Here is a 115343-nt window from a genome sequence, read left to right on the forward strand (position 1 = left end):
GTAGCTGCTCTAAAGCTGAATCTTCAAATGCTTTATAATTGAAGTGCTGCTCTTCTTGTTGATCTGACATAATTCCTATGTTTAAAGTTATTAATTTTCTTTTTGACACAGTTTATTGAACAGACCCAGGGATGATTGTTTTCATAATTTAAATTTTTACGGACTTAAATGGGATGCCCGAAATTTGTTTGTATTGTGGATTATTCGATCCAAAAATAGATTTTACATAGTTTTTGACATTAAAAGCAAGGGCAACTATACCTGTTTCGGCATCATACAATATCTTATCACGGTTGACGCGAAAGGTGCTCAGCTGGGAATTGTTTGCTATCACGTCGCGGTTTTTGTTGAGTAAGCTGTCGTATAAATTACTGAGGGTAATTTGTTGCAGGTCTACCTCATTAGGCGCATAATTGGGAATGGTGGCTAAGAGTTTAATTAGCTTATCGAAGGTATCAACCAGGCTATCGAAACTTTGTTGCGAGGCGGAGATCTGATTAACAATGACTCCGCTAGCCGCAAGCTTTTGTTTTTCATCATCATTTAACTTGGCTGATACTCTTTGGCCTTGCATTTTACGATGATGTGTTGCAACATTATCAATTACCTGCTGACCTACATCACTTGCTTTAACGGCATTCATAATACGGGTACTTAATTTTTTCAAAGACTCAAATGCCAAATCACGTGCAGCAATTGCATTACTGTTCTTCGCCGCCATATCATTTACCTGCTGGTTGGTGGACAGGGCTAGCGCTGCGCTATTCTTTAAATTGCTTAACTGAATGTTGACATTACTAGGGTTGTACACTGCGCCGTAATCGGTTAAAAAGGCAATTAGCGTTTCGAAATTAGCTACGTCTTTGTTGTGGCCTGTGTCGTTTGTTTTAGACATGATATTGTGTTTAAAAAGTAAATATTAATTATTTATTGGTGGTAAGGTAGTCTTATTTATGATACGTAATGCGTAGAGCATATTATTTTTTTAGAAAAGGTACGGGTAACCGTAAATTTTACTCCTCATAGCCCGGTATCTTGGCGGTATGAAAAGATTTTATTATATCTTGTTTTTAACCGTGAGTCTGCTAGCCTGTAGTAAAGAAAGTGAAGTAGGGGCAGATATAGATACTGAAACTTATAGACCATGCGGTACATATAAATCAGGGCAAAAATTATATCAAGGCTCAAAAGGTGGTTGTTTTTATTACAATGGTAATGGTAATAAGGAATATGTGGAGAGGAGTGCGTGCAAGTGTTAATTCAGCTTTGTGTTTTAACGAGTGATATTAGAAATTTGCAAACCTCAGCTTATTTGTCTATAGTACAAGCTGAAAATTTCAAGAAATATAATACCACAAAATATACTCGCACAGAATGTTTAAAACTAAATAATTTTCTTGGCGCTATTTGCTTATTAACTTTGTGCTCTTTGCTGTTAAATGTACACCTAAACCTTCTTCACCGATTTTAAAAACACAAACCCCACAACCCCCGATAAAACTGATGCCGTTAATATAGCAAACTTGGCTTCCAGTATATGTAGCGGATCACTAAAAGAAAGCAGGGCAATAAAAATAGACATGGTAAAGCCAATTCCTGCAAGCATGCCTAAACCTAAAATATGTTTCCAGCCGGCACCAGAAGGTAGATTGGCGAATTTCAATTTTACGGCAAGCCAGCTAAAAAGGGTAACACCAATGGTTTTACCAACAAAAAGCCCGACAACAATTCCTAAACCTAGCGGAGAGAATAAGCCCGAAATCATTTCCTTTTGAAAGGTGATATTGGTATTCGCCAGTGCAAAAATTGGCATAATAAGATAGTTAACAGGCGTGGTTAAAAAATGCTCCAACTTTTCTAAAGGCGATTCTACGTCTGTATCATTGGTAGGGATGGTAAAGGCCAATAGTACACCTGCTATGGTTGCGTGGATGCCCGAATGGTGAATAAAATACCATAAGAATATGCCTGGAATTAAGTAGAAGAATAGATTTTTTACGCCGAAATAATTCATTAAACCAAGAATAACCATAATGCCGCCTGCCATTAATAGGTAGTCAAAATGAATTTGGTTGGTGTAGAAAACGGCAATTACTAAAATGGCACCTAGATCATCGACAATGGCTAGTGCTGCTAAAAATATTTTTAAACTGGTGGGTACGCTTTTACCCAGCATGGCAATAATGGCGAGCGCAAAGGCAATATCAGTTGCCATTGGGATGCCCCATCCTGATGCACTTTCAGTACCTTTATTAAACAAAAAATAGATGGATGCTGGTACAATCATTCCGCCTAAAGCAGCAATAACCGGTAATGAAGCCTTTTTAAGGGATGATAGTTCGCCTTCTAACAATTCACGCTTAATTTCTAGGCCAACTAAAAGAAAAAAGATAGCCATAAGGGCATCATTAATCCAGGCTAAAATAGTGTAGTTAACAGCACCGAAACCCAATTTAGTTTGTAAAAAGCTTTCAAAACCTTCTTTTGAGGCTGTATTGGCAATTAAGAGAGATATGGCTACACATATTAACAAAAGGAAGCCTCCAACTTGTCCGGAACGAAAAAACCTTTTAAATACTTCTAAATTGATCAGTTTAGCCATGGAGGTAAAAATAACAAAAAGGAGGCGATAGGCAATAAAAAAGCGGGTTAATCTTTCAATTAACCCGCTTATATTTAAAATGTTTAAGGTTTCTTTCGCAGGTTTAAGCGAACACTGATTTCGAAATCTCCGTCAGTATAACCACTTATTGCAGAAGTAGCGGTGTTGTAGTAAGCCATAAAATATAAAGTAGATTTATAGTTCATTCCAAAGCCTACTGTTGCATTTTCTGTACTATGATACATAGCCATAACGTATAATTTATCGTTTGCAAATGTTGCATTTACGCCGGCATCCCATAGGTTATCATAGTTTTTAATTCCTCTAAAAATACCTTTTGGCTCTAAGCTTACTCCATTTAATCCTGTTCCAAAATTAAACTTATAACTAACTGCCGAATAAAATACGGGTTTATCTGCATAGTTTAAATCGTCTTTTCTGAAAACCGATCTCATATTAGGTACAGCACCTTCAATATTTAGACCGTTGGAAGTATATGAAACTCCAAAATCACCATCAAGGTAATAGCCACGATCATTAAAACGGGCGATAGATGGATCGTTGATGTCGCTATTTCTAATGCTGCTTAAATCTAACTTATCCTGGCTTGCACCAAATGAAACACCAAAGTTTAATTGCTGATCTTCATTGTTTAAAGGTAGGTGATAGGCAAAAGTTCCTACGGCTTTGGTGCGTTGTATTCCACCTGCTTTTTCGTTATAAATGTTTACACCCCAGCCCACTTTATTCAATTGTTGATCTAGCGTAATGCTTTGTGTAATGGGTGCACCAGGAATGTTACTCCATTGCTTGCGAAAGCTACCGTTGATATTAAAACCTTCGGTTATACCAGCCATAGATGGATTTACCAAATACCTGTTTTGAAAGTATTGGCCATTTAATGGCAGAATTTGTGCTTTTGCAGTGTTAAATAATAATATAGTTGTTGCAAATAAGACTGATACACGAGTCGCTTGCTTTATGTTTTTTGTAATTGCTTTCATGTCCCTGTAATTAGTCTCTTATAATGTTGATAAAACCTTTGAAATTTCCAAGTCCAGAACCCATATCGAGGATATAATAATAAGTTCCTTCGGATAGTGGACTGCCATTTAGCGTACCGTCCCAATCATTGTTATAGCCTTGTTTGGTGTACAATACGCGACCTGCTTTATCAAATATTTTTAAGGTGTTGTTAGGATAGTAATCGATGTTCTTAATGATGAATTTATCGTTATAACCATCTCCGTTAGGTGTTAATACTGTTCCTGCTTCTAACTTATAATCTTCTACAATTTGAATATTAATAGTTTGGTCGCTAGTACAACCGCTTGCATTTGTAACCACTACACGGTAATTACCGCTCTGTTTTGGTCTTATGGTTATGGCAGCAGTATTTTGTCCGCTTACAATCTCCGCGCCAGTCCAACTGTATTGAGCGCCACCAGTGGCTGATAAAACAAGGGCATCACCTTTAGAAACTGTTAAACCTTTATTGCTTGTAATAGATACCATCGGTAAAGCATTAATGGTTACCGTTGCATTACCCGTTTGCAACTGATTTGCATAAGCATCGCTTACGCTAACCAAATTGTAGGTAAATGTACCTACAGTATTGGTTGGAGCATTAATAGTTGCTGTAGTGGTATTGGTGGTAATGGTACGGTTGCTACCGCCGTTAATGTTATAAGTAAAGGTATAAGGTGCAGTACCTACAGAACCTGTAAAGGTTACTACCGGAGCATTTGAGCCAGCACATGTGGCTGTTGTACCTGCAATAGTTGCTACTGGTAATGGACGAATAATTATCGTTGCCGAACCTGTTTGCGGTTGACCGCAGTTTGCATCGGCAATGTTAACCAGGTTGTAAACAAATGTGCCAACTGCATTTGTTGGTGCATTAACGGTTGCTGTAGTGGTATTTGAACTAACTGTACGGTTTGTACCTCCGTTAATATTATAGGTAAAGGTATAAGGTGCAGTACCATTTGTGGCGGTAAAAGTAATAACTGGTGCTGTTGCATTTTGAGGTACAGCTGTTGTACCGCTAATGCTTGCAGTAGCTAATGCTCTAACCAAAACGGTAGCTGTACCTGTTTGGTTTTGATTAGCATAGGCATCAGCAACACTTACTAAATTGTAGTTAAAAGTACCTGCAACATTTGTTGGTGCATTTACTGTAACAGTTGTATTTACTCCTGTAGTTGTAATGGTTTGGTTTGTGCCACCATTAATGTTATAAGTAAAGGTGTAAGGCCCAGTACCTACCGAACCTGTAAAGGTTATAGCTGTTGAACCTGTTGTTATACAAGTTGCGGTTGTACCTGCAATAGTTGCTACAGGAAGTGGACGGATAATTACCGTTGCAGAAGCTGTTTGCGCCTGACCGCAGTTTGCATCCGTTACATTTACTAAATTGTAATTAAAGGTACCTGCTACATTTGTTGGTACGGCTACTGTAGCTGTGTTTCCAACTGATGTTACGGTTTGTGTTGTACCACCATTAATATTATAAGTAAAGGTGTATGGTGCAGTACCATTAGCGCCTGTAAAAGTAATATTAGGTGCTGTGGCATTAATAATTATAGCTGTTGTACCGCTAATGCTTGCAGTTGCCAAAGGTGCTACGGTAATTGTGGCTGTTCCAGTTTGGTCTGATCCGCAGTTGGCATCATTTACTTTTACCAAGTTGTAAGCAAAAGTACCTGTTGCATTTGCTGGGACAGTAATGGTTGCAACATTGCTTGCTGCAGTAGTTGTAATGGTTTGGTTTGTACCACCATTAATGTTATAAGTAAAAGTATATGGAGCTGTACCGTTTGCGCCTGTAAAGGTAACAATTGGTGCAGTTGCATTTAAACATACCGTTGTTGTACCTGTTACTGTAGCAGTTGCAGCTGCAGTAGTGGTAAGCTTAAATGTTTTGGTAATTTTATCTACACCACCAAAATCAGTACCGCCATTATCCATTACCGTTACCGTGATGTTTGCTACACCATTTACATTATTTTTTAGGTGATAGGTAATTAATCCCTTATCAGTTCCATTTGCTGCTACAGTTAAAACATCAAATAAGTTTGCATTATCTGAAGTAACAGATAGGCTAGTGGTTTGTGCTGTTTCAGGACCTGCAGAAATACCTGTTAAAGGAATGGTTAGGTTTGTTGTATTGTAACATGTTTTTTGATCTGCTACAACATCCAAAGTTGGTGCACCATTACCAAATAAGTATCTGGTTTTAATTGGGTAGTGATCTGTTGTTGTTGTACTATAATTTGTTACTAAGCTTTTTACATTATCTAATACTTCAGCCGATGCGGAAATGTAATTGGTGTTTAAGCTTTTGCTTACTATAACATTATCAATAACCGTTGGGAAACCTGCTGTAGATTGCTTTCCTGCTAAACTTAATGGTAGGGTAAGTGGGAAATAATTGGCTACATCTTTGGTGAAATCAGAGTAAGATGTACCTGTTCCTGCTGGCATTGGTGCAATGGTTTTATCTGCATCCAATACGTCGTTAAAGTCGCCAAGGATAATAACCTTCTTATCTTTTAAATTTGCATCAATCCACGCTTTAAGCTGAACGTTACCATCTTTTCTACGATTGTAAGAGTCTATTTGTGCAGCGGTTGTACCTGTGTTTGCCTTCGCATGTATTTCTATAAAATATACAGTATCAAGTTTGTTGTTAATTTTTACTTGAGCCTGCATCAGAAAAGGGAAACGACCTGATGACCAGTTTTTATAAGGAGATCCATCAGCACTATTTGTTAAGTTACTTGGATAATAAGTATCTCTTAATACTCCAAAAACATTTAATGGTTTTACCTTATCCGTACGATACATAAAGGCAAGCTTTTGGGTTGATTTATAACTATAACTTGTTCCGTTTACCGTACGTTCATCATTTTCATCATTAGCGTAAGAACCGAACTTGCTGAAGATTACATTATAACCTGCTGGCAATACTGTATTTCTAAATAAAGTAGTATCTACAACTTCTGCAAAGCCATAAATATCAGCATTAATGCTATTTACAATTGTTTTTACGTTTGCAGCTTGTAAGTTATCATCTTTTGGATCTTGAGCTGGGCTTCCAAACCATTCTATATTCCAGTTTACAACCTGAAGGCTATTTGTAATATCAAAAGTATTACCTGTTAAGCTTACAAATTTATTAACAGCACCATTTGATGCGATGCTTACATTGCCATTATAGTTGGTATTAGCTGTTGATGGCGAAAATTTAGCATAAACCGTTTGAGAAGTGTTGTTAATATCAGCTTTAGCGTATGATAATGTGTTGCCAAAAGTACCGCCACTTGTTTTAGCAATTGTAAAATTAGCAGGAGCCGTTAAGGTAACATCATCCGTTAAATTACCAGCAGAGAAACCAAATGTTTTCTCAGGAGAGCTTGTCCCACTTGCTTGAAAGCCAAAACTTAAGCTTGATGGAGAGGTTGTAATATCAACCGCAGGTGGTGTACTCGAATTTAATACCTGGAAATCATCAACTGTCCAGCGGCTTGCTGATGACGTTGTTGAGTTATAAATAATGGCAACGTAAACTGGAGTTGCTTTATATGAAGTTAAATCAATATTATCTGATTTTGTCCAAACATCAGTACCCGTTTCAGGAAATTTACCATCAATAGTTGTCCATGTAGCTAAGGCCGGATCTCCTGATCCTCTATAGTTTGTTGAAATTTTTAATTGAAGTTTATCTCCGGCAAATGCAGATCTCGTCCAGAAGGATAGAATTGCATAGTTGAAAGTTGAAAGGTTTAAAGCCGGAGAAATTAACCAATCTTCATTTAAAATGTTTCCGCCAGCGTATCCGTTAATTTGAAGCGCATTACCTGTGCTTGCTTTTCCTGCTGGATCAGAAGCATCATGACCAAATGTTGTTGTACAGCCCCAGGTTTGAGCACCTGTTACGCTGTATTGATAAAAACCATCAGATAATGCTGAGCTTCCAACCGTTGTACAGTTTTCAAAATTAAAGGTTGTTTGATTTGGATCTGTACCAGGACCTGTTAAACCTAGGCTAATTGTTTTTGCACCAGTACTAACATGTGAAATTGTACCTGTAGCATTACCAATAGCTGTTGGCTTAAAGCGAACATAAATGGTTTGATTGCTTACTAAATCAGTCGTTGCATAATTTAATGAGGTAAGAAAAGTAGTACCATCTTTAGAAATGGTGAAAGGTCCAGTTGCGGTTACCGAAACAGGATTGGTTAAATTACCACCAGAAAGTATATATGTTTTAGATGCAGAGGTACTGTTAACCGCCTGACTACCGAATGCCAATGTGGTTGGTGTAACTTTTAAATAAGGACCAGTGGTAGAGGCTGGCTCTGTAAAGCTTGAGTTTTGAGGTTCAGGTGATCTTAAAATAAAATCTGTAGCATTATCATCGCTATCATAGCCGTTTCCTGCAAATTCTTCTGTACCGCCAATAGCTAAGGTAGCAGCTGTAGAGTTTGGACTTGCCTTACGCTCAATAGAAGTAGTATTTGTGGTAGCAACAGCAGGGGCTATACCTTCAAAGCCATTTGCAGTACCAAAGCCTACCAAATCAATAATGTTAGCACCTGTAGGTTTTATACCTGTTTGTATTGTACTTGTATTGCTTAAAAGTACTTTACCAGCAGTGCCAGATAAGTTTAATGTTCCAATCTTATCAGGCGTTGGTAAATCTAATGTACCAGCGGCACCTGCAGCTTCTTGTACTAAATAAAAGCCTTTTGCTGGGATTGTGCCAGAAAGAACTGTTGCAGACCAGTTTCCAGTTCCGGTTGCACTTGCGTATTGCACGCTCCATCCGGTTAAATCAACAGCCGTATTAGTTGGGTTATAAAGTTCAATAAAGTCGTTTTTATAAATCGCTCCGCTATTACCACCACCACCATAAACTTCAGAAATTACCACGTGGTTTGCACCAACTGGTTCAATTACAGTAGAGTTTTGTGGGTTAGGTGCTTGTGTTACAAAATCGGTATTATTGTTATCTGTATCGTATCCATTTCCTTCAAATTCTTCAATACCACCCACAGCTAATGTTGCTGTAGTAGAAGTTGCAGAAGCTTTTCTTTCTATAGATGTGCTATTGGTAGTAATAGGGGCTGCGGCTGTACCTTCAAAACCATTAGCTGTACCAAAACCCACTAAATCTACAATTTGTGTACCTGTTGGTTTTGCGCCTGTTTGCAAAGTCAAAACATTTGCCAGCAGTACTTTACCTGATGAACTCGATAATGCTAAAGTTCCAATTTGATCTGGTGTTGGTAAATCCGTTGTACCTCCAGTGCCAGCTGCCTCTTGAATTAAGTAGAAACTTTTAGCAGGTATAGTGCCTGTTAATGGTGTTGATTGCCATGTTGTATTAGTTGCGCCACTATATTGCACGCTCCAACCTGTTAAATCAATAGCGGCATTTGTTGGGTTGTATAATTCAATAAAGTCATTTTTGTAAGTAGAACCACTGTTACCTCCACCGCCATAAACTTCAGAAATAACTACATGCGCTTGTGGGGCAGGAGGTGTTGTTCCTGTTCCTGTTAAACCAATATTTAAAGTTGTAGCTCCTGTACTTACATGTACAACATTATCTGTAGAAACTATAGCAGCTGTTGGACTAAAGCGTACGTTCACGGTTTTGGCTGTAGCTAATTCGGCAGCAGTGTATGTTATAGAAGCAACGAAAGTATTATTATCTTTTGAAACTAAAAAAGGAGCATTAGTGCTTACAGTAACATCGTTTGTAATACCGCTGCCACTTAATGTATAAGATTTGGTTGATGTGCTTCCGATAACCAAGCTTCCAAAATCAAGAGAACTTTGATCTGCCGATAAAACTGCCGCTTGTCCTACACCTGTTAATGATACCGATGGTGGATTAGAAACACCGCCACCTACAGTAGTAACAGTGCCATTGGCTGTGCCAGAATTTGTAGGGGTAAAATTTACATAAACTGTTTTACTTCCAGTAAGTTCTGCATTGGTATAAGTTATGGATGAAGCAAAACCTGTACCTGTTGTTTTTGATATTTTATAAGGACCAGATGCGGTTAAGGTAACGCTTGTTCCGTTAAGATTTGCAGAGTTAAGGGTATATGTTTTTTCTGCAGATGTTATATTGTTTAATTGAGAACCAAAATCTAAAGTTGATGGAGTAACACCAATAAAAGGTGATGGAACAGAAAGAATCTCAATAGGAGAGGCAGAGTTTTGTGGTTCTGGTGCTCTGGTTACAAAATCTGCTGAATTATTATCACTATCGTAGCCGTTACCTGCAGATACCTCAGCACCGCCAGCGCTTAAGCTTACAGTTGTTGATCCTGCTGTAGCTTTACGCTCAATAGATAAAGTTACACTTGGTGCAGGTGTTGGTCCTGTACCCTCAAAAAAGTTAGCTGTTGTACCAAAGCCAACAAAATCAACAATTTGTGCTCCTGCAGGTGATGTTCCTGTTTGCACTGTGGTAACATTTGCCAATAAAACCTTACCCGCTGTGCTCGATAAATTTAGCGTTCCAATTTGATCTGGAGTAGGTAAGTTCGTTCCAACAGTACCACCAGAAACTCCCTGTATCAAATAAAAACCTCCCGGCTGAATAGTTCCTGATAAAGCAGTAGATTGCCACGTTGCTCCTGTGGAACTTGCGTATTGCACACTCCAGCCTGTTATACTAATGGGTAATGCCGTTGGATTGTATAATTCAATAAAGTCATTCTTATATACCGAACCAGCATTTCCACCAGCGCCATAAATTTCGGAAATTACAACATGTGTAGCCGATGCAAATGATTTTTTTCTTAAAGCGGTTCGATGAGAAGTACCATTTTTAATCGGATTTAAGAAATGGGAAGAATTTGGAACAGCTAAATTAGCCGAGCCCTTCTTTACAGAAAAACCAGTAGGTAATTCTGAATTTATTCCATTTAAATTTTCAACATTGGGCGAAATTAAAAAGGTTGCCCGTGCCTGAGAAAATTTGGTAATGAAAAAAAGGGAAAGAATTAATAGTAAAGTTTTTTTCATATAACGTTGTTAGTTTTAAACAAATGTATATGCAAAAATCCTCTTTCAATATTAAGTTGTTGTTAATTATTGTGAATGTGGAAAAATAAATTTAATATGGCGTAAGATTTTGACTTTTATATCGTTAGGGGGCTGCGTTTGAGGTTTATTCTTATAAATATTCTTCAATATCTCCTTTTCCCTCGCGAATAATTTCAAAATCACCAGTTGTACAATCTACCACTGTTGAAGCCTCATTATCGCCATAACCGCCATCAATTACTAAATCAACAAGGTTTTCGTATTTCTCATGGATCAATTCAGGGTCGGTAGAATATTCTACTAATTCATCATCATCTTTTATAGATGTAGAAAGAATGGGGTTGCCTAATTCCTTAACTATGCAACGGGCAATATTATTATCGGGTACACGGATACCCACAGTTTTTTTATTGGAGCTTAATAACTTCGGCACGTTATTATTAGCATTAAAAATAAAAGTAAAAGGGCCAGGCAATGCCTTTTTCAATACTCTGAAAGTAGTGTTATCAATAGGTTTAATATAATCAGCAATATGGCTTAAATCATGGCAGATAAAAGAGAAGTTAGCTTTTTCAGGTTTTATACCACGAATGCGACAAATTTTCTCAATTGCCTTAGGGTTGGTAATGTCGCAACCCAAGCCATACACAGTATCAGTAGGATAGATAATAATACCGCCTTTTTTAAGCACTTCAACCACCTGTTCTATGGCTCTTTCGTTCGGGTTTTCGGGATAAATCTTAATAAGCATATGTAAAAATAACAAAATTATGATGTCAGTTGTTTAATAATCCTAATCTTTGTACCACAAAACATATTCGCTAATCTAATTTTATGAGAAAAGCATTCATCGCCATTGCCGCATTTTTAGTAACCATTACGGTTATGCTAGGTTTAACCTACCCACCACTTTGGTGGATTTCAATTTTTACAGGTCCAATTGTTGTATTAGGTATCTACGATTTAATTCAACCTAAACACAGTATCGTTCGAAACTATCCGGTTGTTGGTCGTTTACGTTATTTCATGGAAGATTTACGTCCAAAAGTATATCAATATTTTGTAGAGAGCGATACCAATGGAACACCTTATAGTAGATTAAACCGTTCCCTAATTTATCAAAGAGCTAAAAAAGATAACGATACCATTCCATTCGGTACACAATTAAATGTATATGATAACGGTTACGAGTGGTTAAGCCACAGTATTGCTGCAATTAGCCATCATGAGTTAAACCTTGATCCACGAGTTTTAGTTGGTGGCCCAGATTGTAAAAAGCCGTACTCAGCAAGTATTTACAATATTTCGGCAATGAGTTTTGGCTCTTTAAGTCAAAATGCAATTTTATCACTTAATGGTGGCGCCAAAATGGGCAACTTTGCACACAATACTGGCGAGGGTGGTATTAGTGATTATCATCGCCAGCCAGGGGGAGATTTAATTTGGCAAATAGGAACAGGGTATTTCGGTTGCCGTAATGCCGATGGTACTTTTAACTATGATGCATACGCTGAAAGAGCAAAAACCGATCAAGTAAAAATGATCGAAATCAAGCTATCTCAAGGTGCAAAACCCGGTCATGGAGGAATGTTGCCAGCTAAAAAAGTTACACCAGAAGTAGCACGAATTCGTTTGGTGCCCGAAGGTAAAGATGTTTTATCGCCACCAGCACACTCCGCATTTTCTACACCAATTGGTCTTTTAGAGTTTGTTAAAAAACTTAGAGATCTCTCTGATGGAAAACCTGTTGGATTTAAATTGTGTATCGGTCGCCGTAGTGAGTTTTATGCAATTTGTAAAGCCATGATAGAAACCGGAATTTATCCTGATTTTATTACCGTAGATGGGGGCGAAGGAGGTACTGGAGCTGCACCACAAGAGTTTTCTAACTCGGTAGGTATGCCATTACGCGAAGCGGTTGCCTTTGTTTACGATGTTTTAAATGGTTTTAATATTAAACAACACATTAAAATTATTGCTTCAGGTAAGGTTGCAACTGGTTTCGATTTGGTTAAAAATATTGCTTTAGGTGCCGATATGTGTAATGCTGCTCGCGGTATGATGTTTGCATTAGGATGTATCCAAGCTTTAGAATGTAACAGCAATACTTGCCCTACTGGTGTGGCTACGCAAGATCAAAGCTTAATGAAGGGCCTGGTTGTGGAAGATAAAACAGTTAGGGTTAAAAATTTCCATAACTTAACGGTAGCCAGCGCAGTAGAGCTTTTAGGTGCTGCAGGTTTAAAAGAACCGCAACAATTAAGTCGTGCGTATATTAACAGACGGGTTAGCCCCAATGTAATGCAATCTTATTTGGAGAGTTATCCATATATCCCAGCCGGAAGTTTATTGCAAACGCCTTATCCTTCACGTTTCGAATTAGGTATGGCCTTGAGCAGTTCTAAAACTTTTGCCCCAACAGATTATAAAGTATCAGCGGTAGATTATTCTCACGCAAATCCATATAACGATACAATGGCAGAGCCAGGAAATTAATTTCTCTTTGCCTTTAAATTTATTAGGTCAGTCGCTTGTTTCGACTGACCTTTTTTGTTTTAAATATTGTTGCTTTGTTAGTGTTTAGTTTCTAATAAAGAGTATAATAAGTAAGGAGCTTTAAGATAATTTGGAAATCAATGGTTCTGCACTTTGTGGCAATTGTAGTCCCGCTTTGCACTTTACTTCGTTTCACTTCGTGTTCGTTGCAATCGGGTTTAGGTAGAATGATTGCAGAAATGTGTGACTTCTTAATTATTGTTAAATAAACCTGACCGGAAGCGTTATCCCCGATTTTTTTCTATCGGGATTTAGCAAAGGGCAGGACTGCATAAGCCAATAATTACTGCCTTACGTTTCCAAATAATAATAATGATAATACGTTTTGCATGCTAATAATTTGGAAACGAATGGTTCTGCACTTTGTGGCAACTGTAGTCCCGCTTTGCACTTTACTTCGTTTCACTTCGTGTTCGTTGCAATCGGGTTTAGGTAAAATGGTTGCAGAAATGTGTGGCTTCTTAACTATTGTTAAATAAACCTGACCGGAAGCGTTATCCCCGATTTTTTCTATCGGGATTTAGCAAAGGGCAGGACTGTATAAGCCAATAATTACTGCCTTACGTTTCCAAATAATAATGATAATATGTGTTCTTGTTAATAATTTGGAAATGAATGGTTCTGCGTTTTGTGGCAATTGTAGTCCCGCTTTGCACTTTACTTCGTTTCACTTCGTGTTCGTTGCAATCGGGTTTAGGTAGAATGATTGCAGAAACTATTATTTAATAAAAAAAAGAATTTTATTTTATAAACACTATACCCGCTTGATTGTTAATGTTATATCTTAAACTAACATAAATTAACGCTGATCTAAATTATGCTATTATCACACACCGTTTACACCATTCTTATTTGGGTTTTCTTTTTTGCTATCGCTGGCTATGGCTGGTACATCGAAAGAGTGAAAAAGAGTAAAAAGGGAATTATCTTTTTGCTTGCTGCCATTGTGCTTTCATTACTAATCAACTGGACTTGCCCGTCGCTTTACATTGTTCAAGGCTGCGGTAAATATGAAGAAAAGGTAATGATTAAGCCGCTTGAAATTAATGGCGTAAAACTAACCTACTGGCATAGCAAATGTTATGTAAATAATGTTGGCACTACTCCTGTATTCATTGAAACAATTGCTTATGGAAGTGTTACCGATGAAGAACTGGAAGCTAAGCGGGTAGATAGAACGGTAATGCCTGGTAGGATTTCTATAGTGCCTGCTGTGAAAATTGATTACGTATTTGAAAACGTACCTAAAAGTGTATCTACAAAAGCCAGTAGCGAAATTAAATACCACTTGGAATGCGAAAAGTAGAATCAGAACTTTTATAAAAGAAAAAGGTCGATTGGGAATGCCAACCGACCTTTTTTATCTGCTTAATGTTTTTAAAACTCAGCGTTTTTAGGGAAACGTGGAAATGCAATTACATCGCGGATGTTAGTCATACCAGTAACGAACAATACTAAACGCTCGAAACCTAAGCCAAAACCTGCGTGTGGAGCAGAACCAAAACGGCGGGTATCTAAATACCACCATAATTCTTCCTGAGGAATGTTCATATCTTCCATTCTCTTTGTTAAACGATCTAAACGTTCTTCACGAGCCGAACCACCAATCATTTCGCCAATGCCAGGGAATAAAATATCCATAGCGGCTACGGTTTGTCTTCCTTCAGCATCTGGTTCGTTTTGGCGCATATAGAAAGATTTAATATCAGCGGGGTAATCCGTTAGGATTACTGGTTTTTTAAAGTGCTTTTCAACTAAGAAACGCTCGTGCTCACTTTGTAAATCAGCACCCCATTCATCAATTAAATATTTAAACTGTTTCTTTTGGTTTGGTTTAGAAGATTTTAAAATTCTAATCGCCTCAGTATATGTTAAGCGCTCGAAATCATTAGCCAAACAGAAATCTAATTTCTCTAATAAAGTAAACTCACTACGCTCATTTTGAGGTTTTTGTTTATCTTCTTCAGCCAAACGGGTATTTAAAAATTCTAATTCATCTTTGCAGTTATCCAAAGCATATTTAATTACATACTTCATCATGTCTTCTGCAAGTTGCATGTTATCTTCTAAATCGGCGAAAGCAACCTCAGGCTCAATCATCCAAAACTCAGCCAGGTGACGTGTAGTATTTGAATTTTCAGCTCTAAAAGTAGGTCCAAATGTATAAATCTGTCCGAAAGCCATTGCTGCTAATTCACCTTCTAATTGACCAGAAACGGTTAAGTTAGTAGCACGGGCGAAGAAATCTTCAGAGAAATCTACTTTTCCATCTTCAGTACGTGGCGTGTTGTCGAAATCTAAAGTAGTTACTTTAAACATTTCTCCAGCACCTTCGGCATCACTTGCTGTAATTACAGGTGTGTGCATATAAACAAAACCACGATCGTTATAAAACTGATGAATGGCAAAAGCTAATGCATGGCGTACTTTAAAAACGGCATTAAAGGTATTGGTACGGAAACGTAAGTGTGCAATTTCACGTAAAAACTCTAAGCTGTGCTTTTTAGGCTGTAATGGGAATTTCTCCGGATCACTATCCCCTAAAATCTCAATGCTTGTAGCTTTAACTTCTACAGTTTGACCTTTTCCTAAAGATTCAATCAATTTTCCTGTAGCAGAAATTGCTGCACCAGTTGTAATTCTTTTTAACAGCTCCTCAGGCAAATTATTAAAATCAACCACAACCTGGATATTGCTCATGCAAGACCCATCATTTAAAGCTATAAACTGATTATTACGGAAGGTTCTAACCCATCCCATAACCGTTACTTCTGTGTTGAATGCTGTCGATTTTAATAAATCTTTAATTTGCTGTCTCTTAATCATAATTTTAATTGTAAAAGGCCCAAATTTAGAAAAAATAAATAGTTTTCGGTTGCCAATTTTTATCAAACTTTCAACTGCCGATTGAAATCTATTTTTTCATTGATTTATCTCTAGCTGCTTTAAATTCAGAACCTTTTTTCCATGCAGGGAAACTCGTTTCATTACTTAGCTTATAACCTACATTAAATAAAATATTAGCAATTTGGGTTATCCCATCTGCATTAAAGGTATCGGTATAACTATCGGATGGCTGGTGATAGTTTTTGTCGTTATATAATTTCTTTTGCGCTGCACCCCATTCCTTTCCTTTTTCATAGCTATCAATTCCATTACCAATATCTACAGCAGGTATACCAACCTTGGCAAAGTTAAAATGATCTGAGCGATAATAACTTCCTGCGCTTGGCCTTTGATCGCCTACCGCATAAAGCTTGTCTTTTTCTATTTCTGCTGTAATATAATCCTCAATCTCATTTTGCCCTTTTCCTTTTATCGATATATCTTTTGTTTTTCCATAAGCACCTAAAGCATCCATATTTAAATTGGCAACGGTTTTATTTAATGGATAAATAGGATTAGAAGCATAATATTCTGATCCCAATAAGCCTTGTTCTTCACCGGTTACAGCTAAAAAAACAATGGATCTTTCGGGTTTTTCTTTTGCATTTTGAAATGCTTTGGCAATACTGAGCATTGCCGCAACACCACTGGCATTATCAACAGCTCCATTATAAATAGAATCGCCATTAATTTTTGGTCCTATCCCAAAATGATCCCAATGTGCAGTATATATTATGTATTCATCAGGCCGTTTGCTGCCCTTTATCGTAGCAATAACATTTTGAGAAGTGTTGTATTTCAATTTATTCTTTAAGCCAACAGTTACATTTTTATTTAAGTCAACTGCTTTGAAATCTTTTTTACGTGCATAATCACGAATATCTCCAGTTATCCCAGCGCTTGCAAGTAATTTGGTAGCAGCCTCCTCCGTCATCCAGCCTTCCAGTTTACACCGCGATGCATGCTTGTCTTTTTGCTGCAAATATAAACGAGCACCTGTATTGCTATTTGTGATTACAGACCAGCCATAACTAGCGGCGTCAGTTTGGTGAACAATAATTACACCTGCAGCACCTTGCCTTGCAGCCTCCTCAAACTTGTAAGTCCAGCGACCATAATATGTCATGGTATCACCTCTGAAAACAGTTTTTTCTTTAGATTTAAATCCGGGGTCACTTACCAAAACAACAACTGTTTTACCTTTAACATCTAAGTTTTTATAATCGTTCCAGTTAAACTCAGGGGCCACTATTCCAAAACCTACAAATACTAACGGTGAGTTTTTAAGCTGAACGCTGTCTTGTTCTCTACGTGTAAAGGCAACGAAATCTTTATTAGCTTTGAAAGTAATATCGGTTTTACCTCCAGTTATACTCATGTTTTCGGTAGGAGTAGAGGTAATTTCTACCATTGGAACCTTTTGAATATAGCTTCCGTTATTGCCAGGCTCAATGCCCATTTCTTTAAATTTAGTAGAAAGATAATTTACAGTTTTAATTTCGCCGGGTGTAAAAGGTCTACGGCCTTGTAAACTATCGTTAGCCAAAACAGCCATATACGATTTGATCGATGCAGAACTAATAGTTTCTGTGCTGTTTTGCGTTTTTTCTTGTTTGCATGATGAAAAAACAACTAAGGCGAAGAACGTTAAAAGGACTGAGAATAGTTTTTTGTCCATAGGTAAGGTATTTTTAGTAATAATTACACAGCAAATTTAATTTGAATTAAAGAAGTCTGTAAAAGTTTACTGTAAAATTAAAGAATAATATTAGATAGATCTTTATATTAATATTTTTAGATTAAAATCAATTATTTAAATAAAAATAGCTTGTTTTTTAGATTTTGTATTGATTTTTCATTTAAATCGCTATTTTTTTAGATTTTATTCTGTTTTTAAACGGGTTTTGTTAGTTTATTTTGAATTTATATCTTGTTTATTTATTATTTTATTATTTTTATTCAGTTATAATAATTTTATATGTATTTATTGATATTAATTGTATGTTTTTTTTAGTGTTTTTATGTTTTATTTTAAAAAAAAGTAAATTTTATTGAAAATAAATTTGTTTTATGATAAAAAATAGTACTTTTGTAATGCTCGTTAATTATTATTATATATTTGGTTTAAAAAAAAGCGCTGGTAACGGCGCTTTTTTTACAAGAAAAATAAAAAGACTTATTCATAATCAACATAAACCAATCCAACTAACCAAAAAAAGCTTCCTGGGTAACCACGGAAGCTTTTTGTTTTAAAAGAAATTGTGTTTTTATACTAGAAATATCTGAAGTATAAATTATGTTATAAAAAAAGCTTCCAAGGAAACCGAGGAAGCTTTTATCAACAATATGTTTTGTTAGTTATTGTTCTGAGTAAGTAATTTTATTAACGTGTTTGTCAATTTCCCATCTACCAGTACCTTCTTCGCCAATTACCTCGAATAATTCTAGTGCACGGCGAGCTTTGTATTCCTCTTCACGTTGTTCTTTTAAGAACCAGTTTAAGAATTCCATTGTAACGAAATCTTGCTCTTTATGGCATTTTGCTGCAATGTTTTTAAAACTTTGAGTAATTGCAATCTCTGCTTCCAAAGCATCTTCAAAAACTTCTCTAAATCCAGCAAAATCAGTTTTAATGTTTGATACTTCAGGAGAAATTGCATTTCCACCCATATCTAATACATACTTAAATAATTTTAACTGGTGAACGCGTTCTTCTTCAGATTGTTTTAAAAAGTAATCTGCTGAAAAATCGAATCCGTTTTGGTCACACCAAGATGACATTGATAAATATAGTGATGAAGAGTGAGCTTCTTTTTTGATCTGCTGATTTAATAATGTTTCAATCTCTTCTGAAATTAAACATTTGATACGCATTAAGTCTTTCATAATTATGTGCTTTAATAACAATACAAATGTAACATGTATTTTATGTATTTGTGTTAATTATTTGCTATATGAAATTAGTCTAAATTGCTGAAATGTAGGTATTTGTAATCAGTTTAAATAAGCGGGGATTCTACAGAGAAATGTGTAATTGGAGTAAATGGAATTGCTTTTGGATAATAAAATCAATTTCTTTTTTTCGATTTACCTAGTGTACCAATCTGTAAAGGCAGTCGCTAATCATGTGGTTTAGCTTAAACATAGTAAATGTGCCTTGTAATAATTCTTTAAGTGAAAGAATTTCTAGGGCACTTAACAAATAAATATGTTCGCAACCATTAAAAGTTACCAACTCAAAATCTGCTTTGTGCGTGTTTAAAAGGAGAGATTCAATATCAATGCTTTCAACTGCATTTTTAAGTTTTTGCAATGCCAAGCAATTAAAACGAGCAAACTTTCCGCCGAAATCAATATAAAAACAATTTAATTTATCTGATTGATAAATGGTACCGTGATTATTTGAGAAAACGTTAATCAGCTCGTTGATATTGATACAGGCTTTTTCCATTGGTACAAATGTTGTAATTATTTAGATTAAATACAAATAAAGACCAGAAAAAACTGAAAAATATTTAATTGAGACAAATAAAAGAGTTATAAACTAGCTATAGAAGATCATATGGTAATATTGACCACCTATAAACTGCTTTTCATTTTCTATTTTAAAGCCCATTTTTAAATAGAGGCGTAATGCACCTTCGTTCTCTTTATCAACAAGTAATGCCGTTTTTTTATGACCAAGTTTAACGGCCCAATCCAAGCCTGCTTTAATTAGAAGTTTCCCTATTCCCTTTCCCTGCATTTTTTCTGAAACGCTTATTGTGTCCAGATAAAATTCGCCAGCTTCAGTTTCTGGCTCAGGATTAAAGTTTTTTAGTCCTTTATTTTCTTCGAGATATTTAAGGAAGGGAGTTCTAAGATCAAAAATTTTTGCGCCATCATAAGCGTTTATAGATCCGAAAACTTCTCCATCTTCCTCAAAAACTAAAGTATTTTCATAGCTGTATTGATTTGCTTTCTGTTTAAAAAAGAACTCAAAGAGGGCAGTTGCATCATCCAAGTTTTTAGAGTTAGCAAATTTATAAGCCAAATCGCCCATGGCCTGTACAATTAATTTAGCTACAGCTTTACTATCTTCGGGTTTTGCCTGTTGGATCATTTAGATAGATCAAGGTTAAAGTATATAGTAATTCTTTGAAAGATACTTAACGTTTTGTGTGTCGATTGATTTTTTCTTGAAGTGATTTTGTCATTTCAGGTATTGTTTTGTATGTTTCTACTCCGTATTTTTCTGAAACGATATCAACATTACCTTTTCTCCAAAAGCCATCAGGACAAACAACTAGTAGTTTTTTAGATTTTGCATACAATCCTAATTCTAATAAACTTATAGGGCTTTTAGAATCTGGAGCAAAATACATTACAATATAATCGGATGCTTCAAGTGCATTTAGTTCCCATTCTACTTGCATTTTAAAGTTTTGATCAGAAATTAATGGTTTCCAATCTTTATTCCAGTCATCACGACGAGGATTTAAGATAATCACATTCTTATCAATGAACTGATTGGTTATATTTTGTTGCCAATCCTCAGAGTTTCCCATATCTATACTACCTCCCAAAAATATTTTGAGACGATTATCTTTGAGAGGAAGTGGATTTGGTGATTTTATAATGGTAGCTTTTTGCGAGTATAATGGCGAAAAATAAAACGATACGCAAAATAGGATTAAGAATTTTTTCATGTGTTAATTTTGATATTCTAATTTCATGCTATTGAGGTCGGCTACAGGATCTCGCTTAAGTTAAATGTTTCGGCAACTCTAATTCCTTTTTCAGTTTGCTGCAAAGTGCAACATTCATTTATAGGATCGTGCTCTAAGTATAAAATGTAATCGTTGGTTACAGCCTCTTCCAAAAAAGATTTTTTTTCTGTTAATGTTTTTAAAGGAAACATATCATAAGCCATTACGTAGGGTAGAGGCAGGTGCCCAACGGAGGGCAAAAGATCAGCCATGTAAACAATAGTTTTGTCTTTATAGCTGATTTTTGGAAGCATCATGGCATCAGTGTGGCCGTATGCAAAGCTGATATTAATGTTTGGTTGCCATTCTACATTTTCTTTTTCTTCTACAAATTTAAGCTGACCACTTTCCTGAATAGGCAAAATATTATCTTTTAAAAACGAAGCTTTTTCTCTTGCATTAGGTTCTACAGCCCACTGCCAGTGCTTTTCATTACTCCAATAATTTGCGTTTTTAAAAGTAGGAATCAACTTTTCGCCATCACGTATAATGGCGCCTCCAACATGGTCAAAATGTAGGTGTGTTAAAAATACATCAGTAATATCAGCACTGTTAAAGCCTAATGCAGCGAGTGATTTTTCCATGTTGTCATCACCATGCAGGTAATAATGACTGAAGAATTTATCATCTTGCTTGTTTCCAATACCAGTATCTATTAAAATTAACTTATTTCCATCTTCTATTAAAAGGCATCGCATGGCCCAGGTGCAAAGATTGTTTGCATCGGCAGGGTTGGTTTTTTGCCAAATAGTTTTAGGTACCACGCCAAACATTGCGCCACCATCAAGTTTAAATAAGCCTGTATTTATAGTATGTAATTTCATTTTAAGATAAAAAAAGTAATATGGAATCGTTTAAAAATAGAAAAAACCTGTTAAAGTTAATTAACAGGTTTTAGTGTTTCTATTATTATTTTTATAAAAACCTCAATAAGTAGATTAAAAGGAATAACCTAAATTTAAATATGCTGATTTTAGTGAGGTTTTAGTATAAGGATATGGAGAGAAACCATTAGTATATTCGCCTCTTAACTCAAGACTTATTTTATTATATAAAATACCAAAGCCTAAGTTTAAACCAAATTCATACCCTGCTTCTTCTTTAAAAATAGGGTTAGCGTAGCTTGTTGTAGTGGAATAAAACTTTTTGTCAGTTGTGGATTTATCAATTTTTGATAACTTAAAAGCATTACTTATACCAGCGTTTATAAATGGACTGATCTTAGATGGCGTAAACTGATATCTGTACATACTATTTATTTTTGCATAGTTACCATCAAATTTGTATTTGTTAAGGAAGTATTCTTCATTGCTTTTAATATCGTCATAACTACCTTCAAAACTATACTTCCTATATAATAATTCAAAAACAACAGCGTGTTTTTTATTGCTTCTTGCAAGGTTAAATGATAAGCTAAGTCCTGCTGCAAAATTTGTTCCTGAGCTTAGATCAAGATCTTTACTGTTTGATGATATCGCATTAGTAATTAGTAGTTTTGAGTAGTCAATTCCAACTACTGCACCAAATGTAAGTTTAACTTTTTCTGATTTTTGTGATAAATAGGAAGTTTTGCCAAGGCATTTATCGTACTTAGTAAAGATTTCTATCAAATCAGTTTTTTTATAACTCAATCTGTTAATCTCCTCTTGTGAAATTCCGGTACAACTTTTTAAAAGATCGTTTAACTGAATTCTAAAATAATTATTTGAGTTTGCTATTTTATTTGATGTTATATAGTTTTTGAATTTTAATTCATCAAAATTGTTTCCATTGCGAACAAGATAATGTTCCTTTTGGTCTTCGTATTCATATAATGTATAAGTTCCCTTGAAAATTTCCAATAAGAAAGCATCTATCTCCACGTTTGAAAATTCTCTATTAGTGTCCATTTGATCTAAAATGTTGGAAGAATTATCAATCGAAATATGTGCAGATGTGTAAGTTTCTACTTCATCTTTTTTTATAACACTGAAAGATAAAATATCAGTGGGTTTATAAGTAGTAAGATCAGTTGATTTAGTACTTTTGAATTTGATCTTTGTTGGGTTCTTTCTCCAGTTTTTATAATCGATAAGACCTATTATTGTATCACCTTTTAATGTGATGACATAGCCATTTGTGAAATTCTGAGCTGAAACGCAGATTGAGAAAAAAATAAAAGACAGGACAAGGCCTAGTCGGAATAAATAAGAGCGCATAATAATAAAATTTAAGGAATTGATTTTTAAAAATGAAAACCCCATCATTTACAATGAGGTTTTCGAAACGTTTATATTTATAAGTGGATCACCTCTCCATATGCATCAGCAGCAGCTTCCATAATAGCTTCGCTCATGGTAGGATGTGGGTGTACAGATTTAATCATTTCATGACCAGTAGTTTCCAGTTTACGTGCAACCACAATTTCGGCAATCATTTCGGTAACATTAGCACCAATCATATGTGCACCTAGTAATTCTCCGTATTTAGCGTCGAAAATTAATTTAACAAAACCATCTTTTGCACCAGCAGCGCTAGCTTTACCTGAAGCAGAGAAAGGGAATTTACCAATTTTTAATTCGTAACCAGCAGCTTTTGCAGCTTTTTCTGTATAACCTACAGAAGCAATTTCTGGAGTGCAATATGTACAACCTGGAATATTGTTATAATCTAATGGTTCAGCATGCTGACCAGCAATTTTTTCGACACAAATAATGCCTTCTGCAGAAGCAACGTGCGCTAAAGCTTGGCCGCCTACAACATCGCCAATTGCATAATAACCTTTAACGGAAGTATTATAGAATTCATCAGTAACGATTTTACCTTTATCAGTTTTAATGCCTACTTCTTCTAAACCAATATTTTCGATATTTGCAACAATACCAGCAGCAGAAAGAACGATATTAGCCTCGATAGTTTGCATACCTGATGCAGTTTTAACCTGAACTTTGCAGCCGGCGCCGCTTGTATCAACAGATTCAACACTAGCTGAAGTCATTACATCGATACCTACCTTTTTAAGGCTGCGTAATAGTTGCTTAGAAACATCTTCATCTTCTACCGGAACAACGTTTTCCATAAATTCAACCACGGTAACTTTAGTGCCCATAGTTGCATAGAAATAAGCAAACTCAACACCAATTGCGCCAGAACCTACAACAACCATGCTTTTTGGTAGTTCGGGTAAAACCATTGCTTGGCGATATCCGATAATTTTTTTGCCGTCTTGTTTTAGGTTAGGTAATTCTCTTGAGCGAGCACCTGTAGCAATAATGATATTTTTAGCAGTTAATTCTTGCTGAGAACCATCTGCACCTTTAACTTCTAGTTTGTTGCCCGGCTTAACTTTTCCGGTTCCCATAATTACGTCAATTTTATTTTTTTTCATCAAAAATTGAACGCCTTTACTCATTCCATCAGCAACTCCACGGCTGCGTTTTACTACGGCTGCAAAATCAGCAGTTGCTTCAGCAGTTGTAATGCCGTAATCGGCTGCATGGTTAATATATTCGAAAACTTGCGCACTTTTTAAAAGTGCTTTAGTTGGAATACAGCCCCAGTTTAAACAAATGCCGCCTAAAGATTCTCGCTCAACAATTGCAGTTTTTAAACCTAATTGAGAAGCTCTAATTGCAGCTACGTATCCACCCGGACCGCTGCCTAAAACAATAACATCGTAATTCATATCTATTAAAAGAAATTTGCTTTTTAATTGTTTCGTAATGTTAATTTATAAGCTCCGGATAGGAGAGGGCTCTAAGAACAGATTCCCCCTGCGGCAATAGTTAAAACTAATGACACCATATAAATGGTTTGAGAATTTTTGATTCCCAATAATTGCCAAAACTAAAAAAAAAATGTCAATTCGGTTAGAGATTGTTGTCTTTGCTACATAAAGAATATAAAAATTACATTCACGATGTATTACACTACATAGCTTAGAATAGTTGAAAACCATTTTTGACATTATTTTAGTGTTAACATAAATTTAATGTGCTTTTGCTAAACAAATCTGTTGTTTTTTAATGATTATAGGAAAGGATTAACAAAGTATTGATAAAGTGAAAGTTATAAGGTGCTTAATCCTATGTTAATTGTTGAAAAGTTTTGCAGTAGTTAATAATTATTTAACATTGAATGTTAAATTGTGTTAAAATTTATTAATTACATTTGCAGCGATAAAATCAGTTGATCTTATTCATAAAAAACAAAACATTTAAAAAACAAAGTATGAACAAATCTTTACTTTTAAAATTTGTATTCATTGTTGTAGCTTTTGTAGGTTTCGCTTTCGCAGTAAATGCACAGGTAACCACATCTTCAATGACTGGTACAATTAAAGATGCAAAGGGAGCTTTGCCAGGTGCCAGCGTTAAAGCTACACACACACCAACGGGTACAGTTTACTCTGTATCAACCAACAACGACGGTCGTTTTACAATTGGCGGTATGCGTGTTGGCGGTCCCTACACAATTGAAGTTAGCTTCGTTGGTTACAGACCAGAAAAATTAACCGATGTTTCTTTAAAGTTAGGGGAGCCTTACCTTTTAAATTTAACCTTAGTTGATAATAGTTCTACCTTAGCTGAAGTTAAAGTTGTTGGGCAGAGCAGTAATTCCATTATGAACTCTAATAAGAGTGGTGCAAATACTGTTATTACTAGACAACAAATCCAAAATTTACCATCGATTACACGTAGCATTAATGATTTAACAAGGTTAACACCGCAAGGTTCGGGTACTCAAGGTGCTGTTGGTGGTGGTAACTACCGCTCAAACAACTTTACAGTTGATGGTGCTAACTTTAACAATCAGTTTGGTATTGGTCAGAACATTCCAGCAGGAGGATCTCCAATTTCAATCGATGCATTAGAGCAAATTTCGATAAATGTTACACCATATGATGTTCGTCAATCAGGTTTTACTGGCGGATCTGTTACTGCGGTAACTCGTTCTGGTACAAACACATTTTCTGGTAATGCATTTTATACAATGCGAGGAGATGACCAACAAGGAAGAAGAATTGGTGAAAGCTATAGAATTCCTTCAACTTCTATTCAAAAGTTAGATGAAAAAAAATATGGTTTTAGCTTAGGTGGACCAATCATTAAGGATAAATTATTTTTCTTCGTTAACTACGAAAAGAAACATACAATTGAACCTGGAAATAATAGAATTGCAGCTACTGCTAGTCAGCCATATGGTAGTTTAACTACTGTAGCGCCTGCAACGGCTGGTGATTTAGATAAATTAAAATCTTATCTAATTTCTAGATATGGATATGATCCAGGTGTTTATCAAGGATATTCAAATATCAGCGACAATGAAAAAATGTTTGCTCGTTTAGACTGGAATATTACTAAAAACCATCGTTTAAGTGTTCGTTACAATCAAGTAGAAAGTTCATCTCCTAGTTCTGCATCAACTTCAGTATCTGGATCGGGTGTAACTGGTAACTTGGGTTATGGAAATAATAGATCTGGAACAAATACTAATGCTGGATTAAATTTTTCTAATTCAAATTACTATCAAGCAGCAAATTTATATTCAGGTGTTGCTGAGTTAAACTCAAACTTTGGTAGTAAAGTTACTAACGTTTTACGTGCTACCTATTCTCACCAAAATGATCCTAGAACTTCAGATAGTTCTCCTTTCCCTTTAGTTGATATTTTAAATAATACTCAATCATCAACTTCGGCTGGTAGTGTTTTAACAACTTTTGGTTATGAACCATTTACTTATGGTAACTTAAGAGATGTAAAAGGTTACACTTACAGTGATGATTTGAGCTTAGCTTTAGGAAAACATAATATTACTTTAGGTTTACAAGCTGAATTTAGCACTACAAAAAATGGTTTCCAACGTTTTGGTACAGGGTTTTATACTTTTGCTTCTTATGATGATTTTTATAACAATGCAAGACCATTACAATATTCTGTAACTTATCCACTAACTGCTGATGGCTCTCAAGCTTATCCTAGCTTTAAATTTGCTCAGTATTCAGCTTATTTACAAGATGAGTTTACAATTTCTGATCGTTTAAAGGTAACTGCAGGTATCAGATTTGAACAAGCAACATATCCTAATGTTTCAGAAATTAAAACACATCCTCTAGTTGCTGCACAAACTTTTGCTAATGGAGAGCACATTGATACAGGTGTATTACCAGCTAATAAAATAACTTATTCTCCACGTTTCGGTTTTAACTGGGATGTAATGGGTGATCGCTCTTTACAAGTTAGAGGAGGTTCTGGTATCTTTACTGGTCGTGTTCCATTTGTTTGGATTGTTGGTCAGTCTGGCGATGCTGGTTTATTACAATATACTCAAGTTTATTCTGGTGCTAATACACCACTTTTTAATCCAAATATTGCACCTAACTTAACTACTGCAGCTCCTGCAGCGGGAACAAGTATCCCGGGTACAATCAGTGCTATGGCTCCTAACTTAAAATTTCCTCAAACTTGGAAATCAAGTTTAGCAGTTGATTTTAAATTACCAGGTGGTGTTGTGGCTACTTTGGAAGGTATTTATGGAAAAGATTTAAATGTTGCTGTTGGTAAAAATGTTAACTTAAAAGATCCAACTGCATTGAACATTCCAGGTTATCCTGATAACAGACCTTTCTATGGAAGTACTGTGAATTCAAGACAAGTTGTGAACATAAACAGTGCAGGTGCTCCTGTTGCAAACGGTACATCAGTATTAAACGTTACTCAAATGACCAATGCCAAAGGTGGTTATAACTGGCAGGCAACCGCTCAATTAACAAAACAATTCTCTAATGGTTTATCTGCAATGATTGCTTATACTAGATCAGACCAACGTAACTATGGAGATGGAAGTGGTGACCAATTATTAAACCTATGGTCTATCCCATTTACTTCAACAAATGCTAACAATCCAACATTAAGTTATTCAAGTAACCTAAATCCAGATCGCGTTGTTGCATCAGTATCTTACAAGAAAGAATATTTTGGCAATTTAGCTACTTCATTCTCATTGTTTTATTCAGGATCTCAACAAGGAAGATTCTCATATAGCTATAGTGCAGACTTTAACCGAGATGGACAGACAAATGATTTAATTTATATCCCTCGTGATGCATCTGAAATTAATTTTGTTGCTATTCCAGCTGGAACTACAGGATATGCTAGAGCTTACTCTGCTCAGGAGCAAAGTGATATTTTCATGAATTACATTAACAATGATAAATATTTAAGTGAGCATAAAGGACAGTATGCAGAGCGTAATGCGGCTACATCTCCTTGGAGAAATCAATTTGATTTGAGGTTAACTCAAGAAGTTTTCAAAAACTTTGGTAAGACTAAAAACTCTTTCCAATTTACTGTTGATATCTTTAACGTAGGTAACTTATTAAACCGCAAATGGGGTAACGTAAATTTTGTTAATAACTCAGCAATTTTAGTTCCTCAAAATGTTTCGGCAATTAGTGCTACAACAAAACCAACATTTAGATTAGCTAATGCACAAGGTGATATTGTAAGAGAAACGTTTGGTACTTCTCAAACAATCTCATCAACTTACTATATGCAATTTGGTGTTCGTTATAACTTTAACTAATTCATAATCTTAACCCGATCTGTTTTTTAACAGATCGGCTAGGAATTAAAATAAAAAAATATGAAAAAATTAATATCAAAACTTACGATTTTAGCAAGTATTGTTGTTTTATCAATGAGTGCTTGTAAAAAAGATCCTAATGCAGAAAAAGAGGTGACTGGTAAAGGTGCTACAACTTTTGAAATGGCTAAGGGATCTGCAATCACAGCAAATGGTTCTACAAGTACAAGTAATGTAACTATTGATGCTATTGTTGGTGAATCTATTGCAACTAACAAAGTGATTTCTAAAATAGAAGTAGCTACATTAAGAGGTACAACAAGTTCTTCTGCTAAGACTATAATCGGTACTTTTCCTAACGTGACTTTAGCTGCTTCTACTACAGCTACACCAGCTGTTTCTGCTATTGGTGCTTATGGTAATGCTTCAAATATTATTTGGGGATTAAGATTTACTTTTCCTTTAAGTAACTTTGTAGGCTTAACAAACCCTACTACTGGAAAAACAACAGGTTCTACTAGTATTATTTTTACTTTGAAAAATGCTGACGGAACAGTCATAGCTGAATATACTGCTACAACTGCTGAATATGGTTTGAAATTATCTAATTAAACAGAACTAATAATTTCATTAAAAAAGCAAGGCTAATTAGCCTTGCTTTTTTGTTTAACACTATTTTTTCTACAAAAATATATGTGTTTATATGTTTTGAGAAATCAAGTCCCTGATGTTCAGGAAAAAATGACTACTTACCACTTAAAAAACGGAGGGCAAGTTACTGTTTTTGTTAACTCTAGAAATGAATACATAGTTGGTTGTGATGTCATCTTATCTAAGCAGAAAATTGCCTATTAGAACATAATAAAGTAGAGAATACTAAAAAGTAAACACGGCATGCAATTGGTTTAATGCATGAGCAAACTAGGAGCGACCGTGATCAATATATTAATGTTAATTATTCAAACATCAATTCAAATTGGACATATCAGTATAATACATATGATGCGCAGGGTAGTTCTGGATCTGAAATTGGTGCTTTTGATTTTAATTCCATTATGTTATATCGTTCGTATGCCTCCGAGGCAAGTATTGGGGGCAATGGTACTCCACAAATGACGCGAAAAGATGGTTCAACTTGGAATGATAACTATTCTCTTTCTCAAGGAGATATTGAAGGGGTTAAATATCTATATGACCCAAAAATATATCTAAAAGTAACAGCAATTTATAATGAGAATGAATCGTATTCAAATATTAGCATGACAAATGAGGATGTTAGAGAGGTTTATGATGTATATGTTGACTTTTATAGTAACTCACAGTTTACAACGCCATTAAGTTTAACAACTCCTTTAGAGATTAAGATAATGTCAAATGGAGTTGTAAGTAAAGTTAAGATAGCTTCTGGTCAAAGTTCTGTATATCTTGGACAATCACTAGATGAATATAGTACGGAGTATGGAAAATATCGATATCATAATACTATTTCATTAGGTGTGGTTAAAGGGGTAGGCTACATTTTATCTTATTAATAATTTTAACAAAATAAGACCTCCTACGGTCTTATTTTGTTAAATTAATAGTGCAACCTATTACATCGCATTAAGAAAACTTAACTTATCCATCTTTAAATTTATCTCTTCTTCTGATAAATCAGTAACAAAATTTAGATTAACTAAATAAGACTGGCTTATTTGCAAGAACCGAAAATCATCCTTAAACATTTGTAGTACTTCGTTAAAATTAACATGAACAGTAATGCTTTGTGTCTCGGTAACGATTATTACTATATTATTTTTATTTTGAATTAGAATAATATCAGCCTTTAACAACCGATCAAAGCAACCCTTATTTTCTTTTTCAATAAATAAATTATCGTCAGCATGATTACAGTAAGGATATGCAAGTTGATGAATTGTTTTAATTAGCTTAAATTGGTTTATTGGCTTCAGCTTGTGCTGATCTGAGCTTAAATTGAATGCCTTTAAAGCAATCAGAATATCTGGCGTTACAAAAACAATGAATTTTACCTTATCTCTTAATCTTTTTAAAAGTTCTAGTCCGGAGAGTTCTTTCATATCTATATCCATAAATAGAAAATAAACATGATCACTTTCATTAATTTCGAAAAGAGCCTTTATTGGGCTTGTATAACTTTTAATAATCGTTAAAAAAGGATTGCACTCAATTAATGAAGTAAAATGGTTAACAGAACTTGGTTGGCTATTTATAATTACGCACTGAAGCTTTTTCATATAAAAATGTATTAATAGTTTGAGATCATTAAATCAAATTTTTGCTCACTCATTTATATCTTAATTATAAACTGAAATCATGAATAAGATTGGTTGTGCGATTGTATTTACCTAAATTGTATATTAATATGATTTTAAAATAAAACTATTGATACTAATATATTGGTTAAAAGTATACAAAAATATTTGAATAGCGGTTATTAATGACCGCAAAATTTTTAGATAATCTAAACACCTTGCCTAACTCAATAGTTATGTAAGAGAAATGGTTGCGAAAGACTATACACATATTCAAAAACAGTTTGGAGATAATCTTCAAAAAATTAGGCATAACAAAGGATTAAGCCTTCGTGCACTTGCTGCGAACTGTGATATTGACGACAGTAAAATTTCTAAAATTGAAAACGGAAAGTTTAATATCAAGCTATCTACGATAATTGAACTTGCCAAGGGATTAGATGTTAGCCCAAAAGATCTTCTTGATTTTTAGCTGGCTTGATTCTGAAACGGTTTAAAAATAATTCCTCCTGGCGAAACATAATACTTCATTTTAAGTTATATTACCGATAACGTTGGAAAATTATGGGATGGAATGCTGAAGTATATAATAAATTTAAGGAAGAGCGTTACGAGCCTTATTACGATCTACAATCTTTGATTGATGTTAAACCTGGTTTAAAAGTTATAGATCTTGGCTGCGGAACGGGGGAGTTAACCAAAAAGCTTTCTGAATATTTACCTGGGAGCCATATTTTAGGAATAGATTCATCTTCTGAAATGTTGAAAGCAGCTCAAGAATTTACAAACGATCGGGTTCTATTTGAAAAAATTGGCATACAAACTAAAATTGAGCAAAACCAACTATATGATTTAATATTTTCTAATGCTGCTTTACAGTGGTTAGACGATCATGAAACGCTGTTTCCGGCAATTATTAAGAAAGTTAAGCCTGGTGGACAGCTAGTTGTTCAAATTCCATCCAACCACGATCATTTCACACATCAAGCCTTAAGAGATTTAGCTTCTGCAGAACCTTATCAAACAGCACTTAAAGGTTGGGTAAGGTCTGTTTCAGTTTTAAAGATTGATGACTATTCGGAAATTTTTTATAATAATGGTTGTAAAAAAATGGTTGTTTTTGAAAAGGTTTATGCACACGTTTTACAAAATGCAGAAAGTGTTTTCAATTGGACCTCAGGCACTGCTTTAATTAGATATTTGGAGCGGTTACCAGAGCACTTGCAAGATAATTTTAAAGTGGATTATAGACTTAAATTAGAAAATAAATATAGCGATAGTCCAATTTTTTATCCTTTCAAACGCATCTTAATGTCAGGAGTTTTTTAAACAGAATGATTTTTCATCTATGGTTTTATAAATGATTAATTTTAGAAATTACTTTAATCTTTGAGAAACTATGAAAAATTATCTGTTTTTAGCTTTTGCAATTTTATTCGAAATTGTTGGAACAACAGCACTAAAATATTCTGAACAGTTTACCAAACTTATCTATAGTATTGCCACTATTTTAGCTTACGTTGCCGCATTTTATTTTTTAAGTTTAACGCTAAAAACAATCCCTGTTGGTATTGCATATGCAATTTGGTCAGGAGTAGGAATTGTATTAATTACTGTGATAGGGATTGTTGCCTTTAAACAAATTCCTGATTTGCCAGCAATTATTGGTTTAGTTTTAATTATTGCTGGCGTTGTTATTATCAATTTATTCTCTAAAACGGCATCTCATTAACTAAAAATAGATTTTAGACAGTAATTATAATGTCGTACTTATTTAAAAGCCCACTAATTCCTGATTGTGAAAATTTAGCTTTTTTGATTCTGTTTTCCTCAGGATCAATACTATAATTATAGGCCGTACGGAAATCTGCCTTCTCCAAAATTGTATTTTGAAACGTGGCTAGATTTAAGTCACAATAATCAAAAGTTGCTTCGCTTAAATCACATTCTGTAAAATCTACTTCATCTAATTTTGTGTTTGAAAAGGAAGTTTTCTTTAATTTAACTCTGTAAAAAGTAGAATGCGATAGAATACAGTGATTTGTTGTGATGGAAAAACCAAAATCATTACAATTTTCAAAGTGTAAACCCAGCATTTTGCAGTCTTTAAAAGTTACATCTCTAAAAGCTGTTTTATTTAGTTTAGCCAAACTCAGGTTGCATCCAATAAAATCACAATCTGTAAAGGTATTACCCGAAAGATCAACGTTGGAAAAATTACAGTTTAAAAAAGTGCAATGGTCGTATTGACCGTTCGAAAAAGGCGTTTGTGTGAAATCTAATTTGTCGAAAATTTGATCTTCTATATAGTCTTGCATAAAGTTAATCTCGGTAACGGAGGGATAAGAAAGTATGCCCGAATAAACGAGCATACTATAAAATTTATTTTACAGGAATTTCACGAAGTACATGAAGCAGATAGTTGTAAAACTTATCAACTGAAGCGATATTTACACGTTCATCTGGCGAATGAGCTCCACGGATGGTAGGTCCAAAAGAAATCATATCCATTTCAGGGAAATACGAGCCTAAAATACCGCATTCTAACCCTGCATGGCATGCACCTACATGCGGTGTATGCTCAAAATGATCGGGATATAATTTTAGCATTAATTTAAGAATGGCTGAATCTGCATCTGGTTTCCAGCCTGGATAATCTCCGTTTTGGACAATTTCACATCCGATATTTTCAAAAGCAGATTTAACGGCAATAGCAACATCTTCTTTTGTGCTTTCTACACTGCTTCTTTGAAGCGATTGCGTGATAAATTTACCTTCCTTAATACTTACTTTGGCCAAATTTGTTGATGCTTCTACCAAATTTTCAATATCAGGGCTCATCCTGAAAACACCGTTTGGCGCAGCATAAATTGCCCGTAAAATTTTAGGAAAATATTCAGGATCAACTATTAATAATGGCGTTTCTATCAAATTAGATTCAATTATTAAACCAGTTTCTATAGTTTTATTTTCTTCTTTAAGAATAGATGAAAATTCTTCAAAAGATTGTATAAAAGCATTTTTTTCGGTTTCTGGTAAGGTAATTACTGCAACCGATTCTCTAGGAATTGCATTGCGCAAACTACCTCCATCCAAGCTGGCAAGCTGAATATTAATGGTTTCTTTTACTTTATAAAGCAAACGGTTCATTAGTTTATTTGCATTTGCTCTGCCACGGTGAATATCCATACCAGAGTGGCCGCCCATTAAACCTTTAATTTTTATTTGAAATGCAATTGAGCCGCTTTCTACAGCAATTTCTTTATACTGTGCCTTCGTATTAGTATCCAATCCGCCAGCACAACCGATGGTTAATTCATCTTCTTCTTCAGTATCCAGATTTAAAAGAATTTTTCCGCTAAAATTGGTTGGATCTAATTGTTTTGCTCCTGTCATACCCGTTTCCTCATCGATGGTAAACATGGCTTCAATTGCTGGGTGTTCAATATCTTTTGAAGCCAGGACAGACATAATTGCGGCTACACCAATGCCATTATCTGCACCAAGCGTGGTCCCTTTGGCTTTAACCCATTCGCCATCTACATACATATCTATTCCCTGGGTTTCAAAATCAAAGATAGTATCACCATTTTTTTGGTGCACCATATCTAAATGTGATTGTAGTACAACCGTTTCGCGGTTCTCCATACCTGCTGTAGCGGGTTTTTTAATTACTACATTTCCAATGGAATCTTTTATTGTTTCAAGGCCTAAGCTTTTTCCGTAATTTAATACAAATTCAATAACACGTTCTTCTTTTTTAGATGCCCGTGGTACAGCATTTAAATTGGCGAAATTCTCCCATAATATTGCTGGAGATAAATCTTTTAATTCCATTTAGATATTGATTAAATATAATTGTTAAGATATTTTAAGCCGTAAAGTTACTATTTACCTTAACCTATATAGTGGAATTTTGAATCTTTTTAAAAGGAATTTTTGGAAAGGTTATAAACGAAAAAAGCGGTTAATGTATTTAACCGCTTTTCAACTTTTTATTGAGAATATATCTTAATTATATACAAAAGTTCCTTTTTCGCTGTTGATCGTTACTTGTTTTTGATCGCCTTTTTCTACACGACCAATAATTTTTGCATCTATGTTAAAGCTTTTAGATATCTGAATAATGTTTTCTGCAATCTCTTGAGGAACATATAATTCCATGCGGTGCCCCATATTAAAAACCTTGTACATTTCTTTCCAATCCGTACCAGATTCTTCTTGAATTAACTGAAACAGGGGAGGAACAGTAAATAAGTTATCCTTAATTACGTGGATATCATCATTAATAAAGTGTAAAACTTTGGTTTGAGCACCACCACTACAATGTACAATACCATCAATTTGGTTGCGGTACTGATCTAATATTTTCTTGATTACTGGTGCATATGTACGTGTAGGAGATAAAACCAATTTACCCGCAGTAATTTTACCAAAACCTTCAATCTCAATTTCGTCCGTTAATTTCTTTTTACCTGAAAATACTAAATCGAATGGAACAGCAGGATCAAAACTTTCTGGGTAAGCATTGGCTACAGATTTATCAAATACATCATGGCGGGCAGATGTTAAGCCGTTTGACCCCATACCACCGTTATATTCGGTTTCGTAAGTAGCCTGACCATAAGAAGCCAAAGCAACAATTACATTACCAGGTTTAATATTATCGTTACTAATAATGTCTTCGCGTTTTAAACGACAAGTTACTGTAGAATCCACAATAATTGTTCTCACTAAATCGCCTACATCGGCGGTTTCTCCACCTGTAGAATAAATTGAAATGCCCTGCTCGCGTAAGTCGGCTAAAATTTCTTCAGTTCCATTAATCACAGCAGCGATAACTTCTCCTGGAATTAAGTTTTTATTGCGGCCAATAGTTGATGATAAAAGGATATTATCAGTAGCGCCAACGCAGATTAAATCATCAAGATTCATAATAATGGCATCTTGTGCAATTCCTTTCCAAATGGAAATATCACCAGTTTCTTTCCAGTAAACATAAGCTAAAGACGATTTTGTGCCAGCACCATCAGCGTGCATAATATTGCAGTAATTTTCATCGCCACCCAAAATATCAGGAACGATTTTGCAAAATGCCTTAGGGAATATTCCTTTATCTATATTTTTGATGGCATTATGCACATCTTCTTTGGAGGCAGAAACCCCACGCTGATTGTACCTGTTATCACTCATGTTGGCGCAAAGATAAGGTTTTAAGGTGGAAGGTAAAAGGATGGAAGCCGAAAGGTTTAAGGAAATATCATGCTTTTTTACAGCTGAAAATCTTAGGCTAGCAAGCTAGTTTTGGCAATTATTAATACGTGTAATCGTTTACTGTGCTCCAAAAAACAAAAAGGGCGTAAAGTAAACCTTACGCCCTATATTTAAACCTGATGGTTTATATTATTTTAAGAATAATAACTCTCTGAATTTTGGTAAAGGCCAAACGCTATCGTCAACAATTTGCTCCAATTTATCAGCATGATAACGAATTGTATCGAAGTAAGTTTTAACTTTCTCATCGTAAGCGATTGCTTTTTCGCGAGTATCTTCGATTTTGTTGGTTACTTTACGTTCTTCTAACATGGCATCAATATTGGTTTTCACAATATTTAAGTGCTCTGCTAATTTGGTAACAATATCTAAAGAAACTTTGCTATCAACACCAATTTCTTTTAATCCTTTAACGTTTTCGATTAAGGTATTTTGGTAAGCAATTGCAGCAGGAATAATTGCCGTATTTGCTACTTCGCCCATTACACGTGCTTCAATTTGAAGTTTTTTATAGAAATTCTCTAACATGATTTCATGACGGGCATGGATTTCACGTTTGCTATAAACATTTGTAGCCGCAAATAAATCAGCAGATTTTTCTGATAAGTAAGCATCTAATGCTTTAGGGGTAGTTTTGATGTTTGATAAACCACGTACTGCAGCCTCATCTTCCCACTCCTGGCTATAACCATTTCCTTCAAAACGGATATTTTTAGATTCTTTGATGTATTTTTTAATTACAGTTAATAAAGCGATGTCTTTTTTATCACCTTTCTTAATTAATTTATCTACATCAGCTTTAAATTTAACCAACTGATCTGCCATAATTGCATTTAAGATCGTCATTGGTGCCGAAGAGTTTGCTGATGAACCTACAGCTCTTAACTCAAATTTATTACCTGTAAAGGCGAAAGGAGAAGTACGGTTACGGTCGGTATTATCCATCAAAATTTGAGGGATTTTAGGAATGCCTAACCATAATGCATTGTCTTCTTTAATTTTTTTGCTGATGCGTGAGTGTTCAATCTCATCTAATACATCATTCAATTGTGAGCCCAAGAAGATAGAGATAATTGCAGGTGGCGCTTCATTAGCTCCCAAACGGTGATCATTACTTACAGATGCAATACTTGCACGTAATAAATCAGCATGCTCGCTAACCGCTTTAATTGTATTTACAAAGAAAGCAAGGAACATTAAGTTGTTTTTTGGCGTTTTACCTGGAGCCAATAAATTTTTACCAGTATCTGTAATTAACGACCAGTTATTGTGTTTGCCTGATCCGTTAATACCTGCGTATGGTTTTTCGTGTAATAAAACACGGAAATGGTGACGACGAGCAACTTTTTCCATCAAATCCATCAATAATTGATTGTGATCGATAGCTAAGTTGATTTCTTCATAAATTGGAGCACATTCAAATTGAGAAGGTGCAACCTCGTTGTGACGGGTTTTTAATGGAATACCTAATTTTAAGGCTTCATTTTCGAAATCTACCATGTAGCTGAATACACGCTCAGGAATAGATCCGAAATAATGATCTTCTAATTGTTGGCCTTTAGCAGACATGTGTCCGAATAAAGCACGACCAGTTAAAGCTAAATCCGGGCGGGCATTAAATAACGATTCGTCTACTAAAAAATATTCTTGTTCAATACCTAAAGAGGCATTTACTTTGGTGATGCTTTTATCGAAATACTGGCAAACATCAACAGCAGCTTTATCTAATGCAGCTAATGCTTTTAATAATGGAGCTTTATAATCTAGTGCTTCGCCTGTATAAGACACAAAAACAGTAGGGATACAAAGCGTTTTGCCTGCTTTGCTTTCCATAATGAATGCTGGAGAAGAAGGATCCCATGCGGTATAACCACGAGCTTCAAAAGTGTTACGGATACCACCGTTAGGGAAACTTGATGCATCAGGCTCTTGCTGAACTAATGCACTACCTGCAAATTTCTCAATAGCACCATCGCCGCTTGGCTCAAAAAATGAGTCGTGCTTTTCTGCCGTAGTACCAGTTAATGGCTGAAACCAGTGTGTATAATGCGTTGCACCTGCACTCATTGCCCAAGCTTTCATAGCCGTAGCAATCTGATTAGCGTCGTCAGAATTGATTAATTCACCTTGATTGATCGATGAAATTAATTTTTCATACACGTCTTTAGATAAGAAATCTCTCATTTTTCTCTTATCAAATACATTAGAGCCAAAAAAGTCAGAAATTTTTGCTGCTGGTGATTTAACTTCTGGTGAAATTCTGTTTTGAGCCTCTTTTAATGCGATGGTTCTTAAGCTTTTCATTAATTTGTTATGTTTTTTTGTCAAAAATACTATATTTTATTAATTTTTATAAGGTAAAATGTTAAAAATCATCAATTTTATGGAAAATGAAATTAAAAAATGTTTTTCAAATGAAAAATTTCATTTTTTGTAAATAAATAGTTTTTTTTAAAGTTTTATGGAATTGATGATTTGCCTGCATCATGGTATAAAACTTAAATACTATGTTCAATTCATCTTTTAACGTATACAAAACCGAGTGGCTCGATCTTGTATTTTCAAACAGAAACAAAAGTTATGGTGCTTACGAATTGAGATCAAATTCTTCGAAGATCATGACGAAATCTTTAATCGTTGCTGGTGGTCTTTTCATTCTGCTTTTCTTTTCGCCGATGATTTACAACAAGCTTTTCCCGAAAGTGGTTGAAACGCCATATGTAGCAAAAGTGGTTGATCTTTCTAACGTGATTCATGATAATATTAAAAAGGAAGAACCAAAGAAGGAGGAACTGAAAAAAACTGAGCCTGAACAACAAAAGGTTAAAACGGTAAAAATGGTTTCGAATATAGTGGTTACTAAAGATCCGGTAACGGAAGAGCCGCCAACCATGAAAGAGTTGGAGAACGCCGTTGCGAGCAACAAAACTCAGGAAGGTGAAATTAAACCCAATTTAGTTTTAAGTGAAACAAAGGAGAAAAGTGATGGTAATGGTACAGGAAAGGAAGTTGCTACTGGGGATGGAAATGCGATTTTAGATCCTACGGGGGTGGATGAATATCCAGAATTTGCGGGTGGCATGAATGCTTGGTCGAAATACATTCAACGTAATTTAAGGTATCCATACCAAGCGCAAGAAGATAATATTCAGGGAAAAGTTTTCATCAGCTTTGTTGTTGAAAAGGATGGATCGATAACTGATGTTAAAGTGGTAAGGGGGATTGGTTATGGTTGTGATGAGGAAGCTGTAAAAGTGATTAAGAAATCACCATTATGGAAAGCAGGAAAAAATAAAGGTATGCCGGTAAGGGTACGTTATAATATGCCTATAAACTTTACTATTTCTAATTAGATATTCAATTAGCGCTCAGTGTAGGGGATGTTGAAGAGTTCCGGGGAAACCCGGACTTTTTTGTTTAGTGAAAACTGAATTAAATCAAAAAGGCAGATGTTTTTTAATTCATCTGCCTTCTATATTATATAAGGTTAAGCTTATTTTTTATTTTCAACCCATTTTCTGGCGTTTACAAAAGCTTCCATCCACGGCGAAACTTCATCTTTACGGCCTTTTGGATAATTTGCCCAATGCCATTGGAATAAAGAACGCTCAATGTGTGGCATCATCACCAGGTGGCGGCCAGTTGTATCACACATCATGGCGGTGTTATAATCAGATCCATTAGGGCTTGCCGGATAGCTTTCGTAAGCGTATTTAGCTACAATGCTATATTTATCTTCGCTATAAGGCAAGCTGAAACGACCTTCGCCATGCGATACCCAAACACCTAAAGTATTGCCTGCTAAAGTAGAAAGCATTACTGAATTGTTTTCTGCAATGGTTAAAGAGGTAAAAATACTTTCGTGCTTATGGCTTTCGTTATGCAGCATTTTTGGTTTTTCTTCATGGTCTTTATTAATTAAACCAAGTTCAACAAAAAGCTGGCAACCATTACAAACACCAACAGAAAGTGTATCAGGACGGGCGAAGAAGTTTTCTAAAGCAACTTTAGCTTTCTCATTAAACATAAATGCGCCAGCCCAGCCTTTAGCCGATCCTAAAACATCAGAGTTTGAGAAACCACCTACAGCACCAATAAACTGAATATCTTCTAGTGTTTCTCTGCCCGAAATTAAATCGGTCATGTGTACATCTTTCACATCAAAACCTGCAAGATACATTGCGTTTGCCAATTCACGTTCTGAGTTACTACCTTTTTCACGTAATACAGCTGCTTTTGGTCTTGGTTTGCTCCCGTCAATTACTGGTTTTTTACCATCAAACTGAGTAGGGAAAGTGTAATTTAAGGGTTGGTTTTTATAATTATCAAAACGTTCTTTAGCTTTTACAGCACCGCTTTGTTTTTGATCTAATAAATAAGAAGTTTTAAACCAAACATCACGCAAATGATCGATGTCAAAACTTAAGTTATCTGTTTGATTTTTTAATTCCAGTTTTGAATTAGCATTTACTTCACCAATTTTATGGTAAGCAACACCATTGCTTTCTAAAACCGCTTCAACTGAAGCATCAGCCTGAAAAACTACTGCAATATTTTCAGCGAAAAGCAATTTAATAATATCTTGCTCTGCTAGTGAAGAAAGATCGATTTTTGCGCCTAAATCACGATCAGCAAAACACATTTCTAATAAAGTAGTAATTAAACCACCGCTACCAACATCATGTCCGGCCTGGATTTTATCGTCTTTAATTAATTGTTGTAAAGTATTAAAAGCAGTTTTAAAGTTATCGGCATTCTTAATATCAGGAGTTTCAGTACCAATTCTATTTAAAATTTGGGCGAAAGATGACCCACCAAGCTTGTATGCATCATTAGAAAGGTTGATGTAGTAAATAGAACCACCATCTTTTTGAAGCACAGGCTCTACCACTTTTGTAATATCATTACAATTACCGCCAGCAGAAATGATTACGGTACCTGGCGCAATTACATCACCATCTTTGTATTTCTGTTTCATTGAAAGTGAATCTTTTCCGGTTGGAATATTGATTCCTAAATCAATGGCGAAATCTGAACACGCTTTAACAGCTGCGTATAAGCGGGCATCTTCACCTTCATTTTTGCATGCCCACATCCAGTTGGCAGAAAGTGAAACACTTTTTAAACCATCTTTTAATGGTGCCCAAACGATGTTTGAAAGAGATTCTGCAATAGCATTTCGGCTACCAGCAGCAGGATCAATCAAGGCAGAAAGTGGTGCATGGCCAACTGAAGTGGCAATACCTTCTTTACCCTGAAAATCTAAAGCCATTACACCGCAGTTGTTTAAAGGCAATTGTAATGGGCCAGCATTTTGTTGCTTAGCAACTCGGCCACCCACGCAACGATCTACTTTATTTGTTAACCAATCTTTAGCAGCAACCGCTTCTAACTGTAAAACTTGTTCTAAATATTCGTTAACTTTTGCTGTATCGTAAGTAACAGGTTGATATTGACGATCAACTGTTTTATCTTCCATTATAATTTTAGGTGAGCTGCCGAACATATCTTTCAATTCTAAATCCATTGGTTTAGCGCCAGTGGTTGCAGATTCGAAAGTAAAACGATGATCGCCAGTTACTTTACCTACAGTGTACATTGGAGAACGTTCGCGATCTGCAATTTTCTGTAAAGTGTTAATATGCTCATCACTAATTACCAATCCCATACGTTCCTGAGATTCGTTACCAATAATTTCTTTAGCCGAAAGGGTAGGATCGCCTACAGGAAGTTTATCTAAGTTAATTTTGCCGCCAGTTTCTTCAACTAACTCAGAAAGACAGTTTAAGTGACCGCCAGCGCCATGATCGTGAATAGAAACGATTGTATTATGATCGCTTTCTACCATACCACGAACAGCATTTGCTGCTCTTTTTTGCATTTCGGGGTTTGAACGTTGAATGGCATTTAATTCGATGCCACTACCATGCGCACCCGTATCAGCTGATGAAACTGCTGCTCCACCCATACCAATGCGGTAGTTTTCGCCACCTAATACTACAATATTATCTCCGGTAGCTGGTTTTTGTTTTTTAGCCTGACTTGCTTTACCATATCCAACACCACCTGCAAGCATAATTACTTTATCAAAGCCTAATTTGCGTGAGTTTTCTTCATGTTCGAAAGTTAAAACTGAGCCAGTAATTAAGGGTTGTCCAAATTTATTTCCAAAATCTGTAGCACCGTTTGAAGCTTTAATTAAGATATCCATTGGTGTTTGGTACAGCCACTGTCTTTCTTCAACACCTTTTTCCCAAGGGCGATTTTCCTCCAAACGAGAAAGCGCAGTCATATAAACCGCAGTTCCAGCTAAAGGTAAAGAGCCTTGTCCGCCAGCCAAACGATCTCTAATTTCGCCACCAGAACCGGTAGCAGCACCATTAAAAGGCTCAACAGTTGTTGGGAAATTATGTGTTTCTGCTTTTAATGAAATTACAGATTCAAAATCGCTTAAAGTGTAGTAATCAGGTTCATCTGCACGTTTTGGTGCAAATTGCTGCACTTTTGGTCCTTTAATAAAAGCTACATTATCTTTGTAGGCCGAAACAATATCGTTAGGATTTTCTTCAGATGTTTTGCGAATTAGCTTAAATAAAGAAGTTGGCTGCTCTACTCCATCAATTACAAAAGTACCGTTAAAGATTTTATGACGGCAGTGTTCTGAATTTACTTGAGAGAAACCAAATACTTCCGAATCGGTTAAAGCACGACCTAAATTTTTAGAAAGATTATTCAAATAATCTACTTCCTCATCACTTAAAGAAAGCCCTTCTTGTTTATTGTAAGTTGCAATATCTGTTATTTCTAATATTGGCTCAGGTTTTATGTTAATGGTAAAAGTATCCTGATCCAGTTTATTGTATTTCTGAGAAAGCATAGGATCAAAATCCTTAAAATCTTCTTTCACAATTTGAAACTCTTCAATTCTGATAATGCCTTGCATATCCATATTTTGAGTGATTTCTACAGCGTTTGTACTCCATGGAGTAATCATTGCTGCACGGGGACCGACAAAGAAATCAGTTAAAACTGTTTCGTTTTGCTTTTTAGCTCCGCCGAATAACCATTCTAATTTAGTAATATCAACAGTGGACAGCGCTTGTTCTGTTTGTACAACAAAAACCGCGTTGGATTGGCTTAAGAAGAAATGAATCATGCTTTTTTTTTGAAGCTGCAAATTTAGCTTTTTTAAATTAAATGAGTGAAGGAATGAATTAGAGAATTTTGAATGGCAAGAAGATTACAAAGAATTTGATTAACTGAAAGGGATATTTTGCAACTTTGCTTGTATAATTTATACATTTTATCATTCATTCAATAATTCAGTCATTCTTTCATTCGATTATTAAATATGTTTAACAGAATCCATCATATTGCTATAATTTGTGCAGATTACGAAAAATCGAAAGATTTCTACGTAAATAAACTTGGTTTTGAGATTTTGGCAGAAGTTTATAGAGCAGAGCGTAAATCGTATAAATTAGATTTAGCTGTTAATGGTGTTTATCAAATTGAACTTTTTTCGTTTGAAAATCCACCAGCCCGTCCATCAAGGCCAGAAGCACAAGGCTTAAGGCATTTGGCTTTTGAGGTGGATAATATAGAAGTGGAAATCGGTCGTTTGGCAACTCATGGAATTACAACAGAATCTATTCGTATTGATGAATTTACGGGAAAAAGATTTACCTTTTTTAATGATCCTGATGGCTTACCGTTAGAGCTTTACGAGGTTTAATTTATGAGTAGTATTTTTAAATTCAAGCAATTCGAAATAGACCAAACAGGTTGCGCTATGAAAGTAAATACCGATGGTGTTTTGCTTGGTGCGATGGTTAATCATCACACTCCAATGCGTATTTTAGATATTGGAACTGGTACTGGAGTAATTGCTTTAATGCTTGCGCAACGTTTTCCGGGTGCAATTATTCATGCTATAGAAATAGATCAACAAGCATCCGAAACAGCAAAGAAGAATTTTCAGTTTTCAGTTTTCAATGATAGGTTATCAGTTGAAAATGTAGCGTTAGAACAATATAATAGTGTTGAACGCTTTGATTTAATTGTTTCTAATCCACCTTTTTTTGTAAATGATTTAAAAAATGATGAGCATAGAAAAGGAATAGCCAGGCATGCCGGCGTTGATTTTTTTGAAATGATGGTCAAAAAATCTGCTGAGCTTTTAAGCGAAAATGGTAAGATTTGGTTAATTCTTCCTGTTAAACAAGCAAATGATGTAATTGCTAAGGCTTCAGAATTTGGCTTGTCGCTTTGCGATAGAATTAATTTGCATTCAGATAAAACTAAGCCAACCTTTAGACAGATAATTTGTCTTAGTAATAGTAAAATGCCATTAAAAGAAACAGATTTTTACATCTACGAAGCGTTAAAACAAAATACACAAGAGTATAAAATTTTACTTAAAGATTTTTTTCTGGCTTTTTAATTTAGTGCTTTTCTTTATTTAAGTGAATATTAATATTATCAGATTATCATTTGTAATTTAGGCGGATACTATCATCTCAACTAAATTAAAATGAAAAGCCCACTTAGTGCCCTCTTATTATGCTTATTAGCATTATCTTCTATCGCACAATCAAAAAAAACATCTGATCCTTTAGCCGGCATTGATACTTTATTTAATAGGATATTGAAAGATCAACAAGTTGCTGGTTTTGCTGTGGCGGTTGTAAAAGGCGATCAGGTAATATATAGCAAAGGTTTTGGTTACCGCGATCTTGAAAATAAAAAACCAGTTACACCCAACACGCTTTTCGCTATAGGATCTAGCAGTAAGGCTTTTACTGCATCTTTAATGGGTTTATTGCAAAAAGAAGGTAAGTTGTCTCTTGATGGAAATGCCGTTTCTTATTTGCCTCAATTACGTTTTTATAACGATAATATGAATAATCAAATTACGGTGCGAGATATGATGTGCCATCGTACTGGCCTTTCTCGTTATGATTTATCCTGGTTTGTTTTTAATACTTCCAATCGCGATAGCATAATACAACGTGTGCGCTATATGGAACCAACTGCTGGCGTTCGTGAAAAATGGCAATACAACAATTTTATGTTTTTAGCACAGGGCATGATTGCCGAAAAGCTTACAGGTAAAACCTGGGAGCAAAATATTAAGGAACGATTTTTTGATCCGCTAGAAATGAAACGTTCTAATACTAATGTGTTTGAAATGGAAAAAGATGCCGATGCTTCTTTACCCTACACCGTTAATAGTAAAGAAGCTATTGAAAAGGTTGATTATTATAATATTGATGGAATGGGGCCAGCGGGCAGCATAAATAGTAGCGTTGAAGATATGACGCATTGGTTAAAAGTTTGGATAAGCGGTGGTAAATATAAAGAGAAAGAGATTTTGCCGGTTTCTTATATCGGAGAAGCAGCAAGTTCGCAAATGGTGATTAGTAGCGGGTTGCCTCAAGAGGATAAGGATATTTATTTCTCAAATTACGGTTTAGGCTGGATGCTTAATTCTTACCGCGGGCATTATATGGTTGAGCATGGAGGTAATATTAATGGTTTTTCTGCAAGTGTATCTTTTTTTCCTACAGATAAAATTGGTATTGTTGTTTTAACGAATCAAAACGGGTCTAAGGTTCCAGAAATTGTTTACAGCAGCATTGCAGATAGAGTGCTTGGATTGAAAAATATAGATTGGAATGGTCGGATAAAAAGAGAGAAAGCTGAAGCAAAAGAAAGAGCAAAGGCTGCAAAAAAAGAAACAGAAAGTAAGCATGTTTTAAATACCAAGCCTTCGCATCCTTTAAAAGATTATGATGGACTATTCGATAATCCTGCATACGGCGCTATAAATGTAGTTTTTAAAAATGATTCGCTTTTCGCAACCATGGGAAAAGAACGTCTTTTACTAAGGCATTACCATTATGATGTGTTTAGCATTAGCGGAATAGATAAAGATGGAAAAATTGATACAGCGGTAAGCGATTTACGTTTTAATTTTGTTAGCGGACCAGATGGTAAAATTGAAAATATTAATATTCCACTTGAACCTGGCATGAAACCAGTAGCATTTGCATCTAAAGCAAGATTGGTAAATTTGGATGAAAAGGCTTTGCAAAAATATGTTGGCGATTATGATAATGGTACTAAGATATATTTGAAGGGACAAACCTTATTTCTTTATGTGCCGGGACAACCCGAATACGAAACAATTTCTGTTGGGAATGACACTTTTAACTTTAAAAAACTTAAAGGTTATAGTATTAAGTTTGAAGTAAAGGATGGAGATGCAAAGGCTTTATCTGTTTCGTTTATACAGCCCAATGGAATATTTAAAATGGTAAGAAAAAACTAGAAATATTATTATTCTTTGAAAAAAATAGGACTTATATCAGATACCCACGGTTATTTGGATGATGCGGTATTTAAACACTTTGAAGCATGTGATGAAATTTGGCATGCAGGTGATTTTGGGCCCGAAGTGGCTGAGCCTTTAGCAGCTTTTAAGCCTTTAAGAGGTGTTTATGGTAATATAGATGATAAAATAATTAGAGCCGAATTTCCTGAACACAATAGGTTTATGTGTGAAAGTGTAGATGTTTGGATGACTCATATTGGCGGTTACCCAGGTCGGTATTCTACATTGGTAAAACCAGAAATTTACACTAAGCCGCCAAAATTATTTATAACCGGGCATTCACATATTTTAAAGGTAATGTTCGACGAAAAGATCAAATGTTTACATATAAACCCCGGTGCAGCCGGAAAACATGGCTGGCATAAAGTTAGAACCTTAATTCGTTTTTGCATATCTGATGAAAATATTCATACCTTAGAGGTCATAGAATTATCGGGTAGATAATGTAAAAAGTACACTAAGTATGGTTTGTGGCGTTAAAACACTAGGACAGTTTATTATTGAGAAACAAAGTGATTTTCCTTATGCAAAAGGAGAGCTTTCAAGATTGTTAAGAGACATTGGTATTGCAGCAAAAATTGTAAACCGGGAGGTAAATAAAGCCGGATTGGTTGATATTTTAGGTGATGTAGGTACCACAAATATACAAGGAGAGGAGCAAAAGAAGCTTGATGTTTATGCAAATGAGCAATTTATTGCCGCATTAACCAGCGGTGGTGAGTGTTGTATTGTAGCAACTGAAGAGGAAGATGAAATTATCCATATCGAATCTCCAGTTTCTCAAAATGCTAAATATATTGTTTGCATTGATCCACTTGATGGCTCATCTAATACAGATGTAAACGTTGCCGTAGGAACAATTTTCTCCATTTTTCGCCGTAAATCTACGGATGGTAAAGCAACCATTAATGATGTTTTGCAAAAAGGAACAGAACAAGTTGCTGCGGGCTATATTATTTATGGTTCATCAACTATGTTGGTTTATACTACAGGAAAAGGTGTTAATGGCTTTACTTTAGATCCTTCTATCGGCGAGTTTTGTTTATCTCACCCTCAAATGAAAATTCCAGATACGGGGTATATTTATTCTGTTAACGAAGGGAACTATGTGCATTTCCCTGATGGCGTAAAAAAATACATTAAATATTGCCAAGTGGAAGATGAGGCAACAAAAAGGCCTTATACTTCAAGATACATTGGCTCAATGGTTGGCGATATTCACCGCAACTTAATTAAGGGAGGAATTTATATTTATCCAACTACTTCCCGATCACCAAAAGGAAAATTAAGATTGTTGTATGAATGTAACCCAATGTCGTTCATTATTGAACAGGCAGGAGGGAAGGCAACAACAGGTTTTGAAAGGATTTTAGATGTTGAGCCTACAGAATTGCATCAAAGGGTGCCAATTTTTATTGGCTCAAAAAATATGGTAAATAAAGCTGAAGAAATGATGGCTATTTATACAAATCCAAGCGAATTAAATACGGATAAGGTAGAAGCAAAGCTTGAAAATCTGGGTATTGTTGGTGGAATTGATTAAGGGAATTTAATTCTTTGAGCATTTGCTTTATGTAGATGCTCAAAGAGTTTTAAGTTTAATTAAAGCAAGTTTGCTTTGCTTCGCTCTACTTCAAAAAAGTTGTCGATAGCTAAATTCTGCTTATCATGAGAGGCTGCTACAGCCAAACGATCGCAACGTTCGTTTTCAGGGTGATCGTTATGACCTTTAATCCAGGTAAATTTTACTTTGTGTAACTTATACAATTCCAAGAAACGCATCCAAAGATCCTTATTCTTTTTATCTTTAAAGCCTTTGGTTACCCATCCAAATACCCATTTCTTTTCAACCGCATCTACTACATATTTAGAATCTGAGTACACCATCACTTCCTGATTTAAGCTTTTTAAAGCCTCTAAACCTTTAATAACTGCTAATAACTCCATGCGATTATTAGTTGTCATTCTAAAACCACCACTTAATTCTTTATAATGCTTTCCTGCCCTTAAAATAGTGCCATAACCACCTGGTCCGGGGTTACCACTAGCTGCTCCATCGGTATAAATTTCAATCATAAACGTTGCAAATCTAAGTTTTTAGGTTCGTAATAGCAGTTTTAAAGTGCTTTTTATAAAAAAGTTAAAATTCAAATAATTGAAATATAAGGAATTAAAAAATAGTTGCTTCTAAAAGCATATTTTTTTTTGCAGGAAATATTAAAAGTTGTACTTTTGTGACATCAAAAAAACGGTGGCTGTAGCTCAGTTGGTTAGAGTATTGGTTTGTGGTGCCGAGGGTCGTGGGTTCGAGCCCCATCAGCCACCCGTAACAGGGCAAAAGATTTTTAATAATCTTTTGCCCTTTTTTATTGCTCTGTAATTTCTTGTTTATCAGAAAGAAACGTTGAACCGTTTCGGTTACTAAAGCGGTTCGATATCGGTCTCCATTGTATTCCATTTTTTCGGGAAATAAGCAACTTATCAGGTATCTTTTCCCTTCTACACTCGAATTCTCATAAAATAAATCTAGATTGAGTAAATTATTTATTGCCCGCTCAGCGATCGGTCTGACATTTAAAATGGCTTTGTTCTTTGTGTTGAGATCTTAGCTTTTCTGCAATTAACGATTGTGATTTCATCGCTCCTCATGCGAGAGGATTTTAGTAATTGGAATCAAATGAGAAACGAGCTGATATGGAAATGTTATTAGCCGTTTGTACCCCAATCCAAATAGGAATACATGAATACCTTAATACCAGAAAACGGTATAGTATAGTTTACTTCCTTAAAATTGGCCACTCTCTGGGTCAAACAATAAGCAGTTTTTGTACAAAAACAAACCATTTCTGTACAAAAACGAACCCACTTCAGCAAGCTTTATATTTAGTTTTGAAACGACCAAATATAATATCAGCTATGAAAAGTAATCAACCCACCATTTCATCAAACGATCATCCCCGTCGGTTTTTTCAATCGCAAATGATGCATGGCTTTTATAAAAAGCATAGCATTAAAAATTACTTGATGATAATGGCTTATCGTAGCTTTTAGATGGTAAATAATAAATTGAGACTTCTAACTTCCTTTCTTGTTTTTATTTCTTTATTCGTTTATCGTCAGGATAATATTCATATCAATATGAAATTCTGCAATAGCTGTTATACCAAATGCTTTTAAATAGCCTAAAAATAAACCAGATATCGCATCTATGAATTTAAATAAAATACTATTTATTGTACTGATTTTGCTTACTCAATGCCATTCTAAGCTTTTTGCGCAAGATATTATGGCAAATGTTTATGGTAGAAATATTCAATCTCTCAATGGAAAGTGGAATGCCATTATAGATCAGTACGATCAGGGAAGAAAAAATAAAATATTTCTTAATAAAAAACCCGAGGGTAAAACAGATTTCTACGAATATTCATTTGATAATGGTTTAAGATTAAATGTGCCTTCCGACTGGAACAGTCAATTGCCGGAACTAAAATATTACGAAGGTACAGTTTGGTCTGCACGACATTTTGACGTGAAGAAAGACAATAAAAAACGACTGTTTCTATATTTTGGTGCCGTAAGTTATCGATGCACCGTTTATCTAAATGGTGAGGAAATAGCACAGCATGAGGGCGGTTTCACTCCATTTCAGGTAGAGGTGACGGATATGGTTAAAGAATCAGATAATTTCTTGGCTGTTGAAGTAAATAATACGCGGACAGTTGATGCGATTCCTGCCAAATCTTTCGATTGGTGGAATTACGGTGGGATAACTCGTGATGTGATGCTGGTTTCTACACCTCAAATCTTTATCAAAGACTATTTTATTCAATTAGATAAGCATAAATCCAATCAAATCAATATTCTGGTTACACTTTCTAACCAAATTGCCAATACTCAAATTTTGGTCGAAATTCCTGAACTAAATCTCAAACAGAAATTGATTACCGATGAAAATGGAGTCGCCAAAACTTCTGTAAAAAATATCGAGAAACTACAACGCTGGTCGCCAGCTGAACCAAAACTTTACAAAGTCTTTGTTTCTACACAAAACGATCATGTAGAAGAAATGATTGGTTTCCGAAATCTTGTGGTTAGAGGAACAGATATTTTCCTCAACGATAAGCCAATCTTTTTAAAATCCATCAGTTTTCACGAAGAAATACCACAAAGGATGGGGCGGGCATTTTCTTTAACCGATGCTGTAATGCTCTTGTCGGAGGCTAAAGCTTTGGGCTGCAACATGATTCGTTTAGCTCATTATCCGCAAAATGAATATACGGTACGTATGGCTGAGCAGATGGGTTTCCTATTATGGGAAGAAATTCCTATTTGGCAAGGGATAGATTTTGAGAATAAAAATACCAGGCTCAAGGCGGGGGCAATGATTAAGGAAATGGTGATGCGGGATAAAAACCGTTGTGCCCTAGGTTTTTGGGGAGTAGCGAATGAAACGCAGCCTTCTGAGCCTAGAAATGAGTTTTTACGATACCTGATTAAGTGCTGTAAAGAGATAGACAGTACCAGGTTAATGACGGCAGCTTTCGATTTGGTCAAATTTGATCGCGATAAACAGGTTTTCGTGATGGATGATCCATTTATAAAAGAATTAGATGTGGTTGCCATCAACAAATATATGGGCTGGTATCACCAATGGCTAGTTGCCCCGGATAAGGCAGTTTGGGATGTGGGCAAAAATCAGCCTTTGATTATCTCTGAGTTTGGAGGCGAGGCGTTATATGGAAAAACCGGCGAGGCAGATGTAGCAAGCTCGTGGAGTGAAGATTACCAGGCTAAATTATATCAGGATAATATCGAAATGTTCAAACATATCCCAAATCTACGAGGGGTTTCTCCCTGGGTATTGTTCGATTTTCGTTCGCCATTTCGCTTTCACCCAATCAATCAGGATGGGTGGAACCGAAAAGGACTTGTTTCAGATCAGGGTTTTAGAAAGAAAGCATGGTATATCATGAACAGCTATTTCAAAAATATCAACTGACAAAAAATGAGTGAATATTTTGTAATTCTATTGATTAGAGGGGTTATCTGAACTGCAAGAAGAATGAAATTATTGTTTTCGAAATGATAAAGTATAGCACAAAAAATAATTAAAATAATTAATCAATCAATATTTCACGAAGCAAAATTAACCAAATGAATAAAAAAATAACTTATCTAATAGTTCTTATATGTATGGGCAATATTTTATTTGCACAAACAAATAAGCAAAATTTTTTATATAAAGATGCCAAAAAGCCTATTGAGGATCGCATAGCTGATTTATTAGCCCGCATGACCTTAGAAGAAAAGGTAATGCAATTGAATCAATACACACTGGGTAGGAACGACAATGCCAATAATATGGCCGATCCTATTAATGATATTCCAGCCGAAGTTGGTTCCTTAATCTATTTCAGTAGCAATGCTGAACTGCGTAACCGCGTACAGCGCAAAGCCATGGAAAACAGTCGCCTTGGCATACCCATCATATTTGGTTATGATGTTATTCATGGTTTCCGAACCATTTATCCGATTTCTCTGGCCCAGGCTTGTTCCTGGAATCCTGATTTGGTAAAACAAGCAACGGCTGTAGCGGCTCAAGAATCCAGAATGTCTGGCATAGACTGGACTTTTTCTCCAATGATTGATGTTGCACGTGATGGCCGCTGGGGTCGTGTAGCAGAAGGATATGGCGAAGATCCATACACGAATGGTGTATTTGCCGCCGCATCTGTTAAAGGCTACCAGGGCACCAACCTTGCAAGCCCGGTTAACGTGGCTGCCTGCTTAAAACATTATGTTGGATACGGCGCATCGGAGGGAGGACGAGATTATGTATACACGGAAATTTCAAACCAAACTCTTTGGGATACCTATATGCCTCCCTATGAAGAAGGCGTAAAAGCTGGTGCAGCTACGCTGATGAGTTCTTTTAACAATATCAGTGGTACGCCAAGTACAGCCAACAAATATCTGTTGCGCGATATTTTAAAGGAGCGGTGGAAACATGATGGTTTTGTGGTTTCAGATTGGGGAGCGATAGAACAACTCAGACCGCAAGGAATAGCGAAAGACAAAAAAGAAGCTGCAATGAAAGCTTTTAATGCAGGTGTGGAAATGGATATGATGAACCAGAGCTATAATAAATATTTAGGTGATTTGGTAAAGGAAGGAAAAGTAACCACTGCATTGCTAGATGATGCAGTAAAACGTGTGCTGAGGATAAAATTTCGCCTGGGACTTTTTGACCAGCCCTATACACCAAACAGCACCGAAAAGGAACGGTTTCTTTTACCGAAAAGTTTAGCGATTGCAGAACGCCTGGCGCAGGAATCAGTTGTGTTGCTTAAAAATGACCACAAAACTTTACCTCTATCTTCAGCTACAAAAAAGATAGCTGTAATTGGCCCGATGGCGGGTAGTAAATGGCATTTATTGGGTTCGTGGAGTGCGCAGGGAAATGCTGATGATGCTACCACGGTTTTTGAGGCGTTAAAAGCAGAGTTTGGAAAAACAGCAGAGGTTGTAAGCGCTGCCGGTTGTGATTTTGATGGAAATGATAGATCTGGCTTTGAAGAGGCCAAAAAAATAGCTTCCAGTGCTGATGCAATAGTAATTTGTTTGGGCGAGAAAGCACAATGGAGTGGCGAAAACGCATCCCGATCTACACTTGCCCTACCTCAAATTCAAGAAGGGCTTTTAATGGAGCTTAAAAAAACCGGAAAACCTATTATTCTATTGCTTTCAAGCGGTCGTCCGCTGGAATTAAATAGGTTAGAGCCTTTATGTGATGCGATTTTAACCATGTGGCAACCCGGAACCCCTGGCGGAAAGGCTGCTGCTGCGGTGATTTCGGGCAAGGTAAATCCTTCAGGCAAATTAGCCATGACTTTCCCTTTTGCCACAGGCCAAATCCCAATTTATTATAATCATCGTCAAAGTGCCAGACCAAACCAGGGTAAATACCAGGATATTCCAAGTAAGCCTTTGTACGATTTCGGCTATGGATTGAGTTATACCACCTTTGAATATGGCGAACTGAAAGCCTCTGCTCAAAAAGTTAAAACTGATGGAATTTTAACCATAGAAATGGCAGTAAAAAACACTGGTGATATGGACGGTTTGGAAACCGTTCATTGGTTCATATCCGATCCAGTAAGTAGCATTTCCCGTCCGGTTAAAGAACTTAAATATTTTCAAAAACAGTTGATAAAAAAAGGAGAAACCAAAATTTTCCGTTTTGATATTGATGTTAAAAAAGACTTCGGTTTTGTTAACGGTGAGGGAGCGAAGTTTATTGAAGCAGGAGATTATGATGTGATTGTAAAAGACAAAAAGATCAGGATTGAAGTAGAATAATAATAAGCATTTACGCCAGTAAAGAATATTTTAATTTTCCTGGCTGATGAAAAAAATGTACGGAAATGCCATTGTTTGTACAAAAACAAACCATTTCCGTACAAAAACGAACCCTAAGAACTATTGTTTAGACCTAGTTTTGTGATAACCAGATATAACAATAAACCAATGATGAGAAAGATACAAACCATTATTTTAGATGTTCTTATGAAACTGAATATCTCCAAATAAGCAGTTTTAGGAAAGCTGAACCTCAACCAAAAGGAAAATAAAACCGGGAGATAATACCTCGTTCAGCCTTAACGAATACAAAAAATAGCACCAGCTTTCAGAACAGCTCTTACAGATTTAATCATCAGCAAAAGCACAAATCATATGCGCTCTTCTGATGAGAATTTACCGATCCCCAACTATCATAATATTTCAGCCTTGCACCGATAGCAGGCCTTGATGTTAAAGAAATAAGTTTAACAATTTAAAAAATTGCCTATAGAAAAACCGAAGCTAACAAACAATCTTCATTTCTAAAACGAGCATGAAGATGAAGAAAAATTAAACTAAATACTAACCATATATAAATCTAAATGATAAAAGAAATACAAATCAAATTCAAGGGCTACCTCATGGCTTTTGCCTTGCTCTTTCTTACAGCAAGCATGGGTTATGCACAAGATCTTATTAAAATTAGCGGTAAAGTTACTGATGAGAAAGGGGATATCCTGGTTGGCGTTTCCGTTCGTGTAAAAGGAAATAATACCGGGACTTCAACTGATGGCAATGGAAATTATATTATACAAGCTTCGCCATCTGCGATTTTAGTTTTTTCTTATGTCGGTTTTAATAATCAGGAAGTTAGCGTAAATCCCACTGGAACGGTAAATGTTAAAATGGCCGGTGATAAGCAATTGGATGAAGTAGTTGTAGTAGGATACGGTACGGCTAAGAAAAAAGATTTAACCGGAGGACTTGCCGTAGTAGGGAAAGATCAGTTGAACATGGTTTCTACACCCAACTTAATGGATCGTTTGGTTGGTCAGGTAGCAGGTTTTAATATCACCACCGGCAATGCAGCTCCTGGTCAGGATCAGAGCCTGCTTATTCGCGGAGAAAACTCCCTTTCGGCAAATAATTCGCCATTAATTGTTTTGGATGGAATTCCATACAGCGGCTCATTGGTAGATCTTGATCCCAATAATATCGAAAACTTAACCATATTAAAGGATGCTTCAGCGGTGGCTATTTATGGTTCACGCGGTTCTAACGGTGTAATATTGATTCAGACTAAAAGAGGGATGCTTGGAAAAGCACAGGTTTCATATAAGGGGCAGATTGGTTTTGCAGAGCCGATGCAACGCATTGATGTTATGGGGCCAAATGAATTTATCAGGTTTAAACAGGACATAGGCCGGCTAAAATCGGGTTATACAGGAGATCAGCTTGATCCCATTGCCGGAAATATTCTTAGTGTTTCTGAACGCGAAAATTACAAAAACGGCATTACTAATAACTGGCAGGATTATATTTTTCGAAGAGGTATTACCATGGATCACCAGGTAAGCATAAACGGAGGAACGGAAACAACCAAATATATGGCTGCCGCATCTTCACTTCAGCAGGATGGGGTAGTTTATAACTCTAAACTTTCCAGGTTAAATATCACAGCCAATATAGATCAGACTTTCAACAACTGGTTAACTATTGGTATCGGAACGCAGTTTTCTCAAAGAAATGATGGCGGTATTACTCCCAATATTGAACATGCCATTAAGCAAAGCCCTTATGGAAAATATAAGGATGCAGCGGGTTATTATGTTCCCGAACCTATGGAGTATTCCTTAATTGTTAATCCAATGCGTAACGTAAATGCAGATCAGGACCGAATAAACCGTAACTTTTTTCTTAGCGGATATGCAGACATTAAATTGCCGATTAAAGGTTTGTCGCTAAGGTCTAACCTTGGTTACAACTACAGAAGTAGCTTTACAGGCACTTACTATGGGCGTAACACTTTCGATGGCCGGGAGCAAGCGGGTTTAGTTGGCGGTAAAGCCAGTATAAGCAATGGCCATTATAATGATTATACCTGGGAAAATGTACTCAAATACGAAAAAACAATAGGCGATCATCGTTTTGATGCCACCGGATTGTTCAGCATGCAGCAAACAAAAAGTGTTGGCACATCTCAAAGTGGCGAAGGGTTTGTAACCGATAATACCAGCTATTACATGATGAGTACCGCGGCCCGCAACCTCACCATGTCTTCCAGTTTATCTGAAACAGCACTATTGTCTTACATGGGGCGTATAAATTATTCTTTTAAAGGTAAATACATTGCAACATTTACGGGGCGTACCGATGGAGCCTCAGTATTTGGAGAAAATAATAAATACGCTTTCTTTCCTTCGGCAGCTTTAGCATGGAATATCGGCGAGGAAAATTTTGTTAAAGATAATGCTAGCTGGGTTGACTTATTAAAATTAAGAATTTCTTACGGCGCAAACGGTAATCAGGCAATTACAGCTTACAGAACGCTCGACCGTTTGTATTCAAACGTAAAATACATTTGGGGCGATGGAGGAACAGCGGTAAACACGGCATATCTGGCTGGAGATGGTATTGGTAATCCAAATTTAAAATGGGAAACTACTTATACCAAAAATATCGGTATAGATTTTCAACTCTTTAAAAATCGCTTAAGTGGAACGGTAGATGCCTATTTATCGAATACCAAAGATCTTTTAATGATCCGCACCGTACCCATTATGAATGGATATAACAAAATTTGGGATAACATTGGGCAAACCCAGAATAAAGGTTTTGAAGTAACACTGAACTCCCTGAACATCGATTCAAAAAACTTTAAATGGAACACAACTGCAGTTTTCTCTTTAGATCGGGATAAGATTGTAGAATTAAGGGGAGATGGATTGGATGATGTAAATAACAACTGGTTTATCGGAAAGCCATTAAGGGTTTTCTATGACTACAATATGATCGGCATCTGGCAAAAAGGTGAAAACTATACAGGTCAGTCTGGAGCAGCGGCAGGATCAGCAAAATTGGAAGACGTAGATGGAAATGGAATAATTGATTCAAAAGATAGAAAAGTGATCGGTTCTAAAATGCCTGAATTCACCGCTTCTTTAAGTAACAGATTTAGCTATAAAGGTTTTTATCTCTCAGCCTTGTTAACCGGAGTATTTGGCGTTTGGCGTGATGATAATATGGCTAATATTGGTAGCTGGACCTTTGGTGTAACCAATTATGTTCATAACGCCAATTACTGGACTCCGGAAAATCCTGATGCAACGATCGTTTCTCCAGGTTACACCAACAGTTTCGGGCATGGTTACTACAAGAAAGTTTCTTACGTACAGATAAAAAATATCACGCTTGGTTATAGGATAGGAAAACAGCTTGCTAAAAAAGTAGGTGTTAGTGGAATCGATGTCAATGTAAGCGTGAACAATTTGGATACGTTCTCCAATATCAGGCAGGTGCTCAATTACGACAATACCTGGATGGCATCTTATCCTACCGCCCGTTCTTATATGTTCGGTTTAAACGTAAACTTCTAAGAAAAAATAACATGAAAAATATTATAAAAACAGTTTTGGCGCTTATTATTCTAACCTCAGTAAGCGGCTGTAAAAAATTTCTTGTGGAAGATTTGAAAACAGAACTGGCACCAACCAATACTTATACCAGTACTTACGGCTTTGAAGTAGGTAGTGCGGGGCTGTATGCACTTACACGTTCAGAATACAATACTTTTGGAGAGGGTGGTGCATACATACATAACGGCGCCTGTCCTTACGAAGCCTTACAGGCGGCTACCGATATTGCCGATGTAATCAACAGCGATGCATCTTTGCTTCCCTTTGCCAATCTTACTCTTACCTCATCAGAAAAATTTGTGAACAGTTATTGGAACTGGGCCTACAGTTTAATTTCATCAGCCAATTTAATGCTGGTTTATTCTGAAAAAAATACCAATTGGGATAGCCCTGCAGATAAAGAACGTTTTCAGGCCGAGGCCCGCTTTTTCAGGGCTTATGCCTACAGGACTTTGGTATATCTGTATGGAGACGTACCGTATGTAGAAACAATTTTGTACGATTTTAAACTCAACTTTACCCGCACACCCAAGGCAGAGGTAATTGGGCATATTATCGATGATTTAAAATTTGCAAGTCAAAACCTGCCTGCAAATCCTGATCAGGTTAAAGATGGAAAACTAACCAAATGGGCTGCTTATCATTTGCTGAGCGAAATGTATTTGTTAAATAAGGAATACGTGCCGGCAGAACAAGCTGCTTTAGCCGTAATTAACAGTGGTTATTATGGTTTGATGAAAACCCGCTTTGGCGCAAATAAAGATAAAGCTGGAGATGTATTTAGCGATTTATTTATCGAAAACAATCAAAACCGGCTTAAAAATGCCAATAAGGAGAGTATCTGGGTTTTGCAATTTGAATTTAATACCATTGGTGGTGGCACCAATTCTGATGACTGGACACGCAGGGCATGGATTCCGAATTATTCTGGGATTACCGGTTTTGTTTTAGCCGATAGTTTAGGCGGTCGCGGATTAGCACAACTTACGCCTATGAAGTGGTGGGTGGGTACAACAGGAACCAATGCAACGGGTAATATTGCGGGGATTTTTGAAGGATCGGATATTCGCAATTCAAATTATAACATCAAACGAAACTGGTACTATAACAACCCTGCCGAAACTTCATTATATGGTAAGAAGGCCAATATCACGGAACAAACCTGGTTCTCTACCAAAACTCTGGATCCAGCCATCACCAAATTCTTTTATGGTCGTGCAGAAAACTTAAGTCTAACGGGAAGTTTTAAAGACCGTATGAAATTTCGTCTTGCCGAGACGTACCTTCTGCTTGCTGAGGCTTATTTAGGGCAGGGCAATACAGGTAAGGCAGCTGATGCGGTAAATGAAGTGCGTAAACGTGCAGGTGCTTCGGTAATTACATCAGCTCAAATGACAATGGATTTCTTGCTGGATGAACGCATCAGAGAACTGGTGGGCGAAGAAAGCCGTCGTTTTACCTTATTGCGCACCAATAAACTGGTAGATCGTGTCAAAATGTACAACGCCGCAATCAAAGATAAAATTATGAATTATCATACTTTATGGCCTATTCCACAGTCCATAATTGATGCTAACCGCGATGCGGTGTTTCCACAGAACCCAGGTTATGGTAAATAATAATGACCCTGCAATCTGCCCATTGAAATTTTAGTAGAATAAAGTAAATACTGACGCTATAAAACGATGAAAAAAATAAAATATTTATATAAATCATGGCCTCTGCTTTTCCTTATGATTGGTTTTTCTGCCTGCAAAAAGGGGATTAACGATATTGAAAAAGTACAGGAACAACTGGCCCTTACCACCTCATCTGCAAGCATTACGCTAGATGAAAATAACCTTTCCAAAGAAATCGTCACCTTTAGCTGGAACCCGGCCAGGCCGCAATCAGATGACCATCTGGTTTCTTATACCACAAAACTGGATGTAGTGGGTAATAATTTTGGTTCATCCACAGCAATTATGAACTATGAAGATGACGGCACGTTTAGCCGCAGTTTTACTTCGGAACAGTTACAAAATTGGGCAAACCAAAAATGGGGGATACCAACCAATAAACCTTTTATTCTTGAATTTAGGGTAGTAGCCCAGTGGGAAGGTGGGGCTACTTTTGAATCGCCAGAGGTACGTACCGTTCAGGTAAAAGTAACACCAATCAGAACGGTTGTATTTGATGCCGATAAAGTGTTTTTAGGTGGAAGTGCTGTACCGGGATTGAGCAAGGTAGAGATGCCTAAAACATTGGAAAACCTCAATCAATATGCTTATGTGCTCAATCTTCAACCTGGCGAACTGCAAATTCCTGTAGAATATAGCGGAGCCACCAATTACATTGCTTCTGCTGATGCCAGTACAACCATAAAAGACGGTACCGCCATTGGTATTAAAACGAGAGAAACTGCTTTCTCATGGAAAATAGAAACCGCCGGACAATACCGTGTTGTGGTAAATATGCAAAAAGCTACCGCAACTATTTATTCACCAGCGCAGGCACTTACACCTAAAGTGGTAACATGGAATGGAGAGGGCGCTGTAGTGCAAACTACTAATGTGAGCGAATTATGGATGCATGGAGCAATCAACAGCTTCGGAACACCGATTAAAATGGAATGTAAAGTTAGTTTAGCCGATCCGCAGATTCTTGTTTACACTGGTGGAAGAGTAGGTAAAACCAAATTTATAGTTTATGGCGGAACGGATAACAACAAAAATCTGGCTTATGCCTTTAGTTGCCCGTTAACGGCTACCGGTGCATTACAGGAACTCACACTTGTGCAGGGAACGGTGGCTACTTTATCTGGTGGATCAACAAGTGCGCAACGCAACTCTTACTACACCATTCCGGCAGGTACTAACACGCTCATTTTTGATCTGCGTAACATGACAATTTTGGCAGAAAAACGGTAATAATTTAAAAATCAAGTTAGTTTTAAGATTTCTCAAAATGAAAAAATTAAATTATAGAATATTGGTTTCGCAAACATTGATGGTATTTTTATGTATCATGGCTTTTGCCTGTAAAAAAACTACAGAAGTGGATACCACAACAGCCGAGGGAACGCTGGTAAAACCCAAATATAACAGGAGTACTATGTTTCGCAATCCTTTAAACGGATGGGTAATGTATGGCTCAGGCTCTGGATCTGAAACTTATTGGGATACAGAGTATTATGTGCCTGATTTAGGGAAGAAAGTAAAAGCCGTAGATTATGCCTCGGCCGCTTATATCCGCACCAACTGGGCAACATTTAACCCGGCAGATGGTGTTTACGCCTGGAGAAATCCAAACTCTGCAATTTATAAGATGATTAAAGGTGCCGAAAGCAGAGGTTTGCCAATAGCTTTCCGTTTTGTAGTAGATGGGCAGGATCAGGGTTTAAATACCCCACAATTTGTAATTGATGCAGGCGCTAAATATTATGTTGCAGATAGTAAATTTCCAGAACGGAAGTCTCCTTATCCTCAGGATCCTGTTTTTCAACAATATTACGCCAAATTTATTCAGGCCTTGGCCGAAGATTTTAACGACCCCAAACGCACAGCATTTATTGATGGTTATGGCCTCGGGAAATGGGGAGAAGGGCATGGTGTTATTTATGAAGATCCATCTAGAGCAACGGTTGCCAATACCGAAAAGTTTAAGGAAGAGGTAATGGATTGGATAACAACACTGTATACAAAGTATTTTACAAAGGTGCCTTTAATGATGACATACCATCGTTTAATTGCCGATCCTGCCAGCGGGGGGAGTGTTAACCCTAACAGTAATCATTTATTAGAAATGGCCATTAACAAAGGATACAGTCTTAGGCAGGATGCATTTGGGATGACTGATTACTATCAAAGCTGGGAAAAGAATTTCGCAAAAAGCTGGAACTTTAAACGCCCAATTGTTATGGAAGGTGGTTGGATTACCAGTGGTACACACCGTTATTGGATCGATCCTAGTGGGAAATACCGCGAGGGCCATCCCGAAGATGTCCGTCAGGGAGAATTTGATGGATCGGCAGAAGCTGCTGTTAACATGATGGATTTTCGCATTGGCGATATAGAAACCTGGTTTACAAAATCATTTAACCTGTGTCAACGCTTTATTTCTGAGGGAGGTTACCGATTATACCCCGATCAGGTGTATTTGCCCGAAAGTGTAAATAGTGGTGCCGAAACAACCATTACGCACCGTTGGCGAAATATGGGCTGGGGTTATTTCCCAAACAACATTCCACAATGGAATTATAAATATAAAGTAGCTTTTGCACTTCTTGATGGCAGTAATACGGTAAAAAAACTTTTTATAGATAATGCCTCCGAACCTTCGGCCTGGCTTAAAAATCAACCGGCATCTTATACCTTAAAAGCAAATGTAAGCGTGCCTGCCGGAACTTACACCTGGGCTGTTGCGATTATTGATACCACAAAAGATAATCTTCCAGGTATAAAACTCGCAGTTAACGGAGATATTTCAGCAGATGGATGGCTGAAACTGATGAATGTGACCGTGAAATAAATATGCAAAATTTTAAAGCTATTGCTTGTATTATAACAAGCAATAGCTTTGTTTTTTTAATCGACCAAATTAGTTTGATTAAATTATGGATTACCATAAATACCAGTTTAAATAGTAATTATGAAAAAAAATGCCTTATTAATCCTTTTTCTTTTCGCACAGCTGATCGTATTTACTTCCTATGCCCAAAAAAAGACTGATCAGTTTATGGGGGAAACAGTGAATTATGATGAAGATCAGGTACCTCAATATACCTTGCCCAACGTATTACAGAAAGCGGATGGCCGACTGGTTAGAAGTAAAAAAGCCTGGGAAAAAGAAAGACGGCCAGAAATCATATCCTTGTTTAAGCAAAATATTTATGGGCAAATGCCTGTAGCATTTGATAGCATCAAATTTGAACTGACCAGAAAAAATACCAATGCCATGGATGGTCGTGCCAGTTTAAAAGAGGTAACCATTAACATTTGGAATAAGGGGAAAACAGTTGCCATACCGATAGTACTGTTTATTCCCAATAACCGAAAAGGTCCTGCACCTGTTTTCCTCCTTATTAACAACCGCAGTAAGAAAAATACAGACCCAACCCGTACTGTTAAAAGCACCTTTTGGCCTGCAGAAATGATTATCGAAAAAGGTTATGCCATTGCCAGTTTTCATGTAGCCGATGCGGCGCCAGATAAAAAAGATACCTATCAGCACGGTGTAATCGATCAGCTTTATCCGGAGCAACTTAATTATGATGATGGAATGAAAGCCATTGGCGCCTGGGCTTGGGCAGCCAGCCGGGTAATGGATTATTTTGAAAACGATAAAGATATTGATGCCCATAAAGTTGCCATTGTGGGGCATTCAAGGGGCGGTAAAACTTCACTTTGGGTTGGAGCGTTAGATCAACGGTTCGCTATGGTGTTCAGCAGCTGTTCGGGTAACAGCGGGGCATCACTTTCCCGCAGAAAATATGGAGAAACAATCAGTTTGATTAATAAACAATTTGGCTACTGGTTTGCCAACAATTATAAACAATACAGCAACCGGGTAAGCGAATTGCCTGTTGATCAGCACATGTTAATCGCTTTGATGGCACCAAGACCTATTTACACCACTAATGCAGTAGAAGATCGATGGGCAGATCCCCGTGGATCTTATCTTTCGCTTGTAAATGCAAGTCCTGTGTACAATCTATATGGAAAAAAACTTCATTTAAGTGTAGAGCCGCCGGATGTTAATGTGCCAATTATCAACTCTTTAGTCGGTTATCATTTCCGAACGGGAATACATGACCTGAACGTTTACGATTGGGAAAACTTTATCCGTTTTGCAGATTATCATTATCGGAAATAGGTAAACATTGTCAAATAAAATTATAGAAACCGGATATTTATAGTAATTTTTAAGGCTTTACAAACATTCTTCGATTCATTTAGGTTTATGGGCTTTCGCAAATTCAGTCTTTTACTTTTTTTCTTGAGTATTTTACTCATTAAGGGAGCCTTTGCGCTGGATATTTCCAGGTATCGATTTCATTTAATGCCCGATAACCCCTATTACGGTGGCATACAGAGTATCACAAAAGATAGTTTGGGCCGGATTTGGTACACGGGCCCGGATGCTGTTTTTATGTATGACGGGAATAGTTTTTATCAGTTAAATGATATCGTATCAGCCAGTAATCCGAAAGTAAAATGGGCATACGGAACTATAATTACCGATAAAGGTGGACGGCTTTTTCTTGCCACCAACCATGGTTTGCTGCAATTTAATTATGAACGCTTTTCTTTTGATTTAATCGTACCCGGAAGAATAAGATCGCTCTGTTTAAATAATGATGGTAATCTGTTTATGTTATCGGGCGAAAGTGTGTTTTGGTATGATCAGAAAAACAAGAAAACCCAGCAGCTGGCCCTTCCAACACATAAATATTTTAATAATATCATTAGCTTAAAGGGCAATATATACGTTGCACAGGAAAATCTGTTATACAAAATCGAAACAGGCAAGCGCCGCTTTGTTTTATTTGCTGATTTTACTTCTTTATCCAATATAACCATTGATGCAATTGAATTTAATGGTTCCTATTATTTTCTCACCCAAAGAGGGGGCATATACATTACCGATGCTTCAGGAAAAATCAAGAAAAATATTCTTGTATCTGCTGCTAAAGGTCAGCCAATTATGTCGAAGAAATTATTTCTCGATCAGTCTGGTATAATATGGATAGCAACACAGGCCGGCCTCTTTCTTTTCGATCCGGTTACTGAACACAGCAATCTTTTAAAAATGAATTTAAATGATGCTTTCTCATTGCCAAACAATTCTATATGGACCATTTACCGCGATCCCGATCAAGGAGCTTGGATTGGTACCTATGGGGGCAAAATTGCTTATTGCTCTTTATATGATGCCTATGTACGTTATTTTAACCCAAGTTTGGGCGGGCTAAATCATCCTGTTGTAAGTGCTTTTCAGGAAGATGGCTCCGGAAATATCTGGATTGGGACCGAGGGCGTTGGACTAAATTACTGGAACAGATCAGATGATTCTTTCAGCTATTTTCTAAAAGCGAGTACAAATTCAGTCAACTCGAACATTAAAAAGATGCATTTTGACAAAGAAAGAAAGCACCTGTTTATTTCTACTTTTAACAGTGGGATTTTAGCTTACGATGTGGCACAGAAAACATTCAGCGATCTGAATTTTCTCTCGCCAATAAGTAAGCAACCGCTATCCACATACGATTTTGTAATTGATGAGCAAGGTACCTGGTGGATGACAGATCCGGATAAAACGTTCTTTTATAGAAGAAAAAAACAGGGCGGAACAGAGATCGTTCGGATTATCGGGACCGATGGTAAACCATTGGATGCAGAAATAGAAACTTTGTACATAGATGGGCAAAGTAATCTTCGGTTAATAAGCCATCAGGGTTTATTCGTTGTAGACAGAAACAGCCTGAAAGTGCTTCAACATTATTTTATTAAAAATGGCCCGTACGCTGTTAACCACCTCAACTGTTATTTTCAAGCGGCAAACGGCGATGTATGGTTTGGCACCTCAGGCAGGGGAGTTAATATTTTAAAAAAAGATGGCAGGTACATAAATTTTAACAGCAAAAATGGATTTCCACCCAAAACGGTATTTGCCATTTTGGAAGATGATGGCTCAAAAAATGTTTGGTTTAGTACAAGTGATGGACTATATTATTATGATCAAAAAACAGAAAAGTTCGAGAAGGCAAGGTTTTACCAAGAAAATAGCTGCGGTTCTTTTTACATCAGGTCGGCTTATAAAACCAAGAAAGGAGAGATGCTTTTTGGCGGTACAAATGGCTTTATTCTTTTTGATCCTGGCTATCTGAACAAAAATCCGCAGAAACCCCGCGTATTTTTTACTGGTTTTTCGATCAACAACAATCAAATAACCACAAACAGTAAAGATTCGCCCTTATCAAAAGATATTTCAATACTGGCGGGCCAGGCGAAAGAGAAAATCCGCCTTTCCAGTGAACAATCCAATATAGAGATCAGGTTTTCATCCAATAGCTATTTATCAGCAGATAAAAATCAGTTTGCGTACCGGATGCTGGGACTTGGCGACAAATGGGTGCCGGTTAACTCCAGTCAAAGGTCAGTACATTTTTTTAATCTCCCCAGTGGTGATTATACTTTTGAAATAAAATCTGCCAACAACGATGGTTTATGGGGTAATGAGGTATCGAGGCTTTATTTACATGTGGATCCTCCGTTTTTTCTGTCTTGGTGGGCTTATCTTATCTATATATTAATTGCAATGGCATTGCTGTATTTCATTATGCGGTATTATACCAATAAAAAGGTGTTTAAGGAGCGACTGGCATTAGAGGCAGTGAAAGAGCAAAATATGCGTGATTTGAATCAGGCCAGAACCGATTTTTTCACTAATATCTCTCATGATTTAAAAACTCCTCTTACACTCGTTCTGGAGCCACTTAAGCAATTGAAGGAAGCCATGTTACAAAGCGATAGTAAGACTGTAAGCCACATGCAACTGATAGAAAAAAACGTGGCACGTATTCAGCGTACCATCAGTCAATTGCTGCGCTTTAGGCAGATAGAAAGTCAAAAGGTAACCTTAAACCCACAAATAGGCGATTTTATTGGTTTTGTGCGTGATGTGTTTGGCCTGTTCGAACTGTATGCCAACAAAAAGGAAATTGAAACCAACATTACTTCGTTTACAGATCATTTACATGTTGCTTTTGATTACGATATCATCGAAAAAATATTGACCAATCTGTTTTCAAATGCATTAAAGTACACCACAAATAAGGGTTATGTTGGGGTTCGTATTTATGAATCTACTGAAGACGAAAGGCAGAAATTAACGGATCAGGTAAATCAGGAAAGAACTTACATTTCTATTGAAGTGCTAAATACCGGAACGGGATTTTCTGAACAACAAATTGCCGGCCTGTTTACTTCTTTTAACCGCTTAACATCGTTTCGACCAACATTTGAGGAAAGTTCGGGACTAGGCCTTGCCATTGTGAAAGAGTTGGTGGATGTAATGGATGGTAAAATCTGGATGGTGAATAAAACCGACAAAATATCTTTCACCATATTGTTGCCACTTAAAAAAGAAGCCGGTTTAGGCGATATGCAATGGAATGTTTATGATTATACCCTTTCGGAAATTGATGATATTATGCTCGAACCAGCCGAAATTGATCTTACCATCAAGAATGTACGAAAATCGACGAGCCTTTTACTAGTGGAAGATGATATTACTATGCGGGCTTATTTAGAACAGCGGTTATCCGAAAAATACAATGTTTATACCGCCAGCGATGGAATGGAAGGAGTTGTAAAGGCCGAAAAAATTAATCCACAACTGGTTATCACCGACCTGATGATGCCACATGCAAATGGATTTGAAGTTTGTAGCCGATTACGTCAAAATTTTAAAACCAGCCATATCCCCATTATTATGATTTCTGGTGTGGGTGATGAAAACCAGAATAAAGTAAAAGCGCTTGAATCTGGTGCCACGGTATTTATCGATAAACCATTTGAAGTAGATTACCTGTTGCAACAGATCGATACCATTCTTAAAAATCGGGAGGAACTGAAGGATATGTATAGCAAAAGATTGGTTTTCGATCCATCAAATGTTACCATTACTTCTATGGATGAAGAGCTTTTATTAAAGGCAATGAAGTTCATTGAGCTTAATATGGCTAATACCAATTATTCAGTTGAGGCTTTTGTATCGGATATGAATACCGGAAGGACCATTTTGTATCAGAAAATCAATGATATAGTAGGCATGTCTATTAAGGAATTTATCCTAAATATCAGATTGAAACGGAGCGCATACCTGCTTAAATATTCGGATTTAACAGTCGCTGAAATTGCTTATCAAACCGGGTTTAACAATGCAAAGTATTTTAGCGTATGTTTTAGAAAACAGTTTGATTTAAGTCCTTCAGAGTTTAAGAAAAAATACATTTCCGAATGATATCAGATAAAATATAAGGACATTAATCTAAGCAGGATTTAAATCTATCGATAAAACGTATTTGATTGTCGGCTTTGAAGTTTAATTAAAATTGCTTTACTTGTGACAAAGTTTCGATAGCTAGCCACTCTGCAGCTAGTAATTAATGCGATTTTTTGATCGTGAACCAGAATATGAAGAGTAACCAAACCACCATAGTAGATATTGCCAACGAGCTTAAAATTTCTAAGTCTACAGTTTCCAGGGCATTAACAGGACATCCATCGGTAAAAACAGAAACCCGGGCAAAGATTTTAGAATTAGCCGAGAAACTGGATTATCAGCGCAATATGCTTTCCATTAGTTTGATTACCAATAAAACAAAAACGATCGGAATTGTATTGCCCGAATTTATTACCTCTTTTTTTCCACAGGTGGTGGTGGGTGCGCAAGAAGAGGCTGCCAGGCAAGGGTATAGTGTGCTGATTTCTCAGTGTAACGAGAGTTACGAAACCGAAGTAGCAAACTCAAAAGTAATGTTGGCTAACCGGGTTGATGGCGTAATGGTATCACTCACCAAAGAAACCTTAAACTACGATCATTGGAAAGCCTTTATCCGTAAACGTGTTCCTGTGGTTTTTTTTAACCGCGTTTGTGAAGAAATGATGGTACCCAAAGTAGTTGTTAACGATTATGATGCCGCATTTAAAGCCGTTGAACATTTAATTAGCATTGGCAAACGCAGAATTGCACATTTAGCAGGACCAGGGTCGCTGGTAATCAGTCGCAAAAGAATGAACGGCTACCTCGATGCACTTAAAAAACACAATATCCCTGTAGATGAAGAACTGATTATTGGTTACGATCTTACTTTGAACAAAGTGAAAATGTATGTTAAACATTTAGTTGAACTGGATAATCCGGCAGATGCTTTATTTGCAGTGAACGATCCAACGGCAATTGAAGCCATACAGGTTTTGAAACAATTGGGAAAACGTATCCCGGAAGATGTAGCCGTTGTAGGTTTTAGCGATAATTATGGATCAAGCTTTATTGAGCCTAGTCTCACCACTGTAGCCCAGCCCGTTCGCGAAATTGGGCGTAATGCCATGGAACTTCTTTTGGGCTTAATGGATAAGGATATTTCAGAATGGAAACCTTTAATCAGAACCCTTGATGCCGAACTCATTATCCGTAATTCTACGGTAAAGGGAAGTTAAATATTGAAAGCGACTTTAAAAGAAGCAAAGCATAATTTCTTTAAAATCTGTTAAACTAAATTTGGGACAATAATCAACTCCAATAAAGGGAACGTTCCCAATTTTCGGGAGCGTTCCCAAAATATTTTGGCAGGTTTTGCCGCTCATCCCGATTTAAAATATAAATATCTTCGAAATCAATTAAAAATTTTGTGGGGTGCTGCCTAACCAAATACAGTACCTGCATATTCGAGAGATATTTCATGAAACGAGAAGAACCATCTTTAAAAAGATATTTAAATCAGATCGATTTGTCCGCTGATCTGGTTGTTGCCGGTGGAGGTTTATCGGGCGTTTGTAGTGCCATTACCGCTGCCAGACAGGGGATAAAGGTTATTTTAGTACAAGATCGGCCAGTATTGGGTGGTAATTCATCAAGTGAGGTACGCCTGTGGATTCTGGGTGCTACTTCACATATGGGCAATAATAACCGTTGGGCACGTGAGGGTGGCGTAATCGATGAAATTTTGGTCGAAAATACCTTTCGTAACCCAGAGGGAAACCCTATAATTTTGGATATGATTTTGTTGGATAAAGTGGTACAAGAACCCAATATCCACTTGTTGCTCAATACGGCTGTTTATGGGGTAAATAAAAAAGATAACGATACTATCGAATCCCTTCAGGCTTTTTGCAGTCAAAACTCTACCGCTTACAAGTTGTCTGCGCCACTTTTTTGTGATGCTACAGGCGATGGAATCGTTGGTTTTCTCTCTGGTGCAGCCTTTAGAATGGGGGCCGAACCTAAAGAAGAGTTTAATGAAGGAATGGCACCTAACGAAGAATATGGCGAACTTTTGGGTCACTCTCTTTACTTTTATAGCAAGGATACAGGTAAGCCTGTAAAATTTATCCCACCATCTTTTGCTTTAAATGATATTACTCAAATTCCACGTTTCCGTAACTTTAATGCAAACGAGTTTGGTTGTAAATTATGGTGGGTAGAGTTTGGCGGGCGATTAGATACGGTGCATGATACCGAAAAAATTAAATGGGAACTTTGGAAAGTGGTTTATGGAGTTTGGAACCATATTAAAAATTCAGGAGATTTTCCTGAGGCCGAAAACCTCACCTTAGAATGGGTTGGAACCATCCCTGGTAAAAGAGAAAGCCGCAGGTTTGAAGGCGATTACATCCTGACCCAACATGACCTGGTGGAGCAGCGTAAACACCATGATGCCATTGCTTTTGGCGGGTGGTCTATTGATTTACATCCCGCTGATGGTGTTTATAGTGAACGCCCGGGTTGTAATCAATGGCATAGTAAAGGGATTTTTCAGATTCCATACCGTTCCATTTATAGTAAAAACATTAAAAATTTATTCCTCGCCGGACGTATTATTAGCGTAAGTCATGTAGCATTTGGAGCTACACGTGTAATGGCCACCTGTGCTTACATTGGTCAGTCTGCGGGGATGGCCGCTGCAATGTGCGTCAAAGAAAATCTTCTTCCAAAGGATTTACTCGCAACCGAAAACCTGAAAAAATTGCAGCAGAACCTCATCAGAGAAGGGCAATTTATTCCTGAATTTACATTGGCAGATGAAAATGATCTTGCTCTGCATGCAGATTTAACTGCAACAAGCGAATATCAGTTTAAAGGGTTTGATCAGGTTGATCTTTGGAAATCCCTTGCAGTTCCATCGGCACAAATGTTTCCTGTAAAAGCAGGCAAATTGCCAATATTTACCGTGCAGCTTAATGCATTACTTGATACCAAAATTGAAATAGAGTTGAGGATTTCAGGCAAAAAGGGGAACTTTACGCCAGATGAAATAATAGGGCAAAAGAATATTACAGTAAAAAAAGGAAAGCAGATCGTCGAAATCGATTTTGATGCTGAAATCAATACAGATGATTATGTATACCTGATGTTTGCCGGTAATCCAGATGTAGAAATGGGCTTTACAGCTAAACGTTTAACTGGTGTTTTATCGGTATTTAATTCTAAAAATAAAGCTGTTTCTAACAATGGAAAGCAGGTTCCTCCAGCGGGAACAGGTGTTGATGAATTTGAATTCTGGTGTCCGCAACGCCGCCCAAATGGTCAAAATCTGGCTATAGGGATTTCAGCAGCACAGCATGTTTTTGCTGTAGAAAACTTAGTAAATGGTATTGATCGGCCAGTTTCTCAGCCAAATGCATGGATTGCCGCACTAAACGATCCGCAACCAGCGGTTAATTTATCATGGGAAACTGCACAAGCCATCAAAAAAATTGATCTTTGGTTTGACAGTGATTTTGATCATCCAATGGAATCTGTTTTAATGACGCATCCGGAAAACATAATGCCGTTCTGCGTGCAGAATTATCTCATTAAAAATGATAAAGGCGAAATCATTTTTGAACAAAAAAATAACCATCAAACGCGTAATCAGATTACTTTTGATAAAGAAATTGTAACTAAAAATTTAACTATTGAGCTCCAGCATCCCTCAGGAAACATTCCAGCAGCTTTATTCGCTGTTCGTTGCTATGCCGATCAAAATAAGATATAATGGTAAAACTGGATTTTATAGTAATGGGTATTTTTGCCCTGTTAATTTTCGCTATCGGGTTAACCTTTACCCGTGTAGGAAGTAAAAACGGACAGGCCTTTTTTGAGGCTGGTGGCGAAACTCCCTGGTGGATTAACGGACTTTCACTGTTTATCAGTTATTTCTCTGCGGGTACTTTTGTGGTTTGGGGTTCTATAGCCTATAAATATGGTGTAGTGGCCAATGCCATTCAGCTAACTATGGCCATCAGTGGTTTCATTGTTATGCTTTTTATTGCCGCCAAATGGAAAAAAACAGGGGTGGCTACCGCTGCTGAATTCATAGGTAAGCGTTTTGGCGATAAGGAGAAACAATTTTATACCTACATGACTTTGCTTTTAAGCCTTTTTACAACCGCTGCGGTACTTTATCCGGTGGGTAAAATGGTTCATGTAGCTACAGATTTACCCGTAAATACCTGCATTCTAATCATTGGTTTAATTATCGTGCTCTACACAGCAGCGGGAGGGCTTTGGGCCGTTCTGGTTACAGATGTGGTCCAATTTGTAATCCTCTCCGCGGCTGTTGTTATCGTAATCCCAATTGCCTTTGCACAGATTGGCGGTTTTGATAATCTGATTGCGAAAGCCCCGGCTCATTTTTTTGAGCCTTTTAACGACGATTATACTTATGGTTTTATGCTCGCCTTTATTGTATATCAAACCTTTTATATCGGTGGAAACTGGTCTTATGTACAGCGTTATACCAGTGTAAAAGATGAAAAGAACTCGAAAAAGGTAGCGGGGATTTTTACCATCCTTTATTTCGTCAGTCCGGTTATTTGGATGCTGCCGCCAATGATTTATCGGATCATCAATCCAAATTTGCAGGGTTTACAAACCGAAGATGCTTATATGATGCTGATTCAGAAAGTAATGCCCGCAGGCTTAATCGGATTGGTTTTGGCTGGTATGGTTTCGGCAACATCAAGTAAGGCAAATACCACAATAAATATGGCTGCAACGGTATTTGCGCAGGATATTTATAAAAACCTGATGCGTCCCTCAGCCTCTGAAAAGCAGGTGATTTGGATGGCCCGATTGTTTACTCTGATTTTCGGTGTATTGACCATTTTGGTTGCCATGTGGATACCGAGTGCAGGTGGAATCGTTGAAGTGGTATTAAGTACAGCCTCCATCGCCGGTGGCGCTTTGTTTGCACCCATCATCTGGACACTTTTTTCGAAAAGACAAACAGGATTATCTGTGGTAACCGTAACCATCAGTTCCTTAATTATTAACCTGTTTTTTAAAGTGATCTCGCCATCTTTGTTCGATTTGAAATTGAGCCGTACCATGGAAACCGTTTTAGGAGTGGGCATTCCAATTGGGTTGTTATTGATTTTTGAATTTTACTATTTAAGCCGTGGTTTTGTTGCCGAAAAAGCGGTTAAAATGGAAGAAGATAAACACTTAAAAATAAAAGAAAACTTTCCAAAAGATTCTGATTCGCATTTCGCAGCCGAAAAGCAGAATGTATTCGGTATCAGGGTAATTGCAATTTCAATGGCCGTAGTTGGCTTAGGAATTGTTTGTTTGGGGATTTTAGCCGGAGGCTATTCTAGTGTGATTATTAGCGTGGGTGCGGTCATTTTTATTGCTGCATTGGCCATTTATAAGGTAACTCTAAATAAAAATACAATTAAAGCTTAATCATGAAATTACGGAACTGCATCTTATGTTTACTTTTTATCTCGGCATTTACTGCACAGGCCGAAGTAAAATTACCTGCGTTATTTGCCAATGGGATGGTTTTACAACAAAAAACCAATGTGAAAATATGGGGTTTTTCTACGGGTAAGAAATCAATCCGGATTAAAACTTCCTGGGATCATAAAACCTATCAGGTTAAGCCTTTAGAAAATGGAAACTGGCAAACCTTGCTTGCAACACCTTCTGCTGGTGGACCATATTCCATCAATATTGATCAGGAAAATAAGATTATTTTAAGCGATGTTTTAATTGGTGAGGTGTGGGTTTGTTCCGGCCAATCGAATATGGATATGCCAGTGAAAGGTTATGGCGGTTTACCCATTACCAATTCAATAGATATTTTAATGGATGCCCCAAACCCAAATTTAAGGTTGTTCCATGTTGAAAAGGCATTCTCAGCCACGCCAAAATCAGATGTTAAAGGAAGTTGGGAGCAGGCTGATGCCAGCTCGGCAAGTACTTTTAGTGCCGTTGGTTATCAGTTTGCCAATTTTTTACAAAAACATTTAGGGGTACCTGTTGGGATAATTCAAACCACTTGGGGTGGTTCTCCAATTGAGGCCTGGACAGATAAAATAGTGATCGAAAACCTTTTAGGCGATCGCCTAACCTCTGATCGGGCAATATCTAAAGCCAATCATCAAACACCGGGTAATCTTTACAACGCGATGGTTAAACCAATAATTGGGTACAACATTGCTGGCGTAATCTGGTATCAGGGCGAACAAAACCGGCACAACCATCAGGATTATCTGGCTTTGCAAATGGCAATGGTAAACCTTTGGCGAAAAGAGTGGGGCATAGGTGCTTGGTCTTTTTATGGTGTGCAGCTGGCACCTATGGATTATGGTAAAGAACCTGCTCTTTCTGTACCTCTTTTAAGAGAGGCACAATTGAAATTAGCCGATACTTTGGAAAACTCCGGTATGGCCATTTCTATCGATGCCGGTGAAGAACACAATATTCATCCTGCCAATAAAACAGTTGTAGCAAAAAGACTGGCTTATTTGGCCCTTGCTAAAACCTACCATAAAAATGGGATTGCATTCAGCGGACCAAGATACCAGTCCATGCAAGTTAAACAGGATACGGTGACGGTTAAATTTTCAGGTATCCCATTGGGAATGACGGCTTATGGAACAAAAATAACACAGTTTGAAGTTGCGGGCAACGATAAAGTTTTTCATCCGGCATTGGCAAAGATAAAAGATAATAAAGTGATTCTGGTTAGTGCCGAAGTTAAGCAGCCTGTAGCTGTGAGGTACGCTTTTAAAGATTGGTGCGTGGGAGAACTTTATAGTGTGGAGGGATTGCCTGCCTCGCCATTTAGAACTGATGATTGGTAATGGATAATTTGCTTAACCAACCACTTTAAAAAAGCAAGACATTGTTTATAATGTGATTAAAGCTAGGTCATAATTAAAAAATCTGTAAGTCTGCTCATTCTTTTTTGTATTGATTGTTAGTGGTTTATCGATTTATGAGAACGTTCCCATTTTTTGGGAACGTTCTCATAAAATTTAATCTGCACATTATAATACCCAAAATCAAAAGCTGAATATCTTTGGTATATAGATTTTAACCAAATCCAATAACCAAATATTATGAGAGAACTTTACTACAAGAATGTTTCTGCTTTACCTTATTTTTCCGCCAAGATATAAGTGTATGTAATCGGTCTTTCCAACCGGAAATCAAAACGGAACATTATCCCTTAAACTTTTAAAAATTAAACTAACCATGTCGATTTTTATAAAACCATTTATGGCATCGCTATGCTGTCTTTTTATTTATGCCGGCGGTATTAGCGCACAAGAAATAGCAGTAGTTAAGCCACGCCAACAGTTAACGAACGATTCCCTTCTCAATGATTCATTGAGGAATTTAAAACAGCTTATTTATTTCAACACCCCAAAAAAAATATCAACCACCTCATCGGCAATGGTGTTGGGGAAAGAATTTAATACCACGCCGGTTGTTGCCTATCCAATGGCTCTTGCAGGTCGGTTGGCAGGCTTATCTGTTTCACAGGGCAATGGAGAGCCGCTAAATGAAGGTTTCTCTTACCGCTTGCGGGGGCAAACTCCACTGATCTTTATAGATGGTATTCCGCGTTCGGTAACCGAGATCAGTATGGAAGAAATCGAATCGGTTACGGTATTAAAAGATGCCGTATCGCTTGCGATGCTGGGTGTTAGAGGATCAGGAGGCGCCATTTCAATTGTAACTAAAAAAGGGACGCCCGGTAAGCAGCAAATTAGTTTTACAGGGCAATGGGGAACTCAAAAACCTCTGCAAAATCTCATTTCAAATCCGCTTGATGCCTATAATTATGCGCAGTTGTATAATGAGGCTATTGTGAACGATGGCTTATCCGTTGCCAGCAATGGTTTTAGTCAGGCTGCTTTAAATGGTTTCCAATCTGGCAGTAACCCATACTTGTATCCAAATGTAGATTGGAGGGACCAGGTACTTAAAAATTCGGCAGCAATAGCCCGTTACAATTTAAATACCAGTGGTGGCAATAACTATGTTAAATATTTTATCAACCTAGAGCACATCAGTCAGGATGGTTTTTTAAAAACCAGCGATCTGAATAGTAACTACAGTACAAACGCTGGTGTAAAAGGATATTTTATCCGTTCCAATGTAGATGTAAACCTAACCGATAAAATCACTGCGGGAATTTACATTCAGGGGAGGATTTTAAATAAAAATAACCCCGGAAATGCGGCTGCAGACAATATCTTTTCATCTCTTTTAGCTACACCAAACAGTGCTTATCCTGTATATAATGCCAATGGCAGTTATGGCGGTTCATCACAGTTTACCAATAATATTTTAGCACAGAGCATCAGTTCTGGTTACTCTTTAATTAACACGCGTACCGTTTTAACCGATGTTTACCTGAAACACACTTTGGATGATTTAACCAAAGGCATGTGGGTAAAGGTTAGGGCTTCATTTTTTAGCAACCTTAACGAAAACCTGGTTAGGACCAAATCGTTTGCCGTTTTTGAGCCTAACGGCATTTCAGGCGCAGGCCAACTTACCTACCGACAGTTTGGTACAAACAGCGATCAGATCAATACTAACTCCATTGGTTTTCAGAACCGTTCAGATTTTCAGGAGTTTTCGGTTGGCTATAACCATACTTTCGGGAAACATGGTTTTGATGCGGTGCTTTTAGCTAACCGGGATAATTTGGTAAATGGCACCAATCTACCCTACACCATTCAGGGCATTTCGGGTCATGTGGCTTATAATTTCGACGAGAAATACCTGGCAGAAGTATCATTTGCCCAGAATGGCGCTAACCGTTATCCTAATAATGGCGGTTTTAAATATGGTTTCTTCCCTGCTGCGGGTTTAGGCTGGAACATCAATAAAGAAGAATTTCTAAAAGATTTAACCTGGTTAAACAATCTGAAACTTTATACCTCTTACGGTAAGAGCGGTAAAAATAACTCGGCGTATTATACCTATATGCAGGTTTATAATGCTACACCGGTTTCTTATTTCGGATCGAGTGCAGCAGCAGGAACAACTGTTGGCGAATCTTATCTGGCTAATCCAAACCTTACCTGGGAAAAAGCAAAACTCTTTAATGTAGGCGTGGATGCAGCTTTATTTAAAAACCAGTTCTCCTTTAACCTCGAATATTATTCAAATGATTACAGCGATTTAAGCATTGTGCGAGGAAATAATTCTGGCCTGCTAGGCATCTCGTATCCTGAAGAAAATATTGGCAAACAGCGGTATTACGGGTGGGATGCACAGATCAACTGGTCGCAGAAGTTTAGGGATTTTGGTTATTTCGTTAGTGCAAATGCAAGTCTGCAGAACTCAAAATTAATTTACGCTGCAGAAGCCAGTCAACGTTATAGCTGGATGTACAAAACTGGTCATCCGGTAGGGCAAAACTATGGTTATATTGCGGAGGGATTATTCCAGAACCAACAGGAAATTACAGGTTATCCAACCATTGAGGGCTATACACCGCAACCCGGCGATATTAAATATCGTGACTTAAATGGGGATGGAGTGATTAATCAGTTTGACCAAACCACATTTGGTTCAGAAAAAGCAACTGTTTTTCTGGGCACCCAAATTGGTTTTAACTTTAAAGGAATTGATTTCAGTGCGCTCTTTCAGGGCGTATTGAATCAGCAGGTTTACCTATCAGGAAATGCGTACCGCGAGTTTCAAAACGGCACGGCACAAGCTTATGAAACTCAGTTAAACAGGTGGACCCCTACAACTGCTGCTACGGCAACTTATCCTAGGCTTACTACAAGCTCAGGCCCGAGAAATGGTGCACAAAATAACTTTGTAAGTTCATCGTACTGGTTACGGAGTGGAAATTACATCCGCTTAAAAACCATAGAGTTGGGCTATACCATTCCGGTATCGGCAATGAAAAAAATCGGCTTAAAATCAACAAGGGTATTCTTAAACGGACTTAACCTTTACACCTGGAGTTCGGATACGTTTAATGGTGCTGATCCAGAAAATTATACAGGGGCTTATCCCATTGGAAAAGTATTTAATGTGGGCGTAAACATTCAATTATAGTTATGAAAAAAATATTGAGTTTATTAATCATAGCGTTGACGATGGTATCGTCATCATGCAAGAAATTTGAAAATGAACCTGAAGAGCGAACAACAGAAACTGATGTTTTCGATCCTTCAGATAAAACCGGAACACTTTCTACTGCATATCTTCTGGGGATTTATTCTTTTCTTCCGGCAGGATTTAACAGGATAGATGGCGATTTATTAGATGCGGCAACTGATGATGCTGTACCTTCTTCAAACCGTTCTAACATCAGCTTATTTACCAACGGACAGTTAACCGCGGCTAATTATCCTGATAACAACTGGAGCAACAGTTACACCATCATCCGCCGGTGTAATGTGTTTTTGAAAAATATTGGTATCGTGCCAATTGCTGATGCCATCAGGCAGCGTCAGGTTGCCGAGGCTCGTTTTTTGCGTGCCTTTGCTTACTTCGAACTTTTAAAACGTTATGGTGGTATTCCCCTGATTGGTGATCAGGTTTTTAATCTAGAAAATGATCTGAACCTTCCCCGTAATACATTTGCAGAATGTGTAGATTATATTTCAGGCGAATGCGATTATACGGCAGCAAATCTGCCAAATGGATCTACCGTTATTGCTGCAGAATTTGGCAGGGTACCAGCAGAGGCTGCACTGGCTTTAAAATGCAGGCTTTACCTATATGCAGCAAGTCCGCTTTTTAATGGTGGTGGTGTTGAATCCAACAGTACCTTAAAATCATTAACAGGATATTTAAATGCCGATCAAAACCGATGGACGCAAGTTATTAACGCTGCTGAGGCCATTATTGCAAAAGGTTATTACAAGCTTCCTGCCGGAACTGGGACAACAACTTATGCTGCAGTTTTTACCACGAAAATTAATACCGATATTATTTTTTCAAAACAATCTGCTAATTCAACAGTAATCGAAAATGCCAATGCTCCAGTAGGTTATGTAGCGCCAACTGCTAGTAACGGCCGTACCAGTCCGACACAAAATTTGGTGAATGCTTTTCCAAATTTAAATGGCTCGGCCTATACAGGAACGCAGACCGCGGCCACACAATATGATAACCGCGATCCAAGATTAAAAGCGATTATTTTTTACAATAGCACCGCATGGCTGGGCCGGCCAGTGCAAACTTTCGAAGGTGGTTTGGATAAACCGAATCAGGCTTTTAAAACACAAACCAGAACTTCTTACTACTTAAGAAAGTTTATGGCCGATTTTTCTACCTCAACCACCTATTCCAACCAAAGTCACAACTTTCCATATTTCAGGTTTGCAGAGGTTTTATTGAATTATGCAGAGGCTTTAAATGAAGTAAACCGGGTAGAAGATGCCGTTAAGCAGCTGATTTTAATCAGAGCAAGGGCAGGGATTACTGCAGGTACTGGCAACCGTTATGGCATTAGTGTAGGCATTACGCAGGAGCAATTGAGGGATTTGATCAGAAATGAACGCCGAATTGAGCTTAGTTTTGAAGAACACCGTTTCTTCGATATCCGCCGCTGGAAATTGGCATCGGCTTTAACCGGAAGTTTTCAGGGCTTAAAAATCACCCAAAATGGTTCTGCCTATAATTATGAACTCCAAAATGTAAGCGATAATGTTTTCAGCAATAAATATTATCATATGCCGATTCCTTACGCGGAGATTACCAAAAACACACGGTTACTACAAAATGAGGGCTATTACTAATACTGCATGGTTTTAATTTTTTAAAAGAACGAAATGAGAAAATATATATACATGTTAAGTGTGTTTCTTTTGGTGTTCGGCTTTTCGGCCATGGCACAAAAAAGAGAAATTACCGGCCAGGTGAGTGATAAAACTGGCGGTTTGCCGGGGGTGAGCGTAATTGATAAAACCAATCCAAAAAACGGAACTTTAACCGATGCAAATGGTCGGTTCAGGTTAGCTGTTGAAGGAAATACAATTACGCTTAAAATGGTTGGTTATGCCACAAAAGAGGTATCAGTACAAGGTTTAAGCAATGTTATGGTAACCTTAAGCGAAGATCAAACCAATTTAGATGAGGTGGTTATTGTAGGTTTTGGAGAAAAAAAGAAACTTACCCTAACCGGTGCAGTAAGTGCAATAAGTGGTAAAGATATTAAGCAAAGTCCATCTCCCAGTTTGCAGAATACACTCGCAGGCAGGGTAACGGGTTTTAGCAGTCAGCAACGTTCCGGGCAGCCGGGTAGGGATGGTGCCAGTTTTAACGTTCGTGGGGTAGGTTCTTATGTAGGGAATAACAATCCACTGATTTTGGTTGATGATATTGAGTTTACTTATGATCAGTTTTCTTCTCTTAACGCGAATGAAGTGGAGTCGGTAAGTATTTTGAAAGATGCCTCTACCACATCAATTTATGGTATTAAAGGCGCAAACGGCGTAATTTTGGTTACTACGGTACGTGGTAAAGTAGGTAAACCACAAATTACTTTTCAGGCAGAATATGGTTTAAATCAGTTAACCCGCCGCCCCGAATATTTAGATGCCTATCAATCCGCATCAATTATTAATCAGGGCGAAGTGAATACAAATGCACTTAATCCAAATCCGAATTTTGTGCGTACTTTTTCTGATCAGGATTTAGAACTTTATCGCAATGGAACAGACCCATACGGGCACCCAAATAACGATTGGACGGATATTTTATTAAAAAAGTTTGCACCACAGCTCCGCGGTAATTTTGACATTACTGGCGGTACCGAAAAAGCCAAATATTTTGTTTCCGTAGGCTACCTGAACCAGGGCGGTCAGTTAAAAGATTACAGCGCAGATTTGAACAGCCAGTTTTATTACAAACGCTACAATTACCGTTCTAATGTTGATGTTAAACTAACCAAAACACTGGATGTTAAGTTCGACTTATTTGGTAATGTGGATGAACTGAACACCAACAATGCCAGTGCTAACAGTTTATTTAGCGATTTAGGCCGTACAGCAGAAACTGCGCCTTTTAATTACCCAATTTATAATCCAGATGGAAGTTTAGGTTACAGTTTGTGGCAAAGAAATTCCTCAGGAAGAAATAACAATAACCTTATTGGTAGGTTGATGTATAACGGTTATTCCCGTACTTATTCAAATAATATAAATTTGGCTACATCAGCAGTTCAGAAACTGGATTTCATTACCAAAGGTTTATCTGTAAAAGGAACTTTGGCTTACCGGAACCTTTACGCTTATACCCGTAATTTGCAACGCCCTACCAGTGGTACAGGTTTTATTTCCTATATCTACGATCCGGTAACGGGTAATTATAATTTTGGACAACGTGATAACGTATACAGACTCAGTATTCCGGCACTTACTTCTCCTGCCAGTAGTACCAATAGCTCGCTAACCTTACAAGCCATTTTAAACTATAACCGCTCCTTTGGCGATCATAACGTTACTGGTTTGTTTTTATACAATCAAAACAGCAAATCCTACCAAAACAATGCTGAGGGGAACCGTTACAACTTCATTCCAGAAAATTTTAGGGGATATACCGCCAGATTAGGTTATGATTATAAACAGAAGTATATTTTGGAGGTAAGTGGCGCCTACAACGGTACCGATCGTTTTGCCGTTGGAAAAAGATTAGGGTTCTTCCCCGCAGGATCGGTAGGATGGAATATTGCGGAAGAGAAAGTTTTTAAAGATAACCTGAAGTTTATCGATCTTTTTAAAGCACGTGCATCTTACGGCCTAGTAGGAGCAGACGGAACAGATGGTACTTACGCATACCTGCAATCTTATACCGCAGGTAGCGGAACCGGGCTTTTTGGCTTAGCACCTAATAATCCATACGGAATTGCAACCGAAGGTACATTAGGAAACGATCAGGTAACCTGGGAGAAAGAAAAGAAATTGGATATTGGCCTTGATATTGCCCTGTTCAAACGTAAATTCACTGCATCATTTGATTATTTTAACAACAACCGTTACGATATCTTAACCACAAGGGGAACCGTTTCAGCGGTTTTCGGTCAAAATCTGCCCCGTGTTAATTTAGGGAAAGTAAACAATAAAGGGTTTGAAGTAGAATTTGGTTTCAATAATAATATTGGCACCGACTGGAGATATTCTGTACGCGGTACTTACTCTTTGGCAAAAAATAAGATTGTTTTTGCTGATGAGGCCGTTCAAACATACTCATATCAAACCCTAACTGGTCAATCTATCGGTTCGGTATTAAAGTACAACTGGACTGGCGAATTTTATAGTGTTGCCGATATCGCAGATCCAGCCGTTCCAAAACCAATAATAGGCGGTCGCCCGGGCGATTTGAAATATAAAGACTTAAATGCTGATGGCGTAATTGACGTCAATGACAGGTCGTACTTTGGGTACACCAATTTACCAACCACTACGCTTGGATTGACTTTAAGTACATCTTATAAAAATTTTAGCCTTACTGTATTGTTCCAGGGAGCTACAAATTTTGTGGCCAGTGCACAGGGTGCGGTTATTCACCATAATGCAAGTAAAGCTTTGCCTATTCACCTGGAGCATTGGACACCAGAACTTGGAAATAATGCAAAATACCCACAATTGTATACCACGGCTTTGAGTCAGAGTCCACGAGATTTTTATTCTGATTTTTGGGCAATTCCAGCCGATTATTTAAGGCTAAAAACGGCCGAGATCAGCTATACCGCAGGGCCGAAATTGCTGAGTAAATTAAGATTGAAAGGCTTAAGGCTTTACACCAACGGATATAATTTATTTACCTGGACTAAACTGGATAAACTTTATAACCTGGATCCGGAGGTATTAGAATCATCAGCTGATTTACCTTACCCACCAACAAGAATTTTGAATTTTGGTATTAACGTTACCTTTTAATTGAGTGATATGAAAAAGATAATTACAATATTGCTACTTGCAACGGTTATATTTTCGTGTAAAAAATCTGGCTTTTTGGATGATAAAACCAATGGTTTAGATGAAAATGCTGTTTTTACAGATAGCATTCAGACCATTAATTTTTTAAACAGAATTTACGTTGATGCTGGTTACAGTTTTGGTCCATCACGTTTTAACTCTGCCGGTGGAACGGGTAATACAGAATTGGCTACTGATAATGCCGAAGGTAATAATAACCTTTCTGTTTGGGCTGATTCCTATGTTCAGGGCGTAATTGGGCCAAATAACGTTTCAACTAACTTTGCCACCGATAAAGATTTTTGGGCAACACCATATAAAAATATCCGCCGGATTAATTTATTGCTTTCAAAATTGCCTGATGCACCTTTAAGTGCCGCAATGAAAAACAGAATACGTGGAGAAGCCCGTTTTTTAAGGGCATATTTTTATCATTATATGATTGTGGCATTTGGTGGCGTTCCGGTTATTGATGATCAGGTTTTTGGAATTAACGACATTATTAATCTTCCGAGAAATAGCTTTAGTGATTGTGTAAACTACATCACCTCAGAACTGGATGCTGCTGCCACTGAACTTTCAACTGTAATTTACAAAGATATTGATTACGGAAGGGTAACCCGTGGTGCATGTTTAGCGCTAAAATCTAGGGTTTTGCTCTATGCGGCAAGTCCTTTGTTTAATGGAGGCGCAATAACAACCAGCCCGGCACTACTTCCGTTGGTTGGTTATCCATCAATCGATAATAACCGTTGGATGGCTGCTGCAAATGCAGCAGAAGCCTTAATCAACACCGGATTATATTCGCTTAATGTAGATAATGTAACCAGACCTGGAAATGGTTTTTACCAGTTGTTTTTAAAACGGGTAAACAGTGAGTATATTTTTGCCTATAACCGCCCGGTGCAAAAGGAGTTTGAAACTTTTTATTTGCCACCAACCAGATCGGGAAGCAGTGTAATGAAACCTACGCAGAGTTTGGCCGAGGCTTTCCCAATGCGTGATGGTAAATCAATTAAAGAAAGCACCACTTACAATGCAAACGATCCTTATGTAAACCGCGATCCCCGGTTCGAGTTTTCAATGATTTACAATGGCTTATCTTACATCAGCAATACGGGCGTAAAAACGCAGGTATTTACTTACACCAGTACAGGCTCTGCAATTGCCAACACCACATCTGACGCTTATACACCGCAAAATAAATTTACTGGTTATTTTTCACGTAAAATGCTTGATGAAAACTTAACCAATGCAAGTTCAGGTACCACAGAAAGAGCTTGGCCGCTCATTCGTTATGCTGAAATTTTGCTTAACTATGCTGAGGCCATAACCGAGGCTGGTCAGCCTGAGAAAGCTTACGATAAATTAAAACTCTTACGTGAGCGTGCAGGTATTTTACCCGGAAGCGATGGTCTGTACGGTTTGAAAGCAAATATGACAGTAGCCGAAATGCGTGAAGTGGTGCGTAACGAACGCCGTATTGAGCTTGCTTTTGAAGATCACCGATGGAATGATATCAGAAGATGGAAAATTGCATCAACCATTTTAAAAGGATTTAACAGTGTTGATATTATTACCAGAAGTGCAACCAATACTTACAAACATACCATTGGTACTGCGCCGCGACCGTTAAATTTTAGAGATGCGATGTATCTTTTGCCTTTGCCATTGGCCGAAATTCAGAAAATGCCCTTGATGTTGCAAAATCCCGGATACTAGCGCTTAATCTCATTCATAACATAGTTTAACTCTCAAAACTCCATTTCCAGCCCGAAAGTGCAAACTTTCGGGCTTATTTATGCTAAAACTATTCAGTTTGGAAACGTTCCCAAAGAATGGGAACGTTTCCATTTAATAAGTATGCCCTAAAATGCCTTGTTTTAAATATACAGGCATTATCTTCGAAATATCGATTTTGGATTGGAATATAATCACATTCTCAAGTCAAAATTGTAATTTAACCAAATAGCAACACCAATGAACAAACTTAAACCGAACCTAATTTTTTCTGTTGTCTTATGCCTCATATCCTGGCTCAGCTTTCAAAATAAGCTTTATGCAAACGATAAACCAGGTGGGATGCATCCGCAAAAACAAATCGATTTTGTTAAAACACAGATCAAACATAAAAAAGAACCCTTTTTAACCGCTTTTAATGCACTTATTGTTAAAGCTGATTCTGCACTGCTCGTTAATCAGCATGCGGTTGAGGATTTTAGCATTCCAGGTTTTTATGCTGATAAAGAAGGGCACCGCAGAACGTCTCTGGCACTGCAGGTTGATGGCTTTTCTGCCTATAGCTGTGCCTTGGCCTATCAGTTAACGGGCAAAACTAAATATGCGGTTAAAGCCATTTATTTTTTGAATTCATGGGCAACAATAAATAAAAAATATTCCCTGTTAGATGGTTCTTTGGTTATGTCGTACTCTGGAACGACTATAATGATGGCTGCGGAACTGCTAAAAAATAATAAAAACTGGAAAGCCGCAGACCAGGAAAAGTTTACCTGGTGGACAAAAAATGTATTTCGCCACGCGGCAAATAGCATCCGTTACCGAAATAATAATTCGGGTGATTGGTCGAGATTTGCTTCCCTTTTGGCTGATGTTTATTTAAATGATCAGGAAGATTTTAAAAAAAATGTTGAAATGATCAAAAATGAACTGTTCAAACAAATTGCACCTGATGGACACATGGTTGAGGAGGTTAAACGTCAGGGAAATGGAATTTGGTACACGTATTTTTCATTGGCGCCAATCTCAGCATCCTTTTGGGTAATTTATAACCAGACTGGAGAAAATCTTTATGCCCTAGAAAAAGATGGTACTTCAGTAAAAAAAGCACTCGATTACCTGCTTTATTACAATCAGCACCCTGCAGAGTGGACTTGGTTTAAAAATCCTGTAACGGGTAATAAAAATACTGAAACGGGTTTTTGGCCGGCAAATTTGCTTGAAGCAATGAATGGTATTTATCACAGTAAGGACTTTGAAGCCTTTGTTGCGCCTTACAGACCAATTATGTATCCGCGACACGATTATGCCTGGACTTATCCAACATTATTTCCATTGAGCTTAACCGATTACAAATAAATCTGAGCACAGAAATAAAATGAGGTGATTTTGCCCTCAAATTTAAAGTTATTATGAAAAATTATTCATTAAGGTATTTGTTCGTTTGCTGTAGTTTACCTGTTGCATTCTTCTCATCTGCCCAAAAACAAACCATTATTAAACCGCCTAAATTAGAAAGCGATGGCTATAAACTGGTTTGGAAAGAGGAATTTAATTATAAAGGTGCTCCGGATAAAACAAAATGGACTTTTGAACAGGGTTTTGAGCGCAATGAAGAATTTCAATGGTACCAGCCAGAAAATGCCTGGTGCGAAAAGGGGAACCTGGTGCTGGAGGCAAGGAGGGAAAATAAAACTAACCCAAATTTTGTTGAAGGGAGTAGCGATTGGAAAAAGAACAGAAAACAGGCAGAATATACTTCATCGAGTATTAAAACCCGAGGTTTACACAGCTGGCTTTATGGCCGTTTTGTGATGCGAGGTAAAATTGATATTCGAGATGGGATCTGGCCTGCCTGGTGGACTTTAGGTACAAAAGGTACCTGGCCGGCTACGGGCGAAATTGACATCATGGAATATTACCGCAAAAAACTTTTGGCTAATATTGCCTATATGGGTGAGCATAAAAAAGATGCCTGGTTTAGTGTAGAAAAAGATATCGATTCGCTTGGAGGCAAAGCCTGGGCAGATAAATTTCATATCTGGCGCATGGATTGGGACGAAAACAGTATTGCTCTCTATGTGGATAATCAATTGCTCAGTAAAGTTGAAATGGATAAACTGGTTAACCAAAATGGAACAGGTATTAATCCTTTTAAACAACCTCATTACATGTTGCTTGATTTGGCGATAGGCGGAAAGCAGGGGGGAGACCCATCAAAAACTACGTTTCCGGTCAGGTTTGAAGTGGACTACATTAGGGTTTATCAAAAATAAATACGCAAAGCAAAAATGATGAATAACCAAATATTAAAATTCCGAAAACTGCTGCTTTTGCTATTCACTGTATTCTTTGTTTTTGGCGCAAAAGCACAATCAACTTTAATTCCGATTGAAAGCAAAAACAACGCTATCGTTTTAAAAGCCGATAAAGGCGGTGTGCTCAAGATGGTTTATTTTGGGAAAAAACTGGGCAATAAAGAAGAGTATAATAAAATAGCAGCCTTATATCAGCAGGGTGATGATTACTCGGGTGTTTTAAATGCTGCCTATACCACCTCGGGATCGCAAAATCTGGTCGAACCAGCTTTAACTGTCGTTCATGCCGATGGAAATACTTCGCTTGATCTTCACTATATTGGCTATGAAACCAAAGCACTGGAAAATAATGTTCTTTTAACCACAGTGCGCTTAAAAGATCCGGTTTATCCATTTGAAGTAACCCTGAATTATAAGGTTTATGTCAATGAAGATGTTGTTGAACAGTGGACCAATATCAGGCACAATGAGAAGAAATCGGTTAGGCTTGATAAATATGCATCTGCAAATCTTTACCTAAAAGGAAAGGGTTTTTGGCTAAAACAATACCATGGCGATTGGGCAAAAGAAATGCAACCTGAAGAGTCTAAACTCACTCATGGCATTAAGGTTTTAGATAGTAAATTAGGAACAAGGGCGCACCTGTATCAGCCGCCAACCTTCATGCTTTCGTTAAATGAACCAGCTGATGAAGATCATGGCGATGTACTTTATGGCAGTATGGAATGGTCTGGTAATTTCAGAATTGACCTAGAGCTTGATCCGCTGAATAACCTGCGCATTATTGCCGGGGCAAATAATCATGCCGCCGCCTATGAGTTAAAACCAAATACCGATTTTACCACACCTGCATTTTTGTTTACTTTTTCTGATTCGGGAAAAGGTGATGCAAGCAGGAAATTGCAGAACTGGGCCAGAAATTATCGTGTTTTGGATGGGAATGGCTCCCGTTTAACTTTGTTGAATAATTGGGAGGCAACTTTTTTTGACTTTAATGAGCAAAAGTTAGCACGCTTGTTAAGCGATACCAAAAAATTGGGTGTAGATCTTTTTTTGCTTGACGATGGTTGGTTTGGTAATAAATATCCCCGCAACAGCGATAATGCCGCACTTGGCGATTGGCAGGAAAACAAGAAAAAACTTCCTAATGGGATAAGTGCATTGGTAAAAGAGGCTAGTGCAAACGGTGTAAAGTTTGGCATTTGGTTAGAGCCCGAAATGGTAAGTCCTAAAAGCGAGCTTTATGAAAAACATCCCGATTGGGTAATTAAACAACCCCAGCGCCCGGAAAAGTTGTACCGAAACCAATTGGTTTTAGATTTGAGCAACCCAAAAGTGCAGGATTTTGTTTACAGTATTGTTGATGACCTTTTTACCAAAAATCCAAATTTAGCCTACATCAAATGGGATTGTAATGCTGTAATTTATAATGCCTATTCAAGCCATTTAAGTAACCAGAGCCATCTTTACCTGGAGTACGTTAAAGGTTTATATAATGTTTTGGAAAAAATTAGGGCTAAATATCCAAAAGTGCCTATGATGCTGTGCTCTGGTGGGGGAGGCAGGGTAGATTATGCTGCTTTAAAATATTTCACCGAGTTTTGGCCCAGCGATAATACCGACCCGATGGAAAGAATTTTTATCCAATGGGAATATTCTTACTTTTTCCCGGCCATTGCAAGTTCAAACCATGTTACCGATTGGGGCAAACAAAGTCTGAAATTTAAAACCGATGTAGCTATGATGGGCAAATTGGGTTTTGATATCGATATTGCCAAGCTTGATGAAAAGGAGCTTAAATTTTGTCAACAAGCAGTGAGCGCTTACAATGGTATTAAAGAAATTGTATGGCATGGCAATCAGTATCGTTTGTCAGATCCATGGCAAAATGATGTTGCCTCGGTTATGTACACCAATACCGATAAATCAACCGGTGTGCTGTTTAATTATCTCGTTAATGGCCGTTATGATAAAGGCTCAAAAGAACCAGTTAAATTAAAAGGTCTGGATGCAGCTAAACAATATAAACTTTCAGAAATTAACCTATATCCGGAAACCAAAAGCGATATCAATAGTGAAAGTACTTACTCGGGTGAGTTTTTAATGATGATTGGTTTTAATCCTAAAGTAAACGCAAACCGCAAAAGTGTTGTAGTAAAAATCGAAGAAGTAAAATAATAATATAATAAACCTCACAAATGAATTTTTCAAAGATAAAACTGATATTTTTTGTCACTGTAATCCTATGCGTAAACTGGTTTTCAGGTTTTTCCAAAGCTACCATTGATAGCAGGGATTCGTCTTTTAAAATCGCCAATATTTCCAGAATGATGAAACGCGTAGCTGATTGGCAAATTAATACCTGGGATACAAAAGGTTTTAACCACCGAAAAGCAGACTGGACCAATGGCGCTTGTTATACGGGTATTTTTGCCCTTGGGAATATGAAAGGCAATGAAAAATACCTTAAAACACTGATGGATATCGGCAATGATGTTGGCTGGAACACGGGGCACCTCCGTTTTTATGCAGATGATTATTGCGTTGGGCAAACCTATGCGCAGCTATACATCAAGTATAAAGAAAAGAAAATGATTGCTCCATTTACCCTTTTGGCAGATAGTATTGTAGCAGCCCCGCATGATGAACCCCTGAATTGGAGAAACAATATCCAAAAAAGAGAGTGGGCATGGTGCGATGCACTTTTTATGGCACCACCATCTTTAGCCTATTTAAGTACCGCAACCGGTGATCAGAAATACATAGATATGGCCAGCAAACTTTGGTGGAAAACCACTGATTTTTTATACGATCCATCAGAGAAACTTTATTTCAGAGACGAAAGCTATTTCGATAAAAAGGAAAAAAATGGTGCCAAAGTGTTCTGGTCGAGAGGAAATGGATGGGTGCTTGGTGGTTTGGTGCGTGTATTGGAAAATATGCCTAAAAATCATCAGGACAGAGCTAAATTTATAAAACTATATAAAGATATGGTTGGTCGCATTGCCGGCCTGCAACAGCCTGATGGCAGTTGGCATGCGTCTTTATTAGATCCTGCCAGTTTCCCAATTAAAGAAATGAGCGGAACGGGTTTCTTTTGTTATGCCATGGCCTGGGGACTTAACCAAGGTTTGTTGGACGAAAAAACTTATTTTCCCGTGGTTAAAAAATCGTGGGTGGCATTAACTTCTGCTGTTCATAAAGATGGTAAACTTGGTTATGTGCAAGCTATAGGAGCCAGTCCGGATAAGGTAGATGCAAATAGTACAGAAGTTTATGGCGTAGGCGCTTTTTTACTGTCAGGCGTTGAGCTTTATAAATACATGGAAGCCCATCCCAAAGCCCGTTAAAACAAAACCCATGATGAAAAAGCAGTACTTCTTAACGTTTAAATGCAATTGGTTTATAGTCTTTTTGCTAGTTTTCAGCTTTAATGCTTTTAGCCAGGGCAATAATAATACCTTACGCTTATTTGTAATCGGAAATAGTTTCTCGCAAAATGCAACTACTTTTTTACCTCAAATTGCTAAAGAAAGAGGTAAAACCTTAATCATTGGTAGGGCAGAACTTGGTGGTCACTCTTTAGAGCAACACTGGGGCTATGTCGAAAAATTCGAAAAAGACTCAACCGATGCAAAAGGAAAACCGTATGGCGGTAAATCATTAAAAATGTTATTGTCTGCGGGTACCTGGGATGTAGTTACCATTCAGCAGTATTCCTATCTATCGGGCGATTCATCAAGCTATAATCCATATGCACAAAACTTGGTTAATTACATCCGTAAACTCCAGCCAAAGGCAGAAATCGTTATTCATCAAACCTGGGCTTACCGTGCTGATGCCAAGAAATTTGGAAGAATTGATCAGCAGCAGTTGGCCCAAAACCAGCAAGAAATGTGGCAGCTATCACGTGTTGCCTATCATAAGTTGGCGAAGCGGTTTAATGCAAGGATTTTGCCTGTAGGCGATGCATTTGAAGCGGTTGCAACCGATAAAAAATACGGATATAAAGAAGATGTAAACTTCAACTTCCAAAATCCTAGCGCACCAAATCTTCCTGATCAAACTAATTCAATCAATGTTGGATATTTTTGGAATAAAGAACAATTAGTTTTCGATCCTAATCATGCTAATGATGCTGGAAAGTTTTTAGGCAGTTTAATTTGGTATGGAGTGCTTTTCAAAGAATCTCCAAAAAAAATAAAATTTAAGCCAACGTCTGTTTCAGATGATTTAAAAGAGTATCTGATTACGGTGGCAGATAATCTTGTAAAGGTTTTCAAAAACTAATTTTTTATGATGTCGATATCCTGTATAATGTTATTTTGACAATCATATATCTCTTTCTTTTTTTAATATCATCAGCATACCAAGCTCATTGTACTCTGTCATCCTAGTTTCTAGTTCTTCAATTCGTTTTAAATCAACGATGAGTTTGTTGCTAATTTGAACCGTTCCCGACTCGTAACAGGGCAAAAGATTTTTAATAGCCTTTTGCCTTTTTTTATTGCTCTGTAATCTCTTGGATTGGGATTAACTGCGAAGTTGAATATTTCTTTTTAGCGATTCTGTTAGTTGCGCCTCTGTTCTTGCAATATTGCCTTCACATTCTTCCTTTAATTTTGATAATTTCCTTAAATAACTTAAAAAGTTTAAATTGCCATTGCGAATTATAAACAAACGCTTAAGTTTAACATCCCATTTCGATGGCTTGCCTCCCTCCGTTTGAACAGTTAAATTATCACAATTTTAAGAATGAAATTTTACTTTTCTATATTATTTTGCCTCGTTGCAAAGGGATTGTATGGATTTGACATTACTCCAAAGCAAATCGATCAAAAATTGAAAGACAGTGAGATGTTATTGAACCAAGGCAAATCGAAGGAATATATTGCTTTAAATGAGGAGCTCAATAGAGCTTCAAAAGCAATTTTGTATTCTAAAGGAGTTGCGATTTGCAATTTCAGAATTGCGATGGCATTACATATACAGGGGAAATTTAAGGAAAGTATAGTCCGTTTAACTATTGCCGAGCAGGAAGAATTCTCCAATCAAAATAATGAATTTAAAGCAGGTATTTTTAGGGTATACGGGGATAATAACACAAAATTAGGTCTCCATAAAAATGCCATTTCAAGATACAAAGAGATTCTCAACCTTAAGGTAAGCACGCCCATTTTAATTTTCGGAATGGCCTACAATAATATTGGCTCAAACTATTTGGAAATTAATTCAAATGACTCTGCTTATTATTATTTTAGAAAAGCTTCACTTTCTTTACAGGGTTCAATAGGTACAAAAGAAAATATTTTGTATTCTGTCGTTTGTGCAAATCTGGCAAAGTATTGGAAGCTAAAAGGCAATCAGGATTCTACATTTTATTACTTGAAAAAAAGTATGGAACTAGGCGTAAAAACTGGCAGTAAGTTTTCTATTCAAATTGCCTCAGAAGGAATAGCAAAACTATTTTTAATGAAAAAACAGAACGATTCTAGCCTTTTCTATTACCATAAGTCGTTACAATTAGCAGAAGCCAGCGGTAATGTTTATGCAAGAAGAGATCTTTACAAGCAAATATCTCAAGTATATAAATTGAATAAGGAAGATAGCAAAGCACTAATGTATCTTAATCTTTATTCGAATTTATCTGATAGTATAGTACAATTGGAGAAGAATGCCATCCCAGCTGCTGTAAATGTAATAACAGCGGATCATGAAAAGACCTTTAAACGTAAGGGAAATACATTATTGATAATCATATTGATAATTAGTATAACTATGATTATCAGTTTGTGGTTTGCCTATCAGCGTTATAAAATGTACAGGAACGAACGCCATCTTCGAAAATTAGATAAGAGAGAATTTGTTGAATCTCTTAGCGAAGTCAGAAAACAAGCTCAGACAGAAGGTTTGACTCAGCTTGTTGAATTGGCAAAAGAAAAAGATCCGGCATTTTTTATAAAATTTAATGAAATTTATCCTGATTTCAAAAATAGATTACTGATTAAAATCCCCACGTTAACAGCAAATGAACTAGAGCTATGTTGTTATATGAAAATAAATTTCGACACCAAGGAAATTGCCAGATACACTGATATGACAGTTAAATCAGTTGAGTCAAAGAAATATCGAATCAGGAAGAAAATGAATATTTTACCTCATGAAAATTCTAATATCTGGATCGCTAATGTTTAACTCAATAACGCCAGGCTCATTCCTTTTAGGTTCAACCTAATCTTATTTTTGTTTAGTAATCTATGTACTCATCTATGCCATTCTGTAACTCTTCTATTGACAAGTATTTTTTGAGATAAAACATCTCAGACTTCAACGTACCCAAAAAAATTTCTACTACGCATTATCAAGGCTGTAGACCTTTCTTGACATTCTATTCCTCCGCAGAATATGTTGGTAATCCTTCGTCTTATCTCCTTTTAAGATTTGATTGATTTTCTACTCATAAAAATGCCTCCATAAACTGTCTAATTTTTTTGGGCACTGCAATAATCAAGTAGGGTGTTTCTTTAAAATTTAGTTAAAGAATATGGAGGTTTGTTGTTTGTTAATGTCCTGATTATTAATGTTTTAAGGTTGATCGAGTGAAAACGAGTGTAAAAATTTTATTTTTATTTATTCGTAGGTTATTTCTTTGAGGCACTAAAAAAAATCATTTTTCTATACGAATTTTCATTACTAACCAGCATCTCAAAAGTCACAATTAAACTATGGGCTTTTGTACTGTATTTAAAGTTACGATTATAGAAAGAGCTCCATTATATTAATAATCTATAATGATGCATGATATGATTTTAGAAAATTATTATCAGGTAAGAACTACATCAGAAAATGGGAAAGACAGAACCAAAAATTTCGGAGTTATTTCACCTGTAGAATTAAAGAAATGATGATTAAATTTTATGAAATCAATTAAGCTATTTTTATTACTTTTTTATAAAGTAACGGGTAAGATTAGTCCCCTTTGTTTTAAAAAAGATCACTATCCGTCATTGCATCACAATCATCTCAAACTGATATGTTGAATTTAATTAAGTTTTCGACAAGGGAAGGCTTATAAGCGACTTGGTGATTGCGAAATAGCAAAGTTTAATGTTTTCAGATAGTTCCTCCTTTAATTGAAATCCGACAGATGGTAAACCATTTAGCAAACTTTTAACTTTTCCTAATATCACCATTTTAACTCATGGACAAGTTTTTTAAAGATTACACTACAGCTTGTAATATTTGATTTCCATATTTAATTTTTTGAGAGGTATTGTTTATTCTGCGTTGCTTGATTCTACGTCTTTTGTCACTCTTTAAGAAAAATTCTAAATCGTTCGGTATCTCTTAGTACATATCGTAGTGCGTACTTAATTAGGGATATCTGTTGTAATTGATTCATACACACCGTTACACTAAATACAACACATAATTTTATGAATATTAAGATATTTTGCACTAAGCGAGAGATTGTGCGATACAATTTCCTCCCCAGTCATTTTGCGCTACGATTGATTTATACTAAACGAAGCGCTATGCCTGAAAAGGGAAGAATACAATTTCATGAGAAAGGATAATCTGAAATCACTTGAGTAAGGTGACCTTAGTATCAGTTATCAATGCTTGCCGAGGAGGGTGCGAGCAGGGCAAAAAGTATCTATATATGAATTACTATTCTTTCGTCATGGGAATAATTACAAGATATATCGGAACCGCACATGACGCAGAAGAGTTAGTAAATGACAGCTTTATTAAAATTTTTAGGTATTTAGAAAGCTTTAATCACGAAGGACATAATGATGAAAAAGAATTAAAAAAAGGATTAAAATCGTGGATGGCTAAGATCAGCTCACGAACAGCCATTGATTTTTTAAGGATTGCAAAAAATCTTCGAAAAAATGAAGAGATCACGGAGGTACACATGAATAGAAGTTCGCCTATTGTGGTTAATAAGATGGAAACCATAGAAATCCTAAAGCTGCTGGATGCGTTACCCGAAATCCAAAAAATAATATTCAACCTCTATGAGATTGATGGATATTCTCATAAGGAAATTGCTGATCTACTGAATATTCAGGAGAAACATAGTAGCGTATATCTGGCCAGAGCAAAGAACAAATTGCGCATACTGTATTCAAACTCTATGACACTTAAGGCGAGTTACCATGCATGAGATAGATAAGATAAAAGCAGAATTGGAAGATATCAAGTATGAGATACCTGCGGGAGCATGGGAACAGTTCAAAAAACATGAACAGTTCAGGTCAGCAGATCATATCTTGAATCCATCTCCAAAAAAGGCAAATAATATTTTTAAAATAATTGTAGAAGTGAGTACAATCGCTGCGATATTATTTGTTGTTATTTTACATCAATTGGGTACTAAAAACCAGGTGGTATTAGATCGCCGTGTAGTAAATATTCAGCTTCCTAAGATACAAAACGGGTCATCGCCATATAGTGTTGTTGTCAATAAACCAAAAATTACTGTTTTAAATGGGGCGAATACACCTTTGGCTCATTCAATAGTAAAAATAAAAATTGATTCAGTTGAAAAGTTTCACACCGACCTTAAACTGGATACCAATGACTTTTCATCAGAAACAGCGGTTGCCTCCAAATCGGAAAGGGAATCTTACTTGTTGAATGCCGCATTATTTAAAAGTGAAATTTTATATCCTTTAAATACAAAGACCTCTTTATCATCAGCAGCAATTCTCAAATTAGTGCAAAATAATGTTCCGGTGAGACCTTTAAATGAATTTGATACTACATATTCAAGTAATAGCCAAACACAATGGATTGTCCAAAATAATATCATAAGTACTTTAGTAGATGAAAGTGCTGTCCACATTCAAAATCCTTTTACAGAATCTGAAAATTATTCATTTACAAACAACCATATGCTTGTCAGTGATTCAGATAGCTTTCCCGTGCTCGTTAATTCTGCAGTCAGTAATATATATTCAAATGAAATGACTTCATCCTTTGTAATCATTAGGATCATTCAACGACCTATGACAAGTTCCTTTATATTGGGATTGAAGACGAGTTTCACCCATGATGGTTATGTCCAATGTGTAATTTCAGAAGCAAGTACTTTAGTCGTTGATGTGGTGAAAAGTCTTCCGAACAATGGAGTTGAATTTACGAAAAGAGGTCGAAATGTTGAGAAAACAAACGAGGAATATCCAATAAGCATCCAACATTATAATTTTTTAATAAGTATTCGCCAAAAACTGAATTCAAAAGAGAGCATTAAACTTTCTCCCTTTATACAGTTACCAGCCTCAGGTTTTTCGAACGGAAGACTTTTTAAATATCACCGCTATGGATTAAAATTTAGCTTAGAATTTTAATGTACTTAAGATCTAATTTAAAACTCCTGTAGTATTAATAATAATAGAGTCCAACTAATAGTTTTGACTCTTCTGCCGAGCTTTATTGAAAAGAATTTTAAAATTATGTTACTGATAATCAGTTGTTTGATTTTAATGTTATATATTTTTGTTACAATACTGTTGTATAGTGCTTTCATGCCCCGTTTTGATATATGTTAATGGCCATTGACAACACATAATTAATCAATTTGAAAAATTCAAAAAAAATAAAAAAATGAAAACAGTATCAATTCGCATATTTTTAATGCTCATTATTTCAGTCTCACTATTTGCATGTAAAAAAGACCGTAAAATAAATCTACCTCCTAATGATGTAATGGCTTTGGACATTATTCACGTTTGGCCGTCAGAAGAGAAGCTTGATGTTTTCTTCAATAACTCTCCAGCAAAGTTCAATTTTAAAGATTTTGCATATACGCATTCGTTTGGTTACCCTCAGGCACTTGCCGGTGATAAGAAGATTTCAATCAACAAAAAGGGTTCAACGACAGCTTTGCTTAGCGAAACATTTCCTTTTGTTAAAGGTAAAGCATACTCTTTATTCATCATTGGAAATCCAGCTGATGTGAAATTTCTTTTGATTAAAGACGAGTTTATATCCCTGCCTGCAGGAAAAGCAGGGATCAGATTTGTTAATCTAAGTCCAGACGCTCCAGCTTTAAATTTATCTATCGCAGGAGCCACAAAAGAGATTGTTATCACAAATAAAGCATATAAAGAGTATTCTGGATTCGAGGTTATCGATCCGGCAGAAAAAGTGACGTTTAATATCAAAAATCATGCTACTGGTATGGTAGAAACTAGCCTGGTCGAAAAAATCGAGGCAGGTAAAAGTTATACGATTTACGTTCGAGGCTTGAAAGCAAATCCAACAGGTGCATTTGCTTTAGGAGCATCTATTCTATCCAATTAGTAAAGTCTTAAATTATACATTCAGTTAGGTTTTTTAAATTGTTTAACGGTGGATAAATTGTCCACCGTTTTATTGAGAAAAGGTATGGAGCTGCTGAATTTTACATTCAATGCTTAATTCTATTTATAGATGACCACCAATAACCCCACTTCTTCAAAATCTCATTTTCTCAATCTATTTTTCCTATCGTGGTTAGCTATTAATGTTATTCAATCTATCTTAACTGGAGTGCATCCCGATGAAGCTTATTACTTGATGTATGCTAAATATTTAGATTGGGGCTATTTTGATCATCCGAGCATTGTAGTTATACGGATCAAAAGCTTTTCATGGATTTACACAAATACAATAACTCAGCATTTCATCTGCTTATTTGAGTGGGATGTTGCGTAATCTGACAAGGCAAAATACACAATAACACATTCACGATAAACTTATAGAGAAAGCGAAATGAATTTTAACTACGACCAATTTAACTGTGAGCGAAATTGCTTTCCAATTGGGCTTTGAATATTCGCAGTTTTTCAGCAATTATTTAAAAGCAAATATCAACAAACTAACTACGAAAATAGTAAGTAATTAATTCAAAAAATATATAATGTATTATATCGCTAAGACTTTAACAAAGCCAAAACCTGTGCTTTCCTCTGCTTTGCGATTGGTATTTTCTTTGTTCTAAAATCCATAATCAAATATCCAGAATCTTCGTTTAAAATACTTTTAACATGTTTTTTGTTGATCAAATGCGATTGATGACAACGGATAAAACCGTAAGGAGTTAACCATTCATCGTACTCATACAATGGTCTAGAAATGAGGTGCTCAGTTCCATTGGTTAAAAAGAAGGTAGTATAATTGTTTGATGATTCGCAACGGACAATTTCTTTAATAGGGACTAAATATGTTTCTTTTTGTGTAGGTAAGGCTATTTTCTGATTTTGATCGGGGTTTTTTTTATCTAATAAGTTCAGGAGATTTTCTAATCTTAAATTTTGTTTCTTAGCAGCCACCGATTGCTCTATCTTTACAACAGTATGTTTAAGTTCTTCGATGTTTATGGGTTTTAGTAGATAATCTAATGCGGAGAATTTGATTGCCATAATTCCATAAGCATCGTAAGCGGTAACAAATACAACTGCAAATTGGGGGTTTTCAATCGACTTCAATAAATCAAAACCGTTTTTGTCTGGCATTTCGATATCTAGAAACACGACATCAGGCTTTAGTGAGAAGATTTGATTTAGTGCTTCATCTGCTGTGTTTGCTGTAGCGATTATGTCCATTTGTTGGCAATGGCGTAACAACAGAGCTTTTAAATTACTGTTATTTATTGGTTCATCGTCTACAAGTATGGCAGTGATCATCTAGTTTTCTATCCAGTTGTGAAATGTTAAAATGGCATTTGTGCCCATATTTTTATCAAACTCAAGTGTAATATACTGGCTTTTTTTAATTTTATTAATATTGGCAATTCTTTCTTTGGTTAAAGTTAGTCCATAACCCAAACCGTTTGCATTTACCCACTTACCATTATCTTTAATGCTAACTACAAAAGTATCCTTTTTTTCTCCTGATGTACAGCTCACTTGTAATTTTCCTTGATCTCCAAGTTTGGATAGACCATGTTTAATTGCATTTTCGACTAGGGGTTGCAATAAAAGTGTTGGTATTTCTAGAGTAGAAATATTTAAGTCTGAGGAAACCTCAATTTCCCAAGAGAAATTAAATCGGAAAGCTTCAAGTTTGATGTAGAGCCTCATAATTTCTAGTTCTTGATGGATTGTAGTATAAACCTGTTGGCTTTTAGTCAATGTTTGGCGTAGCAATGAACTGAATTCTTGCAGGTATTGATTGGCCTCATCAATTCGATTGGTATTTATCAAACCTTGAATAGAACTCAAAGCATTAAAGGTAAAATGCGGATTAAGCAGTGACTGTAGGCGAATGGCAGCTTGCTCTAGTTTTTGCTGTTCTTTTTGCGAAGAACTGATTTTCTTCTTGAACCTTAGCAGCAGCAATAAACCACCAACCAGCAATAAAAGCACCAACAGGATAGTATAGGTAATAGCACTCTGATACCAATGGGGTTTTACGTGTATATATATGAGGCTTACACTTTCTTTTTGAACCGCATAATTTATTCGAAGTTCATAATCTGTGTTTGCTGCAAAAACTAAATCCTTGAAACCTTGTTTACTGATTCCATGCTGCATTTGCCTTGTTTTCAGGTTACGTAACACATATTCTACTTCCATCCCTTTAAAATCCATTCGCTGTATAACCTCGAACCTTATTTTTTCGTTAGGCTGTAAATTGATTTCGGCATCGGTTTTTGTCGTAAAAAAATGACGACCGTCAGATTTGAAGCCCTCAATTCTGGGATAAAGTTTCGGTCGTTGAAGGATGTACCTTTTGATGAGTTTATATGTAACAGTCTCAAATACATCGAAAAAATATTCCTTACCAGGATAAAGATATAATGGACCATTAAGCGAATTATAACTAGTTTGTTCCGACTTATTGTTGTCATAGGCGCGGCCACTTATATTTGGGGTGTTTTTAAAAAGATTGGTTAAGCGAACATTCACATAACCGCCAGTTGTTAAAACCTTTATGGAATTGCCCTGAGTAATTGTTTTAATTTCACTACCCGTGATACCTGTAGCTTCAAATTCAAGGTATGCTGTTTGCTGTTGGGCATGTAGCTTTGGCATAGTTGCACAGCATACAATGATAAACGTAATAAATCTGATAGCGTTTGTAAGATTTGTTAAGTTTGACATGATTATTAATGCTAATATAATGTTAAAATAGAAATTATTGTACTTTGGCGATAGATATCATAGCTTCTAGTTCGTTAATAAGTTCTTGATCTGATTCGTAGCCACTCGTCTTAAACCTTAATTTTCCTTCTCTGTCTATCACTACTTTGGTTGGGATGCTTGTAACTTTATAGTCTGATGCAACAATGAAATTTTGCTTACTAGTTTTCATTGGCTCGTCCATAAGTACATTTAAAGGGAATTTATTAGTTGAAACGTATGTCTTTACGCGTTTAGTGGGTAGGTGTCCAGTTTCGTTTGTCGCTATGAATAGGAAAATTACCTCAGGATGTCGTTTTTCTACTTCCTTCATAGCGGGCATAGCCGCAGCGCAGGGAGCGCACCATGTGGCCCAAAAATCGAGAACTATAACTTTACCCTTTAAACTGGCTAGAGAAATGCGTTTGCCATTTAAATTTAGTAGATTAAAATTAGGCGCTGGCGTATTAACAAACATATTCTTAGCGATTTCACTTCTATATTGTTGGACTATATTTAGTTGGATAGAATCTAAGAATAAGGTTACTTTCGCTTCAGTACCTAATTTTTTAATCGCCAAGCTTTTGAATAAAACATTCATTTTTATCGTTGCCTTGCCTATGCTGATGGCATTAAGCAATAACTTATAAGCTTTGTCCGTTTGTCCATTGGCAGCCAATAAAACGCAGTATAGTTCTGTACTGGATTCCATCATGCCTGTCTCGCCCTGGATGGCTTTTTCTTCATAAAATAGGGCTTTCTTGTCTTCGCCGTTGATGTGTAGCACTTCGGCATAGCTTTCATAGTAGGGGTAGGCTGCCATTTTCATAAACCTGTTCCAATCTTCTAGTGGAAAGTGTTTTGGCCTTGCTAATGGATCGTTTTTATAAGAATCATAAAGATCTATCGTTTTCTTTGCAATTGTTTGCGCATAATCAAAAACTTTCATTTTAACTAAATCGTACACCGCCATATTAAGGAAGGAGGTTTGGTTGAACTTGTTTTTGATTGTATTGATATGGACTTCAAATCGGGCATAAAAACCTGCTTTGAGAAAAGATAGAGCCACGTTTCCCTTGAGCATATCGATTTCATCAGCATTACGAAGGTTGTCTAATTTAAACTCTCTAATGATCTTGTGCATTGCAGTTACATTCTTCTGAGGGTTTTTTTCTATGTCCATGGCCTGGATGCGCTTATTCAAGGTAGCAACATGTTGTGCGTTTGTCTGTATTCCGATGCAAATTAATAGGCTGATTATTAATGTTTTATTTTTCATAAATATGGTGTTTGTTGAATTAACTAGTACCAAAATTATAAATACACGGACGTTAAAAGATATGGTATTGTGAGGATGGATGCTATGGGTGTGAATTTGGTTAGACGTTTTTAGAATTCTAGGTGATGGATATACTTGATCTAAAAACTGGTGTTACCCATAATTAATTTATTCTTTCAAAATTTTTGAAAACTGCCTAATTAAAGCAATTGAGTCACAAAATGGTTCGAATTATGCAAGCCAACTGACTCGTAACAGGGCAAAAGATTTTTAATAGTCTTTTGCCCTTTTTTATTACTGTGTAATTTATTGTTTATCAGAAAGATACGTTTTTTTTACCAGTTATTTATATTTTGAGATTTTTCAATAATTTGTTTTAAAAGTGCATTAAAATGATTGTTCAATCCAGTAGCGGCTTCTTCTAAAAGAAGTTCTCCATTTGTGTCATAGATTGCTACTCTATCATTTTTGCCTTTTAAAAGATTCAACGTAGTCCAACCACTGCTAGACCAACCACTTGTAGGTCTGTAAGTTGCTTCATACCATCGTCTGCATTCAAAAGTAGGTCGGTTAATCCGAATTTTACCATCTTTAAAAAGAAAGGATAAGGTATAAGATAGATCATATTTATAGCTTGTTTTTCCAAAACCGCCTGCCTTATGCTTTACAGGCAAAGCTTTTTCTTCATAAGCTGTTATACTAATGCTTTCCCCGTCAACTACATTAAGCCCTTTTTGTGGGTTGCTATACATAGAGTTAATGGCATTCAATACATTTTTATATAAATCCTTCTGTTTTATGTTTGGCACATTAACTACGGTAAAATCAGTATTATCAGTTGAAACAAAGCCCTTGTCCGTTAGTTTAAAATATTGAGCAAAGCTCAATTGTGCAACAAGTAAAAGTATTGCGAGGTTTAGCGTTTTTTTCATAGTTTTTATAGATTTTTTAATGTTAAATTTAATGGCAAATTGCGCAAGCTACTGCCAATATCCTTTAAGCGTTTAATGCTCTATTCATAAGTTTTCCTTTGGTCCCGCAACAAAAATATAAGAAATATTTTAGTCTCCTAAAGTAAAAGATAGATTTATGCATGATACAAGGGGACTGGAGAAGTGCCTTAAATCTCCAAATATCGCAGTAATGATGTGTAATCATTTTACCTTGCTCATTTTGTATGCTAATTTTGCCAACCGCTCTGCAAGCATATTTCTTGCCGGCAAGTTTTCTTGCTGCTTTGGGGTATTTCGTAAAGAACCTCTTTACATTAAAGATTTTAGAATACTTTTTAATTTCTTTACCCTCTGTAATTCCTGCAATATTTTTTGGACGATATCTTAACCATAAGATTGAAGACAAGTCTTTTTATTAATATGTTTATTTTGGTTTAATAGTGATTAGTATATTTCTAATTGTGAATTCCTTGATAACATTATAGTAGTTTTAGATGCCAGAATTCGAGAAATATTCCCGTTAGCTAAGTTATTTCCTTCATAAATTGTTGACATTATATGAAATTTTATACCTTAGAAAAGAAATTCATATCATGATTCCCTATAGTAAATTTCCGGATGAAGAACTGGCTTCCCTTTTAATGGAGGGGGACAAGGAGGCTTTTGCTGAAATTTACAGCCGCTACTGGAAGCTAATTTATGCACATGTTTATAAAATGCTTAGGGATGAAGAAGACTCCAAGGATATTGTGCAGGAGGTTTTCGGGAATTTATGGATTAAGGCAGAATCCATTAAACACAATACCAACATTTCTGGTTTGCTGTATACTTCGGCAAGGAACCGGGTATTTGATCTGATCGAAAAAAATAAAGTACGTAGTGATTATATTGGAGAGATTGCAAGCTTTATTTCTGACCCTTTAAACCATCAGGTGGATGCGATTGATGAAAAGCGAATTCTGGAAATTCTGGAAAGGGAAATTCAGAAACTGCCGCCAAAAATGCGGGAAATCTTCGAGTTAAGTAGAAAAGATAGCCTTTCGCATAAAGAAATTGCCTCAAAACTGAATATTTCAGAGCAAACGGTAAAAAAACAGGTTCAAAATGCCTTAAAAGTTATTAAACCAAAACTCAATGATATGGGAATTGGAATCGGAATTTTACTGCTTTTACGTTGATTTTTAAATTATTTCAAATTCTTCTACCCCCAACTTTGCGTTTACCCGTTTACCTGTAACTTAACCCTCAAAAAGATATGGATAAGCAACAGGCAAAAGAATTGGTTCAAAGATATAATCAGGGACTAGCATCTGCTGAAGAAAAAGCGAAGCTGGAAAACTGGTATATGCAAAAATCCGATAGCCTTTACCTTAAAGATGACGAAATAGATTTCGATAGCATTGATGAGGAACTAAGCCTGCGCACTTTTCAATATGCTGGCATTATCTCCAGGAAAGCTCCGGCAAAGCAATTTAAACTTTGGCGGCGCATTGCTGCGGCTGCAGCGATAATTTTAGTAGCCGGGGTAGCAATCTTTTATTATACAAATCAATCTCCTAACTATAACAATAGCCTGGCTGAATTACAAGCTCATGATATTGCTCCGGGTTCTAATAAAGCCGTATTAACCCTTGCCAATGGGCAACAAATTAGTTTAACAGATGCCCAAAATGGGAAACTGGCAAATGAAGCAAATACAGTCATTAAAAAAACTGCCGATGGCCAGCTGATTTATCTTGGTAATAATGAAACACAACGAGAACCAATTTACAATACCATTAGTACGCCGGTTGGAGGGCAATATACTTTAATCTTATCCGAAGGGACAAAAGTAATCCTAAACGCAGCTTCTTCTCTAAAATATCCTGCCCAGTTTAAAGGTAAAGATAGGGTGGTGGAGTTAAGTGGTGAAGGCTATTTTGAAGTGGCTCATGATAAATCAAAGCCGTTTAAAGTAATCAGCAGAAACCAAACGGTAGAGGTGTTGGGTACCCATTTCAATATCAATTCTTATTTGGACGAACCCAACATTAAAACCACCTTGTTAGAGGGAAGTGTAAATGTAAATGGTACCATCATTAAACCTAAGCAGCAAGCCATTTTCAATAATCGTAGCATTCAGGTTATGGAAGTAGACCCAGAGGAAGTAGTGGCCTGGAAGAACGGACTTTTTAAATTTGACCATACCGATATCCGTACCCTGATGAGGCAGATTGCCCGCTGGTACGATGTAGAGGTAGTTTATGAAGGTACTGTTAAAGACGGCCAGTTTTACGGTAAAATTGAAAGAAGCTATACCCTTTCTGAAGTGCTCAAAGTACTGGAACTTGGCAACCTGCATTTTAGGGTAGAGGGCAGAAAAATTATTGTGCTGCGGTAAATCTGTAGCTTTTTAATAAATAAAATCAACTAAATAATAAACCACCTAAACCAAACAACCAATATGAAAAGATCTATACAACAAAGCGGCTAGGCTTAATTTATAGGTTAACCAGGCAAAACAAAAGCCCGGAGAAGGCTTCGACACTTTTCCCCGGACTTTGCGTTTGGGTTAACCTGATCCGATCAATCGGAATAGTGAATAATTCTTGACAATTAATCCAAACCCAAACAATACAAACGTATGAATTTATCCTCATATGCAGAAACCGCCTGGCTGACGGGGCGGCTGATGCGTAAAACCATTTTGGTTATGAAACTGATTTTTTTCATCATCACCGTCACCTGTGTGCAAGTGGCGGCTGTTGGATACTCCCAAACCGTAAATATCCAACAAAATAATGCTCCACTTACTACTGTTTTTTCCACTATAGAAAAGCAAACCGGATATAATTTCTTTTGGAAGGATGCTGATCTGAGTTCGATAAAGATTAATGTAAAACTTCAGAACGCTTCTTTGGAAACAGCCTTGAAAGAAATTTTTAAAGGACTATCCCTAACTTATTCCATCACCAAAAAATCTATTGTTATTCAGCAAAAGGAAACTTCTGTTTTAGATAAAATAGTGGATGTTTTTAAGGATACCGGTGTTCGCGGGTATGTATATGGTGCAGACGGACTGCAATTGCCCGGTGCAACTGTTTCGGTTAAAAATGGGAAGGCCCGTACCATAACAAATGCACGAGGGGAGTTTAGTTTAAAAGATGTTCCCGATGATGCCATTTTGCAGGTATCTTTTATGGGGTATACCACCAAGGAAGTTGGAATAGGCAATCGCGTGCTTGAAATCAGATTGCAATTGAGTAATTCTAAGCTGGATGAAGTACAGGTGATGGCTTACGGTAAAACCAGTCGTCGCTTTTCTACAGGTAATATTGCCTCGGTAACCGCTGAAGAAATTGAAAAGCAGCCAGTTATGAACCCTCTGCTGGCCTTGGTTGGAAAAGTACCGGGAATGAATGTAACTCCATCTACTGGCTATGCAAATGGAACTATAAAAGTTGAAATTCGTGGACGTAGTACCATAAGTCCGAATTATCCTTCAGAACCTTTGTACGTTATTGATGGTGTACCACTTATTTACCTCAATGTTGGGGGCAATGCCAGTTATGAAAACGGATCTCCGGGGATTATCCAGAATGGAAGTTATACGGCCGGAAACGGTCAAAGTCCATTATTTAACATTAATCCGCTGGATATTGAGAGCATTGATGTGCTAAAAGATGCCGATGCTACAGCGATTTATGGATCGAAGGGTGCCAATGGTGTAATCTTGATTACGACTAAAAAAGGGAAGGCAGGACCAACGCAGATTAGTGCGGGTATTTCTCATGGAATTTCTCAGGTTACCCGTTACTGGGATATGTTGAATACTCAGGATTATGTGAAAATGAGAAAAGAAGCATTTAAAAATGACGGAATTCCATTAACACTCCAAAATGCCCCAGATATTATAGGATGGGATACAACAAGATATACCAATTGGCAAAAGGAATTATGGGGAGGTACTGGTCGGGTGACAAGAACCTACCTGTCTATTTCTGGCGGAGATGAAAATACACAATTTATAATTAGTCCCAGCTATACACGTTCAACATCCATTTTAACGGTTAGCGGAGCAGATCAGGTTGCTGGAACAGCAATCAACATTAATAATGCAGCCTTTAACAAGAGGCTAAAAACTGCGCTAACAGTTAATTATACCTATTCTAATAGTAACGTCAATTCTACACCTTCAGTTGCCACGCTTCCGCCAAATGCGCCTCCTATTTATGATAGTAATGGAGAATTAAATTATAAAGAGTGGAACGATGTGGGACTTCAGAATAGTTATCCATTTGGAACGCTTAAAACTTTATCAACTTCAACGGCAACTATAGTAATGACCAAGTTAAATCTTTCTTACGAAGTGTTTAACGGATTTCAAATTTCCAGCCTTTTTGGTTTTAATACCACCAGCCAGAAGAGCGAGGGCAGATCGCCGATTTCAGCCCAAAACCCTATTGATAACCCAACTGGGGGATTAAATATCGGGACAAATAATAACCAAACCTGGAGCATTGAACCACAAATGAGTTATAATACCACCATAAGTAAGGGTGATTTTTCAGCTTTTCTGGGTACTGCCCTTAGCAAAACCACTACTTCTGGACAAAATACTTATGGATTGGGCTACACGGATGATAATCTTTTAGGTTCCCTGCAACTTGCACCAACCGTTATGATTGTGGGTGATACTTATGGACAGCTTAAATACGCAGCATTGTTTGGTCGAATTAACTATAACTGGGACAGAAAATATATCATTAATCTAAGCGGAAGAAGAGACGGATCTTCACGTTTTGGACCTGGGAAAAGATATGGAAATTTTGGATCTTTAGGGGTTGCATGGATTGCATCTGAAGAATCTTGGATTAAAAAGAATCTTCCTTCTTTTATTGATTTTGTGAAATTAAAAGGAAGCTACGGCCTTACTGGAAGTGATGGTGTAGGCGATTATCAATACATCAGCCAATGGTCTAACACCAATAATGGAACACCTTATTATACCTACGGCGGGGTTACGCCGCTGGTTAGTCTTCATGCTGTTAATCCAAATTTTCAGTGGCAAGTAAATAAAAAACTAGATTTATCCTTCGAAATAAATCTCTTTCAAAATCTTAATATCAATGTTGATTATTACCGAAACAGGTGTGGTAACCAGCTAACCGACTATCCAACGCCATTATTTACCGGCTTCGGTGCGGTAACGGCCAACTGGTCGGCGGTGGTTCAAAATAGTGGATGGGAATTTGAATTGAGTGCTATGCCATTCAAAACAAACAATTTCAGCTGGAACTTAAGTTTAAACACATCATTTAACAAAAATATTTTGTTGAGTTACCCAGACCTTGAATTTTCCAGTTACGCAACTCAGTATGTAGTTGGTAAATCTGTAAATGATGTTTATCTGCTTCACTATATTGGTCTTGATCCAATGACTGGTCAATACGTTTTTGAAGACCACAACAAAGATGGGTCAATTAGTTCAAATTATTCAGGAAGACCAGGTTCTGGCTATGACGACCGTTACATTACCATTAACAGGGATCCGAAGTTTACGGTAGGAATGAGCAATACATTTCGTTATAAAGACTTTTCCCTTTTGGTTAGTTTATTTTATAAAAATCAAATGGGGATAAGTGCATTTTATTCAGGTGTGCCTGCAGGGAATATGATAAATATACCAACTGAAGTTTTTAATAACCGTTGGCAACAGACCACGCAATCGGGTAAATATGCAGCATTAACCAGCGTTACTGGTTTACCATCAAATTCAGTTATAACCAGTTCTGATTTGGCTTATACTGACGCCTCTTTTCTTAGGTTACAAACGGTAAGTTTATCATATATGTTTCCGAAGAAATTTCTTGATGGAAAACGCTTGGGCGTTTCTATTAATGCCCAAAATTTATGGGTATTAACTAAATACAAGGGAATTGATCCGGATACACAGAATTTCGGATCGCTGCCACAGGCTAAAACCATTGTTGCAAGCCTTTCACTGACTTTATAAACCATGACTATGCTTAACCATCATTCAAACAAATTTCTATTGCTGTTATCAGCATTCTTATTGTTTTCATGTAATAAACTGGTGGAAATTCCAGATCCAAAAAACAGTCTTACCACTGACAAGGTTTTTAATAATGATACACAGGCAATAGGAGCTATGGCAGGTATATTGACTCAAATGATCAATACGAATGCTAACTCCTCTTTTGCCAGTGGGCTGGTAAATCAAGCAGCAAGGGCTTCTGCAGATGAACTGAGTATTGTAGGTACCATTTTTGCCGTAAATAACTCCAGTGGAGAGCTAGCTAGAAATGCGCTAACCGCAGAGAGTACCTTTACCAACAACATCTGGTCATCAGCATATCAAGCCATTTATGGTGCCAACGCAGTAATTGAAGGAATTGAGGCTTCAAAATCTGTTTTACTTCATGCGCAAACCAGAACCCAGCTTACTGCTGAGGCTAAATTTATCCGTGCTTTTAGCTATTTCTATCTTATAAACTGCTTTGGAGATGTACCATTAGTGTTAACAACCAATCTTGCAGAAAATTCTAACAAACCCAGAACGGCAGTTAACATTATTTATCAACAGATTATTAACGATCTTATTGAGGCAGCAAATGGATTACCAGCGGATTATGCTGCGGGTGGGGGAGAACGTATCCGGGCAAATAAATGGGCGGCCAAAGCATTGTTGGCCAGGGTTTATCTGTACACAGGCGATAATGCGAATGCCATTCTGCAGGCTACGGATGTAATTGGACAAACTGGTCTTTACCAATTGGAAACAGCAGATTTGAACAAAGTTTTCCTTAAAAACAGCTCAGAAACCATCTGGCAGCTTCAGCAAAATGTAAATAAAGATTTTTCGGGCAATGCAGTGCCAGAAGCGCTTTCCTTTCTGCCTTCTCCACTACATACAGGGCCTGCCGGAGATCTTTCTTCCAGTTTGCTTCAATCATTTGAACCTGGAGATCTCCGTAAAGCAGCTTGGATAGATAGTACTGATTTCTCACAAAGCGGGCAGAATTATCATGCGAGATTTATATATAAATATAAAACAGGATTTCATAACCTGGCGATAGGTAGTGCGGCCACTGAATATTATATGGTTTTAAGATTTGCTGAAATGTACCTTATCCGCGGAGAAGCCTTTGCGCTTAGTGGACAGCTTTCGGCAGGTATTGATGATTTAAACATTTTACGGCAACGGGCTGGAATACTGCCATTGGCGAAAAGCTTAACCAGAGATCAAACTTTGGCAGCCATTGCAAAGGAAAGGCAAACAGAGCTTTTTGGAGAATGGGGCCACCGATGGTTTGACCTAAAGCGTACTGGAAAAGCAGAGCAGGTACTTTCGGCAATTTCAGCTAAGCAACCTTGGCGTGGCAATTACCAATTATTATATCCAATTCCGAAAACGGAGCTGCAAAGAGATCATTTTCTTACTCAGAATCCAAATTATTAAAACCAAACCCAACCATTAAATATTGAACATTATGAAGAATCTAATTTTCCTATATATTTTAGCCGGGCTTTTTTTCTCAGCAATTATTTCCTGTAAAAAGGATGTTCAGCCACAAACTTTAACATCTTTAACAATTGTAAATGCTTTGCAGGGTGGTGATTTTTTGGCTGCTAACTTTAATGAACAACGCCCAGCAGAAGGATTGGGAACCCCAATGTGGATTAAGTACCGTGCTTACTCACCTAATAATCATCTCTCGCTTCCTTCCAAAGAGCAACCTATTCTTATTTATAAAATTCCAGATACTAATGCAAATGATAAGCCCATTTATAAAACATCTCTTAACCTCAGCCCCAATGAGGCTTCTACATTGTTTTTATTTGGAACACTTTCGCAACCAGAAATGCTTTTGGTGAATAAAATGCCCCCTTATCATGGGCTAACGGATAGTGTTGCAGGTTTGCGTTTGATTAATCTATCCCCGGATAAAAGGCCAGTGAGTGTAAAAATCTCAGGTAACGGAACAGATAAAACTGTAAATAACTTAGCTTACAAGCAAGTTACCGACTACTTAACGGTAAATGCAACCTCGGCAACTACAGATGTTTTGATCGAATTTTTTGATCAGGCATCAGGTTCCCTGTTAACCCAATATACTTTAAAAGATGTTGGCAGCATTAGTGCAGAAGTAAATAAATGGCGCTACCGAAACTATACAATTGTGTGGTTGCCTAACGATGCTCAAGGCAACCTTGCCAGTGACCCATTTCTGGTCTATGATTTTTAATTCTTAAAGCTATTACAGCTGTCTTCTCGAATAAATACCTAACACACATTTAAAATATGGAACCAATTGTTCGTATTACTGGACTATCACATCGCTATAGTACCAGCTGGGCTATCCGCGACATTAATATTGAAATCCCTAGAAGTGGGATACTGGGTTTGCTGGGCTCTAACGGCGCAGGTAAATCTACAACGATGAACATTCTTTGCGGGGTATTAACCCCAACCATGGGAGAGGTAATCATTAATGGAATCGACCTGCGAAAGGAGCCCGAACGTGCCAAACAAGAGATTGGCTTTTTACCGCAAACTCCGCCATTATATATGGATCTTACGGTGGATGAATACTTAGTGCATTGTGCCATCCTGCGTTCGGTAGAACATTCGAAACTAAAATCGGCATTGGAAGAGGTTAAAGAACGTTGTGGATTGAGCCATATTAATAAACGCCTGATCAAAAATTTATCAGGCGGCTATAAGCAGCGTGTTGGAATTGCCCAGGCCATTATCCATAAACCAAAACTTGTCGTTTTTGATGAGCCGACCAATGGTTTGGATCCCAACCAGATTTTGGAAGTACGTGCATTAATTAAAGATATTGCTACAGATAGGGCTGTGATACTTTCTACTCATATCTTAACTGAAGTACAATATTTATGCAGGGACATTGTGATGATTGAAAGCGGGAGAATCGTTTTTGCAGATACTATGGAAGCGTTTGACAATTATATTGCCCCACACAGCATGTTGGTTGTGATGGAGAATGCACCCCCAGCAGAAGCTTTTCAGGCTATAGAAGGCATTACCAGAGTGGAATACCTGACTGAAAAACAGCTGCGAATCTATTTCAACGGCGACAAGGGAATTTCTGAAACTCTGGTATTAGAAAGTGCAAGACAAAACTGGCGACTGCGTGAGTTGAATATGGAAAAGAATTCCTTAGATGAAACCTTCGCCCAGTTGTCCAGGATATCTAACTAAGAATCACTTTATAGAATGAAAAAAATCATACAAATAGCAAAGCTGGAACTTAGCCTGCTATTTTATTCCCCTATTGCCTGGCTGCTAATCATTGTATTCTTTGTGCAAATGACCCATGCATTTATACCAGGAATAGCATCAATGCAGAATCTACAGCAACTTATTGGAGATAATGGCTTTTTAACAAGCCGGCTGTTCACCACTTCTTCAGGATCAACCCTGGGGATTCTTTACACGATCCTTGGAAGTTTATATTTATACACCCCATTAATCACCATGGGGCTCATAAGCAGGGAGATCAGCAGCGGAAGCATCAAACTTTTATATTCTTCTCCGGTAAAAATCAAGGAGATCATTTATGGAAAGTTTTTGGCTATGCTTATCTATAATCTGGTTATCATTCTGGTGGTATCAGGGCTTTTCTTTATCGTAGGTGTTGCCGTAGTAGATCATTTTGATTATCCGCATGTATTGGTAGCCATGCTATCTTGCTTTTTGCTTTTAAGTGCCTATACAGCGGTTGGAATTTTTATGTCCAGTCTTACCAGTTATCAGATTGTAGCAGCCTTAGGTACTTTTGGCGTACTGGCGTTTATGAACTACATTGGAAGTTTTGGGCGGGGTATAGATTTTGTTCGCGATTTGACCAATAGCCTTTCCATGCCCAGCCGGGCAGAGCGCATGGTATCAGGATTACTGAACAGTAGAGATGTAATTTATTATATCGTAATCTCAGGAATCTTTTTGTCATTTACTATTGCCAGACTAGAACTCTTACGCTCTTCCAGGTCTTTTTTTTACCAAACTAGCCGATACCTTGCAATTATAGTAGTTGGGCTTGCAGTTGCTTATTTAAGTTCCCGCCAAGCGGTAATTGTGTATTATGATGCGACAGAAACTAAGGTTAACACCATTGTAAAGCCAGTTCAGGATGTTTTAAAGAAGATGGGAGATGAACCGGTAGAAGTGACAGCCTATATCAATGGACTGCACCAAAGTTATACTATCGGCGCTCCTGTTCAACGGCTTTATGGCATTGCCAAATGGGAGCCTTATCTCCGTTTTAAAGGAAACATCAATCTGCATTGGGTTTACTATTATGATTTTCTTGATCCGCAGTTTTATGCTGCTAATCCCGGAAAAAGTATAAAAGCCATATTTAAAGAAGAAGCGAAAGCAAGAGATATGGATACCAGCCGCTTTTTAACGCCCGAGCAAATCCGTAAGCAGGTTGACCTTCGTGAGGAAGGAGACCGAATGGTGATGCAATTGAAATACAAAGGGAAATCGACGTTTTTAAGAACCTTTGATGATGGTGATGGTTGGCCTGAAGAGGCAGGGATTGCCGCTGCTTTGAAACGCTTAGTGGTAACACCGCCTAAAATTGTTTTTGCTACGGATGCCTATCAGCGTAGGGTAGATAAAATTGGCGACCGGGATTATAAAATGCTTTTCAATAATAAGTTGGCAAAAACCTCACTGATTAACATGGGTTTCGATATTGACAGTGTTTCTTTGGAGCACGGCATAATCCCGAAAGATATTGCTGTATTGGTGATTAGTGACCCACGGGCTGCATTAAATCCAGCTGCTCTCACCAATCTGCGTACTTATATTAAAATGGGTGGTAATGTGTTGATTGCCAGCGAACCGGGTAAACAAGCCATTGTAAATCCTTTATTGGACTCGCTTGGCGTTGAAATGCTCAATGGAACCCTGGTACAGCGTAGCAGAGATTACTCTTATGGTCTGGTTACCCCACGGCTAACCCCTGCAGCAGTTCTAATGTCGCCAGCGCTTAAAAAACCTTTTGAAGAAAAAACAGTGGTTTCTATGTCAGGTGCTGTAGCTTTAAAAGACAAACACGAGGGCGTTTTTAAAGTTGAGCCAATTTTAATGACTGATTCCATCACGAGCTGGATCAAAAGAGGATCATTTGTGCTGGATTCGGCGGCACTGGTGTTTGATAAAAAGACAGGCGATGAGCATGGAACTTTTCCAACAACGCTGATGCTAACCCGCAAAATTCATAACAAAGAACAGCGGATTATGGTTTCAGGCGATGCCGATTTCTTTAGTAATAAGGAGCTGAGCAGGGGCAATCTGGAAACAGCAAATGGCTCTGTCGCGATCAGCATATTCAGCTGGTTTTCCAACGCAGAATTTCCAATAGATATGAGCCGATCCGCTCCAAAAGATGCACATCTAAAGCTAAACAAAGCAGGGGTGAAAACTTTAAAAGTAATGTATTATGCGGTTATCCCTGGCGCAATCATTTTGCTTGGTATGGTGCTTTTGATCCGTAGAAAAAGAAAATAATTATGAGCTTTATAACTGATAAACAAACAATTGATGATTTGAACGTTTTCTCCAAATCGGGGAGCGATTCAATCTACCATATTTTCAACAAGACCTTCACGCAGGGTGGTGCGGCCCTGCTGGAGGAAATGTTCCGCAGTCCACTTTCTGATCATCAGGCCATAAATGAGCGTGTAGCGATATTGCGGTATTTTCAGAAAAGTAAAACAGCTTTCCCCTTACAAGGTAACCGTTTTGAAGAAGCTGAAAGATATCTTTCAAATACCGATCCCAGAAGCCGCCTTTCTAACCAAGGTTTTAGTATGGCTGATTTTAATGCAGCCGGACAAAGTGTAACGGCGTTGATGGAAATCCTTCAGGGACTAAAAAAGTTTATGCAGGAAATTGAGTCTAAGGTGGTAAATAATCCTTATGGTAAACAGGTTTCTGCAGTTTTAGCCCTCTTGAATGCCAAAGAACTGGAGCTGATTTTTAAAGATCATGGCAAGGGAAAAATCTCGTCTGGCAGAATTGTGGAGTACGATAATATCCTGCGTTTTCAGCAGCGTGGTTTGCTGGAGAAAATTTTGCAGCAGATTTATTTTCTGGATGTATGTATTTCTATCGCCAGGGTAGCTACTGAACGCGGATTTACTTTTGCCACAGCGTTACAGCGTGATGAAAACCGACTTCGATTGAAAGGTGTTTACCACCCACTGCTTAGCCACGCCATCCCCAATACATTAGAAATGAATCCTAACGGGAATATTGTATTCCTCACAGGAGCAAATATGGCAGGTAAATCTACCTTTATGAAATCGCTGGGAATCTCGGTTTACCTGGCTCATCTAGGTTTTCCAATCGCCGCCGAAGAAATGGAATTTTCGGTATGCGATGGGATGTACACCACAATTAACCTTCCTGATAATCTGGCCATGGGGGCCAGTCACTTTTATGCCGAAGTGTTGCGGGTAAAAAAAGTTGCTGTAGAACTTGGTGCAGGAAAAAACTTGTTTGTCATCTTCGATGAATTATTCCGTGGCACAAATGTTAAGGATGCTTATGAAGGTACAATTGCCATCATGGAGGCTTTTTCGGCCAAACCACACTCTTTATTTGTGGTTTCTACGCACATTATGGAAGCTGGAGAGGTGTTAAAGGAACGGTGCCCGAATATGAGCTTCCGCTATCTGCCAACGCGTATGGAGCATGGTAAACCTGTTTACACTTATACATTGAGTGAAGGGATTACGGATGACCGTCATGGGATGATTATTGTGAATAATGAAGGAGTACTGGAACTAATTAACGATAAAACTGGAGTAAAGCCACAATATCAGCATTTTCAGGCAGATAAGCAGACCATAGAAGACTTGAACCTACAAGGCAAGTTTAAGCAACAATCTATTTATAGCCTATTTAACCATTTGCAAACCCGCGGCGGAGAGAAAGTATTGGATGGCATGTTTCGCGAACCTTTAAATGACGCTAATCAAATAAATAACAGAAGTGCTTTGTTTGACTTTTTTCAGCAAAATAGCCTGATTTTTCCCGTAATCCGTTCACAGGTAGAATCTATGGAAGATTACCTGGCTGGTGGCGCCGGTGCGGCCTTACCAAGAGTGGCTTGGGGCATCTTTACCAAGAAATTTAGACAGGTGCTTTTTCACAATGCCGAATTACTCCAACTCCAAGCTGGGCAATCGGTAACCATTGAAGTGTTGCAGGCTTTTTGCGATTTCTTTTCAGAGTTAAAGGATCAGCCAAATGTGGGTATTTATCAAAAAGATGTTGATGCCGCATGGAAAATATTGCAGGATTCCAGACTTCAAAGTGTTTTGAATTCGCCTGAAGGGCAGCCTTCGCTAGGTCAGTTGATTCGTAATGATTATACCATCAGACATGCCATGATGCGTGAGATGGAAGTGCTATTAAAGCTAATTTATGAACTAGATGTATATATGGGCGTTGCCGCAATAGCCCGCGAAGAAGCTTTTGTATATGCCAAGGCATTGCCGGCAGATCAGATGCTTCTGGATTTAGAAGGTTTTCGCCACCCTGGATTAAGAAAAGGGGTAAGCAATAACCTGCACCTGAGCCGCGAGCGTAATGTGCTGTTTTTAACCGGCGCC

The 115343-nt window shown here is 37.1% G+C and carries 75 protein-coding genes and 1 tRNA gene (1 of these 76 running past the window's edge); 49 read left to right on the forward strand and 27 right to left on the reverse strand.

Annotation, left to right across the window (positions count from 1 at the left end):
• Positions 1 to 148 precede the first annotated feature (148 nt).
• The 5 genes from EHC72_RS07005 to EHC72_RS07025 form a co-directional block, all read right to left on the reverse strand.
• A complete protein-coding gene (locus EHC72_RS07005; RefSeq protein ID WP_131536967.1) occupies positions 149 to 895 on the reverse strand; it encodes a hypothetical protein in 747 nt (248 codons plus the stop codon).
• A gap of 552 nt (positions 896 to 1447) precedes the next feature.
• The gene (gene nhaA, locus EHC72_RS07010) at positions 1448 to 2602 is read right to left on the reverse strand and encodes a Na+/H+ antiporter NhaA (protein WP_170311718.1); all 1155 of its coding nucleotides are present in this window, start codon (positions 2600 to 2602) and stop codon (positions 1448 to 1450) included.
• Between the two features lie 83 nt (positions 2603 to 2685).
• Positions 2686 to 3606 (reverse strand): PorP/SprF family type IX secretion system membrane protein, encoded by a 921-nt coding sequence (locus tag EHC72_RS07015; RefSeq protein WP_131536968.1) that lies wholly within the window; start codon positions 3604 to 3606, stop codon positions 2686 to 2688.
• A gap of 10 nt (positions 3607 to 3616) precedes the next feature.
• A complete protein-coding gene (locus EHC72_RS07020; protein ID WP_131536969.1) occupies positions 3617 to 10651 on the reverse strand; it encodes a lamin tail domain-containing protein in 7035 nt (2344 codons plus the stop codon).
• A 151-nt stretch (positions 10652 to 10802) separates the two neighbouring features.
• Positions 10803 to 11423 carry an L-threonylcarbamoyladenylate synthase gene (locus tag EHC72_RS07025; protein WP_131536970.1) on the reverse strand — a complete coding sequence of 207 codons (621 nt, stop codon included), beginning with the start codon at positions 11421 to 11423 and terminating at the stop codon, positions 10803 to 10805.
• A gap of 83 nt (positions 11424 to 11506) precedes the next feature.
• Between EHC72_RS07025 and EHC72_RS07030 the strand changes: the two genes are divergently transcribed.
• Complete coding sequence (locus EHC72_RS07030; protein ID WP_131536971.1) at positions 11507 to 13168, forward strand: FMN-binding glutamate synthase family protein; 1662 nt, start codon at positions 11507 to 11509, stop codon at positions 13166 to 13168.
• 877 nt (positions 13169 to 14045) lie between these two features.
• Positions 14046 to 14534 (forward strand): hypothetical protein, encoded by a 489-nt coding sequence (locus EHC72_RS07035; protein WP_131536972.1) that lies wholly within the window; start codon positions 14046 to 14048, stop codon positions 14532 to 14534.
• A 71-nt stretch (positions 14535 to 14605) separates the two neighbouring features.
• Here EHC72_RS07035 and asnS read toward each other — a convergent pair whose 3' ends face one another.
• The 9 genes from asnS to lpdA form a co-directional block, all read right to left on the reverse strand.
• Positions 14606 to 16054 (reverse strand): asparagine--tRNA ligase, encoded by a 1449-nt coding sequence (gene asnS / locus EHC72_RS07040; protein ID WP_131536973.1) that lies wholly within the window; start codon positions 16052 to 16054, stop codon positions 14606 to 14608.
• Positions 16055 to 16142: 88 nt separating this feature from the next.
• Positions 16143 to 17792: a M28 family metallopeptidase gene (locus EHC72_RS07045; protein WP_131536974.1), complete on the reverse strand. Its 1650-nt coding sequence runs from the start codon at positions 17790 to 17792 to the stop codon at positions 16143 to 16145.
• Between the two features lie 680 nt (positions 17793 to 18472).
• A complete protein-coding gene (locus EHC72_RS07050; RefSeq protein ID WP_131536975.1) occupies positions 18473 to 19000 on the reverse strand; it encodes a ferritin in 528 nt (175 codons plus the stop codon).
• 205 nt (positions 19001 to 19205) lie between these two features.
• Positions 19206 to 19565 (reverse strand): hypothetical protein, encoded by a 360-nt coding sequence (locus EHC72_RS07055; protein WP_131536976.1) that lies wholly within the window; start codon positions 19563 to 19565, stop codon positions 19206 to 19208.
• Between the two features lie 93 nt (positions 19566 to 19658).
• The gene (locus EHC72_RS07060) at positions 19659 to 20216 is read right to left on the reverse strand and encodes a GNAT family N-acetyltransferase (protein ID WP_131536977.1); all 558 of its coding nucleotides are present in this window, start codon (positions 20214 to 20216) and stop codon (positions 19659 to 19661) included.
• Between the two features lie 46 nt (positions 20217 to 20262).
• Positions 20263 to 20802, reverse strand: a complete 540-nt coding sequence (locus EHC72_RS07065) for a nucleoside 2-deoxyribosyltransferase domain-containing protein (protein ID WP_131536978.1) — start codon at positions 20800 to 20802, stop codon at positions 20263 to 20265.
• 41 nt (positions 20803 to 20843) lie between these two features.
• Positions 20844 to 21686 (reverse strand): MBL fold metallo-hydrolase, encoded by an 843-nt coding sequence (locus EHC72_RS07070; protein ID WP_131536979.1) that lies wholly within the window; start codon positions 21684 to 21686, stop codon positions 20844 to 20846.
• Between the two features lie 114 nt (positions 21687 to 21800).
• Positions 21801 to 23060, reverse strand: coding sequence for a porin family protein (locus EHC72_RS07075; protein WP_131536980.1), 1260 nt, complete (start codon positions 23058 to 23060; stop codon positions 21801 to 21803).
• A gap of 77 nt (positions 23061 to 23137) precedes the next feature.
• Positions 23138 to 24526 (reverse strand): dihydrolipoyl dehydrogenase, encoded by a 1389-nt coding sequence (gene lpdA, locus EHC72_RS07080; protein WP_131536981.1) that lies wholly within the window; start codon positions 24524 to 24526, stop codon positions 23138 to 23140.
• Between the two features lie 545 nt (positions 24527 to 25071).
• On the opposite strand from lpdA, the gene EHC72_RS07085 reads away from it, so the two are divergent.
• The 3 genes from EHC72_RS07085 to EHC72_RS07095 all read left to right on the forward strand — a co-directional run bounded on the left by EHC72_RS07085 (position 25072) and on the right by EHC72_RS07095 (position 29957).
• Positions 25072 to 28425 carry a TonB-dependent receptor gene (locus tag EHC72_RS07085; RefSeq protein WP_131536982.1) on the forward strand — a complete coding sequence of 1118 codons (3354 nt, stop codon included), beginning with the start codon at positions 25072 to 25074 and terminating at the stop codon, positions 28423 to 28425.
• A gap of 60 nt (positions 28426 to 28485) precedes the next feature.
• Complete coding sequence (locus tag EHC72_RS07090; protein ID WP_131536983.1) at positions 28486 to 29037, forward strand: hypothetical protein; 552 nt, start codon at positions 28486 to 28488, stop codon at positions 29035 to 29037.
• A 287-nt stretch (positions 29038 to 29324) separates the two neighbouring features.
• Entirely contained in the window at positions 29325 to 29957 is a 633-nt protein-coding gene (locus tag EHC72_RS07095; protein ID WP_262711060.1) for a M12 family metallopeptidase, read from the forward strand.
• 60 nt (positions 29958 to 30017) lie between these two features.
• Here the strand turns inward: EHC72_RS07095 and EHC72_RS07100 are convergent, their stop codons facing one another.
• Positions 30018 to 30680, reverse strand: coding sequence for a LytR/AlgR family response regulator transcription factor (locus EHC72_RS07100; protein ID WP_131536985.1), 663 nt, complete (start codon positions 30678 to 30680; stop codon positions 30018 to 30020).
• 265 nt (positions 30681 to 30945) lie between these two features.
• On the opposite strand from EHC72_RS07100, the gene EHC72_RS07105 reads away from it, so the two are divergent.
• The 3 genes from EHC72_RS07105 to EHC72_RS07115 all read left to right on the forward strand — a co-directional run bounded on the left by EHC72_RS07105 (position 30946) and on the right by EHC72_RS07115 (position 32430).
• Positions 30946 to 31170, forward strand: coding sequence for a helix-turn-helix domain-containing protein (locus tag EHC72_RS07105; RefSeq protein ID WP_131536986.1), 225 nt, complete (start codon positions 30946 to 30948; stop codon positions 31168 to 31170).
• Positions 31171 to 31262: 92 nt separating this feature from the next.
• Entirely contained in the window at positions 31263 to 32027 is a 765-nt protein-coding gene (locus EHC72_RS07110) for a methyltransferase domain-containing protein (protein WP_131536987.1), read from the forward strand.
• A gap of 70 nt (positions 32028 to 32097) precedes the next feature.
• The gene (locus EHC72_RS07115; protein ID WP_131536988.1) at positions 32098 to 32430 is read left to right on the forward strand and encodes a DMT family transporter; all 333 of its coding nucleotides are present in this window, start codon (positions 32098 to 32100) and stop codon (positions 32428 to 32430) included.
• Positions 32431 to 32443: 13 nt separating this feature from the next.
• Here EHC72_RS07115 and EHC72_RS07120 read toward each other — a convergent pair whose 3' ends face one another.
• From EHC72_RS07120 to EHC72_RS07135, 4 genes are all read right to left on the reverse strand, one after another.
• Positions 32444 to 33070 (reverse strand): pentapeptide repeat-containing protein, encoded by a 627-nt coding sequence (locus EHC72_RS07120; RefSeq protein WP_246029393.1) that lies wholly within the window; start codon positions 33068 to 33070, stop codon positions 32444 to 32446.
• Positions 33071 to 33080: 10 nt separating this feature from the next.
• Positions 33081 to 34535, reverse strand: a complete 1455-nt coding sequence (locus EHC72_RS07125) for an aminoacyl-histidine dipeptidase (protein ID WP_131536989.1) — start codon at positions 34533 to 34535, stop codon at positions 33081 to 33083.
• Between the two features lie 174 nt (positions 34536 to 34709).
• A complete protein-coding gene (locus EHC72_RS07130) occupies positions 34710 to 35891 on the reverse strand; it encodes an AIR synthase related protein (protein ID WP_131536990.1) in 1182 nt (393 codons plus the stop codon).
• Between the two features lie 210 nt (positions 35892 to 36101).
• Positions 36102 to 38276 carry a glutamine synthetase III family protein gene (locus tag EHC72_RS07135; protein WP_131536991.1) on the reverse strand — a complete coding sequence of 725 codons (2175 nt, stop codon included), beginning with the start codon at positions 38274 to 38276 and terminating at the stop codon, positions 36102 to 36104.
• Between the two features lie 203 nt (positions 38277 to 38479).
• Here EHC72_RS07135 and EHC72_RS07140 point away from each other — a divergent pair, with 203 nt between their 5' ends.
• Positions 38480 to 39325 (forward strand): energy transducer TonB, encoded by an 846-nt coding sequence (locus tag EHC72_RS07140; protein ID WP_131536992.1) that lies wholly within the window; start codon positions 38480 to 38482, stop codon positions 39323 to 39325.
• A 140-nt stretch (positions 39326 to 39465) separates the two neighbouring features.
• Here EHC72_RS07140 and purL read toward each other — a convergent pair whose 3' ends face one another.
• Entirely contained in the window at positions 39466 to 43128 is a 3663-nt protein-coding gene (gene purL / locus EHC72_RS07145; RefSeq protein WP_246029394.1) for a phosphoribosylformylglycinamidine synthase, read from the reverse strand.
• Positions 43129 to 43323: 195 nt separating this feature from the next.
• On the opposite strand from purL, the gene gloA2 reads away from it, so the two are divergent.
• The 5 genes from gloA2 to fbp all read left to right on the forward strand — a co-directional run bounded on the left by gloA2 (position 43324) and on the right by fbp (position 47911).
• Complete coding sequence (gene gloA2 / locus EHC72_RS07150) at positions 43324 to 43707, forward strand: SMU1112c/YaeR family gloxylase I-like metalloprotein (RefSeq protein ID WP_131536994.1); 384 nt, start codon at positions 43324 to 43326, stop codon at positions 43705 to 43707.
• A 3-nt stretch (positions 43708 to 43710) separates the two neighbouring features.
• Positions 43711 to 44415: a tRNA1(Val) (adenine(37)-N6)-methyltransferase gene (locus EHC72_RS07155; protein WP_131536995.1), complete on the forward strand. Its 705-nt coding sequence runs from the start codon at positions 43711 to 43713 to the stop codon at positions 44413 to 44415.
• Between the two features lie 90 nt (positions 44416 to 44505).
• Positions 44506 to 46305 (forward strand): serine hydrolase, encoded by a 1800-nt coding sequence (locus EHC72_RS07160; protein ID WP_131536996.1) that lies wholly within the window; start codon positions 44506 to 44508, stop codon positions 46303 to 46305.
• A 15-nt stretch (positions 46306 to 46320) separates the two neighbouring features.
• Positions 46321 to 46812: a metallophosphoesterase family protein gene (locus tag EHC72_RS07165; protein ID WP_131536997.1), complete on the forward strand. Its 492-nt coding sequence runs from the start codon at positions 46321 to 46323 to the stop codon at positions 46810 to 46812.
• Positions 46813 to 46831: 19 nt separating this feature from the next.
• Positions 46832 to 47911 carry a class 1 fructose-bisphosphatase gene (gene fbp, locus EHC72_RS07170; RefSeq protein ID WP_131536998.1) on the forward strand — a complete coding sequence of 360 codons (1080 nt, stop codon included), beginning with the start codon at positions 46832 to 46834 and terminating at the stop codon, positions 47909 to 47911.
• Positions 47912 to 47970: 59 nt separating this feature from the next.
• Here fbp and rnhA read toward each other — a convergent pair whose 3' ends face one another.
• Positions 47971 to 48444 (reverse strand): ribonuclease HI, encoded by a 474-nt coding sequence (rnhA, locus tag EHC72_RS07175; protein WP_131536999.1) that lies wholly within the window; start codon positions 48442 to 48444, stop codon positions 47971 to 47973.
• A 175-nt stretch (positions 48445 to 48619) separates the two neighbouring features.
• On the opposite strand from rnhA, the gene EHC72_RS07180 reads away from it, so the two are divergent.
• The 23 genes from EHC72_RS07180 to EHC72_RS07290 all read left to right on the forward strand — a co-directional run bounded on the left by EHC72_RS07180 (position 48620) and on the right by EHC72_RS07290 (position 92532).
• Positions 48620 to 48693 (forward strand) — tRNA-His (locus EHC72_RS07180).
• Positions 48694 to 49576: 883 nt separating this feature from the next.
• A complete protein-coding gene (locus EHC72_RS07185; protein WP_131537000.1) occupies positions 49577 to 51367 on the forward strand; it encodes a glycoside hydrolase family 2 protein in 1791 nt (596 codons plus the stop codon).
• A gap of 155 nt (positions 51368 to 51522) precedes the next feature.
• Positions 51523 to 53727 (forward strand): glycoside hydrolase family 3 N-terminal domain-containing protein, encoded by a 2205-nt coding sequence (locus tag EHC72_RS07190; RefSeq protein ID WP_131537001.1) that lies wholly within the window; start codon positions 51523 to 51525, stop codon positions 53725 to 53727.
• Positions 53728 to 54311: 584 nt separating this feature from the next.
• Complete coding sequence (locus EHC72_RS07195) at positions 54312 to 57305, forward strand: SusC/RagA family TonB-linked outer membrane protein (protein WP_131537002.1); 2994 nt, start codon at positions 54312 to 54314, stop codon at positions 57303 to 57305.
• 11 nt (positions 57306 to 57316) lie between these two features.
• Positions 57317 to 58963, forward strand: coding sequence for a RagB/SusD family nutrient uptake outer membrane protein (locus EHC72_RS07200; RefSeq protein WP_131537003.1), 1647 nt, complete (start codon positions 57317 to 57319; stop codon positions 58961 to 58963).
• 66 nt (positions 58964 to 59029) lie between these two features.
• Positions 59030 to 60253 (forward strand): SusE domain-containing protein, encoded by a 1224-nt coding sequence (locus EHC72_RS07205; RefSeq protein WP_131537004.1) that lies wholly within the window; start codon positions 59030 to 59032, stop codon positions 60251 to 60253.
• Between the two features lie 37 nt (positions 60254 to 60290).
• Entirely contained in the window at positions 60291 to 61853 is a 1563-nt protein-coding gene (locus EHC72_RS07210) for a DUF4832 domain-containing protein (protein WP_131537005.1), read from the forward strand.
• 120 nt (positions 61854 to 61973) lie between these two features.
• Entirely contained in the window at positions 61974 to 63197 is a 1224-nt protein-coding gene (locus EHC72_RS07215) for a glucuronyl esterase domain-containing protein (RefSeq protein ID WP_131537006.1), read from the forward strand.
• A 123-nt stretch (positions 63198 to 63320) separates the two neighbouring features.
• Entirely contained in the window at positions 63321 to 67349 is a 4029-nt protein-coding gene (locus EHC72_RS07220; protein ID WP_211660288.1) for a hybrid sensor histidine kinase/response regulator transcription factor, read from the forward strand.
• A 173-nt stretch (positions 67350 to 67522) separates the two neighbouring features.
• A complete protein-coding gene (locus EHC72_RS07225) occupies positions 67523 to 68548 on the forward strand; it encodes a LacI family DNA-binding transcriptional regulator (protein ID WP_131537007.1) in 1026 nt (341 codons plus the stop codon).
• Positions 68549 to 68790: 242 nt separating this feature from the next.
• On the forward strand, positions 68791 to 71085 hold the full coding sequence (locus tag EHC72_RS07230; RefSeq protein ID WP_131537008.1) for an FAD-dependent oxidoreductase: 2295 nt from the start codon (positions 68791 to 68793) through the stop codon (positions 71083 to 71085).
• Complete coding sequence (locus EHC72_RS07235; RefSeq protein ID WP_246029396.1) at positions 71085 to 72776, forward strand: sodium:solute symporter family protein; 1692 nt, start codon at positions 71085 to 71087, stop codon at positions 72774 to 72776. The genes EHC72_RS07230 and EHC72_RS07235 overlap by 1 nt, the downstream gene beginning before the upstream one ends.
• A gap of 2 nt (positions 72777 to 72778) precedes the next feature.
• On the forward strand, positions 72779 to 74182 hold the full coding sequence (locus EHC72_RS07240) for a sialate O-acetylesterase (RefSeq protein ID WP_131537009.1): 1404 nt from the start codon (positions 72779 to 72781) through the stop codon (positions 74180 to 74182).
• 394 nt (positions 74183 to 74576) lie between these two features.
• Positions 74577 to 77411 (forward strand): SusC/RagA family TonB-linked outer membrane protein, encoded by a 2835-nt coding sequence (locus EHC72_RS07245; RefSeq protein ID WP_131537010.1) that lies wholly within the window; start codon positions 74577 to 74579, stop codon positions 77409 to 77411.
• 2 nt (positions 77412 to 77413) lie between these two features.
• Complete coding sequence (locus EHC72_RS07250; protein ID WP_131537011.1) at positions 77414 to 79102, forward strand: RagB/SusD family nutrient uptake outer membrane protein; 1689 nt, start codon at positions 77414 to 77416, stop codon at positions 79100 to 79102.
• Between the two features lie 33 nt (positions 79103 to 79135).
• The gene (locus EHC72_RS07255) at positions 79136 to 82243 is read left to right on the forward strand and encodes a SusC/RagA family TonB-linked outer membrane protein (RefSeq protein WP_131537012.1); all 3108 of its coding nucleotides are present in this window, start codon (positions 79136 to 79138) and stop codon (positions 82241 to 82243) included.
• 9 nt (positions 82244 to 82252) lie between these two features.
• Entirely contained in the window at positions 82253 to 84004 is a 1752-nt protein-coding gene (locus EHC72_RS07260) for a RagB/SusD family nutrient uptake outer membrane protein (RefSeq protein ID WP_131537013.1), read from the forward strand.
• A gap of 258 nt (positions 84005 to 84262) precedes the next feature.
• Entirely contained in the window at positions 84263 to 85378 is a 1116-nt protein-coding gene (locus EHC72_RS07265) for an alginate lyase family protein (protein WP_131537014.1), read from the forward strand.
• Positions 85379 to 85431: 53 nt separating this feature from the next.
• On the forward strand, positions 85432 to 86295 hold the full coding sequence (locus EHC72_RS07270; protein ID WP_131537015.1) for a glycoside hydrolase family 16 protein: 864 nt from the start codon (positions 85432 to 85434) through the stop codon (positions 86293 to 86295).
• A 57-nt stretch (positions 86296 to 86352) separates the two neighbouring features.
• Positions 86353 to 88515 (forward strand): alpha-galactosidase, encoded by a 2163-nt coding sequence (locus EHC72_RS07275; protein ID WP_246029397.1) that lies wholly within the window; start codon positions 86353 to 86355, stop codon positions 88513 to 88515.
• A gap of 20 nt (positions 88516 to 88535) precedes the next feature.
• Positions 88536 to 89687, forward strand: coding sequence for a glycoside hydrolase family 88/105 protein (locus tag EHC72_RS07280; RefSeq protein ID WP_131537016.1), 1152 nt, complete (start codon positions 88536 to 88538; stop codon positions 89685 to 89687).
• Between the two features lie 10 nt (positions 89688 to 89697).
• Positions 89698 to 90627, forward strand: coding sequence for a DUF4886 domain-containing protein (locus EHC72_RS07285; protein WP_131537017.1), 930 nt, complete (start codon positions 89698 to 89700; stop codon positions 90625 to 90627).
• A 465-nt stretch (positions 90628 to 91092) separates the two neighbouring features.
• Positions 91093 to 92532 (forward strand): helix-turn-helix transcriptional regulator, encoded by a 1440-nt coding sequence (locus EHC72_RS07290; RefSeq protein WP_131537018.1) that lies wholly within the window; start codon positions 91093 to 91095, stop codon positions 92530 to 92532.
• A gap of 52 nt (positions 92533 to 92584) precedes the next feature.
• Here the strand turns inward: EHC72_RS07290 and EHC72_RS23275 are convergent, their stop codons facing one another.
• Entirely contained in the window at positions 92585 to 92677 is a 93-nt protein-coding gene (locus EHC72_RS23275) for an IS3 family transposase (protein ID WP_131537019.1), read from the reverse strand.
• Between the two features lie 1323 nt (positions 92678 to 94000).
• Here EHC72_RS23275 and EHC72_RS07300 point away from each other — a divergent pair.
• The 4 genes from EHC72_RS07300 to EHC72_RS07315 all read left to right on the forward strand — a co-directional run bounded on the left by EHC72_RS07300 (position 94001) and on the right by EHC72_RS07315 (position 97044).
• The gene (locus tag EHC72_RS07300) at positions 94001 to 94510 is read left to right on the forward strand and encodes an RNA polymerase sigma factor (RefSeq protein ID WP_131537020.1); all 510 of its coding nucleotides are present in this window, start codon (positions 94001 to 94003) and stop codon (positions 94508 to 94510) included.
• Entirely contained in the window at positions 94503 to 95696 is a 1194-nt protein-coding gene (locus EHC72_RS07305) for a hypothetical protein (RefSeq protein WP_131537021.1), read from the forward strand. Before EHC72_RS07300 ends, EHC72_RS07305 begins: the two co-directional genes overlap by 8 nt.
• Before the next feature lie 256 nt (positions 95697 to 95952).
• Positions 95953 to 96651 (forward strand): DUF4397 domain-containing protein, encoded by a 699-nt coding sequence (locus EHC72_RS07310; protein ID WP_131537022.1) that lies wholly within the window; start codon positions 95953 to 95955, stop codon positions 96649 to 96651.
• 129 nt (positions 96652 to 96780) lie between these two features.
• Positions 96781 to 97044 (forward strand): hypothetical protein, encoded by a 264-nt coding sequence (locus EHC72_RS07315; protein ID WP_131537023.1) that lies wholly within the window; start codon positions 96781 to 96783, stop codon positions 97042 to 97044.
• Between the two features lie 218 nt (positions 97045 to 97262).
• Here the strand turns inward: EHC72_RS07315 and EHC72_RS07325 are convergent, their stop codons facing one another.
• From EHC72_RS07325 to EHC72_RS07345, 5 genes are all read right to left on the reverse strand, one after another.
• Positions 97263 to 98015 carry a LytR/AlgR family response regulator transcription factor gene (locus EHC72_RS07325; RefSeq protein WP_131537024.1) on the reverse strand — a complete coding sequence of 251 codons (753 nt, stop codon included), beginning with the start codon at positions 98013 to 98015 and terminating at the stop codon, positions 97263 to 97265.
• Positions 98016 to 99365, reverse strand: a complete 1350-nt coding sequence (locus EHC72_RS07330) for a sensor histidine kinase (RefSeq protein WP_165585779.1) — start codon at positions 99363 to 99365, stop codon at positions 98016 to 98018.
• Between the two features lie 103 nt (positions 99366 to 99468).
• Positions 99469 to 100731 carry a TlpA family protein disulfide reductase gene (locus EHC72_RS07335; RefSeq protein WP_131537026.1) on the reverse strand — a complete coding sequence of 421 codons (1263 nt, stop codon included), beginning with the start codon at positions 100729 to 100731 and terminating at the stop codon, positions 99469 to 99471.
• 335 nt (positions 100732 to 101066) lie between these two features.
• Positions 101067 to 101663, reverse strand: coding sequence for a DUF4468 domain-containing protein (locus EHC72_RS07340; protein ID WP_131537027.1), 597 nt, complete (start codon positions 101661 to 101663; stop codon positions 101067 to 101069).
• Between the two features lie 64 nt (positions 101664 to 101727).
• On the reverse strand, positions 101728 to 102090 hold the full coding sequence (locus tag EHC72_RS07345) for a hypothetical protein (RefSeq protein ID WP_131537028.1): 363 nt from the start codon (positions 102088 to 102090) through the stop codon (positions 101728 to 101730).
• A gap of 187 nt (positions 102091 to 102277) precedes the next feature.
• Here EHC72_RS07345 and EHC72_RS07350 point away from each other — a divergent pair, with 187 nt between their 5' ends.
• The 8 genes from EHC72_RS07350 to EHC72_RS23060 all read left to right on the forward strand — a co-directional run.
• The gene (locus EHC72_RS07350; protein WP_131537029.1) at positions 102278 to 102862 is read left to right on the forward strand and encodes an RNA polymerase sigma factor; all 585 of its coding nucleotides are present in this window, start codon (positions 102278 to 102280) and stop codon (positions 102860 to 102862) included.
• Between the two features lie 77 nt (positions 102863 to 102939).
• Complete coding sequence (locus tag EHC72_RS07355; RefSeq protein WP_131537030.1) at positions 102940 to 104064, forward strand: FecR family protein; 1125 nt, start codon at positions 102940 to 102942, stop codon at positions 104062 to 104064.
• 243 nt (positions 104065 to 104307) lie between these two features.
• Positions 104308 to 107679: a SusC/RagA family TonB-linked outer membrane protein gene (locus tag EHC72_RS07360; protein ID WP_131537031.1), complete on the forward strand. Its 3372-nt coding sequence runs from the start codon at positions 104308 to 104310 to the stop codon at positions 107677 to 107679.
• 9 nt (positions 107680 to 107688) lie between these two features.
• Entirely contained in the window at positions 107689 to 109146 is a 1458-nt protein-coding gene (locus tag EHC72_RS07365; protein WP_165585780.1) for a RagB/SusD family nutrient uptake outer membrane protein, read from the forward strand.
• A 31-nt stretch (positions 109147 to 109177) separates the two neighbouring features.
• A complete protein-coding gene (locus tag EHC72_RS07370; RefSeq protein WP_131537033.1) occupies positions 109178 to 109933 on the forward strand; it encodes a DUF4397 domain-containing protein in 756 nt (251 codons plus the stop codon).
• Between the two features lie 56 nt (positions 109934 to 109989).
• A complete protein-coding gene (locus tag EHC72_RS07375; protein ID WP_131537034.1) occupies positions 109990 to 110913 on the forward strand; it encodes an ABC transporter ATP-binding protein in 924 nt (307 codons plus the stop codon).
• 15 nt (positions 110914 to 110928) lie between these two features.
• Positions 110929 to 113232 carry a Gldg family protein gene (locus tag EHC72_RS07380; RefSeq protein WP_131537035.1) on the forward strand — a complete coding sequence of 768 codons (2304 nt, stop codon included), beginning with the start codon at positions 110929 to 110931 and terminating at the stop codon, positions 113230 to 113232.
• 2 nt (positions 113233 to 113234) lie between these two features.
• Positions 113235 to 115343: the 5' portion of a MutS-related protein gene (locus tag EHC72_RS23060; RefSeq protein ID WP_246029398.1), read on the forward strand. It continues 543 nt past the right edge of the window; 2109 of the gene's 2652 nt are visible here — the first part of the coding sequence; it begins with the start codon at positions 113235 to 113237; its stop codon lies beyond the right edge, outside the window.

This window comes from Pedobacter nototheniae (assembly GCF_004335085.1).
In the GTDB taxonomy this organism is placed as follows: domain Bacteria; phylum Bacteroidota; class Bacteroidia; order Sphingobacteriales; family Sphingobacteriaceae; genus Pedobacter; species Pedobacter nototheniae.

Excerpts from the sequence above, each read along its gene's own strand:
- EHC72_RS07050 (WP_131536975.1), bottom strand. The coding sequence starts at position 19,000 with ATGAAAGACTTAATGCGTATCAAATGTTTAATTTCAGAAGAGATTGAA.
- EHC72_RS07085 (WP_131536982.1), top strand. The coding sequence starts at position 25,072 with ATGAACAAATCTTTACTTTTAAAATTTGTATTCATTGTTGTAGCTTTT.
- EHC72_RS07210 (WP_131537005.1), top strand. The coding sequence starts at position 60,291 with ATGAAAAAATTAAATTATAGAATATTGGTTTCGCAAACATTGATGGTA.
- fbp (WP_131536998.1), top strand. The coding sequence starts at position 46,832 with ATGGTTTGTGGCGTTAAAACACTAGGACAGTTTATTATTGAGAAACAA.
- EHC72_RS07240 (WP_131537009.1), top strand. The coding sequence starts at position 72,779 with ATGAAATTACGGAACTGCATCTTATGTTTACTTTTTATCTCGGCATTT.
- EHC72_RS07290 (WP_131537018.1), top strand. The coding sequence starts at position 91,093 with ATGAAATTTTACTTTTCTATATTATTTTGCCTCGTTGCAAAGGGATTG.
- EHC72_RS07225 (WP_131537007.1), top strand. The coding sequence starts at position 67,523 with ATGAAGAGTAACCAAACCACCATAGTAGATATTGCCAACGAGCTTAAA.
- EHC72_RS07305 (WP_131537021.1), top strand. The coding sequence starts at position 94,503 with ATGCATGAGATAGATAAGATAAAAGCAGAATTGGAAGATATCAAGTAT.
- EHC72_RS07185 (WP_131537000.1), top strand. The coding sequence starts at position 49,577 with ATGAATTTAAATAAAATACTATTTATTGTACTGATTTTGCTTACTCAA.
- EHC72_RS07205 (WP_131537004.1), top strand. The coding sequence starts at position 59,030 with ATGAAAAAAATAAAATATTTATATAAATCATGGCCTCTGCTTTTCCTT.
- EHC72_RS07335 (WP_131537026.1), bottom strand. The coding sequence starts at position 100,731 with ATGAAAAATAAAACATTAATAATCAGCCTATTAATTTGCATCGGAATA.
- EHC72_RS07380 (WP_131537035.1), top strand. The coding sequence starts at position 110,929 with ATGAAAAAAATCATACAAATAGCAAAGCTGGAACTTAGCCTGCTATTT.
- EHC72_RS07160 (WP_131536996.1), top strand. The coding sequence starts at position 44,506 with ATGAAAAGCCCACTTAGTGCCCTCTTATTATGCTTATTAGCATTATCT.
- EHC72_RS07300 (WP_131537020.1), top strand. The coding sequence starts at position 94,001 with ATGAATTACTATTCTTTCGTCATGGGAATAATTACAAGATATATCGGA.
- EHC72_RS07310 (WP_131537022.1), top strand. The coding sequence starts at position 95,953 with ATGAAAACAGTATCAATTCGCATATTTTTAATGCTCATTATTTCAGTC.
- EHC72_RS07370 (WP_131537033.1), top strand. The coding sequence starts at position 109,178 with ATGAAGAATCTAATTTTCCTATATATTTTAGCCGGGCTTTTTTTCTCA.
- EHC72_RS07200 (WP_131537003.1), top strand. The coding sequence starts at position 57,317 with ATGAAAAATATTATAAAAACAGTTTTGGCGCTTATTATTCTAACCTCA.
- EHC72_RS07285 (WP_131537017.1), top strand. The coding sequence starts at position 89,698 with ATGATGAAAAAGCAGTACTTCTTAACGTTTAAATGCAATTGGTTTATA.
- EHC72_RS07330 (WP_165585779.1), bottom strand. The coding sequence starts at position 99,365 with ATGCCAAAGCTACATGCCCAACAGCAAACAGCATACCTTGAATTTGAA.
- EHC72_RS07110 (WP_131536987.1), top strand. The coding sequence starts at position 31,263 with ATGGGATGGAATGCTGAAGTATATAATAAATTTAAGGAAGAGCGTTAC.
- EHC72_RS07155 (WP_131536995.1), top strand. The coding sequence starts at position 43,711 with ATGAGTAGTATTTTTAAATTCAAGCAATTCGAAATAGACCAAACAGGT.
- EHC72_RS07020 (WP_131536969.1), bottom strand. The coding sequence starts at position 10,651 with ATGAAAAAAACTTTACTATTAATTCTTTCCCTTTTTTTCATTACCAAA.
- EHC72_RS07340 (WP_131537027.1), bottom strand. The coding sequence starts at position 101,663 with ATGAAAAAAACGCTAAACCTCGCAATACTTTTACTTGTTGCACAATTG.
- EHC72_RS07005 (WP_131536967.1), bottom strand. The coding sequence starts at position 895 with ATGTCTAAAACAAACGACACAGGCCACAACAAAGACGTAGCTAATTTC.
- EHC72_RS07280 (WP_131537016.1), top strand. The coding sequence starts at position 88,536 with ATGAATTTTTCAAAGATAAAACTGATATTTTTTGTCACTGTAATCCTA.
- EHC72_RS07355 (WP_131537030.1), top strand. The coding sequence starts at position 102,940 with ATGGATAAGCAACAGGCAAAAGAATTGGTTCAAAGATATAATCAGGGA.
- EHC72_RS07105 (WP_131536986.1), top strand. The coding sequence starts at position 30,946 with ATGGTTGCGAAAGACTATACACATATTCAAAAACAGTTTGGAGATAAT.
- rnhA (WP_131536999.1), bottom strand. The coding sequence starts at position 48,444 with ATGATTGAAATTTATACCGATGGAGCAGCTAGTGGTAACCCCGGACCA.
- EHC72_RS07100 (WP_131536985.1), bottom strand. The coding sequence starts at position 30,680 with ATGAAAAAGCTTCAGTGCGTAATTATAAATAGCCAACCAAGTTCTGTT.
- EHC72_RS07075 (WP_131536980.1), bottom strand. The coding sequence starts at position 23,060 with ATGCGCTCTTATTTATTCCGACTAGGCCTTGTCCTGTCTTTTATTTTT.
- EHC72_RS07120 (WP_246029393.1), bottom strand. The coding sequence starts at position 33,070 with ATGCTCGTTTATTCGGGCATACTTTCTTATCCCTCCGTTACCGAGATT.
- EHC72_RS07325 (WP_131537024.1), bottom strand. The coding sequence starts at position 98,015 with ATGATCACTGCCATACTTGTAGACGATGAACCAATAAATAACAGTAAT.
- EHC72_RS07265 (WP_131537014.1), top strand. The coding sequence starts at position 84,263 with ATGAACAAACTTAAACCGAACCTAATTTTTTCTGTTGTCTTATGCCTC.
- EHC72_RS07065 (WP_131536978.1), bottom strand. The coding sequence starts at position 20,802 with ATGAAAAAATTCTTAATCCTATTTTGCGTATCGTTTTATTTTTCGCCA.
- EHC72_RS07255 (WP_131537012.1), top strand. The coding sequence starts at position 79,136 with ATGAGAAAATATATATACATGTTAAGTGTGTTTCTTTTGGTGTTCGGC.
- EHC72_RS07115 (WP_131536988.1), top strand. The coding sequence starts at position 32,098 with ATGAAAAATTATCTGTTTTTAGCTTTTGCAATTTTATTCGAAATTGTT.
- EHC72_RS07190 (WP_131537001.1), top strand. The coding sequence starts at position 51,523 with ATGAATAAAAAAATAACTTATCTAATAGTTCTTATATGTATGGGCAAT.
- EHC72_RS07215 (WP_131537006.1), top strand. The coding sequence starts at position 61,974 with ATGAAAAAAAATGCCTTATTAATCCTTTTTCTTTTCGCACAGCTGATC.
- EHC72_RS07035 (WP_131536972.1), top strand. The coding sequence starts at position 14,046 with ATGCTATTATCACACACCGTTTACACCATTCTTATTTGGGTTTTCTTT.
- EHC72_RS07015 (WP_131536968.1), bottom strand. The coding sequence starts at position 3,606 with ATGAAAGCAATTACAAAAAACATAAAGCAAGCGACTCGTGTATCAGTC.
- EHC72_RS07055 (WP_131536976.1), bottom strand. The coding sequence starts at position 19,565 with ATGGAAAAAGCCTGTATCAATATCAACGAGCTGATTAACGTTTTCTCA.
- EHC72_RS07270 (WP_131537015.1), top strand. The coding sequence starts at position 85,432 with ATGAAAAATTATTCATTAAGGTATTTGTTCGTTTGCTGTAGTTTACCT.
- EHC72_RS07245 (WP_131537010.1), top strand. The coding sequence starts at position 74,577 with ATGTCGATTTTTATAAAACCATTTATGGCATCGCTATGCTGTCTTTTT.
- EHC72_RS07025 (WP_131536970.1), bottom strand. The coding sequence starts at position 11,423 with ATGCTTATTAAGATTTATCCCGAAAACCCGAACGAAAGAGCCATAGAA.
- EHC72_RS07070 (WP_131536979.1), bottom strand. The coding sequence starts at position 21,686 with ATGAAATTACATACTATAAATACAGGCTTATTTAAACTTGATGGTGGC.
- EHC72_RS07365 (WP_165585780.1), top strand. The coding sequence starts at position 107,689 with ATGCTTAACCATCATTCAAACAAATTTCTATTGCTGTTATCAGCATTC.
- EHC72_RS07260 (WP_131537013.1), top strand. The coding sequence starts at position 82,253 with ATGAAAAAGATAATTACAATATTGCTACTTGCAACGGTTATATTTTCG.
- EHC72_RS07315 (WP_131537023.1), top strand. The coding sequence starts at position 96,781 with ATGACCACCAATAACCCCACTTCTTCAAAATCTCATTTTCTCAATCTA.
- asnS (WP_131536973.1), bottom strand. The coding sequence starts at position 16,054 with ATGATTAAGAGACAGCAAATTAAAGATTTATTAAAATCGACAGCATTC.
- EHC72_RS07230 (WP_131537008.1), top strand. The coding sequence starts at position 68,791 with ATGAAACGAGAAGAACCATCTTTAAAAAGATATTTAAATCAGATCGAT.
- gloA2 (WP_131536994.1), top strand. The coding sequence starts at position 43,324 with ATGTTTAACAGAATCCATCATATTGCTATAATTTGTGCAGATTACGAA.
- EHC72_RS07045 (WP_131536974.1), bottom strand. The coding sequence starts at position 17,792 with ATGGACAAAAAACTATTCTCAGTCCTTTTAACGTTCTTCGCCTTAGTT.
- EHC72_RS07250 (WP_131537011.1), top strand. The coding sequence starts at position 77,414 with ATGAAAAAAATATTGAGTTTATTAATCATAGCGTTGACGATGGTATCG.
- EHC72_RS07195 (WP_131537002.1), top strand. The coding sequence starts at position 54,312 with ATGATAAAAGAAATACAAATCAAATTCAAGGGCTACCTCATGGCTTTT.
- EHC72_RS07360 (WP_131537031.1), top strand. The coding sequence starts at position 104,308 with ATGAATTTATCCTCATATGCAGAAACCGCCTGGCTGACGGGGCGGCTG.
- EHC72_RS07130 (WP_131536990.1), bottom strand. The coding sequence starts at position 35,891 with ATGAGTGATAACAGGTACAATCAGCGTGGGGTTTCTGCCTCCAAAGAA.
- EHC72_RS07235 (WP_246029396.1), top strand. The coding sequence starts at position 71,085 with ATGGTAAAACTGGATTTTATAGTAATGGGTATTTTTGCCCTGTTAATT.
- EHC72_RS07135 (WP_131536991.1), bottom strand. The coding sequence starts at position 38,276 with ATGAAAAGCTTAAGAACCATCGCATTAAAAGAGGCTCAAAACAGAATT.
- purL (WP_246029394.1), bottom strand. The coding sequence starts at position 43,128 with ATGATTCATTTCTTCTTAAGCCAATCCAACGCGGTTTTTGTTGTACAA.
- EHC72_RS07350 (WP_131537029.1), top strand. The coding sequence starts at position 102,278 with ATGATTCCCTATAGTAAATTTCCGGATGAAGAACTGGCTTCCCTTTTA.
- EHC72_RS07060 (WP_131536977.1), bottom strand. The coding sequence starts at position 20,216 with ATGATCCAACAGGCAAAACCCGAAGATAGTAAAGCTGTAGCTAAATTA.
- EHC72_RS07030 (WP_131536971.1), top strand. The coding sequence starts at position 11,507 with ATGAGAAAAGCATTCATCGCCATTGCCGCATTTTTAGTAACCATTACG.
- nhaA (WP_170311718.1), bottom strand. The coding sequence starts at position 2,602 with ATGGCTAAACTGATCAATTTAGAAGTATTTAAAAGGTTTTTTCGTTCC.
- EHC72_RS07375 (WP_131537034.1), top strand. The coding sequence starts at position 109,990 with ATGGAACCAATTGTTCGTATTACTGGACTATCACATCGCTATAGTACC.
- EHC72_RS07125 (WP_131536989.1), bottom strand. The coding sequence starts at position 34,535 with ATGGAATTAAAAGATTTATCTCCAGCAATATTATGGGAGAATTTCGCC.
- EHC72_RS07140 (WP_131536992.1), top strand. The coding sequence starts at position 38,480 with ATGTTCAATTCATCTTTTAACGTATACAAAACCGAGTGGCTCGATCTT.
- lpdA (WP_131536981.1), bottom strand. The coding sequence starts at position 24,526 with ATGAATTACGATGTTATTGTTTTAGGCAGCGGTCCGGGTGGATACGTA.
- EHC72_RS07090 (WP_131536983.1), top strand. The coding sequence starts at position 28,486 with ATGAAAAAATTAATATCAAAACTTACGATTTTAGCAAGTATTGTTGTT.